This window comes from Nocardia sp. NPDC047648 (assembly GCF_040642815.1).
Classification (GTDB): Bacteria; Actinomycetota; Actinomycetes; order Mycobacteriales; family Mycobacteriaceae; genus Nocardia; species Nocardia gamkensis.
Genome location: NZ_JBEYSX010000007.1, coordinates 109474 through 224512 on the forward strand (window position 1 = coordinate 109474; position 115039 = coordinate 224512).

Genomic DNA, 115039 nt, shown 5'->3' on the forward strand with positions numbered 1-115039 from the left:
AGGTCCTTGCCGTGCCGTTGCGGGCCGTCGGTGGATTCTTCGAACTCACCGCTGATGTCGCACGCGCCAGCGTGCGCAGGCCCTTTCAATGGCGGGAGTTCATCGACCAGTCCTGGTTCATCGCGCGAGTTTCGATCGTGCCGACATTGCTGGTGGCCATTCCGTTCACCGTTCTGGTCAGCTTCACCTTGAACATTCTGTTGCGGGAGATCGGCGCGGCCGACCTCAGCGGGGCGGGCGCGGCATTCGGCGCGGTCACCCAGGTGGGGCCGATCGTCACCGTGCTCATCGTGGCGGGGGCGGGCGCCACCGCGATCTGCGCCGACCTGGGCGCGCGCACCATTCGCGAGGAAATCGACGCCATGCGGGTGCTGGGCATCAATCCGGTACAGCGCTTGGTGGTGCCCCGGGTGCTCGCGTCGATGTTCGTCGCGCTGATGCTCAACAGCCTGGTGTGCACCATCGGCATCGTCGGCGGATTTCTGTTCTCGGTGTATCTGCAAGATGTGAACCCCGGCGCGTTCGTCAATGGCATCACGCTGCTCACCCATCTGCCCGAGCTGATCATTTCGGAGGTGAAAGCCGGATTGTTCGGGCTGATCGCCGGCCTGGTCGCCTGCTATCTGGGCTTGAATGTCAAAGGCGGACCCAAGAGTGTCGGTGATGCGGTGAATCAGACCGTAGTCTTCGCTTTTATGGCCCTGTTCGTCGTGAACGTGGTGGTCACCGCCGTCGGCATCAAGTTCACGGCGCGGTGACGCGATGGCCTTCGTAATCCAATCCCGTTTTCCCCGCACGGTCCGGCGAATGCGCAGGATGTCGGACTCGCTCGATTCGGTCGGCAAGCACGCTGTGTTCTATGCCCAGGCGCTCGGGTCGCTGCCGCGCGCGCTGGTGCACTATCGCACCGAGACCATCCGGCTGATCGCCGAGATCAGCATGGGTACCGGCGCGCTGGCGGTGATCGGCGGCACGGTGGTGATCGTCGGGTTCCTCACCCTGTTCGCGGGCGGCACCATCGCCGTGCAGGGCTACAGCTCACTGGGCAATATCGGCGTCGAGGCGCTGACCGGCTTCTTCGCGGCGTTCATCAACGTCCGCATCGCGGCGCCGGTGATCTCCGGCATCGGCCTGGCGGCCACCATCGGGGCGGGCTCGACCGCGCAACTGGGCGCGATGCGGGTCGCCGAGGAGATCGACGCGCTGGAGTCGATGGCGATCCGGCCGGTGCCCTACCTGGTCGGCACCCGCGTGCTGGCCGGGATGATCGCGATCGTCCCGCTCTACGCCCTCGCGGTGATCGCGTCGTTCCTGGCCAGCCGGTTCGCCACGGTCGTCATCTACGGCCAGTCGGCGGGCGTCTACGACCACTACTTCTCCACGTTCCTCATCCCGACCGACATCCTGTGGTCGTTCGCCCAGGCGATCCTCATGTCCTTGGCGATCATGATGATCCACACCTACTACGGCTACAACGCCGCGGGCGGCCCGGTCGGCGTGGGTGTCGCGGTGGGCAACGCGGTGCGGACCTCACTGGTTGCGGTCGTCACGGTGACCCTGCTGGTCTCGCTGGCCATCTACGGCACCTCCGGCAACTTCCACCTCTCCGGATAGCGACATGGCGGAATCGAAGCAAACGGAAAGCCGCCTGGGGCGCGCGCTGCGCGGCGGGCTCGGCCTGAAACTGGCCGGTATCACGATGGTGCTCGCGCTGGTCGCCATCTTCGCGGTCGCGATGATCATGTTCGTCGGCGGGTTCACGCCCACGGCCACCGTGACGGTGGACGCGCCGCGCAGCGGCCTGGTCCTGGACCCGGACGCCAAGGTGAAGGTGCGCGGGGTGGAGATCGGCCGCGTCGCGTCCGTCGACCACACCACCGAGGGCGCGAGGCTGAAACTGGCCCTCGACCCGGACCTGTTGAAACTGGTCCCCTCCAACGCGGATGTCGACATCCGGTCGACCACGGTGTTCGGCGCGAAGTACATCAACTTCATCGTTCCGCAGCAGCCGTCGTCCACCCCACTGCGTCCCGGCGCGACCGTGACCGCGCAGCGGGTGACCGTCGAGTTCAACACCCTGTTCCAGCACCTCTCGGACGTGCTGGCCAAGATCGAGCCGGAGAAGCTGAACGCCACCCTGTCCGCGCTGGGCACGGCGTTGCAGGGCCGGGGGCAGAAACTCGGTGACCTGCTCACGCAGAGCGACGCCTACCTGCGCGACATCAACCCGTATCTGCCGACGCTGCGACAGGATCTGGCGAAGACCGGCGAGGTCACCGACCTGTACGCGGACACGGTGAACGACCTGCTGCGCACGGTGGACAACTTCACCGTCACCAGCAAGACCCTGGCCCAGGAGCAGGACAGCCTGGACAACGTTCTGGTGAACCTCACCGGCCTGGCCGACACCACCGGATCGGTCTTGCGCGACAACGAGAATCAGCTCGGCACCGCGCTGGATCTGCTGCGCCCGACCACCGGGCTGCTCGACGAGTACGCGCCCGCGCTGTACTGCCTCATCGGCGGCCTCGGCAAGGCGCTGCCCCTGGGTGAGGCGGTCTTCGGCGGGTTGCAGGAAGGCGTCGCGCTGAACACCGGCTTCATGTACGGCGCGAAGCCGTATACCTACCCGGAGGATCTGCCCAAGGTCAACGCGACCGGCGGCCCGCAATGCGGGGGCATCCTGGACCGGGTGCCGGGCAGCCACTCGGACTATGTCGTCACCGATACCTCGGAAGGCCACGTGTACACACCGTCGACGACGCTGAGTGTGAACCCGCCGAAGATCTTCCAGCTCCTGTTCGCCGGACTACCGGGGGTGCCGCGCCCGTGAGGAATACCGCGACCACCGTCAAACTGGCGATCTTCACGCTGGTGATGGCGCTGATCTTCGCCGGTCTGGCGGTTGTGTTCAGCCAGATGCGGTTCGCCAGGGAGAACGGCTACCACGCCGTGTTCACCAGTTCCTCGGGCGTGCTGCCCGGGGCGAAGGTGCGCATCGCCGGCGTGCCGGTCGGCTCGGTCACCTCGGTGAAGGTGGGCAAGGACTATCTGGCGCACGTCGAGTTCGACGTCGACCGCAAGTACCGGCTGCTCACCAGCACCCGGGCGGCGATCAAGTACGAGAACCTGGTCGGCGACCGCTATCTCGAGTTGACCGAGGGGCCCGGCTCGAACCGCGTCCTGCAGCCCGGCGGCACCATCGTCAAGGAACAGACCGCGCCCGCACTCGATCTGGACATGCTGCTCGGCGGTTTCCGGCCGCTGCTGCGCGGCCTCGACCCCGGCCAGGTGAACGACCTGACCAACGCGCTGCTGCAGATCTTCCAGGGACAGGGCGGCACGCTGGTGTCCCTGCTCAACAGCGGCGGTTCGTTCGCCAAGACGCTCGCCGACCGGGACGCGCTGATCGGCAGCGTGATCAACAACCTGAACGTGGTGCTGCAGACCATCGATCAGCGCGGCGACCAGTTCGCCACCACGATCGCCGAACTACAGCGCCTGATCAGCGGACTGGCGGCCGACAAGGACCAGATCGGGGACGCGATCCCGCGAATCGCCGGGGCCACCGGCGACCTGACCGACCTGCTCGCCCAGGCCCGTCCCGATCTGCGGGGCACCATCGAGCAGACCGGGCGACTGGCCACGAACCTCGACGCCGGGTCGGACACGGTGCAGTGGGTCCTGGAACGGCTGCCGTCGACCTATCGCCAGCTGATCCGCATCGGCTCCTACGGCTCCTTCCTCCAGCTCTACGTCTGCTCGACGAACTTCCTGGTGGACGGCCCGAACGGACAGACGATGAAGATCAACATGCCCGGGGCGCAGACGACCGGAAGGTGTGCGGACAACCGATGAAAGAGCAGCGATCATCCGCCATCACCATCGGCATCGTCGGCCTCGTGGTCGCGGTGGCGGTGGCGCTGTCGGCACTGCAATTCGACCGCTTGCCGTTCATTCGTTCCGGCGCGACGTTCACCGCCTACTTCGCCGACGCGGGCGGCCTGCTCCCCGGTGACGCGGTGCAGGTCGCGGGCGTGCGGTCGGGACGGGTGGAGGAGGTCGGCCTCGACGGCGCGAAAGTGCTCGTCCGGTTCACCCTCTCCGAGTCGATCGTGCTGGGCGAGAAGACCTCGGCGGCGATCAAGACCAACACGGTGCTCGGACGCAAATCGCTGGAGGTGACGCCGTCCGGCCCAGGCGCGCTGCGCACCGACGACACCATCCCGCTGGAACGCACCACATCGCCGTACTCGCTCAACGAGGCGCTGAGCGACCTGGCGGGAACGGTGCACGATCTCGACCTCGACCGGGTCGACCAGACCCTCGACGCGCTCTCGGCGACCTTCGCCGACACCCCCGCGCCGTTGCGCTCGGCGCTCGACGGCGTCACCGCGCTCTCCCGCAGCATCAACGCGCGCGACCAGGCGCTGACCGATCTGCTGAAGCGGGCGCAGAACGTGACGAAGATCCTCGCCGACCGCGGCAACCAGATCAACGCGCTGATCCTGGACGGCAACGAGCTGCTCGGCGAGCTGGACCGGCGGCGCACCGCGCTCGGGCAGCTGATCGTCTACGTCAACGGACTCGCCCAGCAGCTGTCCGGCCTGGTCGCCGACAACGAGGCACAGCTCAAACCCGCCCTCGACAAACTCAATTCGGTACTGGCGCTGTTGCAGCGCAACAAACAGAACCTCGCCGACGCGCTGGACGGCCTCGGCCCGTTCGCCGCCGCACTCGGTGAGCAGGTGGGCAGCGGCCCCTACTTCCAGGCGTACGTGATCAACGCCGCGAGCAAGACGCTGCAACCGCTGGTGGACGCGCTGGTGTGGCCGCAGCACCTGCCGAACGATCTGCAGAGCTACCTCACGCCGTCCCCGTCGATCGAACCCGCGATACAGGAGCCGCCGCGATGAGTGGGCACTACCCGTCCATCCTGTACCCGTCTCGAGCCGTCGATAGATTCGCGCCGACGACGGGGGAGTCGCGTCCGGGGGGATGCGCATGCTGAACGTCGTACGGAAACTGCCTCGCTGGGCGCTGGTGCTGGCCGGAGTGGTCGTCGCCGCCCTCGTGGTGGCGGTCGCGTGGAACGGCATAACCAGGATCGGAACCACCAAGGTCACCGCGTATTTCCCGTCCACGTCGGGCCTGTACGCCGGTGACGACGTGCGGGTGCTCGGTGTCAAGGTCGGCCGGATCGACTCGATCGAGCCCGGCGCCGACCGGGTGAAGGTGACCATGACCCTCGATCGCGGAATCGACGTCCCCGCCGACCCGAAGGCGGTGATCATCTCGCCGTCGCTGGTCTCGGCGCGTTTCATCCAGATCGCGCCCGCCTACACCGGTGGCCCGAAGCTGAAGGACGGCAGCGTGATCCCGATCGAGCACACCGCGGTGCCGGTCGAGTGGGACGACATCAAGGCCGAGCTGTCCAAGCTGGCCACCGCCCTCGGTCCGGTCGGTGACGACAAGCAGGGGTCCTTCGGCCGCTTCGTCGACACCGCCGCCGACAACCTCGACGGCAACGGGCAGCGGTTCCGCGACACCCTGCGGGAACTGTCGGCCACCTTGAGCACGCTCTCCGACGGACGCACCGACCTGTTCGGCACGGTGCGCAACCTACAGAAGTTCGTCGACGTGCTGTCGGCGAGCAACGAGCAGATCGTGCAGTTCGGCGGACGGCTGGCGTCGGTGTCCTCGGTGCTGGCCGGGGTGTCGGCCGATCTCGGCGCGGGACTGGACAATCTGGACGCTGCGATCGTCGACGTGCGCCGGTTCATCGACGGCAGCGGCGCCGAACTCACCGAAGGCGTGCAGCGGCTGGCCGACGCCACCCAGGTGCTGGTCGACAAACGGCCCGAACTGGAACGCGTACTGCACTCCGGCCCGACCGCGCTGGTGAACTTCTATCAGATCTACAAGCCGGCCCAAGGCACCCTGACCGGCGCGATCGCGCTGAACAACCCCGCCGACCCGCTCGGGTTCCTGTGCGGCTCGGTCCGCGCGCTGGAGACCAACGACGCCGATCGCAGCGCGGACCTCTGCGCGCAGTACCTCGCGCCGGTGATCAACAGCTTGAGCATGAACTACGTGCCGATCATGACGAACCCGGCCAGCGGCGTGACCGCGTTCCCCGACCAGCTGGTGTACACCGATCCCAGCCTGGCCGATCGGGTGCGGAGCCAGACTCCCGCGCAGCCGCAGCCCGCTCCGGTGAGCGTGCCCAGCGGTCTCGCCGGACTGGCCATTCCGGGAGGAGTGCGATGACGCCGACGCGGCGATTGCACCGCACCGCCACGGTCGCGGTGGGGCTGGCGGTGGCGCTCGGCGTCTCCGGCTGTGAGTGGGACGGACTGAATTCGCTGCCGATGCCCGGCACCGAGGGCACCGCGCCGGGATCCTACGAAGTGCGTGTCCAGATGCCGAACGTGACCACGCTGACCCGCAATTCCCCCGTCCGGGTGCACGACGTGGCGGTCGGCACGGTGTCGAAGATCGAGGTGGAGGACTGGCACGCGCTGGTCACCGTCAAGCTGAACCCGGACGTGCAGCTGCCGGCGAACGCCGTCGCCAAGATCGGGCAGACCAGTTTGCTCGGGTCCAACCATCTCGAGCTCGCCGAGCCGACGGATCAGGCTCCCGAAGGCCGGTTGCGGGCGGGCGATGTCATCCCGCTGGCGCGGGCCGGGACCTATCCGACCACCGAGCAGGTGCTTTCCTCGCTGTCGGTGGTGCTCAACGGCGGCGGCGTCGCGCAGCTGGAAACCATCACCCACGAACTCAATGCGGCGCTCACCGGGCGCGAGGAGGCCATCCGCGACCTGCTGCCGCAGCTGAACGAACTCACCACGAACCTGGACCGCCAGACCGGCGACATCATCGCGGCGATGAGCGGGCTGGACCGGCTCGGCGGTCAGCTCGCCGAGCAGCGTGACGTGGTGGCGGCGGCCATCGAGCAGATCCATCCTGCGTTGACCGTGCTCGCCGACCGCCGCGCGAACATCACCAGGGCGCTCACCGCGCTCGGCGAGCTGAGCGACGTCGTCCGGCGCATCGTCGACGCCAGCGGCGAGGACCTGAAGGCCAACCTGCGCAGCCTCGTGCCCGCGCTGAAATCGCTGTCGGACACCGGCGGCGACCTGACCGAGGCGCTGAAGATCCTGGCCACCTTCCCGTTCCCGATGAAGAACCTGGACCACGCGATCAAGGGCGACTACCTGAACCTGTTCATGACCGTGGACATCACCGGCAAGCGGCTGGATTCGAACTTCCTCACCGGCACGCCGCTGGGCGGACGGTTCGGCGGCGTGGAAGGCGCTCTGGGCAGCTTCGCGCCGGGCACGGCCGCGCAGAACGGCGACCCGGCCACCGGGCCGTTGCAGGCGCCGCCGCCCGCGGCGAGCCAGCCCGCCCCGACCATCCCGGGACTGCCGCCCATCCCCGGCCTGCCCGCCATTCCCGGATTGACCGTGCCCATGCCGGGCAACTCCGCGCCGCAAGGGGGTCCGGGCCAGTGACGCTCACCCGGTTCGTCCGTACCCAGCTCATCATCTTCTCCGTGCTGACGGTGATCGGCCTGGTGGTCATGGGCGGCACGTACGTGAAGGTGCCCGCGATGTTCGGCATCGGGCGCTACGAGGTCACGGTGAAACTGGCCGCGACCGGCGGCCTCTACCCGACGGCCAATGTCGCCTATCGCGGCACGAACGTCGGCGTGGTGAAGGAGGTGCGGCTCACGCCGGTCGGGGTGGACGCGAAACTGTCCATCGCCAGCGACTACAAGATTCCCTCCGACGTCGACGCGTGGGTCCGCAGTGTTTCCGCGGTGGGCGAGCAGTACGTGGACCTGGTCCCCGCCGAGCACCGCACCGGCGGGAACCTGCGCGACGGCAGCGTGATCCCGGTGGAGCGCACCAAGCTGCCGCAAGACGTCGGCGCGCTGCTGGACCAGGCCGACCGGTTGCTGTCGAGCGTGGCGGACACCCGGCTGCGGCAGGTCATCGACGAGGCGTTCCTCGCGTTCAACGGCGCCGGACCGGACCTGCAACGATTCATCGACTCCGCGTCGCTGCTGGTGCAGGAGGCGCAGGCGAACGCCGAACCGACGAAGCAGTTGCTCGACCAGATCGGGCCGCTGCTGGACACCCAGACCCGTTCGGACGCGGCGATCCGTTCCTGGACCGCCGATCTGGCGACCGTCACCGACCAGCTGCGCGGTCACGACCCCGCGCTGCGCGGTGTGTTGCGGGAGGGCCCGTCCGCGATGCAACGGGTGACCAATCTGTTCGAGGATCTGCGGCCGACGCTGCCGCTGCTGCTGTCGAACCTGGTCAGCGTCGGTCAGGTCGCGGTCACCTACCACGCGGGACTCGAGCAGATCCTGGTGGTCTATCCGCCGCTGGTCGCCGCGCTGCTCACCGCGGTACGCGGCCCGCTCGAATACGGAGCCCTGGTCGACTTCATGGCGCTGGTCAACGACCCGCCCGCCTGCACGACCGGCTTCCTCCCGCCCGATCAGCGCCGCTCGCCGAGCGAACTCGACACCCCGCCCACGCCTTCCGGCCTGTACTGCAAGGTGCCGCAGGACGCTCCCGAAGCGGTGCGCGGCATCCGGAACACGCCGTGCGCCGAAGTGCCCGGTGTGCGCGCCCCGACGCCGGAGATGTGCCGGACCGGGTACGTTCCGTTGGGTGACAACCCGCCGTTCGGACCGCCGCGGCCGGTCGCGCCCGCGGCGGCGCCCGCCGATGAGCCGCCCGTCGTGGCGCCGGCGAGTTACGGCGGCGGCACACCGGCCGCCGCCCGCGCGTACGACCCGGACAGCGGCGTCTACATCGGCCCCGACGGGCGGACATACCGACAGGGCGATATCGGACCGAGCGGTTCGGGCACGGTACCGTCGAGCTGGCAGGCGATGCTCGAGGAGCAGCAACGATGAGTGAGAGCAACGGAGAAGGTCACCGCACGCGGCGTCGTGCGGTGCGCTCGGCCGGGCCGCCGGTCGAGGAGAACGCGACCGACGCCGCGAGCGTGAGCGATGCCGCGAGCGTGAGCGATGCCGCGGGCGATGCCGCGAGCGCGACCGACGCCGCGAGCGTGAGCGATGCCGCGGGCGACGCCGTGACCGTGACCGATGCCGCGGGCGACGCCGTGACCGTGACCGACGCCGCGGGCGACGCCGCGACCGTGACCGTGACCGACGCCGCGAACGCGACCGATGCCGCGACCGCGAGCGACGCCGCGACCGATGCGAAGACGGCCGTTACTGCGCGTGCGAAGACCACAGCCGCAGACGATGCGAAGCCCGCGCCCACCGAGGTCTCTTCTGACCCCTCGGCCGAAACCGCCGACCCGGACAAGGAGCCGAGTACCGTCGGCGCCGAGTCGAGCGCACGGGTACCGTCCACCGACGACTCGACCGCCGACACGGACAATGCGGCGGTCACCATGACGAAAGCCGCCGCCGAGTCGCCGTCCACCGAGCCGCAGCCCGCCCCGGGCAAGAACCGCGGTCTCCCGCGCATTCTCGCGATGACCGCCGCCGCACTGCTGGTCGTCGCGCTCGTCTGCGGCGCGACCCTCTCGGTGCTCGCGATGCGCTCGGCGCACGAACGCGACGAGCGCCGCGCCGAATACGTGGAAACCGCCCGGCAGGCGATCGTCAATCTGACCACCATCCGCGCCGATTCCGCCAAGCAGGACATCGACCGGATCCTGTCGCTGGCCTCGGGTGAGTTCAAGACCGAGTTCGACGGGCGGGTCGACCCGTTCACCAGCATCGTGCAGCAGGCCAAGGTGGTCTCCAGCGGCGAGATCGTGGAGGCCGCGCTGGAGAGCGACGACGATCGCTCCGGGCGGGTGCTGGTCGCCGCCAAGCAGACGCTCACCAACGCGGGCCAAGCCGAGCCGCAGACCAGGTATTACCGGTTCCGGGTCACCGTTTCCCGCGGCGATTCCGGGCTGACCGTGTCCAATGTGGAGTTCGTGGCATGACCGGCGTACGCAGCATGAACGGAATTCGGGCCAAGATCCTGCTCGCGGTACTCGGTGTCGTGGTCGCCGCGGCCGCGGTGATCGGCGGCGTCAACGGTTACCGCTACTGGGACGACCGGCAGGCCGAGCAGTCGCGCGAGGACGCGGTCGCGACGGCGGGACGCACCCTCGAGGCCATGTTCACCTACAACCCGCAGACCGTGGACACCGAACTGCGCAAGTCCGCCGACCACCTGACCGGTGATTTCCGCGACGACTATCTGACGCTGATCGACAAGCAGATCGCGCCGGGCGCCAAGGAGAAGCAGCTCACCGTCACCGCGACCACCCAGGCGGGCGGTGTCATCTCCGCGGACCGTTCGCACGCGCAGGTGCTGTTGTTCCTCAACCAGGTGATGACGAGCAAGGACACCCCGCAGGGCACCACCACCGGCAGTCGCGTGCGCGTCACGCTGACGAAGGCGGACTCGCACTGGTTGGTCTCGGCGGTCACCCCGGTCTGAGTCCGGCGAACCCGGCGAATTCGCCAGGGTCACTCCGGCGGCCTGCGTGGCAGCCGCACCGTGAACGTCGTGCCCGCCTCGGGCGAACTGCGCACGCCGACCTCGCCGCCGTGCGCGGTCACCAGCGCCTGCACGATGGACAAGCCGAGCCCGGTGCCGCCGCTGGTTCGCGCGCGGGAGGTGTCGGTGCGGTAGAAGCGCTCGAAGACGCGTTCGGCCTCCTCCTGAGGCAGGCCGGGCCCCGTATCGGCCACCTCCAGCCGCACGTCGCCGTCGCCGGGAGCCAGCCGCACGGTCACCTTCGCGTCGGGCGCGGTGTGCGTGACGGCGTTGTTCAGCAGGTTGCCCAAGACCTGGCGCAGCCGCGCCTCGTCGCCGATCACCTCGAGCGTTCCCTCGCCCGGTTCGATCTTCAGTTCGATGGTGCGGACGGGACCGTCGGCATGCCCGGCGGCGACCACGGCGCGTGCGTTGTGCACGGCGTCGCTGGCGACGGCGAGCAGGTCCACCGGGCCGAGCTCCAGCGGGCGCTGGGCATCCAGCCGCGCGAGCATCAGCAGGTCTTCCACCAGCACGCCCATCCGCTGGGATTCGCGCTCGATGCGGTCCATGAACGCGGCGGGATCGTCGGTGGCGCCCTGGCGATACAGTTCGGCGAACCCGCGGATGGTCGTCAACGGCGTGCGCAGCTCGTGGCTGGCGTCGGCGATGAAACGGCGCATGCGCTCCTCGGACTTGCGTGCCGCTTCCTCGGACGCGGCGGTCGCGGTGAACGCGCGCTGGATCTGTGCCAGCATGCCGTTCAGCGACCTGGACAGCCGGTCGACCTCCGTGTTGGTGTCGCGCACCGGCACGCGGCGATGCAGGTCACCGCGGGCGATGGCCGCGGCGGTGCTCTCCACCCGGCGCAGCGGACGCAGACTGCGCCGCACCAGGAAATACGCGAGCACCGCCAGCACGGCCAGGACGATCGCCCCGACGATCAGCTCGAGCATCACGAGCCGGTGCACGGTGTCGGTGTTCTGCGTGAGCGGCAGCGCGACCGTCGTCGTGCCCTCCGGTGTGCGCAGCGTCAGCACACGCCACCGGATCGGCCCTCCGTTCACGGAGCCGACGGTGTACGGGCCGGACGGTGGGGTCGCGGGCAGGTCGGGTTCGGAGTCGACGGCGAACGCCGGGACGAGGAACAGGCGCCCGTCGGTGCGCATCGAGCGCACGTAGAACTGGCTCGGCGCGTGGCGCGGCTCGGGCGGCAGCACCGGTGGCGGAGGCGGGCGCCTGGACCATTCCATCGCGCCCCCGCGCAACTGCTGGTCGGTTCGGTCGGTCAACTGGCCTTCCAAGGCCGAGGTGACCACCATGCCGGAGACGAGCAGGCCGAGCCCGGCGGTGAGCACCAGCAGGATCGTCAAGGTCCCGCGCAACGGAATCGCGGAGAGGAAACCCGAGACCTTCGCACGCGCCACGACGATCCGGCTCGGGCTCATGAACCGCTCTTGCGATGGGGCGCGCGCATCACGTAACCGACGCCGCGCAAGGTGTGGATCAGCCGCGTGTTGCCGGTGTCGACCTTCTTGCGCAGGTAGGAGACGTAGGTCTCCACCACGCCGACCTCGCCGCCGAAGTCGTAGCGCCAGACGTGGTCGAGGATGCGCGGCTTGCTCAGCACGGTGCCCGCGTTGACCATGAAGTAGCGCAGCAGCGTGAACTCGGTGGGCGACAGCGCGACCGGTTCACCCGCCTTCCACACCTCGTGGGTGTCGTCGTCGAGCTCGATGTCCTCGAAGCGCAGGCGCGAGCTCTCCCGCTGCGGGGCCGCGTGACCCGCGCGGCGCAGGATGACGCGCAGCCGGGCCACCACTTCCTCCAGGCTGAACGGCTTGGTGACGTAGTCGTCGGCGCCCAGGGTGAGGCCGGTGATCTTGTCCTGCACGTCGTCGCGCGCGGTCAGGAACAGCACGGGCGCGTCGACCCCGTCGGCGCGCAGCCTGCGCAGCAGACCGAAGCCGTCCATGCCGGGCATCATCACGTCCACGATGAGGGCCTGGGGACGGAAAGAGCGCGCCTTGTCCAGCGCTTGGGCGCCGTCGGCGGCGGTGTCCACTTCGAAGCCCTGGTAGCGCAGGCTCACCGCGAGCAGTTCGACGATCATCGGCTCGTCGTCGACCACCAGGACCCTGGCCTCGGGTGTCTGCTGCGCGGGGGCACCACTCATGGCTAAATGGTCCGGTATCCGGCTGCGAAGTTCCTGGACCGAAGCTGGGTGATTCCTGTGAACGGCCTCAGCGCGGGTCGCGGTCCTCGGGGTAGACGTCGTCGTCGGTCAGCAGCGCGCTGCCGGCGACCTGGTCCTGGGCCAAGGCGTCGAGGAAGGCGCGCGCCCAGCGATCCACGTCGTGGGCGAGCACTTGCCTGCGCATCGAACGCATCCGCCTGCGTTTGACATCGCGCTCGTCCTCGACAGCCGCGACGATGGCGTCCTTCACGTCGTCCAGGTCGTGCGGGTTGCACAGGTACGCCTGCCGCAGCTCGGCCGCCGCGCCGGTGAACTCGCTCAGCACCAGGGCGCCGTTGAGCCCGCTGTGGCACGCGACGTACTCCTTGGCGACGAGGTTCATACCGTCGCGCAGCGGCGTCACCAGCATCACGTCGGCGGCCACGAAGAACGCGACCAGCTCGTCGCGCGGGATCGGACGGTGCAGGTAGTGCACCACCGGGTAGCCGACCCGGGCGAACTCGCCGTTGATCCGGCCGACCTGGCGTTCGATGTCGCCGCGCATCTGGATGTAGCTCTCGACCCGCTCGCGACTGGGTGTGGCCAGCTGGATCATGACCGTGTCGGCGGGATCGATCCGGCCCTCGATGAGCAGCTCCTCGAGCGCGTTGAGGCGGATGTCGATGCCCTTGGTGTAATCCAGCCGGTCCACGCCGAGCAGGATGGTCTTCGGGTTGCCCAGCTCGGCCCGGATCTTGGCGGCGCGTTCGCGCACCGACCTGCGCCTGGAATGCTCGTCCAGTTCGGCGGAGGCGATCGAGATGGGGAACGCGCCCACCCGCACCGTGCGGAACCCCACTTGCACGACACCGAGCTTGGAGCGCACGCCGATCGAGCCACGCGAGGTCGGCTGCCCGGCCAGCCTGCGGGCCAGATAGAGGAAGTTCTGCGCGCCGCCGGGCAGGTGGAAGCCGATGAGGTCGGCGCCGAGCAGGCCCTCCACGATCTCCGTGCGCCACGGCATCTGCATGAACAGCTCGACCGGCGGGAACGGGATGTGCAGGAAGAATCCGATGGTCAGGTCCGGGCGCAGCATGCGCAGCATCTTGGGCACCAGCTGGAGCTGGTAGTCCTGTACCCACACGGTCGCGCCCTCGGCGGCGACCTTGGCGGTGGCCTCGGCGAAGCGCCGGTTCACGGTGACGTAGGCGCTCCACCATTTGCGGTCGTAGACCGGCCGCACGATCACGTCGTGGTAGAGCGGCCACAGCGTGCCGTTGGAGAAGCCCTCGTAGTAGTCGGCCACCTCGTCCGCCGACAGCGGGACCGGATGCAGTTCCAGGCCGTCCTCGATGATCGGGTCCACGTCGACGTTGGGGACCCCCGCCCAGCCGACCCACGCCCCCTTGTTGTTGCGCAGGACCGATTCCAGCGCGGTCACCAGGCCGCCCGGGCTGCGCTTCCATCGGGTGCTGCCGTCGGGCAGTCGTTCGAGGTCGACGGGGAGCCGGTTGGCGACGACGACGAAGCCGGAGCCCGCACCGGAGCCGGTGTTCTCCGCCGCGGCGTCAGCAGTCGAGGTGTGTCTGGCTCGCTCGGAGTCGTCGGACGGATTCATCTGGTCCACTCACGCATCCTTTGCGCGTTGCTTCATCCCGCTGGAGTTGTGTAGTCGACGTCGCCGTTGGCGTCGAGAACGAGACTATTCGCCTCGCGCGTTCGGTCCAATACCCAACATGGACAACAACATCCGGCACTCATCGGCGTCCTCGGCGTATGCCGCGACCACCCGCTGCGCCTGACGCGCGGTTTCGTCGGCGAGCGGTTCCAGATCGTCGTCCGCAATGTCGTTCGCGCTGCCCTTCACGGCCATCGTCAAGTCCTCCCGGCTCAGTGCGCTCTTACCCTGCGAAAAGCCAATGGTATGCGACGCTGGAGGGTGCGTCCGCCGGGGCGCTGGCCGAAAGGCGGCGCGCGCCGCCGGGGCACCCCGGTCGATGCGTCCGCCCCGCCGGTCCCTATACCGTGGGAACCAGCACCAACTCTCCACGAAAGGGTCGACATGCCGCTGGCCACGGTGAACGGGATTTCCCTCAACTATCAGGTGAAGGGTGACCGCGCCAAGGGCTCCGCGCCGCTCGTGGTCATGATCATGGGCACCGGCAGTCCCGGCCGGGTGTGGGAGCTGCACCAGGTTCCCGCCCTGGTCGCGGCCGGTTACCGGGTGTGCACGTTCGACAATCGCGGGATCGCGCCGTCGTTCGAGGCCGCCTCCGGCATGACCATCGACGAGCTGGTCGCCGACACCGCGGCCCTGATCGAATTCCTGGACGAGGGTCCGGCGCTGGTGGTGGGCACCTCGATGGGGGCGCGCGTGGCGCAGGAGCTGGCGCTGGCCCGCCCCGACCTGGTGCGCAAGGCGGTGTTCATGGCCGGTCACGGGCGGCTGGACCAGTTCCAGAAGACGCTTTCGCTCGGCGAACACGAACTCGACGCCGCCGGGGTGAAACTGCCGCCGAAATATGAGGCGGCGATCACCGCGGTCATGAATCTCTCGCCCGCCACCATGGCCGACACGAACGCCGCGCGCGACTGGCTCGACCTGTTCGAGTTCACCGGAGGGCCGGTCACGCCCGGCATTCGCGCCCAGCGCAGGATGGACCACGATTTCGACCGGGTGCAGGCCTACCGGGCGATCCGCGTGCCTTGTCTTTCGGTCGGATTCGCCGACGACCGGATGATTCCGCCGTATCTGTCCAGGGAGATCGCCGCCGTGATTCCGGGTGCGCGGTACCAGGAGGTACCGGACGCGGGGCATTTCGGGTATTTGGAGCGGCCCGAGGCGGTCAACAAGATTCTCTTGGACTTCTTCGCGGGCTGATTGTGAGTCGGCCGGGGTGGCGGCCTAGGTAACCGCCCAGGCGTAACGTCTTGCTTGCTAGTGTCGAAACAACGCTCGGGGTCTCTCGGTGTCAGGGGTTCACTACAGCCCGGCACCGGGTGAACCAGGAGCGATCCCGTACATAGCGCCAGTATCCAGTGAGGTGAAATTGAGCACCAACCCCTTCGATGATGAAGACGGCCGCTTCTTCGTCCTGGTCAACGACGAGGAACAGCATTCCCTGTGGCCGGCCTTCGCAGAGGTTCCAGCCGGATGGCGAGTCGTGTTCGGCGAGGACAGCCGCGCCGCTTGTGTCGAGTACGTGGAGAAGAACTGGACCGACATGCGTCCGAAGAGCCTGCGCGACGCCATGGCCGCCGACGACGCGGCTCGTCAGGGCGCCCAGTCCTGATCGGTCCTCCGAGTGCCGCGCTCCCGGCGCGGCAGGTTCGTGGTCCCGTCATGTCTCGAGTCCGAGCGACCGCCGCCGCCGACTTCGTCGTGGGCGGGCCGGTCGCTCGGGCCTGAGTTCGAAAGCGGTTGTCCGGTCGTAAGGGTCGCGTTCGGCGCCGAACGCGGTTCCGCTGTCACCCGGACAGCGCCCCCGGTTATGATGACAACCGCTTTCCCGCCTCCTTAGCTCAGTGGTAGAGCACTCGCCTTGTAAGCGAGCGGTCGTCAGTTCAATCCTGACAGGGGGCTCCAGTTGCAGCCGCTGCGTGTCTGAGCTCAGTGGTAGAGGCCGTGCTCGCGGAGGTAGCGCTCGGCGCTCAGCTTTCGCGGACACGGCGGTGTGCAACTCGCGTGCAGTTTCATCAGCCCTCGCGCGTGCTCGCCGTCGGCAGGCAAGTTGCCGTCTTCGCAGTAGTCCTCCACCCAGGAACGCCGCGCCGTCATCGCTGCTCGTCCTTCAGCCGCGCGAAGATCTCACGCGCCGAGACCGACTCGTCCGGCTCGCCGCCGAGATCGAGTAGCCAGGGCAACACCCAGAAGACGACGATCAGCAGTCCGCCGACGGCGGCCATGACGATCAGGGTGACTGCGAGCTCTGTGGGCATTGGCGATATCCCCTCTGTTTGTGGTCTCGTTCGGGAGCGCCCGGCGCCGAGGAGTTCGAGCGCTCAGCCCGACGCCGGGGCCTGCGGATACCTTGTCCTGAGTGAGACCCTGCGAAGCGGCACATCGTGTGTCACCGTGGAGGCATGGACGATGCCGGGGTCGGGGAACGGACCGCGAGGGCGCGCAAGCTGGTTCGGCTCACACAGCTACAGCTTGCGCTGAAGGCGAACGTCTCGGTGTCGCTGCTGCGTAAGGTCGAGCGAGGCGCCCGGCCTGCCTCGCCCGCGTTCATCGCAGCCGTGGCAGCCGCTCTGGGCGTGAACATCGAGGACCTGACCGGGCAGCCCTACAGCCCGGCGGGTGACGATGCCGGAGCGCACGCCACAATTCGCGAGTTGCGCCGGAAGATCCTGGCATTCGACGACGAACCTCTGAGCGCGCCGAGCACGCTGAAAGAGCTGACGGCCGCACTGCGCCGGGTTCAGGAGAGCAGGGGGCGCGGTCGATACGGAGATCACACCGCCGAACTTCCGGACGTGATCCACGGTTTGCATGTGCTCGCGAGCGACGAGCCTTCCGGGCATCGTCTGGAGGAGATCTATTCGACGCTCGCCTATGCCTACAACAGTGCGTCGTCGGTCGCCTACCGGTACGGCTACCTCGACCTCGCCGGACTGGCCGCCGAGCGCTGCGTGTGGGCCGCTGAGCGCAGTGGTGACCCGGTGTGGCCGATCGCGGCGGAATACCATCGCGCGTTGATCCTGCTGTACTCCGGCTCGTACGCCGGTGGGCTGCGGGTCGTCGAGCGCGCGCACGCCGCCGGCGAGCGACTGCCCACGACACCGGAAGTCCTCGCCGTGCGGGGCGCGTTGCACCTGCGCGGGTCGATACTGTCGGCCCGTGCGCTGGACGCCGACACCGCCGACATGCATCTTCGGGAAGCGCGCAGGATCGGCGAGGCGATCAACTCCGACCGGTATCAGGAGTACGGGACGGGGTTCCAGTTGCCGAACGTCGAGATCCACTCCGTCGCTGTGCCCGTCGAGTTGTCCGATGGCACGACCGCGGTGAGCCGCGCCGAGCGGATTCGGCTACCGGCATCGGTCACACCGTCCCGTGCGGGGCATCACTGGATCGACGTGTCGCGCGCGTGGTTGCTCCACGGGGACAAGCAGCGCGCGCTCGCCGGGCTCGACCAGGCGCGCCGGATCGCACCGGGGCTGACGCGCAACCATCCCCAGGTTCACGAGACCGTGCGCGTGCTCGCCCACGCCCGCCGCGGCACCGATTCCCTGGCCCGGTTCGCGAAGTGGGCCAACGTCAAGATCTGAGCTGAAAGTCCAGGTTTCCCGGCTGCTCTGGGAGACGCGGTCTCTTGCGGGCGGCGCGACCCCGCCGACCGAGTTCGGTCGGGGCTTGCTCATGGTGAAGGTCGGTTGCGGGTGTCGCCGAACGTGTCCGGTCCGAATTCGGCCGAAAGCGTGGGGCGATTCGTCGTCGGATCCGGCCGAAATGGCCCAGCGAAGCGGGCGACCAGTATGACCGCCGGTAGCGAACAACCAGCAGATCTGATTACCGACTGGCGAGCATGTTTTCCGCTAAGAGTCTGTTTGTAGTCTGGTGTGCGCAAACATCTCTCGCAATGAGCATGTTCAGGTCACGGGCAAACACCAGATGAGCTACAAACGGGACTAGTCGGCATACTTCGCGCATATTGGGGTGAACCTGGCTGTATCGGGTTCTTCATCTGCCGAAAGTTGCTTCAAATGTACGAATACAACGCGTTGCTGCCGACCGATACGCGGGCTCGTACGAGCACGGGGGTGCGCGATGACTGAGCTGATCGACTTCTCCGCCGCCCTCATCGATCCGCAAGCGATCAAGGACGCCGGATACGCGGGCGTCATCGGTTACTTCAGCGATTCCCGTCCGGGTACGAATTTCGGGGCGAAGCCGCTGCGGCGGGAATACTGCGACCGATTGCGCGCCATCGGGCTCGAGATAGTGAGCAATTACCAGTACGGCAAGGGTGAGACGTCGGACTGGAAAGGCGGTTACGACGCGGGCGTGCGTCATGCGCGGATCGCGCTGGATTATCACCTCGCGGCCGGTGGACCCCGTTTCCGTCCGCTGTATGCCCCGGTCGACGCGAATCCGTCTTTGGCGGAGTGGAATTCGCTGATCGCTCCGTTTCTACGGGGCTGGGCGTCGGTGGTCGGATGGGAATGGACCGGTATGTACGGCAATGCCCGGTGCATCGACTGGGCACTCGAGGACGGTGTCGCCTGTTGGTTCTGGCAACACAACTGGTCCGGCGATTCCTCGATCAACGGCGACCATCCCGCGGCGCACCTCCATCAGATCCGCATCGACCGCGACCGGGTCGCAGGCGTCGTGGTGGATGTGAACAAAGTCCTCGCCGACGACTACGGCCAGTGGTCGAAGGCCATCTCGAATCCAGGGGGAGTCATGCAAAAGCCGGATTACGTCGAATTGGACCGAATGGGCGACTCCGCCTCCAGCAGGCACGGGGCGCGCGTCGAGAACTTCCTGCTGCACACTCAGGAGGGCAACGGAACGGCCGAGAGCCTGGCCAACTACCTGAACAATCCGGCGAATGGGGTGAGCTACCACTACACCGTGCGCGATCGCGTGGTGGTAGACGTGGTCGACACCGATCTGGCCAGTTGGTCGGTACTGGACGCGAACTCGTTCACGATCAACCTCTGCTTCGCGGGCAGCCGCGTCGCGTGGAGCCGCAACGACTGGCTGAGCATCCGCGACGACATCCGGATCGCGGCCTGGCTCGCGGTGCAGGACGCGCGCAAATACGGGTTCGACACGTATGTCATCGCGCCGCCCTATCAGCGGCGCCAGGGCATCTCCGACCACAAGTACGTCACCGAGTGTCTCGGCATCGGCTCGCACACCGACGTGGGACCGAATTTCCCCTGGGACGTGTTCGCCGACGACGTGCGCGGTTTCGCCACCGGCGAGCCGACCGGGTCGGAACCGAACGCGATCAACGATTGCGCGGCCGCGAATCCATGGCTGGGCGCTCGGATCACGCAGGGTGAGATCCCGACGCCCGACGGCGCGGGCCGCTTCGCCCAGTTCGAGCACGGGTACATCTATTGGCATCCGGATACCGGTGCGCACGCCATCCCGGAGACGCTGTGGGGAAAGTTCGAGCAGTTGGGCTGGGAGGCGGGTCCGCTCGGCTACCCGATCACCGACCGCGCCGTGCTTTCCGGGCCGGACGGCCAGGCGGCGGGCGAGGTGCAGGGCTTCCAGGGCGGGGCGCTCTACCGACGGCAATCCAGCGGCAGCGTCTATTGGGTGCACGGCGCGATCCGCGACCGCTGGAACCGCGCGGGTTACGAGAACGGCCCGCTGGGCTGGCCGGCGAGCGACGAGATCCCCTGGGACACCGGCACCTACCAGGATTTCGAGCACGGCCGGATCTATTGGACACCGGCCCAGACGCTCGCGACGGTGGCGGTCGGAGGAGTGGATACTCCGCTGCACGACGTGGGTTGACGGAAAGCGGAAGGTCCGGCCGCGACCGCAGCCGGACCTCTCCGAACGCGATTCAGTCGGGGACGTTGGCGCCGTGGCCGAGGTCGCGCAGCGCCTGCTTGATCTTGGTCTGGGCCTCGTCCAGGGACTCGGGGCTCGGATTCGGGTCGGCGCCGGAGATGTCGAAGTTGCCCATCGAGAAGGCGGGGAACACATGGACGTGCAGGTGCGGCACCTCCAAGCCCGCGATCAGCAGACCGGCGCGCGGGGCCTCCCAGGCCGCACGCACGGCCTGGCCGATCTTCTGGGCGACGGCGGTGAGCCGGGCGAAGGTGTCGGCGTCGACGTCCTGCCATTGGTCGATCTCTTTGCGAGGCACCACGAGGGTGTGACCAGGCGTGACCGGGGCGATGGTGAGGAAGCCGACGAACTCGTCGTCCTCCCAGACGAAACGGCCCGGGAGCTGACCGGCGATGATCGCGCTGAAGACAGAAGCCATGTCCCGCAGCGTAGACCGGGCGGTGCGCCGGGGCGCCGGACCGGCCCGCGCTACACCGCGACGAAGTGCGACAGGATGCCCTGCACCTCGTAGATGTCCACCTGCCGGTTGAACCGCTTCAGCAGCGGTTCGGCGGTGCCCGCGATCCAGATGGCCAGCTCGGCGTCCAGATCGAAGGTGCCCGCGGTCTCCACCGAGAAATGGGTGATCGCGCGATACGGCACGCTGTGGTAGCTCACCTTGCGGCCGGTGACGCCCTGCTTGTCGATGAGGATCAGGCGGCGGTTCGTGAACAGCATCGCGTCCCGAACCAGCAGGTAGGCGGCATAGACCTGTTCACCGCTGCCGAGGAGCTTGCCGTACTCCTGTTGCGCCTGCGCGGGATCGATCCGGCCGGCGTTGCCCATCAGTCCGTCGATCAGACCCATTCTCAGCACTTCCTTCGGGTGCTCCGGTGGCAGGAGCGGTCAGGCCCCACATCCGTTGTCCCTATTCATCATCCCCTTCGCGCGCACCGGCAGCGGCGAAGACGGCGAACGGCTCGTTTAGGCTGTCTGCCGTGCGTGTACTCGTCATCGGTTCCGGAGCCCGTGAACATGCCCTCGTCCTGGCCCTGCGCCGGGACCCCGCGGTGACCGCGCTCTTCGCCGCCCCCGGCAACGCGGGCATCGCCCAGCACGCGCAGGTCCGCCCCGTCGACCCCTGCGCCGCCGAGGACGTCGTCGCGCTGGCCACCGAAGTGGACGCCGACCTGGTGGTGGTCGGTCCCGAGGTCCCGCTGGTGCTCGGCGTCGCCGACGCGCTGCGCGTCGCCGGTATCCCGTGCTTCGGCCCGTCTGCCGCGGCCGCCAGGATCGAGGGTTCCAAGGCATTCGCCAAGGATGTGATGTCCGCGGCGGGCGTGCGCACCGCGCACAGCGAGGTGGTGGACAACCCGGCCGAGCTGGACGACGCGCTCGACCGCTTCGGTCCCACCTGGGTGGTGAAGGACGACGGACTCGCCGCGGGCAAGGGCGTGGTGGTGACCGCCGACCGCTCCGCCGCGCGCGAGCACGGGGCCGAACTGCTCGAGCAGGGCCACCCGGTGCTGCTGGAATCGTTCCTGGACGGACCGGAAGTCTCGCTGTTCTGCCTGGTCGACGGCGAGACGGTGGTCCCGCTACTGCCCGCGCAGGACCACAAGCGCGTCGGTGACGGGGACACCGGCCCCAACACCGGCGGCATGGGCGCGTACACGCCGCTGCCCTGGCTGCCCGAATCGGCCGTCACCGCCATCGTCGAGGACGTGGTGAAACCCGTTGCGGCCGAGTTGGTGCGGCGTGGCAGCGGTTTCTCCGGCCTGCTCTACGCCGGGCTGGCGATCGGCGCGGACGGCCCCGCCGTGGTCGAATTCAACTGCCGCTTCGGCGATCCCGAAACGCAGGCGGTGCTCGCGCTGCTGGACAGCCCGCTCGGCGAACTGCTGTACGCCACCGCCACCGGCACGCTGGCGCAGGTCGCCCCGCCGCGCTGGCGCGACGGCTCGGCGATCACCGTGGTGCTCGCCGCGGAGAACTACCCGGGCCGCCCGCGCCTCGGCGACGCGATCTCGGGGGCGGGCGAGGGCGCGCTCGACGAGAACGCGACGGTGCTGCACGCGGGCACTACGCAGCGCGAGGACGGCGCTCTGATCTCCGCGGGCGGACGGGTGCTGAACGTGGTGGGCGTCGGCGCCGATCTCGCCGAGGCCCGCACCCGCGCCTACGACCGCATCGCCGCCATCAAACTGCCGGGCAGCCACTACCGCACGGACATCGGTTTGGCCGCCGTCGAAGGCCGCATCGAGGTCTGAACCTGCGGCTCGGCGGACTACGCACTGACGGTCGGATCGCTGATCCTGCGCTTGGTCGGCGGCCAGTTCGACAGCGCAGGCGCGATCCGCTGCGGCCAGGTGACCGAACCCGTGGCCGACCGTCTTCGGCCACGACCCGCAGCGGGCCGATTTTTTCGGGGGCGCGGAGTCGTTTCCGATGCTGCTGACCTCACGCGTGCCTTCCTCAGCCGAACGTGAGCCCGCGCACGGCCAGCCACTGCTGCGGGTCCACGTGCTGGCCGCCGACGATCACCTCGAAGTGCAGGTGCGGGCCGGTGGAGTCGCCGCGGTTACCCATGCGGGCGATCTGCATTCCCGCAGGCACCCGCTCGCCGACCGAGACGAAGAAGTCGTACATGTGCCCGTAGACGGTGATGCTGCCGTCGTCGTGGCGGATGCGCACCCACAGCCCGAAGCCCTGCGCCGGTCCCGCGTCGATGACCGTGCCGTCGGCGACCGCGTAGATCGGGGTGCCGATCGGGCCCGCGATGTCGATACCGGCGTGGAAGGTGCCCCAGCGCGACCCGAAGCCCGAGGTGAAGACGCCGTGCGCGGGCAGCGCGAAGCCCCGGCCGCTCGGCGGCATCGTCCCTGGCTGCACCGGTGCGGCCGCGGTCATCCACGGCTGACGCTCACCGGCGACGGCGGCGGCCGCCTCGGCCTTCGCGCGTTCCAGCGTCGCGCGCGCGGCGGCCGCGACCACCGCCTGCTCGCGCAGCCGCTCACCATTGGCGATCGCGTTCAGCAGCCGCGTCACCGACGGTGGGGTGCTCTGCATCTGCGGCGGATACGCCACGGCCACGCGCTGGCCGCGATCCGGCGCGGGAGTGCGATCGGTGACCGTCCCGGCGAACGACGTGTCGCCCGCGGCGAAAACCGCGGTCGCGACGAGCCCCGCCAGCAGCACCTGGTGCTTGCGCGCCAGTGCGAGCAACTCCTCGCCGGTGGGTTTGCGCCGCCACAGGTCGCGCGGGTCCGGTTTGCGCTCCCACCAGGCTCGCAGGTGGCGGCGGCGGCCCCACAGGGCGCGCGGATCGAGCTTGCCGCCACCTCCGATGAGCCGCCTGCCCGATGGTCGCGGCGAGCGCGCGCGCCAGTCGCGCGGAATGACGCCGACACCGGCCACTCCGCGCACTCGGTCGAGCCCGCCTCGTCGAGACTTATCGAGCATCAGGGGAGACCATAACCGCGGCCGCGCGGTAATAGGTGCTCTACCGTCTGTCGAGTGTCCAGAGAATCTCGCCGGTCGACCATTCCACCTTTCTACGTGATGGATGTCTGGAAAGCCGCCGCGGAACGCGCACGGACGCACGGTGATGTGCTCGTGCTCGCCGCCGGGCAGCCGTCGACGCCAGCGCCCGCGCCGGTCCTGCGCGCGACCGAACTGGCCATTCGGTCCGAATTGCTCGGTTACACCGAGACTTTCGGCATCCTGGCGATCCGGGAAGCGATCGCCGAACACCATCGAGACACCTATGGTTACCGGGTCGATCCGGACGACGTGGTGGTGACGACCGGCTCGTCCGGCGCGTTCTCGCTGATCTTCCTCGCCGCGTTCGACCCGGGCGACACCGTCGTGGTCGCGCGTCCCGGTTATCCGGCCTATCGCAACACCCTCGCCGCCCTCGGCTGCCGGGTGCTCGAACTCGACTGCGGCGCGCAGACCAGATTCCAGCCCACCGTCGCCATGCTCGAGGCGCTCCCGGAGCCGCCCGCCGGTCTCGTGGTGGCCAGCCCCGCCAACCCCACCGGCACCATGATCGCCCCCGCCGAACTCGCCGCGCTGGCCCGCTGGTGCGAGGAGCACGGCACCCTGCTGATCTCCGACGAGATCTACCACGGCATCACCTACGACAGCGTGGGCGCCGACAACGCGACCTCGTCGGCCTGGGAGACCTCGCGGGAAGCGGTGGTGATCGGCTCGGTGTCCAAATACTTCTCCATGACCGGCTGGCGGCTGGGCTGGATGCTGGCCCCGAGCGGGCTGCGCCCCGCGTTGCAGCGGCTGGCCTCGAACCTGACCGTGTGCCCGCCCGCCATCTCCCAGTACGCGGCGCTGCACGCCTTCGGCGCCGAGGCCAAGGAGGAACTCGACGGGCACGTCCGGCGGTACGCGGTGAACCGGCGGTTACTGCTGGACGGGCTGCCGAAACTGGGCATCACCGACCTCGCCCCCGCCGACGGCGCCTTCTATGCCTACGCCGACATCGGTCACCTCACCGACGACTCCCGCGCCTGGTGCGCCGACGTGCTGAACCACACGGGCGTCGCACTCGCGCCTGGCGTGGATTTCGACACCGTCGACGGGCACCGCACGGTACGTTTCTCGTTCGCCGGAGCCACCGCCGACATCGAGGCGGCGCTGCTGCGTCTAGGCCACTATCTGGGTGGGTGATGCCCTGCCCGGCAAGAACTTTCCGCAGTTCGGCACCCTGGCCGCGCGGATGCGGTAAAACAACCTTGGTTGCTTTTCCTCGCTGATTTCCCCTGGAAGAACTGATGACGACTGGCACGATGGCACGGTGATCACCGCGACGACCCCGAAAGGCGAACGGCGTCGCCAGGCTTTGATAGCCGCCGCCGCCGAACTCCTGCTCGAAGGCGGGTTCGAGGCGGTGCGGCACCGTTCGGTTGCGACGCGCGCTGATCTGCCCCTGGCGTCGACCACCTACTACTTCGAATCACTGGACGACCTCATCGCCCGGGCGGTCGAGTTCAGTGGCAATGCGGAGCTGGACGCGATGCGCAGGCGGGTCGGCGAGGTCAGCCACCGCCGCCGCGGCGCCGAGGCCACCGTCGACCTGGTGCTCGACCTGCTGGTGGGCAGCGACGGCCCCGACGAGGGCGCGCGCGGGCAGCTGATCGCCCGCTACGAGCGTTCGGTCGCCTCGGCGCGGCACCCGGAGCTGCGCGAAGTCCAGCTCCGGTTGCGTGCTCAGCTGGACGAGCTGCTGGCCGACGTGCTGCGCCGCTCCGACCGGATGGTGCGGCCGGAACAACTGCGCAGGCTGGTCGCGGTGGTGGACGGCGCGGTCGTCGCCGCGCTCACCGAGATCGACCCCGAACCGCGGCGGATGGCCCGCGGCGCGCTGCTGGAAGTCATCGACATCGTCGCCCCTCCGGCGCGGGCGGCCACCCCCGAGCCGGCGGCCTACGCGAGCGCGGACGGCCCCGTGCGCGCCACGCCCCAGCAAGTGGATCGTTACCGCGCACTAGACTGACCGGACGTGAGCATCGTCCCCAATGTCCTCGCCACCCGTTACGCCAGCCCAGAGCTGGTGCACCTGTGGTCGCCGGAGCACAAGATCGTCCTCGAGCGGCGGCTGTGGCTGGAGGTGCTGCGGGCACAGGCGGAGCTGGGCGTCGAAGTGCCCGACGGGGTCATCGCGGACTACGAGCGGGTGCTCGACGAGGTCGACCTCGCCTCTATCGCCGAACGTGAGCGGGTCACCCGGCACGACGTGAAGGCGCGCATCGAGGAATTCAACGCGCTGGCCGGGCACGAGCACGTGCACAAGGGCATGACCAGCCGCGACCTCACCGAGAACGTGGAGCAGCTGCAGATCCGGCTCTCGCTCGAGCACGTGCACGCCCACGGCGTCGCGATCGCCGCGCGATTGGCCGAGCGCGCCGCCGAATACCAGGCGCTGGTGATGGCGGGCCGTTCGCACAACGTCGCCGCGCAGGCCACCACGCTTGGCAAGCGGTTCGCCTCCGCCGCCGACGAATTGCTGATCGCGCTGACCAGGCTGCGCGAGCTGATCGACCGGTACCCGCTGCGCGGGATCAAGGGCCCGATGGGCACCGCGCAGGACATGCTCGACCTGCTCGGCGGCGACCCGGCCAAGCTCGCCCGGCTGGAGCAGCAGGTGGCCCGGCACCTGGGTTTCGCGACCGTGTTCACCAGCGTCGGCCAGGTCTACCCCCGCTCGCTGGATCACGACGTGCTCTCCGCGCTGGTGCAGGTGGGCGCCGGCCCGTCCTCGTTCGCGCACACCATCCGGCTGATGGCCGGGCACGAGCTGGTCACCGAGGGTTTCCAGCCCGGGCAGGTGGGCAGCTCGGCGATGCCGCACAAGATGAACACCCGCTCCTGCGAACGCGTCAACGGCTTGCAGGTGGTGCTGCGCGGTTACGCCTCGATGGCGGCCGAGTTGGCGGGCGCGCAGTGGAACGAGGGCGACGTGTTCTGCTCGGTGGTCCGCCGCGTCGCACTGCCGGACGCGTTCTTCGCCATCGACGGCATGATGGAAACCTTCCTCACCGTGCTCGCCGAGTTCGGCGCCTACCCCGCGGTGGTCGCCCGCGAACTGGACCGTTACCTCCCCTTCCTGGCCACCACCCGCATGCTCATGGCCGCCGTCCGCGCCGGGGTCGGTCGCGAAACCGCGCACGAGGTCATCAAGGAGCACGCCGTAGCGGTCGCCCTGGCCATGCGCGAGCAGGGCCGCGAACCCGACCTGCTGGACCGCCTCGCCGCCGACCCGCGCTTCCCCCTCGATCGCCCCGCCCTGGACGCGGCGTTGTCCGACAAGTCCGCCTTCGTCGGCGCGGCCGAAGCACAGGTCGCCGACGTCGTCGGGCAAGTGCAGAAACTGGTCGACCGGTACCCGGACGCGGCACGGTATTCGCCGTCGCCGATCCTCTAGCGGGACTACGCCTTTCGCGACGCATCGTCGAGGTCGACAACTACTCCGGATAGCGCGAAACCCGACTGCCCACTGTCCGGAGAGGAGCCGGGACCACTTCTCCCAGCTACTGCCAGGAGCTGATTCGATGGTGCCTGCACCTGTTGTGACCGCATAGGCTGCGGGTCGTGAATCCCTACACGATTTTCGCCGATATCGTTGCCGGGCGGGCGCCGTCGAGCAAGGTCTACGAGGACGACGATGTGGTGGCGTTCATGGACATTCGGCCGATGACGCCCGGGCATCTGCTGGTGGTGCCGAAGGTGGCGGCGCGCAGTCTGGCGGAACTCGATCCGGTGGTCGGGGGAAAGTTGTTCCAGGTGGGGCAGCGGCTCGCGGCGGCGATGCGGGCAAGTGAGCTGGGGTGCGACGGGGTCAATTTCTTTCTGGCGGACGGGGTGACGGCGGGGCAGGAGGTCTTCCATGTGCATCTGCACGTCATCCCGCGCACCCCGGGCGACGGGTTCGGGTTGCGTGGCCGCCCGACCAGTCCGCGGCGGGAGGATCTGGATTACCTCGCCGCCTCGATCCGGGGTGCGCTGGGGAACTGAGTCCGCCGGCTCGGCCGCCGCCCTTCCGGGGGGACGGGTCAGTCGCGCACCAATTCGGCTGCCGTCCAGTTCGGATAGTCGCTGTAGCCCTCGGCGGTGCGGCCGTACAGGAATTCCTCGCGAATCGGAGCCAAGGGCAGGTCGTAGCGGATGCGGTGCACGAGATCGGGATTGGAGATGAACGATCTGCCGAACGAGACCAAGTCGGCGAGGCCTGCGCGCAGCACCTGTTCGGCGCCCGCCGCCGTGGTCGGTTCGCGGTTCTCGCCGATGTTGGCGATGAGCGTGCCGTGCCAGCGCGGCCGCAGGTCACGCAGCGCGGGGTAGCGGTCGTCATCGGTGAGGTGCAGGTAGGCCAGGCCGCGCCGGTCGAGTTCGGCGACGAGTGCGCGGTAGAGCGGGCCCGGGTCGGCCTCGGACATGTTGAACTGCGGATTGCCCGGCGAGAGCCGGATCGCGGTGCGCTCCGCGCCGATCGCCCCGGTCACCGCGTCCACCACCGCGAGGGGCAGCCGCATGCGGTTGACGATGGAACCGCCGTATTCGTCGTCGCGCAGGTTGGTGTTGTCGGCCAGGAACTGGTGCAACAAATAGCTGTTCGCGCCGTGGATCTCGACACCGTCGAAGCCCGCGTCCATCGCGTTGCGCGCGGCGGCGGCGTAGTGCTCCACGATTGCCGCGATTCCGGCGCGATCGAGGGCGGCCGGCGTGATCGGATCGGCCTTGCCGCCGTCGATCAGGTGCACCCGGTCGTCGTCCAGCACCGCCGACGGTCCGGCGGGCCAGGACCCATCGATCCGGGCGAGCGGGTGGCCCTTGCGGCCCCCGTGCATCAGTTGCGCGAAGATCCGGCCGCCGCGCGTGTGTACCGCCTCGGTGACCCGGCGCCACGCCGCGACGTGCGCGGGGGTCTGCAAGCCGGGCACCCAGGCTTCGCTCTGGCCGGTCGAATGCGGCCAGATGCCCTCGGTGACGATGAGCCCGGCCGTCGCGCGCTGGGCGTAGTAGTCGGCGACATCGCCGGTCGGCGAGCCGTCGGGCAGCGAGCGCAGCCGGGTCATCGGCGACATGACGATCCGGTTGGGCAGGTCGAGCGGATGGTTGCGGTATTCGGTCAACAGCAGCATGGCTGTACCGTAAAACCTGACATTGATGTTAGGTCAAGGAGCGGAAGTGCGGATCGGTGAACTGGCCGAGCGGACCGGCGTGAGCGTCCGGTCGCTGCGGTACTACGAGACCAGAGGTCTGCTGGCCTCGCACAGGACCTCCGGTGGGCAGCGGGAGTATCCGGAGGCGGCGGTCGACCGGGTGCGGCGCATCCAGGAGATGTTCGCCGCGGGCCTGCACAGCGACACCATCGGCGAACTGCTGCCGTGTATCCACGACGTCGACGGCACACCCAATGCCGCGGCGACGCCGTTCCTGGTGGAGAAGCTCACCGAGGAACGCGCCAGAATCGATCAGGCGATGCGCGATCTGCGCCGGACGAGCGACGTGCTCGACGGCATCATCCGTGCGGCGGGTGGCGAGGCATCCGGACAGTAGGGTGGACGCCATGGCTCTCGACAGCGGAACGATCTCCGAACCCGGTAGCGGCGCGGTGGCGCCGCCGGTCGCCGAGACGGTGCCCACCCGGCGGGTGCACCACGGCGACGTGTTCGTCGACGAGTACGAGTGGCTGCGGGACAAGGAGAATCCCGACGTCATCGCCTATCTGGAGGCGGAGAACGCCTACACCGAGGCGCAGACCGAGCACCTGAGCACGTTGCGCGAGACGATCTTCGACGAGATCAAGGCGCGCACCCAGGAGACCGACCTCTCGGTGCCGACCCGGCTGGGCGACTACTGGTACTACTCGCGCAGCTTCGAGGGCAAGCAGTACGGCGTGCACTGCCGGTGCCCGATCGCCGCGGGCGCTCGAGGCATCGACGAGTGGACCCCGCCCCAGCTGAGCGCGGAGAACGAGGTCCCGGGCGAAGAGGTGCTGCTCGACAGCAACGAGCTGGCCGAAGGGTACGACTTCTTCGCGCTCGGCGCGTTCTCGATCAGCCATGACGGCACGCTGCTCGCCTACTCGGTGGACAACGTCGGTGACGAGCGGTACGTGCTGCGCTTCAAGGATCTGCGCACCGGCGAGCTGCTCGGCGACGAGATCGCGGGTACCGCACCGGGCGCGACCTGGTCACTGGACGGCAGCCACGTCTTCTATCAGACCGTCGACGAGTCCTGGCGGCCCGACACGGTGTGGCGGCACCGGCTCGGCAGCACCGATCCTGACGTCAAGGTGTTCCACGAGCCCGACGAGCGCTACTGGGTGAGCATCGGCGCCAGCCGCTCGGAGAAGTACCTGATGATCTGGGTCGGTTCCAAGATCACCAGCGAGGGCTGGGTGCTGGAGTCCGACGACCCCGAGGGCGAGTTCCGTGTGCTGCTGCCGCGCCGCGAGGGTGTGGAGTACTCCGCCGAGCACGCGGTGATCGGCGGCGAAGACCGCTTCCTGATCCTGCACAACGACGTGGTGGACGGCGTCAAGGCGGAGAACTTCGTGCTGGCCGAGGCGCCGGTCGACGACCCGTCGAACCTGACGCCGCTGATCGGGCACCGCGAGGACGTGCGGCTCGAGGACATCGACGCGTTCCGCGACCACCTGGTGCTCAGCTACCGGCGCGAGGCACTCACCCGGATCGCGGTGTGGCCGCTGACCGCCGAGGGCTACGGCGAGCGGCGCGAACTCGACTTCGATCTGGAACTCTTCGCGGTCGGCGTCGGCGCCAACCCGGAGTGGGCCCAGCCGACCCTGCGCATCGGACTGACCTCGTTCATCACGCCGATGCAGGTGTTCGACTACGTCCCGGCCACCGGCGAGCTGCTGTTGCGCAAGGAACAGCCCGTGCTCGGCGGCTACGACGCGAACGACTACGAACAGCACCGGCAGTGGGCGGTCGCCGAGGACGGCACCCGGATACCCATCTCGCTGGTGCGGAAGAAGACCACCGCGGCCGACGAGCCCGAACCGTTGCTGCTCTACGGCTACGGCTCCTACGAGGCGAGCATCGACCCGTCGTTCTCGGTCGCCCGCCTTTCGCTGCTGGATCGCGGCATGGTCTTCGCGGTCGCGCACGTGCGCGGCGGCGGCGAGATGGGCAGGCTGTGGTACGAGCACGGCAAGACGCTGACCAAGAAGAACACCTTCACCGACTTCGTGGCCTGCGCCCGGCATCTCGTGGACGCGGGAGTCACCGCACCGGACCGGATGGTCGCCGACGGCGGCAGCGCGGGCGGCCTGCTGGTCGGCGCGGTGGCGAACCTGGCGCCGGAGCTGTTCGCGGGCATCCTGGCGAACGTGCCGTTCGTCGATCCGCTCACCTCCATCCTCGACCCGTCGCTGCCGCTCACCGTGATCGAGTGGGACGAGTGGGGCAACCCGCTGGCCGACAAGGACGTCTACGAGTACATGAAGTCCTACTCGCCGTATGAGAACGTCGAGGCCAAGGACTATCCGGCGATCCTGGCGATCACCAGCCTGAACGACACCCGCGTGCTCTACGTGGAGCCCGCGAAGTGGATCGCCAAGCTGCGCGCCACCGCCACCGGCGACGCGCCGCTACTGCTGAAGACGGAGATGAGCGCGGGCCACGGCGGCGTCAGCGGGCGCTACGAGAAGTGGCGGGAAGTGGCCTTCGAACACGCCTGGCTGCTCGACACGGTCGGTCTCGCCGACGCGTAGCGCACCGCCCGATCGCCGGGCGCACCGGTGAAAGCGGCGCGCCGACCGCGGGGCGAGCGGCCGACGCAGGCGTGACGGAGTGTTCGCCACCTGGTCATATAGCCTGCACGTCGTGGACACGTGCGGCTGGCACCGTGGGTTCATGAACGCTGAGCTGGTCGTATCGGTTTCCGGGATCAGGGACACCACCCGGGACACGGCGATGGGGTTCGCCGAGGAGATGGATCGGCGCGGCGTGCCGCTCTCGCTGCTGGTGGCTCCGCGGCTGAAGGGCAAATACCGGTTGCTCGACGACCCGGCGACGCAGGCCTGGCTGCGCGGCCGCCGCGCCCGCGGCGACGCCATCGTGCTGCACGGCTACGACCAGGCGGCCACCAAGCGGCGGCGCGCCGAGTTCGCCGCGCTGCCCCGGCACGAGGCGCGCTTGCGGTTGACCGCCGCGGATCGCGTGCTGGAGCAGGCCGACCTGCGTACCCGGCTGTTCGCGGCTCCGCGCTGGGATGCCTCGACCGGCGCGCTGGACGCGCTGCCCGAGGTCGGTTTCCGGCTGGCGCTCGGGTTGACCTCGATCATCGACCTGGAGCGCAATATGGCGCAGAAATCCAGGGTGTACGGCATCGGCGATGGCTTCCGCGCCGAACCCTGGTGGTGCCGCGCCCTGGTCATGGGCGCCGCGCGCACCGCCCGTCGCGGCGGCGTGCTGCGACTGGCCGTATCCGCCGCGCAGTTGACGCGTTCGGGCCCCCGTCAAGCCGTGCTCGACGCCGTCGACTTGGCGCTGTTCCACGGTGCGGCGGGAACGACCTACCGGTGGGAGCCCTTCCCCGCCATTCGAGCCGCATGACTGACGCCGCGGGCGGCGGCGGGTCGGCCCCATCGCCCGCGGCCGGTCGGGACCGCCGTCGCGCGACCGATCGGCGCCGCCGCCCGCGAATGGCGTAGCCGGGCGGCGGCGCTGTCACGATCAGGACGGAGCGATCGTCGTCTCCGCGACGGCAGCCGTAGCGTCGTGCGTGAAGCCACCGGCCTCCTCGCGCGTGAGCGAGGTCGAGAACGGCCGCTGCCGCAGCTGTCGTATGCAGCGCTCGAGATCGGCGATCAGCATGTCGGCCATGTCGACGGTGAAGCCGTGGCGCAGCACAGCGCGCATCACCGTCTCGTCGTTCCGGTCCCCGGGCAGCGGATAGGCCGCGATCAGCCAGCCTCTGGAGCGCAGCCGGTCGGACAGGTCATAGAGGTTGAAGCCGGGATCGCCGGTCAGGCGCCAGCACACCGCGGTGATGCCGCGCTGCGGATCGCCGTCGTGGATCAGCTCGAAGACCCCGAGGCCGCGCACTCCCGCGGCCAAGTGCTGCGCCACCCGGTAGATCGCGGACTGCACCCTGGCGTAGCCGGACCGTCCCAAGCGGATGAACTGGTAGTACTGCGTGATCGCCTGCCCACCCGGCCGGGAGAAATTCAGGTTGAAGGTGGCCATGCTGCCGCCGAGGTAGTCGACGTCGAAGATCAACTCCTCCGGCAGGTCACCGGCTTCGCGCCAGATCGCCCAACCCGCGCCGAGCGGGGCCAGCCCGGTCTTGTGGCCGGAGGCGTTGATCGACTTCACCCTGGGCAGCCGGAAATCCCAGACCAGATCCGGTGCGGCGAAGGGCGCGAGGAAACCGCCGCTGGCCGCGTCGACGTGAATGGGGATGTCCCAGCCCTTCTCGCGCTCGAGTGCGTCGAGCGCCGCGCTCGTCCCTGCGACGTCCTCGAACAGGCCGGTGTAGGTCTGCCCGAAGGTCGGGACGACCATCATGGTGTTCGCGTCGCAGTACTCGGCGAGGTCGTCGGGATGCATGGTGAGCCGATCGCCGCGCAGCGGGATCTGCCGGATCTCGACATCGAAGTACCGCGCGAACTTCTCCCAGCACACCTGCACGGGCCCACAGACGAAGTTGGGTGTGCCGGTGCCGCCACCCTTGCGCCAGCGGAACTTCGCCGCGAGCCCGCCGAGCATGGCCGCCTCGCTGGAGCCGATGGTCGAGGTGCCGTGCGTGCCTGCCGGGTCGGGCGCGTGCCACAGATCGGCGACCATCCGCACGGCCCGGCGCTCCAACTCGGCGGTCTGCGGGTATTCGTCCTTGTCGACGATGTTCTTGTCCAGGCATTCGGACATCAGCCTGCGCGCCTGGTCCTCCACCCAGGTGGTGCAGAACGTGGCCAAGTTCATCCTCGAGACGCCGTCGAGCATCAGTTCGTCGTGCACGATCTCGTACGCGACCTGCGGGAACATCTCGTGCGGGGGAAATCCGGTTCGCGGCGCGGACCGGCTGAGCCCCGGCAGGGCGAACAGATCATCGGCTGCTTCGGACATGCGGGCCTCCCGGTCGACAGGGTGCGGGTGTGCCTCATCTCTCGCGGAGGATGCCCTGCGATAGCTGACATCTTCCCTCGCTCACCTTGACACACCGCGGCCGTCCCGCGGACGTACTTCGCCTTCTCCCCGGAGACGTCTCGTGCGCGGACACCCGCCCAGCTGTGCGAACTTCACCCGGAAGGCCGGGGATAGGGTTGGGGGATGACAGACGATGTGCGTGTCGCAGCGCTGCGCAGCGCGGTGGCAGAGTTGATGAAACAGGCGAAAACCGATCTGGCTCAGCTCGTTTCGTTCAAGTCGGTAGCCGATCCCCGGCAGTTCCCTCTCGAGGAGTGCGACGCGGCGGCGCAGTGGGTGGCCGACGCGTTCGCCGCGGCGGGGCTGACCACGGTCGGCCTGCACGAAACGCCGGACGGCACCAAGGCGGTAGTCGCATCGCGGCCCGCTCCCGATGGTGCGCCGACGGTGTTGCTCTACTGTCACTACGACGTCCAGCCCCCGATGGACGAGGCCGCATGGCGCACCCCGCCGTGGGAGCTGACCGAGCGCGACGGGCGCTGGTACGGGCGCGGCAGCGCCGACTGCAAGGGCAACATCGTCATGCACCTGACGGCTCTGCGCGCGCTCGGCGCGGATCTGCCGGTGGGGGTCATCGTGGTGGCGGAAGGCTCCGAGGAACAGAGCACCGGGGGACTGGAGCGGTTCGTCGAGGCCGAGCCGGAGCTGCTGCGCGCCGACGCGATCGTCGTCGGCGACTGCGGTAACTTCGCCGCGGGTGTGCCGACCCTGACGCAGACGCTGCGCGGCGGAGTGAACGTGGTGGTCACGGTCGAAACCCTGGTCGGCCCCTTGCATTCCGGCATGTTCGGCGGCCCGGCTCCCGACGCGCTCGCCGCGCTGATCCACCTGCTCGCCTCGCTGCGCGACGAGCGGGGCAACACCACCATCGACGGGTTGCCGAACGATCAGGTCTGGCCGGGCGTCCAGTATCCGAGCGAGCAGTTCCACGCCGACGCGCGCGTGCTGCGCGATGTGGAACTCGTCGGCGACGGCACCGTGGCCGACCTGCTCTGGGCGCGGCCGGCGCTGACGGTGCTCGGCATCGACGCGCCTCCGGTGGTCGGCTCCGCCGCCGCCATCCCCGCGATCGCGCGCGCCCGGCTGAACCTGCGCATTCCGCCGGGCACCGACCCGGATCAGGCGCACCGGGCGCTCGTCGCGCACCTCGAGGCGCACACGCCGTGGCGCGCCAGGCTGACCGTCGAACTGGAAGGCGCCGGAGCGCCGTTCCGGTCCCCGACCGGCGGACCGGCGCGCGCCGCGATGGAAGCGGCGCTCGCCGCGTCCTACGGTCGTCCGGCGACCACCCAGGGGCAGGGCGGCTCGATCCCGCTGTGCAATGTCTTCGCCACCACCTACCCGGACGCGGAGATCATGCTGCTGGGGGTCGAGGAACCGAAAGCCCTGATCCACGCCCCCAACGAGAGCGTGGATCCGAAGGAGATCGAGCACATGGCCTTGGCCGAGGCGATCTTCCTGGCGACCTACGCCGGATAGCGCTACAGGTCGGTGTCGCTCTCCGGGGCGAGCACCCGGAATTCGGTTCCGGCGGGAGCCATTTCGGACAGCCTGCCGAAGTAGATGCCCTGCGCCTCCTCGCGGATGATGCCGTAGTGGATGGGCAGCGCGACCCGCGGAGCCACTGCGCGCAGGTAGTCGACGGCTTCGCTGACCCGCATCCACGGCGCCGCGGCGGGCGCGGCCAGCACGCCGACCGGGACCGGCGGCACCCACAGCGAGTCGCCGGGGTGCACGAGCTGCGCCGGGTCGTCGGCGGTGCCCAGCTGGAAGACGGTGTTGTCGATGACGGGGATCTCCGGATGGATCACGGCGTGCCTGCCCCCGCCGCCGGTGATCCGGAGATCGCCGAGGGTGAGCACGTTGCCCGCGTGCACCGCCTCCCACCGCTCGCCGCGCTGCTGGGCGGTCTGCGGATCCGACAGCAACCGCGCGCCGGGGTTCGCCTCGACCAGCGCCTCGATCCGGTTCGGGTCGATGTGGTCGGGATGCTGGTGGGTGACCGCGATCGCGTCCAGGCCGGTGAGGCCCTCGAAGCCGTGTGAGAACGTGCCCGGGTCGAACAGGATCTTCTTGCCGTGCAGCTCGACGAGGAGACAGGAGTGACCGAAGTGGGCTATGCGCATGCCGCCATGCTAGCCACGCCGGGTGTGTTCTCCACGACATCGCGGGTGTCTCGGCGCACCCCGCGGATGCCGCGCTCGACCAGCACAACTACGCTGCTGAGGTAACCCCCCAACCACATGAGGAGCAACGCGTGGCACGAGTCGTGGTCGAGGTGATGCCGAAGGCCGAGATCCTGGATCCGCAGGGGCAGGCCATCGTCGGCGCACTCCCGCGCCTGGGATTCGAGGGCATCTCGGACGTGCGCCAGGGCAAGCGATTCGAACTCGACGTCGATGACAGCATCGACGACGCGGCGCTCGAGCAGATCGCCGAATCGCTGTTGTGCAACACCGTGATCGAGGAGTGGAAGGTGGTTCGCCTCTCATGAGCGCGCGCATCGGGGTGATCACCTTTCCCGGCACGCTCGACGACGTGGACGCGGCACGGGCGGTGCGCCTGGCCGGCGCCGAGGCGGTCAGCCTGTGGCATGCCGACGCCGACCTCAAGAGCGTCGACGCGGTGATCGTGCCCGGCGGCTTCTCCTACGGCGACTACCTGCGGGCGGGCGCCATCGCCCGGTTCGCGCCCGTCATGGGTGAGGTCGTGCGTGCCGCGGGCACCGGACTGCCGGTGCTGGGCATCTGCAACGGCTTCCAGGTGCTGTGCGAGGCCGGGTTGCTGCCCGGCGCGCTGACCCGCAACGAAGGGCTGCACTTCATCTGCCGCGACGAGTGGCTGACCGTGGAGTCGGTGTCGACGGCGTGGACCTCCCGCTTCGAGCCGGGCGCTCAGATCCTCGTCCCGCTCAAGTCCGGTGAAGGGCGCTACCAGGCCTCGGAAGCCGTGCTGGACCAGCTCGAGGGCGAGGGCCGGGTGGTCTTCCGCTACGCGAGCGGCAACCCGAACGGCTCACAGCGCGGCATCGCGGGCATCGCCTCGGCCAACGGTCGCGTCGTCGGCTTGATGCCGCACCCCGAACACGCCACCGAGCCGCTGACCGGTCCCAGTGACGACGGTCTCGGCCTGTTCCTCTCGGTACTGGACTCGCTGGTAGGGGTGTAGGCCTCCAGCGTTCGCATTCGTCTTCCGCTGGTGTGGTCGACGATCGCGAAGCCGACCCGATCCGCGCGGGCGATAGATCCGCGCTGGATCGCCTGGTCGCCTCGGAAACACCGTACGCCGCAAACAGTTTCGAGACCACGGCTGGTCGAGGGCGTCGAGTATCTCGGGCACTTCCAGCGATCCGGCCGTCCGCTCCAGCGCGCCCGGTGTGTGGACGGCTTCGTAGGTGGCGTTGCCGAAGCTGGTGAGCGCAGGGGCGAACGCGCCGTACCGCGCGCGGTAGCGGGTCATCCGGCCCGCGGAGTCCCTCGCTACCGCCCGCCGAACCGCGCAGGCCCCGTCACGGCCCCGCCGAACCGCGCAGGTGCCCCACGGTGACGGCGTGCGTCATGCCGGTGGACGGCAGCGCGGAGACCTCGGCCGACGTCCGCCCTCGTCGATATTCGTAGTACGAATTTCGCGCCCCGGAATTCCCGCACTCCGGTTGATTTCAACGGCCGCGACGGATATCGCCGCGTCGCGGGACCTGCGCGTTGATCCCGCCCGGTTCCTGTCGCGGAACTATGTCGAGGACCTCGATCGTCCCCGCAGGGCTCTCGAACGACGTCGACATTCGGTACTCTTCTTCTCGTTCGAGCGGAATTCACGGCAGGCGGGAAATAATGACGTCCATTGTGAGCGGAAATTCGACGCTACATGGCGCGCTGCGTGCCGCGGAGCGCGGTTGGGTGCGGCATCTGGACGTGGCGTTGTGCACCAGGCAGCTCTCGCCGGATCAGTGGTCGATGCTGTCGAATCTGTGCGGCGACGCGGGGATCACCATGACCGAACTGGCGGCCAGATCGCAGCTGGCGCCGTCCTCTGCCACCCGGCACGCCGACTATCTGGCCGAGCGCGGCCTGATCTTCCGGCTCGCCGCGCAGGACGATCGCCGCCGCATCCTCATCGGCCTCAGCAGGCTCGGCGCCGACCTGGTCGCCGAGGTGCGCGCGGAGGAGGCGCGTGCCGAACAAGAGTTGCGCGGGCGCATCGGCGCGCGCCGATATACCGAACTCATGCGATTGCTCGACCTGGTTTCCATCGCCTCGGAGTAATACTCCGAAGTACCGACATTCGTCCGATGAATGCCGCGAACGCCCGATTCGTGATCGAATACGGGACCATTCTCGTCCTTATGTTCCGGGGCGAATCGACTCGTGCCGAGTAGTGATTCAGCGGGACGATTTCTCGCGATTACCGCATCGGCCACGGCGTATTCGACCGGGTATTCGCCACACCCCCCCGATCGACCGGGGCACACCGGTCACGGCCCGCTTGCCTAGGATCGCAGGCATGCCCGTCTCCACCACCGCAGCCACGGCCGCTGGGCTGTGCGCGTTCATCGATGTGTCTCCGTCGCCGTTCCACGTCTGCCGCACGGTCGCCGCGGAGTTGGACGCGCGGGGATTCTCCCGGCTCGCCGAGTCGCAGACCTGGCCGTCGGACGACACGGGCAGGCACTACGTGGTGCGCGGTGGGTCGCTGGTGGCCTGGGCCGCGGGGGACGCGGCGGGCGCGACCCCGTTCCGTGTGGTCGGGGCGCACACCGACAGCCCGAACCTGCGCGTCAAGCAGCATCCCGACCTGACCTCGGCAGGCTGGCAGCTCGTGGGGCTGGAACCGTACGGCGGCGCGTGGCTGAACTCGTGGCTGGATCGCGAGCTCGGTGTCTCCGGACGGTTGAGCGTGCGCGACGGAAACACGGTGGGCGAGCGCCTGGTTCGCATCGATGAGCCGATCCTGCGGGTGCCGCAGCTGGCCATCCACCTGTCCGAGGACCGCAGGGGCGTCACGCTGGACCCGCAGCGGCACGTCAACGCGGTGTGGGGCGCGGGATACGAGGCGGCGTCGTTCATCGATTTCGTGGCCGATCGGGTGGAGGTCGATCCCGAGGACGTGCTGGGCTGGGAGCTGATGACCCACGACCTGACACCGAGCAGGCTGATCGGGCGGGATCAGGACTTGGTCAGCGCGCCCCGCCTGGACAACCAGGGCACCTGCTTCGCGGGCCTCCAAGCGTTCCTAGCGGCGATCGACACGCCGGGGGCGGCGATCCCGGTGCTGGCCATGTTCGACCACGAGGAGGTCGGCAGCCAGTCCGACCGGGGCGCGCAGTCGGATCTGCTGCCCACGGTGCTGGAACGCATCGTGCTGGCGCGCGGCGGCGGCCGCGCCGATTACCTTGCCGCGCTGGCCGGTTCGGTGTGCGCGTCCGGTGACATGGCGCACGCGACGCACCCGAACTATCCGGAGCGCCACGAGCCCGCGCACCGCATCGAGGTCAACGGCGGGCCGGTGCTGAAGGTCAACCAGAACCTGCGCTACGCCACCGACGCCACCGGCGCGGGAGCGTTCGCGCTGGCCTGCGCGCAGGCCGCGGTCCCGTTGCAGCGCTACGTGCATCGCGCCGACCTGCCCTGCGGCTCCACGATCGGACCGATGACCGCGGCGCGCACCGGCATGCCGACCGTCGACGTGGGCGCGCCGCAGCTGGCGATGCATTCCGCGCGCGAGCTGATGGGCGTGTTCGACGTCCCGGCCTACGCCGCGGCGCTGGCCGCCTTCCTCACGCCGGAGGCCACCGGGCGGTAGGTGAACACCGCGACGAGGAACACCGCGAACGTGGCCAGCACGTAACTGCTTCCGATGATCTGCTGCCACCAGGCCCACTCCAGCTCGCGGTCGCGCGAGTGCGGCAGCAGCCAGTGCGGGCCGATCAGGAACAGCACAGCGCCCGCCACGACCACGCCGATCGCCCGCGGGCTGCGCGTGCCGCGCACCATGAGGTCGGCGGTGAGCACGAGCGCGGGCGCGATCCACACCCAGTGATGCGACCAGGACACCGGCGAGACCAGCAGCACCGCCGCGGCGTTCACCAGCAGCGCCGCCGCGGTCGCGCCCGCTTCGAGTAGCCTGCGCATCCACACCGCGGCCAGCGCCACCGCCAGCACCGACAGCGTGATCCACAGCAGAGTGGCCGCCGTGTCGTCGATGCCCAACCGGAAGGCCATGCCCTTGATGGACTGGTTACCCGCGAAGTAGGGCGGTCCGATCCGGCCGGTGTCGGCGAGGGTGTGGAACCAATAGTCCACGGAATCATCGGGGAACAGCAGGAATCCGAGACCGACCGCCGCGATCGCGGACACCACCAGCGTGCCGGCGGCCTTCCAGTCCTTGCGCAGCACGAAGTACAGCAGGTATCCGGCCGGGATCAGTTTCACCGATACCGCGATGCCGATCAGCATGCCGCGCGGCCAGAACGGCTTGCGCGCCAGGCAGTCCAGGGTGATCGCGGCCATCAGCACCAGGTTGATCTGGCCGAAGCCGAAGGTCTGGCGGACCGGTTCGAAGAACTGCGCCACCGCGACCGCGCCGACGACCAGGGCGAGCACGGCAGGACGGGACAGGCCGGGACGCAACCGAGCCAGCACCAGCCACAGCGAGATGGCCAGGGCGGCTACCGAGGTGACGACCACCACCACCTCGGCGATCACCAGCGGCAGCAGCGCCAGCGGCGCGAAGAACAACGCGGCCAAGGGCGGATAGGTGAACGGCAGCCCGATCCCCTCGACCGGTGGCATCGGGCCGTACAGATCGCCGCCGTCCAACCAGACCCGGGCGCCGTTGCGATAGACCTGCAGGTCGATGTAACCGTGCCACCAGTGCGCCAGCAGCGAGACGAGCACCGACACCGCGAACAACGCGGCGGCAGCAATCAGCCAGCGCACTTGCGGTGTCCCGGGGTTCGGCGACGCGTCACCGGGCGCGGCTCCCGATTCCCCGCTCCGGGCCGGCGCGGCGTCCGAGGCGATCGATCGCTCACCCGGATTCGCGACCCCCGATCCTTCGTTCACCGGCTCAGACTAGCCGGTGCGTATGGCCCGTACCCACTGCCTCTAGACTTACACCCAGGCATCTCGCCGCCCCCCAGTGACAACGCTCGTCGCTTCACAATGCCCGGCCGAAAGGACCCTGGTACTCCGTGACTCCGCAGGTCGACACCGTCAGCGCAGCCGCAGCAAACCCCGACGTGCCGCAACCCTACAAAGAACTCGGGCTCAAAGACGACGAGTACGCCCGGATCAAGGAGATCCTCGGCCGCAGGCCGACGGACGCCGAACTGGCGATGTACTCGGTGATGTGGAGCGAACACTGCTCCTACAAGTCCTCGAAGGTGCATCTGCGCTACTTCGGCCAGACCACCACCGACGAGATGCGCGAGTCCATGCTCGCGGGCATCGGTGAGAACGCGGGCGTCGTCGACGTCGGCGACGGCTGGGCGGTCACCTTCAAGGTGGAAAGTCACAACCACCCCTCCTACGTCGAGCCGTACCAGGGTGCGGCCACCGGCGTCGGCGGCATCGTGCGCGACATCATGGCGATGGGCGCGCGCCCGATCGCGGTGATGGACCAACTGCGCTTCGGCGCCGCGGACGCGGCCGACACCCGCCGCGTGGTGGACGGCGTGGTGCGCGGTGTCGGCGGGTACGGCAACTCGCTCGGCCTGCCGAACGTCGGCGGCGAGACCGTGTTCGACGCCTCCTACCAGGGCAACCCGCTGGTGAACGCGCTGTGCGCCGGGGTGATGCGGGTCGAGGACCTGCACTTGGCCTTCGCCTCCGGCGCGGGCAACAAGATCGTGCTGTTCGGCGCGCGCACCGGTCTGGACGGCATCGGCGGCGTCTCGGTGCTGGCCTCGGACACCTTCTCCGGTGACGAGTCCGGCTCCGGTCGCAAGAAGCTGCCCTCGGTGCAGGTCGGCGACCCGTTCACCGAGAAGGTGCTCATCGAGTGCTGTCTCGAGCTGTACGCGGCGAAGCTGGTGGTCGGCATCCAGGACCTCGGCGGCGCCGGGTTGTCCTGCGCCACTTCCGAGCTCGCTGCGGCCGGTGACGGCGGCATGCACATCGAGCTGGACAAGGTACCGCTGCGCGCGACCGGCATGACGCCCGCCGAGGTGCTCTCCAGCGAGTCGCAGGAGCGCATGTGCGCGGTCGTCACTCCGGAGAACGTGGACGCGTTCATGGCCGTGTGCCGCAAGTGGGACGTGCTGGCCACGGTGATCGGCGAGGTCACCGAGGGTGACCGGCTGGTGGTCACCTGGCACGGCGACACCGTGGTGGACGTGCCGCCGCGCACCGTCGCGCACGAGGGCCCGGTCTACGAGCGCCCGCTCGCGCGGCCCGACGAGCAGGACGCGCTGATCGCCGACACCCCGGACGGGCTCGCCCGGCCGGAGACCGCCGACGAACTGCGCGCCACGCTGCTGCGGATGATCTCCAGCCCGCAGCTGTGCAGCCGCAAGTGGATCACCGAGCAATACGACCGCTACGTGCGCGGCAACACCGTGCTCGCCGACCAGGCCGACGCGGGCGTCATCCGGATCGACGAGCAGACCGGCCGCGGCATCGCGCTGGCCACCGACGCGTCCGGCCGCTACACCAAGCTGGACCCCTACGCCGGTGCGCAGCTGGCGCTGGCCGAGGCCTTCCGCAACGTGGCCACCACCGGCGCGACGCCGAAGGCCGTCACCAACTGCCTGAACTTCGGCTCGCCCGAGGACCCCGGCGTGATGTGGCAGTTCCAGCAGGCCGTGCGCGGCTTGGCGGACGGCTGCGTGGCGCTCGGCATCCCGGTCACCGGCGGCAACGTCAGTTTCTACAACCAGACCGGCCAGACCGCGATCCTGCCGACCCCGGTGGTCGGCGTGCTCGGCGTGATCGACGACGTGCACCGCCGCATCCCTACCGGCCTCGGGCTGGAGCCGGGCGAGACGCTGATCCTGCTCGGCGAGACCCGCGACGAGTTCGGCGGGTCGATCTGGTCCCAGGTGGAGCACGATCATCTGGGCGGCGTGCCGCCGAAGGTCGACTTCGCCCGCGAGCAGCTGCTCGCGGAGGTGCTGACCGCCGGTTCGCGCGACGGCATGATCAGCGCCGCGCACGACCTCTCCGAGGGCGGTCTCGCCCAGGCCGTCGTCGAAGCCGTGCTCGCCGGTGAAACCGGTTGCCGCATCCTGCTTCCCGAGGGCGAGGACCCGTTCGTCACGCTGTTCTCCGAGTCGGCGGGGCGCGTGCTGGTCGCCGTGCCGCGCTCGGAGGAGACCAGGTTCACCCGGATGTGCACCGCGCGCGAACTGCCGTGGGTGCGTATCGGTGTGGTCGATCAGGGCTCGGATTCGCTCGAGGTGCAGGGCCAGTTCTCGATCCCCATGGACGAGTTGCGGACCGCGCACGAGGGCACGCTGCCGAAGCTGTTCGGCGCGGGCACCGTCTGACGAAACGCCCACCTGGGCGGGCCTGAACCCCTCGTTACCGGGCCCGCCCAGGTGCGCGTACTCAGGCGACGGAATTGAACGGATCGTGCTCGGAGAGCAGCTTCTCCATCCGCGCCTGATCGATGCGACCGTTTATGGTCGCCGCCTCGTGCTGGTCGCGGACCACCTTCGCCAGCGTGAAGGTGCTCGTGACCAGGAAGAGCATCGACATCCCCAGGAATCCGCGCTGCCAGACATCCAGGGGCAGCGCGTAGATGCCGATGCCGATGCCGACGAAGCTGATGCCGAAGGCGAGCGAGGCCTGCGCGACGTATGCGGCGCTGGCTTTCGTCCGCGTGGTCGTTGTGCTCATGGATAAGAGTTTCCGGACGGCGCGGCCCGAGCACCCCTGTACAACTACTCGAGCGGAATGGGTAGTTGCCATTCGCGGCGGTGTGATCCGCGCCCGGTGCGCCCGCGTCGCGGTGGGCGACGCGCCGGGCCGTCGGTGCCGACCGCCATACTGATCGAATGCTGGAGAGCGCCGGGACCATGCGAAAGCTGCGCACGCGCGCGGTCGCGATGACCCGGCACGCCGAGGACGTCATCGATCTCAACTACGTCGGCCTGGTCGTGGCCACCGTGTTCTTCGCGCTGTCGGTGACGCCGTCGCTGCTGCCGCGCGACTGGCTGTTCCAGGGATTGATCAGCGGGATCAACGCCGCCATCGGCTACGGCGCCGGCTGTTTGCTGGAGTGGCTGTTCCGGCTGTGGGTGCGGCCACGGTTGAAGATCTCGCCACCGCCGACGTGGGCGCGTTACGCGATCAAGTCCGCCGTGCTGCTCACCGCCGCGTTGAGCGCCGCGCTGATGCTGATCCAGTCGGCGCGGTGGCAGCGTGAGATCACGGCGTTGATGGGCATGGAAGGCACCACCACGCCCGCCTACCTGCGCACCGGTCTGCTCAGCCTGGCGGTCGGCGTCGCGGCCGTCTCGGCCTATCGGACGCTGCGGGAGATCATCCTGTTCCTGGCCCGCCTGCTCAATCGGTGGGTGCGGATCCCACGCGAACTCGCGCCGGCCGCCGGCTTCCTGGTGCTGGTGGTGCTGGCGGTGACGATCTTCAACGGTGTGGCCACCCAGGCGTTCTTCGCGGTGGCCAACTCGGCCTTCAGCGTGCAGAACGACCACACCTCGGTGAACGCGGTGCAACCGCAGCAGCCGGAACGCTCCGGCAGCCCGACCTCGCTGGCGAAGTGGGAGACCCTCGGCTTCGAAGGGCGCTGGTTCGTCTCACACGGTCCCACGGCGAGCCGCATCACCTCGGTCACCGGCCGTCCGGCCAAGGAACCCATCCGGGCCTACGTCGGCTTGGAGTCGGGCGAAGGCGACGAGGAACCGGCCGAGCTGGCCGTGGCGGAATTGGAGCGAACCGGAGCGTTCGACCGGAAGGCGCTCGTGGTGGTCACCACCACCGGGACCGGGTGGGTGAACTCGCTGGCAGCCGGGGCGATCGAGTACATGTACGACGGTGACACCGCGATGGTCGCCACGCAGTACTCGTACCTGCCCAGCGTGCTGTCGTTCCTGGCCGACCGCAACAAGGCCGCCGCGGCGGGCAGGGACTTGTTCGACGCGGTGTACCAGCACTGGTCCGCGCGGCCGCCGCAGGTTCGCCCCAAGCTGCTGGTGTACGGGGAGAGCCTGGGTTCGCAGGGTTCCGAGGCGGCGTTCGACGGGCTGGCCGATCTGCGGGCCAAGGTCGACGGCGCACTCTGGGTCGGCCCGCCCAATTCCAACCGGCTGTGGCAGCAGTTCGTCGCCCGCCGCGATCCGGGGTCCCGGGAGGTCCAGCCGCTGTACGCGGACGGGTTGGTGGTCCGGTTCGCCAGCGACAGCGCCGACCTGGCGCGGCCCTCGACGGAGTGGCGGCCGCCGCGCATCGCGTATCTACAGCACGCGTCCGACCCGATCGTCTGGTGGTCGCCGGACCTGATCTTCTCGCGCCCGGATTGGCTGTCGGAGCCGCGCGGCTCGGACGTCTCCTCCCAGATGCGCTGGTGGCCGTTCGTCACCTTCTGGCAGGTGGCCGCCGACCTGACCAACGCGCAGGGCGTCACCGACGGGCACGGACACCGCTACGGCAGCCTGGTGCTGGACGGCTGGGCGGCCATCGCCGCGCCGCCGGACTGGACCGCGGAGCGCTCCGAACGGATCCGGGCCGAAGTCGAGGCCGCCGAGGATTACGAGCGGACGACCAAGTGAGACGCAGGCGGCCCGCGAGAATCATTGCGGCCGTGGCATTTCCGCTGATCTGGAGCAACGTGGTCCTGCCCCGCCTCGGTCTCGGCATACGCGGGCGAACCGCGGCCAACGCCGGGTTCGCCACCGCATACGCGCTCGCGTCGCGCGCCGAGCCGGGCCGCGACTCGTGGCGTGGCGCGCGCTGCGGGCTGCTCGCCGTCTCGGGCGTCGTGGCCGGTTACGTCGCGGCCCTTGCCGTTCCATCACTGCGATGGCGACTGGCCGGACTCGCCGAACGTGGGCCGGACGTGTCGACCGCGGAGTGGGCGGCCGTGCACATCCCCCTCGGGACCGTCTACAGCGAGGAACTGGTTTTCCGCGGCACGCTGGATCCCCTGCTGGACCACGTCTTCGGCCCGCGCACGGGTGCGTTGCTCGGCGCGGCGACTTTCGGGCTCTGGCACATCGCTCCCGCGCGGGCCGTGGGCGACAGCGTCCCCGCCACCGTGGCCGTCACCGCTGCGGGCGGCCTCGTGTTCGGTCGGCTGCGCCGCCGCACCGCGGGCACCGTCGCCCCGGCGCTGCTGCATCTCGCCATGAACGCGGGCGGGGCGATCGCGCCGCGCTTGGCCCGCCGCATCGAGGCTTCCTCGCGCGGATCCCGGCCGGCGTAGTACGGCTTGGGGACAACTGTGGATGAATTCGGGAAGTAGGGTCGCGAAGGTGGCAGGACGAGGGACGGTCGACCCGGCGCAAACGAGGGCGGCGGTGGCGGTGGTGAGCGAGTGGTTGCGCGACGAATCGGTCGACGCGCCCGCGCGCGCCGAACTCGCGGCGGCGGTGCGCAGCACGGCGCGCTCGCTGGCGGCCTCCGCGCCGGGACATTCGGTGGAGGTGCGGGTGCCGCCGTTCGTCGCGGTGCAGTGCGTCGAGGGACCGCGGCACACCAGGGGCACTCCGCCGAACGTCGTCGAGACCGACCCGCGCACCTGGCTGCTGTTGGCCACCGGCCTGCTCGCGTTCGACGACGCCGTCGCCTCCGGCGCGGTCACCGCCTCCGGCACCCGCGCGGCCGAGATCGCTCATTGGCTCCCGATCGTCCGGGCCACCGCCTGAGGTCCGCCCGCATGCGGCGCTGATGGAACGTCAGGGTGTGCTCGTCAACCCTTGCGCCGAGGCGTGTTTCGCAGCCGTGCCGTGACCGCCGACGAGGTCGGCTCGGCGGTGCCATCCGCCGGGGATCTCCTCGGCGCATGACAGACCTCCGCGCCGGTGGCCGATATCCCGCGCGTACGTGTCACGCCTGGACGATGTTGCGGCGCTCCAGCCCCTTACGGTCGTAGAAGCGGGTGATCGCCGCGCCCAGCACCAGCCCGATCGCCAGCCCCAGGACGGCCATCCACACCCCGCGCGTGAGTCCCGCCTCGAAATTCGCGTCGAAGTACAGGATCGACCGCACCCCGAGGAACACCTGGTGCATGGGCTCGAAGGAGGCGAGCGAGCCGAAGTATCGCGGCGTCGCCTCGATCGGCACGGTGCCGCCGGAGGACGGCAAACCGAGGATGACGAACAGGATCAGGTTCACCAGCAGGCCCGCCGAGCCGATCGCGGCCAGCGTGGACAGCCCGGTGACGCCAACGGCGGTAAGGGCCAGCACGCTGTAGAGATACAGGGCGAGCGGATTGCCGATCGGCATGTCCAGCAGCTTGCCGACGACCAGGAACACCGCGGAGACGATGCTCGCCGCCAGCACGAACACGCCCCACTTGATCAGCAATGTCCTGAACCGCGAGATCGGCGTGGACGGGTAGTGCACATACCAGGGGCCGTACTCGGTGGGCACGAAGCCGAGCTGCGCGTCGATCATGGTGTGGATCACCATCGCGCCGACCACACCGGCCAGCAGCAGCAACAGTGCGTAGAAGAACGCGGTCAGCCCCTGCCCGCTACCGTGCGGCAGCGGGTGGTACTGCTGCGTGACCACCTCGATCGGTGACGCCAGCGCCACCTTGGTCGCCCCGGTCAGCTCTGGCGCGGGCGGACCGCCGGGCGGCGGGGCGAGCTGCGCGGTGACCTGATCGAGCAGCTGCTTGCCGACCTGCTTGTTCACCTCGGTGAGCGCCTCGTCGCCGACCCGGAGCACGATCTGGGTGCCGAACGCGCCCGTGCGCGGATTCGTCTGCAACGTGATGATCGGCCGCTGGATATCGCCCGGTATGACACTGCCCACACCGAGATTCCCGAGCCGCTTGCTGAAGTCGCTCGGGATGATGATCGCCCCGTAGACCTGTCCGGACTGCATCTGGCGCTCGGACTCGTTGATGCTGATCACCCGCAGGTCGACCTTGTCCGACGGCACCCCATCGGACAGCGCCTGGGTGATCTGGTCGCCGAAATTGACCTTCCGCGCGGCGCTCCCGTTGCCGATGGTGTCGCCGACGTCCTGGTTGACCAGGGCGATCGGGAAGTCGTGCAGGTTCTTCTCCGGATCGACGACGTAGTCGAGGTACATGATGCCCAGCAGTGCGGTGAGCAGGCTCAGCACCGCGAGGGGGAAGAGCACCATCCGAGGCCATGGCCTGCGCGCGGGGGCCGCACCCGACTCCGTCGTGCTCGCGTCGTCCGTAGTCGTCACGGTGCGCACCGTAACAGTTGCCCGCGTCGCATCGGCCGCGCTTCGGGCACTCCGGATTGCTGCTCGGATGCGGCGGCGGTGTCGGTGCGCCACGGAGCACCCGTAGAATGAAATCTGCCCCCAGCCCGCCCGAACAGGGAGCAAACGGTGACCAACGCCGAACTGCCGGTCCAGAGCATTTCCGCCCCCTCCTGTCCCGCCCCGGACGTCGACGAGAACGAGCCGCGCGAGGAGTGCGGAGTCTTCGGAGTCTGGGCGCCGAGCGAAGAAGTGGCGAAGCTCACGTATTACGGGCTTTATGCGCTGCAACACCGCGGACAGGAGGCGTCGGGCATCGCGGTGTCGGACGGCTCGCAGATCCTGGTCTTCAAGGATCTGGGCCTGGTCAGCCAGGTGTTCGACGAGCAGACGCTGGCGGCCATGCCCGGTCACATCGCCGTCGGGCACTGCCGCTACTCCACCACGGGCGGGGTGACCTGGGAGAACGCGCAGCCCATCTTCCGCACCACCGCCGTCGGTTCCGGACTTGCCCTGGGACACAACGGAAATCTGGTCAACACCGCCGAATTGGCCGGTCGCGCACGCGAACTCGGCCTGCTCGGCGCTTCCGTCCGGGGCGGGCGCCCGCAGCCCGCCGCGGCGACGTCCGACTCCGACGTGGTCACCGCGCTGCTCGCGCACGCCTCCGCCGACTCGAGCATCGAGCAGGCCGCGATGGAACTGCTGCCCACCCTGAAGGGCGCGTTCTGCCTGACCTTCATGGACGAGCACACCCTGTACGCCGCGCGCGACCCGCACGGCGTCCGCCCGCTGTGCCTGGGCAGGCTGGAGCGTGGCTGGGTCGTTGCCAGCGAGACGGCCGCGCTGGACATCGTCGGCGCCGCGTTCGTCCGCGAGATCGAACCCGGCGAATTGCTGGCGATCGACGCCGAAGGTGTGCGCTCGATGCGCTTCGCCAACCCCGAACCCAAGGGCTGCGTCTTCGAGTACGTGTACCTGGCCCGGCCGGACAGCACCATCGCGGGCCGGTCGGTGCACGCCACCCGGGTGGAGATCGGTCGGCGCCTCGCGAAGGAACACCCGGTGGACGCCGATCTGGTGATCCCGGTCCCCGAATCCGGCACGCCGGCCGCCGTCGGCTACGCGCAGGGGTCGGGAGTGCCCTACGGCCAGGGTCTGATGAAGAACGCCTACGTCGGGCGCACCTTCATCCAGCCCAGCCAGACCATCCGGCAGCTGGGTATCCGGCTCAAGCTCAATCCGCTGCGCGAGGTGATCCGGGGCAAGCGCCTGATCGTCGTGGACGACTCGATCGTGCGCGGCAACACCCAGCGCGCGCTCATCCGGATGCTGCGCGAGGCGGGCGCGGTGGAGATCCACGTGCGCATCGCTTCGCCGCCGGTGAAATGGCCGTGCTTCTACGGCATCGACTTCGCCTCGCGGGCGGAACTGATCGCCAACGGCGCGGGGACCGAAGGCGACGTCGCGGACATGGTCGAGGGCGTGCGCCGGTCGATCGGCGCCGACACCCTCGGCTACATCTCGCTCGACGGCATGGTCGCCGCGACCGAACAGCCGCGCACGCGGCTGTGCTGCGCGTGCTTCGACGGCACCTATCCGATTCCGCTGCCCACCGAGGCGGCCATCGGCAAGAACGTGCTCGAGGGCATGCTCACCGGCCAGTCCGAGGCCGCGCTGCTGAGCGATAACGCGAATGCGAGCGCGCTGAGCCGTCCGTGAACGCGGGACGTGGCGCGGGATCCGCGTAGCCGAACTCGCTCACCGCGTGCCGCATAATGACCGCATGGATGCGGAGTACGCCGCCGCGCTGGAGCCCGTGCGTCGGGATCTGGCCGCTACCTGTGCTGTTCAGCCCCTCGTGGTCGAGGAAACGCATCAGGGCGTGGACTGGGTGATGTTCTATGAACCGGACGGTAGCGGCGTCGGGATCGGACCGCTGGTCGACGACGACTACGCGGAGCAGGTGGCGTATCTCGCCGACAAGGCGTACGAGTGGGCGGTGGAGGCGTTGTGGACGGCGGGCGAGTCGCCGGTGTGGCCGGTGTGCCCGATGCATCCGGACACTCATTCGCTGGCGGCGGGAGTGAGCGGCGGGGTGGCAGTGTGGTCGTGCCCCAGGACACGTGCGATGGTGGCACCAATTGGGCAGTTGGGAGTCGGCGTGCCGTGACCCCTCACGTCGCTGACGATCACGAACCACCGCTGAGGTTCAGGCTACTCGCGCTGCTGGGCGAGAACGCGAATGCGGTGCGGCGCTGACGTTATTCGCTGTCCCGCGGCGCGATGTGGCGTGCTCGAGACATCACGCCGCGCACCGTCGGGCAATTCTGGACGTCCGACCGGTTTTTCCCGGCGGTTGTAGTCGCGGCGCATAACGCCTGCTGAGAGCGCCGCGGATTTTCTTCGAAAACGTAACGTGCCGAAAATGCTTCGTAGGTACGGTGCCGATCAGATCGGAAGTTCACCCGTGTCCGCACCGGGCCTGCGATCCAGGGCAACGCGTGCGGCGCTCGAGAAGTGGGGCCGTGATGAGGAATTCGAGGTTGGGGCGACGGATCGGGACGCGAACCATCGCGGCCGTCGGCCTGCTGGCATTGGCGGGTTCGATGCTGGCGGGATGCGGTTCCGGGCGAACCGGCGAGGACGATGACGGCGGCGGCCTGGTGGCGGGCACCACCGACAAGATCTTCTCGCTCGATCCCGCGGCCGCCTACGACAACGGGTCGCTGGTCGCCGAGACGCAGATCTATCAGTACCTGCTCAACTTCGCACCCGGTGACGCGACGCCGAAACCGGACGCGGCCCAGAAGTGCGAGTTCACCACGCCCACGGTGTACACCTGCACGTTGAAAGACAGCCTGAAGTTCGCCAACGGCAACCCGCTGACCGCCACCAGCGTGAAGTTCTCCTTCGACCGGATGCTGCGGATCAACGATCCGAACGGCCCCGCGGCACTACTGGGCAACCTGGAGAAGACCGACGTGGTGGACGCGCGCACCGTCGCGTTCACGCTGAAGGTGGCCGACGATCAGACCTTCCCCGCGATCCTGCCCACCCAGGCAGGACCGATCGTCGACGAGAAGGTGTACCCCCCGGACCGGGTGCTGCCGGACGAGGATGTGGTGCGGGGCAAGGGTTACTCCGGCCCGTACACCATCGCCGGTTACGACAAGAACAAACTGGTCGAGTACCGGGCGTTCGCCGACTACAACGGCATCCTCGGCACACCGAGAACCAAGACGGTGTCGACGAAGTACTACGCCACCACCGACAACATGAAACTCGACCTCCAGAACGGTTCGCTCGACGTCGGATATCGGTCGCTGACGCCCACCGACATCGAGTCGCTGCGCGACGACAGCAAGGTCACCGTGCACGAGGGCCCGGGCGGTGAATTGCGCTACCTGGTGTTCAACCTGAACACCATGCCGGGCGGTACGCCCGCGCAGAAACTGGCCGTGCGCAAGGCGGTCGCGTCCACCGTCGACCGGGCGGCGCTGGCCGACGGCGTCTACAAGAAGACGTACCTGCCCGCGTATTCGTCCGTGCCGCAGGGCGTGCCGGGCGCGGCGAAGCCGTTCGAGGACATCTACGGCGCCCGGCCGAACAAGGATCAGGCGGCGCGATTCCTTGCCGACGCCGGGGTGGCGACCCCGGTGCAGCTGAATCTCCAATACAACCCGGACCACTACGGCTCCAGCAGCTCCGAGGAGTACGCGGCGATCAAGTCGCAGCTGGAGGCCACCGGTTTGTTCTCGGTCAACCTGCAATCCACCGAATGGGTGACCTACCAGCGCGAACGGGCCCGCGACGGCTACCCGCTCTACCAGTTCGGCTGGTTCCCGGACTTCCCGGACCCGGACAACTACCTCTCTCCGTTCTTCGGCCCGAACAACTTCCTGCAATCGCACTTCGAGGACCCGGGCATCTCCGCGCAGCTGATCGCGCAGGCCACCCAGCCCGACAAGGACAAGCGGCTCGCTCAGATCCAGCAGGTGCAGCGCGACCTCGCGCAGAACTTCCTGCCGATCGTCCCGCTGCTGTCCGGCAAGCAGATCGCGGTCTCGGCCGCGGGCGTGCAAGGCGTGGAGCAGACGCTCGACGCGTCGTTCAAGTTCCGCTATACGGTGCTGAGCAAGTGAGTTCCGGCGAGACGGCCGGGCCGGACGCGACGATATCGGCGGACAGCGCGCCGGCATCGGTCCGGGCCCGGCCCTGGGGCCCGCGGCGAACAGGCAGGGGCGGCGACGATTCCCGGCACCGCATGTTGTCGCGCTACCTCGGCGTCCGCCTGCTGCTGATCCCGGTGACCGCGTGGATCCTGGTCACGGTCGTGTTCTTCCTGATGCGCGTGGTCGGCGATCCGATCAGCGCGGCCATGGGCGGGCGCATGACCCAGGAGCAGATAGCGGCGCGCAAGGAGGCAGCCGGGCTCAACCGGCCGATCCTGGCCCAGTACCGGGACTACCTGTCCGGGCTGCTGCACGGGGATCTCGGCCGCTCCCAAGACAATCGGGAGATCAGCGAGGTGGTGCTCACCTACGGCGCGGCCTCGCTGGAGCTGGTGTGCTGGGCGCTGATCGTCGCGTTCGCGATCGGCGTCCCGCTGGGCAGATACGCCGCCACCCATCGGGATTCGGCTGCCGACACCGCGCTGCGCCTGCTGGCCATCCTGTTCTACGCCGCGCCGGTCTTCTTCGTCGGCCTGCTGCTCAAGCTGGTGTTCGCGGTGCGGCTGGGCTGGCTGCCGGTGGCGGGACGGGCGAGCACCAACGTGGAACTGCGGTTGCAGCACGTCTCGCCGAAGACCAACATCATGCTGATCGACGCGATCCTCTACGGCGACTCCGGCTACCTGCTCGACGTGCTGAGACACGCTGTGCTGCCCGCCGTCGCGCTGGGCCTGCTCACCGCGGGGATCTTCCTGCGGCTGGTGCGGATCAACCTGATCCAGACCCTGCGCGCCGACTACGTGGACGCCGCACGGGCGCGCGGTCTGTCCCGCCGCGTGGTGACCGGCCGGCATGCCTTCCGCAACGCGATGATCCCGATCGTCACGGTGCTGGGCATGCAGATCGCCATGATGCTCGGCGCGTCGGTGCTCACCGAGACCACGTTCGAGTGGAAGGGCCTCGGCTACCAGTTCGCGCAGTACCTGTCGGCGCGCGACTTCATCGCCGTGCAGGGCATCGTCGCGTTCATCGCGCTGCTCGTGGCGGTGCTGAGCTTCGTGGTGGACGTCCTGGTCGCGCTGATCGATCCGAGGGTGAGGTTCTGATGACCGCTCCGGAACTATTGAACGAACCTCCGGTCATGCCGTCCGCGCCGCGAAGGGGCGTACCCGGCCTGCGGTTGTTCGCGATGACCGCGGGGTTGCAGCGCGCGACACTGATCCTCGGGCTCACGCTGGTCGGCGTCTTCGTGGTGGCCGCCGTTCTCGCTCCGCTGATCGCGCCGTACGGGTTCGCCCAGAGCGCCGCCGACGGTGTCGAGTTCGCCCGCCAGCAGGCGCCGTCGGCCGAACACTGGTTCGGCACCTCGGTGCGCGGCGAGGACGTGTTCTCCCGGGTGATCTACGGTGCGCGCACCGCACTGTGGGTGATCGCGATCTCGCTGGTGCTCTCGCTGCTGATCGGGGTACCGCTGGGGCTGCTGTCCGGCTATACCGGGCGGTGGCCGGACCGGCTGCTGGTGCTGTTCATGGACGCGATGTACGCGTTTCCGACGCTGCTGCTGGCGATCGTGGTGTCCATCGTGGTCGCGGGCGGCCGCTCGACCAGCCTGGGCGGTGTGCTGTCCGCGGCGGTGGCCATCACGGCGGTCTTCGTGCCGCAGTACTTCCGCGTGGTGCGCAACGCGACCGTGGCCGTGAAGCAGGAGCCCTACGTCGACGCGGCCCGGGTGACCGGTGCGTCGACCACGCGAATCCTGTTCCGGCACATCCTCGCCAACGTCACCCAATCGCTGCCGGTGATCGTCACGCTCAACGGATCGGAGGCCATCCTCACCCTGGCCGGACTCGGCTTCCTCGGTTTCGGCATCGAACCGACCCAGGCCGCGGAGTGGGGCTTCGACCTGAACAAAGCGCTGTCGGACGTCTCCAACGGCATCTGGTGGACCGGCGTCTTCCCCGGCGTCGCCATCGTGCTCGTCGTGCTCGGCATGACCTTGGTGGGCGAGAGCCTCAACGAAGTGCTCAACCCCATCCTGCGCACTCGTCGCGCGGCGGCGGTGGCGAGCGCGCCCGGCGCAGGAAAGGACGTGACCGATGCCTGATTCTTCCGCTGCCGACCGGGGCCGCCCCGCCCTGTCCGTCGAATCGCTGTCGGTCACCTTCGCCACCGACGCGGGACCCGTGCACGCGGTCAACGACGTCTCCTACCAGGTCTATCCGGGCGAAGTGCTGGCCGTCGTCGGGGAATCCGGTTCGGGCAAGTCGGTGAGCTCGCGCACCGCGATGGGGTTGCTGCCCGCGACCGCCACCGTGGCCGGCCTGGTCAGCCTGGGCACCGAGCAGGTCACCGCGATGAGCGAGAAGCAGCTCACCGCATTGCGCGGCGGCGCGATCTCGATGGTGTTCCAGGAACCCGGACTGGCGCTGGACCCCCTGTTCACCGTCGGTTTCCAGATCGGCGAGGCGCTGCGGGCGCACACCGAGACGACCAAGAAAGCCGCGAGAGCACGGGCGGTGGAACTGCTGCGCCTGGTGGGGCTGCCCGACCCGGAGCACCGGGTGGACTACTACCCGCACCAGCTCTCCGGCGGACAGAAACAACGGGTGATGATCGCCATCGCCATCGCCTGCGAACCGAAGGTGATCATCGCCGACGAGCCGACCACGGCGCTGGACGTCACGGTGCAGGCCGAGATCCTCGCCCTGCTGCGGGACCTGCGCGACCGGATCGGCAGCGCGATCGTGCTGATCACCCACAACATGGGCGTGGTCGCCGACATCGCCGACCGCGTTGTGGTGATGCGCGACGGCGCGGTGGTCGAGCAGGCGCCGGTGGACGAGCTGTTCGCCCGGCCCACGGCCGAGTACACCCGCGCCCTGCTGGCCGCGGTGCCGCACCTGGGCGCCGAACAGATCGAACACGGGCCGTCCGACCGCACCGGAACCGCGACCGATCCGGTGCTCGAGATCCGCGACTTGGTGGTCGAATTCCCCGGCTCGTTCGGCAGGCCGCGGTTCCGCGCCGTAGACGGGGTGAGCCTGCGCATCGCGCCCGGCGAGACGCTGGGCCTGGTCGGTGAATCCGGATCGGGCAAGTCGACCATCGGCCGTTGCGTGGCGGCGCTGCAACGGCCGACCTCCGGGACGGTGCGGGTGCGCGGGCAGGACATCGCGGGGCTGTCGCAGCGCAAGCTGCGGCCGATCCGGCGGCGCTTCGGATTCGTCTTCCAAGACCCGGCCAGTTCGCTGAACCCCCGGCTCACCGTGGGGGAGTGTGTCGCGGAGCCGTTGCTGGTGCACAAGGCCGGAAGCTCCGCGCAGATCCGAGCCAGGGTGCGCGGACTGCTCGACGACGTGCGTCTGCCCGCGGGTGTCGAAGGTCGCTACCCGCACGAGTTGTCCGGCGGGCAGCGTCAGCGCGCGAGCCTGGCCCGGGCCCTGGTGCTCGACCCGGATCTGCTGGTCGCCGACGAGCCGACCAGCGCGCTGGACGTCTCGGTGCAGGCCGCGGTGCTGGAGCTGTTCGGCCTGCTACAGCGCGAATGCGGCTGGGCGTGCCTGTTCATCAGCCATGACCTGGCGGTGGTCGATCAGCTCGCCGACCGGATCGTGGTGTTGCGCGACGGTGCCGTGGTCGAGGAGGGTGATCGCGATCGCATCCTGCGCGCGCCACGGGAGGAGTACACCCGGCGCTTGGTCGCCGCGGTGCCGGTGCCCGACCCGGTGCGGCAACGCCGCCGCCGGGAGCGGGCCGGGCGGCTCGACGGGAACGAGACGGACTGATCGTCCGCTTTACGGTTGGTTCTGCCCTATTGTCAAGAGGGCGAGCCAACACCGGTGCGGGGTCGTTATCCGGCTCCGGTAGCGTGAGCAGGCATCTATCCGCCGATTCGGTTTGGAGCTTTCCCCGAAGATGACTGAACAGACCCCCAGTGGTGGTGCCTCATACGCCGCGGCAGGCGTGGACATCGAGGCAGGTGACCGCGCAGTCGAGTTGTTCGGGCCATTGGCGAAGAAGGCGACCCGGCCCGAGGTCCAAGGCGGCCTCGGTGGTTTCGCCGGGCTGTTCGCGTTGAAGGGCGGCTACCGGGAACCGCTGCTGGCGGCCTCCACCGACGGCGTCGGCACCAAGATCGCGGTCGCCCAGGCGATGGACAAGCACGACACCGTCGGCCTCGACCTGGTCGCCATGGTGGTGGACGATCTCGTGGTCTGCGGCGCGGAGCCGCTGTTCCTGCAGGACTACATCGCCATCGGCAAGGTCGTGCCGGAGAAGGTCGCCGAACTGGTCTCCGGTATCGCGGAGGGTTGTGTGCGCGCCGGTTGCGCGCTGCTGGGTGGCGAGACCGCCGAGCATCCCGGGCTGATGGACCCGGACGACTACGATCTGTCCGCCACCGGCATCGGCGTGGTCGAGGCCGACGCGGTGCTCGGTCCCGACCGGGTCCGTCCCGGCGACGTGGTGATCGCCATGGGGTCCTCCGGGCTGCACTCCAACGGCTACAGCCTGGCCCGCAAGGTGCTGCTCGACATCGACCGCATGTCGCTCACCGGCCATGTCGAGGAATTCGGCCGCACCTTGGGCGAGGAACTACTCGAGCCGACCCGGATCTACGCCAAGGACTGCCTGGCGCTGATCGCCGAGACCGATGTGCGCACCTTCGCCCACGTCACCGGCGGCGGCCTGACGGCGAACCTGGCCCGGGTGCTGCCCGCGGGCATGGTGGCCGAGCTGGATCGCGGCACGTGGAACCCGGCGCCGGTGTTCAAGATGATCGCCCAGCGCGGCCGGGTGGAGCGGGCCGAGATGGAGAAGACGTTCAACATGGGCGTCGGCATGGTCGCCGTCGTCGCCCCGGAGGATGTGGACCGGGCGCTGGCGGTGCTGACCGCGCGGCACATCGAGTGCTGGACGCTGGGCACGGTCAAGAAGGCCAAGGACGCCGACGCCGTGCGCGCCGTCCTGGTGGGGGAGCATCCGCGGTTCTGACCGCGGCGAAGACACGTCAGAGTCCCGCATCCTCGTGCGATGCGGGACTCTGTTGTGTTGCAAGCCTTTTCGGCGCCTGTGACGTCAACCCGCGACAACGCTCGAAGGGGGAGGCCCGTCGGCCTCCCCCTTCAGACGTAAATCCGAGTCAGCGGCGCCAGTCGTCGTAGTCGTCCTCGTCCCAGCGGGACAAAGAGTCGTCCGCGTCGTGCTCATCGGACAGCACACCACCACTCCGCTGGGAGTTGGGGCTTCCCGAAAGCTCGCGCTGAAGGCTCGCGAAGTCGGTCGGCGTCGAGCTGTACTTCAGCTCGCGCGCGACCTTGGTCTGCTTTGCCTTAGCCCGGCCACGGCCCATGGCTGACCCCCTCGCGTCACAGCGGGGCGGCCTGGGGTTTGGTGGCGGCCCCGTTCGAATTAATACTCTTCCTGACAGACACTTTAGCGTGTGTCCGGCGGTCTCGCTTCCAGGAGTGGGTGAAGAACTCCGGAACCGGTGCCGTTTGCCCGCTTGTCGCCCCGCCGTGGAATACCTAGACCACGCCGGGTATCGCGCGAATCACACCGACTCGGGCGCCCCCGCCGAGCACGGCGGGGGCCGCGAGCTCCGCGTGCGCATCGGTCCACTCGATCCCCATCCGATGCAGAATCGCCAGCGTCAGCGGCATTCGCGCCCGATCGTGACCGTCTTCGATCTTGTACGCGAACGCCGATCCGTCCGGCAACGCGCCTGCATGCACCCCGTCCGCGCCGATCTTGCACACCAGTCCCGGGGTGGCCCGCATGGCCAGCAGATCGGCCCCGTTCGTGCCGGAAATCACTCGCGGATGCGCGCGCACCGCGTCGGCGACCCGGCGTTCCGGGGACCCGGGATCGGCCGTCGCCATGGTCGCGAACACCCGCGCGAGGTTGACCAGCGAGACCGGGATGATCGGCAGTCCGCAGCCGTCGATGCCCAGATCGGCTTCCGGCTCGCCGGTCAGGTCGGCCACCGTCGCGATCACCGCGCGCTGGAGCGGATGCGTCCGGTCCTGGTAGCCCTCGGTGGGCCAGCCGTTGATCGCGCAGGTCGCGAGCATCGCCGCGTGCTTGCCGGAGCAGTTCATGTAGATCGGATGGGGCTGTTGCCCACCGGCGAGCGCCGCGGCGCGGGCGCGTTCGTCGTACGGCAGATCGGGCGGGCAAGCCAGGGCCGAATCGGGCAGTCCGAAGCGGTCCAGCAGCCTGCGCACCAGCGCGACATGGTCCGGTTCGCCGAAGTGCGAGGCGGTGGCGATGGCCAGTTCGGCGTCGTCGAGCGGCTGGAACCCATTGCGCAGGAGGGTGATCGCCTGCATCGGCTTGTTCGTCGAACGCGGGAAGATCGGCAGATGCACCTCGCCGAGTTCGAGGGTGGGCTCGCCCGCCGCGTCCAGCACCACCACCGAGCCGCGGTGCACGCATTCGCGGAAGCCCGAGCGGACGACTTCGACCAGTTCCACACTCACAGTTGCGCTCCCGTGCCGATGTCGTCGGTGTGGCCGGCCGCCGCGTGCCGGTGCGCCGCGGCCCGTGCGGCGTTGGTATGCCTGCGCGCGTGCCGTTCGACCTGCATGCGCACGTCATCGGAGATGGTCGGCTCGTCGGCGAGCAGGATCGTCAGCAGGTCGAGATCGGCGCCGGTGAACAGGTCACGGACGGTGATGCCGTGCTCGGGGACGTGCACCACGGAGATCCGGTCCCCCGCCGCGATCGTTCCCTCTTCGAGCACCCGCAGGTAGGCGCCGGTGTCGCTGCGCAGGGCGAACCGTTTGACCCACTGCTGCTCGCCGCTCCAGTGCTGGAACGTCGCGCACGGCACGCGCGGAGCGCTGACCTCCAGCAGAGTGTCGCCGACCGACCAGCGCGCGCCGATCACCGAGTCGCTGACCGGAAGTCCACCCACCCGGAGGTTTTCGCCGAACCACCCCGCGGGCAGGGTGCGGCCGAGTTCCGTGCCCCAGCGACGGGCGTCCTCGTCGGCGTAGGCGTAGACAGCCTGATGCACGCCACCGTGATGCTTGGTGTCGCAGACGTGGTCGCCGTCCAAGCCGAGCGCGCGCACCGCGACCCGGCCCGCCACCGGTCGCTTGTCGATAGCGGTGCGACCCACCCGGGTCGGCACCTCCAGGTCGGCGTGCACGACACAGGCGGCGAGCACCTCGCCGGTATCACCGACGCGCATGGGCAGCGCTCCTCTCGTCGCGGATGGGGAGGCTCGGCGCTGAGCAGGGGTGTGCGTGCCGGCTGGAAAAGTCCCACGCCGAACGGTGTTTCGTCAACGGATCAACGCCCGCGCAGCCGGTCGACCGCGAGCCTGCCCGCCTGCGGCTCGTCGTCGGAGGGCATCGAATCGGGATCGATGGACGCGGCCACCGGACCGGCGGCCAGCGCGGTATCGGCCGGAACGGCGCGCTTGACCAGGGCGAGGGCGATCGGGCCGAGCTCGTAGTGGTCGACGACCGTGCCGAGCCTGCCGACCGTGCGGCCACCCGCGGTGACGTCGTCGCCGACAACCGGGCGCTCGTCCGCCGAGCCGTCCAGGTGCAACAGCAGCAGGTGCCGCGGCGGCTTGCCGAGGTTGTGCACCCTGGCCACGGTCTCCTGGCCGCGATAGCAGCCCTTGTCCAGGTGAACCGCTCCGTGCTCGGGGACGCCGCCGATCCAGCGGGCCTCGTGCGGGATGGTGCGCTCGTCGGTGTCCAGGCCGATGCGCGGGCGAACGGCCGCGACGCGCAGCGCCTCGAAGGCCCACATCCCGGCGGGGGTGGCGCCGGCCGCGGTGAGCCGGGTCCAGAGGTCGGTCAGCCGGTCGCGAGGGATGATCAGGTCGAAGGAGTCCGCCGTCGGCCACGGCATCCGGCGCAGGAAGCCGCCGCCGGGCAGCGGCGCCGCCTCGTACATGCCGGGCAGAGCCGGGACGCCGAGCGCTTCGGTCAGACCGGCGACTCCCGGTCCGAGCAGGCTCAGCACCGCGTGATCAGCGGCTTCGACCGGCTTGGCGTCGGCCCAGAAGACCATCTTCTGCAGGAACGCGAGCAGGTCGGGACCGCGCTCGGCTTCGGTATCGATCCAGACGGTGCCGTCCAGCTCGGTGAGCACGAAGTGATGCTGCACCCGGCCGTTCAGATCCAGGTCGAGGTTCTCGGCGGACTGCCCGTCGCCGAGGGCGGCGACATGCTGACTGGTGATGGTGTGCAACCAGGTCAGCCGCTCCGCACCGGTGATGCGCAGGACGAATCGGTGCGAGCGGTCGACGATCGCGGCGCGGTCCACCGCGGCGCGCTGTTCGCCGAACGGATCGCCGTAGTGCCAGGCGACGGCGGCGTCGGGCGAACCCGCCGCTCCCGCGACGGCTCCCGACACATTGAGCAGGGGGCTGGGCGCAACGACCACGGACACCTTCTCCACTTTAGGCGGGTCCGCCCGGCGGTGCGCGAACCGGGCCATGGCGCCGCGGTCCGGCATAGCCGATCGGCATTGTCCGAGCATTACGGCGGGCGCTGTGGTGCGGCTGCACAAAAGGTCTGGCAAAAGCGGCCGTGACATAGGCATTGGCCGCTCACACCGCCTACGCTCGTCGCATGGTGGATCGAGTTCTGGTAACTCTCGATGGTGCGGTCCGAGATGTGGATGCGCCGTTGTTGTTCGCGGACGATATCGGCGTATTGCGTGGCGACGGTGTGTTCGAAACGGTGCTCGTGCGCGCGGGTGTCGCGTGCGCGATCGAATTTCATCTAGGCAGACTGCGCCGCTCCGCGCAGGCGCTCGATCTGCCCGAGCCCGAACTGGGCAAATGGCGCGAGGCGGTGGAGATCGCCGCCAAGGAATGGGGCAGCGAACGCGAAGGCGTGCTGCGGCTGGTGTTGACCCGAGGCCGCGATTCCGAGCTGGCGGGCACGCCCGACAAGGTCAAGACCGGCGATCTCGCCGCCGCCGTGCCGGTGCCGACGGCTTTCGTGCTCGTCGTGCCGGTGCCCGAGCGCGTGGAGAAGGCCCGCACCGAAGGGGTCGCCGTGGTGAGCCTCTCGCGCGGCATCTCGGTCGACCTCGCACAGGCGGCGCCCTGGCAGTTGCTCGGGGCCAAGACGCTGTCCTACGCCACCAACATGGCCGCCCTGCGGTTCGCCGCGCGGATGGGCGCGGACGACGTGATCTTCACCAGCACCGAGAATCGAGTGCTGGAGGGGCCGCGGTCCACCGTGGTGATCGCGCGCGACAAGCAGTTGATCACCCCGCCCGCGAAGAACGGCGTGCTGCCCGGCGTCACCCAGCGCGCGCTGTTCGCCGAAGCCGAGAAGGCAGGCTGGCGCTGCCGCTACGACTCGCTGTTCACCGCCGACCTGCTCACCTGCGACAGCGTCTGGATGCTGTCGAGCATCTCGCTTGCGGCGCGGGTCAATTCGCTGGACGGGCTGCGGATGTCGGCGCCGGACAACGCCCAGGAGATCATCGATCTGGTCGATCGTGGCATCGAGCGCGCGGGAGCCATCGGCGACTGGTGACGGGGTGTTCCGCCCGCGAGATCGGTTGTCGCGTCGGCCGCGCGCGGAGGGCGGCGCTGTCGTGGCGAGGCGCCGCTCCGTGATCTCCGTCCTACTCGGGCGGGCACGGGGTGGCGATGAGCACGGAAAACAGGCGAAATGGGCGGCAATCGCGCTGGTGGCGTGGCCTAGGACGCATTGTTCCCCGTCGTCTCCGACGTAGTCTTACTACGACACGTCGTAGATACGCAGGAGGCCGGCTTGAACGCCCTGGACATCTCCCGATGGCAGTTCGGCATCACCACGGTCTATCACTTCCTTCTGGTGCCGTTGACCATCGGTCTCGCGCCGCTGGTGGCAGCCATGCAGACCGCCTGGGTCGTCACCGGCAAGCAGCACTGGCTGCGACTGACCAAGTTCTTCGGCAAGCTGTTCCTGATCAACTTCGCGCTCGGCGTCGCGACCGGCATCGTGCAGGAGTTCCAGTTCGGCATGAACTGGAGCGAGTACTCCCGGTTCGTCGGTGACGTATTCGGCGCCCCACTCGCGCTGGAAGGCCTGATCGCCTTCTTCATGGAGTCGACCTTCCTCGGGCTGTGGATCTTCGGCTGGACCCGGTTGCCCAAACTGCTGCACCTGGGCGCGATCTGGATGGTCGCGATCGGCGTGAACGCCTCGGCGTACTTCATCGTCGCGGCCAACTCGTTCATGCAGCATCCGATCGGCGCCCGCTACAACCCGGAAACCGGTCGCGCGGAGCTACAGAGCATCGTGGAGGTGCTCACCAACAACACCTTGCTGGCCGCTTTCCCGCATGTGGTCGCCGGATCCTTCTTGACGGCGGGCACTTTCGTCGCGGGCATCGCGGGATGGTGGATGGTGCGCAACGCCCGCGGCGGCGACGAGGCGAAACTCGCCGAGGCGCGGGCGATGTGGCGGCCCGCGGCGCGGGCGGGCATCGCCGTGCTGATCGTGTCGCTGGCTGCGCTGATCTACACCGGTGACGTGCAAGGCAAGCTGATGTTCGAACAGCAGCCGATGAAGATGGCCTCGGCGGAATCGCTGTGCCACACCGCGCTCGACCCGGACTTCTCCGTGCTCACCGTCGGCACGCACAACAACTGCGACAGCGTCACGCACGTGCTCGAAGTGCCGTACGTGCTGCCCTGGCTGGCGGAGGGCGAGTTCACCGGCGTGACCTTGGACGGCGTCGTCGACCTGCAGAAGGCCTACAACGAGAAGTTCGGCGTCGGCGACTACCGCCCGAACCTGTTCGTCACCTACTGGTCGTTCCGCGCCATGATCGGTCTGTCGGCGGGTTCGGCGCTGCTCGCGCTGGCCGGGCTGTGGCTCACTCGCCGCGGCCGGGTGCCCGACCAGCGCTGGTTCTCCTGGCTGAGCCTGCTGGTCATCCCGACGCCGTTCCTGGCCAACAGCGCCGGATGGGTGTTCACCGAGATGGGCCGCCAGCCCTGGGTGGTCGTGCCCAACCCCACCGGCGACCCGAACCTGCGCCTCACCGTGCAGCAGGGCGTCTCGGACCACTCGCCCGGCGTCGTGCTGTTCTCGCTGATCACCTTCACGCTGCTGTACGGCGCGCTCGCGATCGTGTGGTTCTACCTGATGCGCCGGTACGTGATCCACGGACCCGATCCGGCCGCACCCGCCGCGTCCGAGCCGCACGGCACGGACTCGGCCTCGGGCGGCCGCACGGCCGAAGAACCTGCCGTCGAACACCTTTCGTTCGCCTACTAGGAGCCGGCGATGAGTCTGCAAGAGTTCTGGTTCGTCCTGATCGGCCTGCTGTTCACCGGCTACTTCGTGCTGGAGGGCTTCGACTTCGGCGTCGGCATGCTCATGCCGATCCTCGGCAAGGGGTCCGACCGGCGCAGGCGCGCGGTGCTCAACACCATCGGGCCGGTGTGGGACGCCAACGAGGTCTGGCTGATCACCGCGGGCGCCGCGATGTTCGCCGCGTTCCCCGAGTGGTACGCCAGCCTGTTCTCCGGCTTCTACCTGGCCTTGCTGCTGGTGCTCGTCGCGCTGATCCTGCGGATCTGCGCCATCGAGTACCGCGGCAAGATCGACGACCCGCGCTGGCGGGCCCGCTGCGACATCGGCATCGGCATCGGTTCCTGGGTTCCGGCGCTGGCCTGGGGCTGGGTGTTCGCCAATGTCGTGCACGGTGTTCCGCTGAACGAGAAGAAGCAGTTCGCGGGCTCGGTGGCCGACTTGTTCGGGCCCTACGCCCTACTCGGCGGATTGGCGACCGGGCTGCTGTTCGCGCTGCACGGAGCGATGTTCCTGGTGCTCAAGACGGCCGGCGAAGTCCGCGACGACGCCCGGCGCACCGCCCGGCTGCTGCTGGCTCCGACGGTGGTCGTGGTCGGCGGATTCGGATTGTGGACCCAGCTGTCCTACGGGGCCGGCTGGACGTGGATCCCGCTGGCACTGGCGGTACTCGGCTTGGTCGTCGCGGCGGCCGCCGACTTCGCCCAGCGTGACGGGTGGGCGTTCACCGGCACCACGGTGACCGTCGCGGCGGCGACCGCGCTGCTGTTCGGTTCACTGTTCCCGAATGTGCTGCCGTCCACGCTCGACGCCGCATTCGACCTGACGATCCACAACGCGTCCTCGACGCCGTACACGCTGAAGGTGATGAGCTGGGCGGCGGCGCTGGCCACCCCGGTCGTGCTGGTGTACCAGGGCTGGACCTACTGGGTGTTCCGCAAGCGGATCACCGTCGAGCAGATCCCGCCCCCGGTCGGCCTGCCCATGCGGCGCGTACAGGACTGACGCCATGGCCCGCCCGCCGATCGACCCGCGCCTGTGGCGGTACGCCCGCTCGGCGCGCGGCTACCTGGCGCTCAGCGTCGCGCTGTCACTGATCGTCACCGCGACGATCGTGGTGGCGGCGCTGCTGATCGGGCGGGTGCTGGCCGGGGTGGTCACCGATCCGGGCGCGCGCACGCTCGGCGCGTGGACGGTCGAACTGGTCGTGCTCGCGCTCGTGATCGCGGGCCGGGTACTCGCCACGTGGTCGCAGTCCCGGCTGGCGCACCGAGCGGGCGCGAGCGTGGTGGCGGAGCTGGAGGGCGCGGTGCTCGCGGCGGGCGCACGGCTGTCGCCTCGCGAACTCGACACGCGCCGAACGGAGTTGGCCGTGGTCGTCGGCACGGGCCTGTCCGGGCTGCGCGGCTATCTCGTCGGCTACGTACCCGCTCTGCTGCTGGCGGTGCTGGTACCGCCGATCGTGCTCGCGGTCATCGCGGCCCACGATCCGACCTCCGGGGTGATCGCGGTGGTCACCTTGCCGCTCATCCCGATCTTCATGATCCTCATCGGGCTGCTGACCCAGGGAAGAGCCGAAGCCACCCTCGCGGCCACCACCCGGTTGTCGGACCAATTGCTCGACCTGTTCGCGGGCATGCCGACGTTGCGCGCGCTCGGCCGCGAGACGGGCCACCCGGCATCCGGACCGGACGCCGCCGCACACACCATGCAGCACCGCGTCCGCGATCTCGGTGACGCGCTGCGGCAACGCACCATGCGGGCGCTGCGCATGGCTTTCCTGTCCTCGATGGTGCTGGAAATGCTCGCGACCCTCAGCGTGGCCCTGATCGCGGTATCCATCGGGCTGCGGCTGGTATTCGGCGAGATGAGTCTCTACGCGGGCTTGGTGGTGCTGGTGCTGGCTCCCGAGGTGTACCTGCCACTGCGCATGGTGGGCGAACGTTTCCACGCCGCCCAGGACGGCATGGCAGCCGCGGACAAAGCGTTCGCGATTCTCGAGTCCACGCCTACCGCACACGTCGACGGCGGGCACGTCACGGCCCCGGCCCTCGACAGTAATCCGCTCGCGTCGCAGCCTGGTCATGGTGTGGTGGGTGCGGCGGCCCAGGACCCTGGCGACGAGCCGACCGTGTCGGCGCCCGGCCGTGGCGTGCAGAGGTTTTCGGCGACCGACCCTGGCGACGATCCGGCCGGACGGCTGTCTGGCGACGGTGAGGTGGGTGTGGCAGCCCAGGACCCTGGCGACGAGCCGATCGCGTCGGCGCCCCGCCGTGGGGTGCAGAGGTTTTCGGCGACCGACCCTGGCGACGAGCCGACCGGACGGCTGCCTGGCCACGGTGTGGTGCGTGCGGCAGCCCAGGTCCGTGACGGCGAGCCGATCGCGTCGGCGCCCGGTCATGGTGTGGAGGGTGCGTCGGCGACCGACTCCGGCGACGAGCCGATCGAGTGGGCGCTTGGCCACGACGTGCAAGGCGCGGCGGCCCAGGACCCTGGCGACGCGCCGACCGCATGGGTGCCCCGCCGTGGCGGAGTGGGCGCGGTGACAGAACCGGCGGGCGGTGATGCGAGCGACGACCGCCGCACCGTGCGGAAGCCGGCCATGGCGACGGTTCGTCGCGACAGCTCCGCAGGCCCCGGCACGGTCGAACTCCGCGATCTCTCGGTGCGGGCGCGTGACGGGTACGCCCCCGCGGATCTGTCGGCGGTCTTGCGGCCCGGCTCCCTCACTGTGCTCGCCGGTCCCAACGGCAGCGGCAAATCGACCGCGGTGCAGGCGATCCTGGGCTTGATCGCGCCTGACCGAGGCGCAGTGACCGTCGACGGTGTCGACATCCGTGAACTGGACCCGGACGGATGGTGGGCGCGCGTGGCGTGGCTGCCGCAGCGGCCGGTGCTGGTACCCGGCACGCTGCGGGACAATCTCGAACTGCTCGGCGCGCGAACGGCGGACCGCGCCGACCGTGGCCCGGCGCGCGTCATCGATGATCTCGAAGCCGCCTGCCTGGCCACCGGTTTCGACGCCGTGCTGGCTGATCTGCCGGACGGCTGGCACACCGTGGTCGGCCCCGGCGGCATCGGCCTGTCACTCGGCCAGCGCCAACGCCTCGCGCTGACCAGGGTGCTGGCCACCGATCGCCCGATCCTGCTGCTGGACGAGCCGACCGCGCACCTCGACGCCGCCGCCGAAGCCACCGTGCTGGCCGCCCTCCAGCTCCGGGCCCGCGCGGGCGCGACGGTCGTCGTCATCGGCCACCGGCCGACCGTGCTGGCCGCCGCCGATCACGTCGTCCAGGTACGCACCGACCGAGCGGAGATCCTGCGGTGAACGCGCGAAGCATCATCGACTCGTACGGAACCCGTCCGCCGGTCACCTATCCAGGCGTGGTCCTGCGTGACGATCGGGCCGATGCCGATCGCGCCCGGTCACCTCATAGAGCGGGTGTCGGCAGAAAAGCTCGTTCAAAGCCGACCGGAGCTCAGCAGTCGCTGATCGCCGCCGAGGATCGCCCGATGATCGGCCGCGTGCGACCCGCTCGTGGTGATGCGCACCGTGCGAGCGGAGGTCCCGCGGCGGCGAAAGCCGGTCGACTGTGTGGTGACACGCCCGAAGGAAACTGCGGCGGCCAGTGGGTGACGGTGGCCGCGGCCCGTGTGGAAGACCCGCTGATGCTCGCCCGCGGTTCGCGAGCCGACGCGCGGGACGTGCGAGAGGGGCGATCGCGATGACGCGGGCCGTTTCACGCGACACCACGACATTCGGTGATCTGCGCCGGATGTGGACGCTGCTCGAATTGTCCCGCGGGCGAGTCGCGGTGGCGATCGGATGGGGTGTGCTGGCACTGGGCAGCGGGCTCGGTCTCGCGGCGCTGGCGGCCTGGCTGATCGCGCGAGCCTGGCAGATGCCGCCGGTGCTCGACCTGAGCATCGCCGTCGTCGCGGTGCGCGCGCTGGGCATCTCGCGTGGCCTGTGCCGGTACCTGGAACGTCTCGCCACGCACGACGTGGCCCTGCGCGCCATGACGACCGCGCGCACCACGGTCTACCGCACGCTGGCTCGCTCGGATTTCTGGCTGCGCCGGCCCGAGGTCCCGCGGACCGGGCACGAGCGGTCGGATGCGCCCGCCGGGGAGACGAAGCCGCCGCGCCGCGGTGATCTCCTGGTCCGCGTCGGCCGTGACATCGACGACCTGGGCGCCGTGGTGGTCCGCGTGTTCGTGCCGGTCGCGGTCGCCCTCGTCCTCTCGGTCGCGGCCGTCGCGCTCCTGGCCACGATCTCCCCGCCCGCTGCCGGGATCCTGGCGGGTGCGCTGGCCCTGTCGGGCATCGTCGCGCCGTGGTTGTCGGCCGCGGCGGCGGCGGAGGCCGAACGCGCCGTCCGCGCCGACCGGGCGGAGTTCACCGCGCAGGCTCTGACAGTCCTCGACCACGCGGCCGAATTGCGCGTCGCCGGTCGTCTCGACGCCGCTCTCGAGGCGGCCGCAGCGGCGTCACGCCGAGCCGTCGCCGCGGAGGACCGGGCCGCCCGGCGCAGCGCCTGGGCCGCCGCCGCCACGCCGCTCTCGATCGGCGCCGCCGTGCTGGGCGCCCTACTGATCGGCATCACCCTTTACGGCCCCGATGGCGGTGCCGCGGGCGCGATGACACCAATGGCGCTGGTCGTCTTGGTTCTCTTGCCCCTGTCGGCCTTCGAAGCGGTCGGCCCGCTGCCCGCGGCGGCGCAGGCCCTGACGACCGCCCGTGCCGCGCTGCATCGCCTGGACGGATTCGAATCCGGTTCGCCCACCGGCACGGCGACGGACCCCTGTGACTCCCAGCCCGGGTATGAGACGAAGCCGGAAGGACGGCGGACGAGCCTCGCCCCCTCGGCCCGGTTACACGACGCGCGCGTGCCGGAACTGCCTCGGGGCAGGCGGATCGCGGTGGTCGGCCCCAGCGGCGCGGGCAAGACGACTCTGCTGATGAAGTGGGCGGGGTTGTTCGACACACCGCGCCCCGGCATCACCTTCTTCGCCGAGGACGCGCACCTGTTCGGCACCTCGGTGCTGGAGAATCTGCGGGTAGCGCGTGGCGATCTGACCGCCGAAGACGCCGAGAAGGCTTTGCGGACAGTCGGTCTCGGCGACTGGCTGGACGGGCTGCCGGAGGGGGTGCACACCGGCCTGGCCGGGGGAGCGGCCGCTGTGTCGGGCGGCCAGCGTCGCCGGATACTGCTCGCGCGGGCGCTCGTGTCACCAGCGCGGGTGTTGCTGCTCGACGAACCGACGGAGCACCTGGAGGCCGAGCCAGGGGCGCAGCTGCTGCGCGACCTGCTGGACGTCGACAGCGGCATCGTGGAACCCGATCGCATCGTGGTCGTCGTCACACATCAACTGCCGGACGACCATCAGGCCGCCACGGTGCTCCGGATCACCGCATCGGGCCTGGTCACAACCGAATTCGCGGCCCGAGGCACAGCGTGTGACGCCCCCGATTCCGCCGACCGAGAAATTCCGTTGCCGAGCTGCTGACACGCCGCTAGATTCGTTCGTACACGAGGAAGGAGGTGGTTCGACGAATGGATATTCATAGGACACGTGAGGTGGCTGTCCGCTAGCGCCACCGCTGCAGGTGGATTTCGCCCGCGCGAGCGCTGAGCGAATTCCAGGCAGTCACCCGGCCCCCGAGCCCCGGTCTGTCCGACCGGACCCGTGCGATGAGAGTCGCACCGGTATGGCTCGGGGGCTGTTCTGTTTTGCCCCTTCGTTCGGCAACGTGATCGAGTGCGCCGGTGAGGAGCCGCTGACGTGGGTGTGGTGTCGGTACGAAGCCCGGTGGAGGGAAGGCTTGCCGGGTCAGGCGGTGACGGGCCCCGGCTCAGCCGATGTAGCGCTGGAGGCGGGCCGAGAGACGAGGTTCGAGGGGGCCGTCGGCTACGACGCGTTCCTCGACGTAGGCCAGATCGCCGCCTTCCACGATGCCGTAGAGGCGCTTGGCGCCACCCACGACGATGCCGGACTGACTGCGGATTACCACGTCGGTGGCCAGTTCCCAGGAGGACTGAGTCAGCGCCTGGCCGTAGAACAGCTCGACGATGCCGCTGCTGTGCGACAGCAGCAATTCGATGACCTCGTCGTTGCCGTCGATGCCGACCCGCCAGAAGCCGCTCTCCCGCAGGTCTGGGCCGCCGTAGTTGCCGTCGGCCTCGATCACCCAGGACCGGGATTCCCAGGTCAGGTAGTCGCCACCGTCGTGCGAGACGACGATCTGCTGGCCGAACCGGTAGTCCCCGCGCTCGGGGTCGTTGCCCTCGCCCTCGCCGCGCCAGACGCCCACCAGCGGGAGCAGCGCGAGCATCGAGGCGCTCAGATCCGGGCCGAGGCGCAGATTGGCGGTGTCCTCGGGCAGCGGAAGATCCGGTAGGACCGGGATATTTCGCGCGCCGGTCGATCTCGCACGTTCGGCGGCGTCGGCCACGGCCTGGTCACCGCTGCGGCGACCGGCGGAATCGGCCGGAGCGGTTCCGTTCAGTTGTTCACTCGCTCGCTCGGCCGGGTTGGAACCTTCGCTCGCGAGTTCGCTCATGATTCGGTGAACAGCCGGTAGAAGACGTAGAGGCCGAACCAGCCGATCAGAACGGCCACGGCCACCAGCAGAATCTCGAAGAAGAGGACCACGATCCGAGTCTAACGACCCCCTTGTCGCGGCGCGCAAACGGCCCCGGTGCTTCCGCGGAGCGGAAAGCGACCGGGGCCGTTCGACCGGTGTGGCGTCTTACTTGGCGACCGTGACGTCGACCGAGTGGATGCCCGCGCCCTCGGGGCGCACCTCGGCCGAGCCGTTGCCCGCCGAGGAGAGCGCACGGACGGTCCACGAGCCGGGAGCCGCGAAGAACCGGAAGTCACCGGTGCCCGACGCGACGACCTCGGCGGTGAAATCACCGTTGCCGTCGAGCAGGCGCACGAACGCCCCGCCCACCGGCTGGCCGTCGGCGCTCAGGACCCGGCCGGTGATGACCGTTTCCTTCTCCACGTCGACACCGGCCGGGATGGCCTGACCCTGAGTAGGTGCTGCACACATATCTCTTACTCTCCCAACTCGATCGGAGCGCCGACGAGCGAGCCGTACTCGGTCCAGCTCCCGTCGTAGTTCTTGACGTTCTGGTGGCCGAGCAGTTCCTGGAGCACGAACCAGGTGTGCGAGGAGCGCTCGCCGATCCGGCAGTAGGCGATGGTCTCCTTCTCGCCGTCCAGGCCGGCTTCCTTGTAGATCTCGGTCAGATCGGCATCGGACTTGAAGGTGCCGTCCTCGTTCGCGGCCTTGCTCCACGGCACGTTGATGGCGCCGGGGATGTGGCCGGGACGCTGGCTCTGCTCCTGCGGGAGGTGGGCGGGCGCCAGGATCTTGCCGGTGAACTCGTCGGGCGAACGCACGTCGACCAGGTTCTTGGTGCCGATGGCCGCGATGACCTCGTCGCGGAAGGCGCGGATGGACAGGTCGGGCGCCGACGCCTTGTACTGGGTGGCGGGCCGGTTCACCGCCTCGGTGGACAGCGGACGGCCGTCGAGCTCCCACTTCTTACGGCCACCGTCGAGCAGCTTGACGTTGTTGTGGCCGTACAGCTTGAAGTACCAGTAGGCGTACGCGGCGAACCAGTTGTTGTTGCCGCCGTACAGAATGACCTCGTCGTCGTTCGAGATGCCGCGGGCCGAGAGCAGATCGGAGAACTGCTCCTGGTTCACGAAGTCGCGACGAACCTGATCCTGCAGGTCCTTCTTCCAGTCGAGTCGGACGGCACCCTCGATGTGCCCACCGTCGTAGGCGGAGGTGTCCTCGTCGACCTCGACGAAGACGACGCCGGGGGCGTTGAGGTTCTCTTCGGCCCAGTCAACGGAGACCAGGACATCGGAGCGAGCCATTGTTTTCCTTTCAGAGATGACGAGCAGGGTCAGTTCGATGCCGGTGACGGGCTCCGGCGGAGACGGGCGACCAGCGGGTAGATCTGGCAACCCAGGCAGATCCCGAACGCCGCGTTCAGGAACGCCGCGAACAGGGCAAAGCCGGCGAACACCGCGCCGACGACTGTGGAGCCGAGCGCGAAGCCCAGCAGGCTGACGGCCGCGAAGACGAAACCGAGCAGCTGCGCGAACCGCAGCGGCGCTGTCGGCTCGGTCGCACTGGTCGGCGCCAGGCGCGGCGCGAGGAATGCCGCGTAGATCCGGCCGTACGGATGCCGGCGCGGACCGAGGGCCGCGCCGATCGCGAAGACGACCGCCTGCAGGGCGATCAGAACCGCGGCCGCGCCGGGCGAGAACGCGGCGGCGAGCAGGACGACCACGAGGACGCCGGTGGTCACCCATGCGGCGAAGCGCGGGCCGCGAACATCGACCTGGTCTGCGGTAGTGGGTAGCGTTCCGGAACTGTTACGGATCTGGGTGGACATTGTGCGTACTCCTGCGCTGGGAAAGTCCGATGACTGAAGATTTGCCAATTCGCCGGGGGATCGTGAGATCACTCGCGCGGCGGACAGGGGTCGGCGTCAGGAAATCCGGGGAAGCCGACCGATCAGCGGCACAGGCAGCAACAACCACCGAGCCGACACAGATCCACTGTGCGGCGTCGGGTGAGCATCAGCTCGTGGTTGGAAAGCACGTCAGCAGTTTACCCAATTCGGCGGGGGAATTGGACCCGGGGTGGATCACATCCGTCGAGGGGACTTGTCGTCGCAGCTCAGGCCGCTGCGGTCAGCGGCTCCAGCGCGGACTGCAGATCGGTGGCCTTGGGCACGCCGGAAATGCGGAACCGTTCCCTGCCCGCCGTGTCGAAGACGAACGTGGTGGGCAGCGACAGCACGTTCAACTCCCGCGCGAGAGCGGGCTCGGCGTCGATGTCCACCTCGATGTCCTGGGGCGGCTGTGGCGACCCCGCGAGCTGGTCGGTGACATTGGCAACCACCCGGCGAACCGCGTCGCACGGTCCGCACCATTCGGCGGAGAAATGCAGGACCGCGGGACCGTCGCCGGTCACCCCGACGGCCGCCAGCAGATCCGCGCGGTCGGACAGGTCGATGCCGTCGGCCGCGCGTACCTTGCCCTCGCGGCGGCGCAGCAGGATGCCCACCGCCAACGCGGCGAGCAGTACTACTGCCAGGATGGTGATTTGGATCATGGTCGCTGCAATCGGTCGAGGTCGATCGTGACGTTCACGCCCTTGCCCTCCACGACGATCTGACCGCCCTGGGCGGAGACCTTCGTGGGCCGGACGCCGAACGGCAACTCCTTGGTATCGATGGTACGGGTGAACCGGGCGAGCACCGCGGGACGATCGGCCTCGGTGATCACCGCCACAGGCATGGTCTCGGTGCCGGGCGGGCCGCGATAGAAACCCGTCGCCACGATCTTCACCTGATCGCCGTCGAGCGACAGATCGGCCTGCACGCTCACTTTCTCGCCGCTGTACTGCGCCCCGGGCGTCTCGGGCAGGGTGCCGGTGAGCACCAGCGCGCCCGTGGTGGTCATGCCGGAACCACCCGATCCGCCGGTGCCGTCGGACTTGTCCGCGGGCCGCGAATGCACCTGCAGATCGGGGATGGTGAACAGCCTGCCCAGTTCGGTCGGCTCCACCCGCAACCTGCTGTCCACTCGCTCCACGGGGACGCCGCGCAGGCTGCCGTCGACGAGTTCGCCGAGCGGGAGCCGCACTCCCGTCAGCGTCGCCTCCAGCGCGGTTTCGCCGGGGATGTCCGCACGCTTCGCGCGCGCCCGGATCTCCACGTGGTCGTAGCGGCTGTCCCAGGCCTGGCCGAGAAAGGGGAAACCGTGAATCGTCACCTCGGGATCGGCGGTGAGATCGGCGCCGTCGCGCAGCGCGCGGGACACGCGATATTCCGAATAGGCCGCGGTGCTGAAGTCGACGACGACGGCGAAACCCGCCAGACACAGCAGGCCGATGATCAGCTTGCGCATGCTCCCCCGTCTCTCCGGGTCTCGGGCCGCTGCGGCCGGTGGCCGCGCGGCGCGCGTTCGGCTGCCGTGCCGGGCGCCCCGCCGGTGGCGGGCCTGCCCGGTACGTAACCCATGTACGCACCATATCGGTTGGCCCGAGCGGGGCTCGCGGGTGTCCTCCGCTGCGGTCATGGACCCCGGAATGCGTGGTCATGCCTTGTTACGCGCTAATCTTGCATCCGATTACCTGTGATTAGCGACGCGGCCGCGGCGGTGCTGCCGCATCCGCGTGGCTACGAGATGGGAGGAGGGCCCGTGGAGCTGCTCCTGCTTACCTCCGACCCCAACCCCGAGTCGGTGTTGCCCTCGCTCGCGTTGCTCGCGCACAACGTGCGCCCCGCGCCGACGGAAGTGGCGTCACTGCTCGAGGCAGGCACCGCGGACGTCGCGTTGGTGGACGCGAGAACCGACTTGGCCGCGGCCCGTGGCCTGTGCCGCTTGCTCGGCAGCACCGGGTCCTCGGTGCCGGTCGTCGCGGTGCTCACCGAGGGCGGCCTTGTCGCGGTGAACGCGGACTGGGGGCTCGACGACATCCTGCTGCCCGGTACCGGCCCTGCCGAACTCGACGCCAGATTGCGGCTGCTGGTCGGGCGCAACGGCGGCGTGGCGAGCCCGGAGAACACCGGCAAGATCACGCTCGGCGAGCTGGTGATCGATGAGGGCACCTACACCGCGCGGTTGCGTGGCCGCCCGCTCGACCTCACCTACAAGGAGTTCGAGCTGCTGAAGTATCTCGCGCAGCACGCGGGCCGGGTGTTCACCCGCGCGCAGCTGTTGCAGGAGGTGTGGGGCTACGACTTCTTCGGCGGCACCCGCACCGTGGACGTGCACGTGCGGCGCTTGCGCGCCAAACTCGGCACCGAATACGAATCGCTGATCGGCACGGTGCGCAATGTCGGTTACAAGGCCGTGCGCCCGTCGCGCGCGGCGGCCAAGGGCGAGCAGGTGAGCTTCCCGGACGAGGACAACGAGGGCACCGACGACTCTCCGCTCACGCCGGTCAACGGCTCCGCGCAGTAATTCCCGGCGGCTCGCGCATCGGACTCCGAAATGCCGCCCGCCCCTACGACGTTGCCAAGGGCGGACCCCGATCGGAGTCCGCTGGGCTCGATGAACGGAGGCCGATGAGCGGCGTGACAACACAGTGGACCGATCGTCTCGACGCGGACACCGCGCAGGCGATCACCGATCTGCTGGCGCGTGCGACCGCGGCCGACGGGGTCGCCCCGGTCTCGGAGCAGGCCGTGCTGTCGCTCACCTCGGGCGACCACACCGCAGTACGCCATCTGCTTGCTCGGCGCGATGGCGCGATCGCGGGCTACGCGAATCTCGTTCCCGCGCACGGCGACCATCCCGCGATGGCCGAGGTCGCGGTCGATCCGTCCCAGCGCGGCCACGGCGTCGGCGCCGCTCTGGTCGAGGAGGCTCTGGCCACGGGCGGCCCGGGCGCGCGGGTCTGGGCGCACGGCGACCGGCCGGCGGCCAAAGCCGTCGCCGCGCGGCTCGGGTTGCGGACCGCGCGTGAGCTCTGGCAGATGCGACGGTCGCTGGCAAGTCCTGAGCTACCGGAATTGAACGTGCCGGACGACATCGTGTTGCGCACCTACGCGGGCCCCGCCGACGACGCGGAATTGCTGCGGGTGAACAGTGCGGCCTTCGCCTGGCATCCCGAACAGGGCGGGTGGACCGGGCGTGACATCGAACTCCGCCGCGCCGAGTCGTGGTTCGATCCGGCGGGCCTGTTCCTGGCATTCGACCCGGCCGCGCCCGGCCGTTTGCTCGGATTCCACTGGACCAAGGTGCATCACGCGGAGAATCCGCCGCTCGGTGAGGTATACGTGGTCGGTATCGATCCGGCGGCGCAGGGGCGTGGGCTCGGTCGTCTGCTCACTCTCGCCGGGTTGCGTCACCTGCGGGACCGCGGGTTGGCCGAGGTGCTGCTCTATACCGAGGCCGACAATGCCGCCGCGGTGCGCACTTATACCCGGCTCGGATTCGCCCCCGCGCATGTCGACGTCGCGTACGCCGCGGCGGATGCTGAATAACAGGCGGCAGAACGGGTGTCCGCGAGTAAAACTGGGGCAAACGTCACATCTACCAGGTGCAATCGCGCCGGGCTGTTCACTCTCCGTTCACTCAGGTCGGTCCAACTGTCAACCACGTGACTTTAGGTTGAGTGAGGGCAGCACACTGCTGCCTGGTGCGCAAGTTCCCCGCGAACAGCACCACAGCACCCGTCCGGGCCGGTGAGGGACCGGACGAGTTGGACGCCATTCCGGAGGAATAGTGAATCTCAAGCGCAGCAGCGCCCTCGTCGGTGTGCTGGCCGTCGGCGCCATGACGTTGGCCGCCTGTGGCAGCGACGACAACACCGCGACCGACTCCAGCAACGTGGCGAAGGTCGACGTCGCCTGCGGCGGCAAGGAGGCCCTCAAGGCCAGCGGTTCCTCGGCGCAGAAGAACGCGATGGAGCGCTTCATCGCCGCGTACGAGAAGAACTGCGACGGTTCCACGCTCAACTACACCTCCAGCGGCTCGGGTGCCGGTGTGAGCGAATTCCTCGGTGGCCAGACCGATTTCGCTGGCTCCGACTCGCCGCTGAGCGCGAAGAAGGACGAGCCGAAGAAGGCCGCCGACCGCTGCGCCTCGCCCGCGTGGAACCTGCCGACCGTGTTCGGCCCGGTCGCGATCACCTACAACATCGACGGCGTCACCGATCTCACGCTGGACGGCCCGACCGCCGCCAAGATCTTCAACGGCTCGGTGACCACCTGGGATGCCCCGGAGATCAAGGCGCTGAACCCGAACGCCAAGCTGCCGTCCGAGCCGATCGCCGTGATCTTCCGCAGCGACGAGTCGGGCACCACCGACAACTTCCAGCTCTACCTGGACTCCGCCTCCGACGGCGCCTGGGGCAAGGGCGCGGGCAAGGCCTTCAACGGTGGCGTCGGCGCGGGCTCGAAGGGCAACGAGGGCACCTCGGGCGCGGTGAAGACCACCAAGAACTCGATCACCTACAACGAGTGGTCCTTCGCGAAGGCGCAGAACCTGTCGATCGCGCGCATCATCACCTCGGCGAGCAAGGACCCGGTGACGCTGAGCGTCGCGTCGGCGGGCAAGGCGATCGAGTCCGCGAAGGTCTCCGGCCAGGGCAACGACCTGGTCATCGACACCTCCTCGTTCTACAAGCCGTCGGTGGCGGGCGCGTACCCGATCGTCATGCCGACCTACGAGATCGTGTGCTCGAAGTACTCCGACGCCGCCACGTCGAAGGCGGTCAAGGCCTTCCTCACCTCGGCGGTGACCAACGGCCAGCAGGGCTTGGACGAGGCCGGGTACATCCCGATCCCGGAGCAGTTCAAGACCAAGCTGACCACCGCCATCAACGCCATCTCCTGATAGCAGTCCCCACATGACCGTGCACGACGAGGTTGCCGCCGCTGGTCCGTCGGATTCGACCGACCAGCGAGCAGGCGGAGATACTGCGCTCATGCCGAGCAAGCCGAGCAACGATCCGGCCGCGAAGAGGGCCCGTCCGCAGCACAGCCAGCGAGCGGAGATCATCTTCCGCTCCCTGGCGACGGCGGCCGGTGCGATCATCGTCGCCGCCATCGCGCTGATCGCACTGTTCCTGCTCATCCGAGCGGTGCCGTCGGTGCTGGCGAACGAGGCGAACTTCTTCACCAGCACCGACTTCAACACCTCGGACGCCAACCACCTGCGGTTCGGCATCCGGGACCTGTTCATGGTCACGGTGCTGAGTTCGATCTTCGCGCTGGTGCTCGCCGTTCCGATCGGCATCGGTATCGCGCTGTTTCTGACGCACTACGCGCCGAAGACGCTGGCGCGGCCGTTCTCGGTGGTCGTCGATCTGCTCGCGGCGGTGCCCTCGATCGTGTTCGGTCTCTGGGGAATCCTGGTGCTCGCTCCGCAACTGGAGCCGATCCAGACCTTCCTGAACGACAACCTGGGATGGCTGTTCCTGTTCTCGGACGGCAACATCCCGCTGGCCAGCGGCGGCACGATCTTCACCGCGGGCGTCGTGCTCGCGGTGATGATCCTGCCGATCATCACGTCGGTCAGCCGTGAGGTGTTCAACCTCACCCCGCGCGCCCACATCGAGGCGGCGCAGGCGCTCGGCGCGACGAAATGGGAAGTCGTGCGGATGACGGTGCTGCCGTACGGCCGCAGCGGCATGATCGCGGGCGCCATGCTCGGCCTCGGCCGTGCGCTCGGCGAGACGATCGCCGTGCTGATCGTGCTGAAGACGGCCGCGCAGCCGGGACAGTGGTCGGTGTTCGACGGCGGCTACACCTTCGCCTCCAAAATCGCCTCGGCCGCGGCGGAGTTCAGTGCTCCGCTGCCGACCGGCGCGTACATCGCGGCAGGCTTCGTCCTGTTCGCGCTGACCTTCGTCGTGAATGCGCTGGCTCGACTCGCCGCGGGCGGAAGGGTGAACGGGTGATGACCACCTCGACTCTGGACCGGCCGATCAAGCCGCCCACCTTCCGGGACGTGAGCCTGTCGCGCCGGATACGCAACAACCTCGCGACCGGGCTGGTCTGGCTGGCGTTCGGCATCGCGCTCGTGCCACTGGCGTGGGTCCTGATCATGGTGATCACCAAGGGCTTCAGCGCCGTGGTCCGGGCCAACTGGTGGCAGAACTCGCTGAAGGGCGTGCTGCCCAACCAGGTCGCGGGCGGCGTCTACCACGCCATCTACGGCACCATCGCCCAGTCGCTGGTCGCCACGATCATCGCAGTGCCGCTCGGCATCATGGCCGCGGTGTACCTGGTCGAGTACGGCCGTGGCGTGCTGGCCAAGACCACGACCTTCATGGTCGACATCCTGGCCGGCGTGCCGTCGATCGTCGCGGCGCTGTTCATCTTCGCGCTGTGGATCGCGACGCTCGGGTTCCCGCAGAGCTCGCTCGCGGTGTCGCTGGCATTGGTGCTGCTGATGCTGCCGGTGGTCGTCCGCAGCACCGAGGAAATGCTCAAACTGGTGCCCGACGAACTCCGCGAAGCGTCCTACGCGCTGGGTATCCCCAAGTGGAAGACCATCGTGCGGATCGTGGTGCCGACCGCCCTGCCCGGCATGATCAGCGGCATCCTGCTCGCCATCGCCAGGGTGATGGGCGAGACAGCTCCCGTGCTGGTGCTGGTCGGCTACAGCAAGTCGATCAACACGAACATCTTCGACGGCAACATGGCGTCGCTGCCGCTGTTGATCTACCAGGAGCTGGCCAACCCCGAAGCCGCCGGACGCGAGCGAGTCTGGGGCGCGGCTTTGACCCTCATCATCATCATCGCCTTCCTGTACCTCGCGGCTGCGGTCCTCAACCGCGTGCTCACCCGGAACCGATAGAAGCGGAACGGATTACCGACAATGGCCAAGCGGATCGATGTCAAAGATCTGAACATCTACTACGGCAAGTTCCATGCCGTGTCCGATGTCTCGCTGACCGTGCTGCCGCGCAGCGTGACCGCCTTCATCGGTCCCTCGGGTTGTGGCAAGTCCACCGTGCTGCGTTCGCTCAACCGCATGCACGAGGTAACCCCGAACGCCAGGGTCGAGGGCGCGGTGCTGCTCGACGGTGAGGACATCTACGGCACCCAGGTCGACCCGGTTGGCGTGCGCCGCACGATCGGCATGGTCTTCCAGCGGCCCAACCCGTTCCCCACCATGTCCATCAAGGACAACGTGGTCGCGGGCCTGAAGCTGCAAGGCGTGCGCAACAAGAAGGAACTCGACGAGGTGGCCGAGCGCTCGCTGCGCGGCGCCAACCTGTGGAACGAGGTGAAGGACCGCCTGGACAAGCCGGGCGGCGGCCTCTCCGGCGGTCAGCAGCAGCGTCTGTGCATCGCGCGCGCCATCGCCGTGTCGCCCGACGTGCTGCTCATGGACGAGCCCTGCTCGGCGCTCGACCCGATCTCCACCCTGGCGATCGAGGACCTGATCACCGAGCTGAAGAAGGAATTCACCATCGTCATCGTCACCCACAACATGCAGCAGGCCGCGCGTGTGAGTGACCAGACCGGTTTCTTCAACCTGGAGGCTCAGGGCAAGCCGGGCAAGCTGATCGAGATCGACGACACCGAGAAGATCTTCTCCAACCCGTCGCAGAAGGCCACGGAAGACTACATCTCCGGCCGTTTCGGCTGATTCCGGTTGCCGAGCGGCTTCGATCGGCACGAGCAGAGGAAAGGCCCTGGGTAGCGAGTCGGCTACCCAGGGCCTTTCTTACTGGTCCGGGGGTGTCTCGAACAGCGGCGTCTGCGCCGCTTCTACTCGACGGGTGTGTTCCGAATCCGATTGCCGATTCGCCATGTGTCCTCCGAGCAAACCGGTACTCGCGGGCGCGGTCGACGGTGAGCTGGGCGCGGAAGTGCTGCTGGGCGCGGTGGGTTCGGTACCGGTGTAGCTCGCCTGCCGGACGGACGCGGGCTGTTGTTCCGGCTTCGTTTCCGTGCCCTGCGCCGGATTCGGATTTCCGGCCTTGCTGTCGTCGGCCTTCGAAGTCGGGTCATCCGCCTTCGGATCGGTGGCTTTCGCGTTCGGATCCGCTTTCGAGGGCTGGTCGGTCGTGGAATCGTCGGAGGCCTTGTCCGCTGCCGGTGTGCCGTCTTTGGCGGGCTCCCCGCTGGACGGTGAATCCGCGGGCGTGCCGTCGGCCGCCTGGTCGACGCTGGTGATCACCGTATCGGCGGCCTTCGCGAAGTTCTCCGCGGCCGAGCCTGCGGAGTCGATCAGGCCCTTTCCCGCCTCTCCGCCCGCTTTGATGATGTCGTCGAGATCGTCGTCGAGCTTGCCGACGGACTCGATCAACGTCGGCACATCTCCGGTGATCCCGCCCACCGCGGTGATAAGACTCGTCACATCCGAGGGTGTCCAGGAATTCGGGTCGCTCGCGGGACCGGTGGAACCGGACGACTTGGAGTCGTCACTCTTCTCACCCTTGTCCTCGCCGGTGCTCTTGTCCTCGCCGGTGCTCTTGTCCTCGCCGGTGCTCTTGTCTTCACCGGTGCTCTTGTCTTCACCGGTGCTCTTGTCGCCCTCGTCGCTCTTGTCCTCGCCCGACTTCGACTTCTCGGTCTTGTCTTCGCCGGTGGACTGTTCCTCGGCGATCGGACTGGCCTGCGGCGTGCCCGCGGGAGTGGTGGAAGCGTCGGTCGGGTCCTCGTCGGTGTTCGCGCTATCGGACTGCCGGCTGTACACCGCGAGCGTCGGATCCGTCTGCTCGCCGCTGTCGAGCGGGTCGCCGTCGCCGAGCTGGTCACTGCGGGCACGCACATTCCCGCTGGCCTGCTCGATCTTGGTGGCGACGTCCGATTGGGTGCCGAGCAGCTCGTTCAGCGCCGTGGTGACGGCGGTCTGGTGGGTGTACTGCGAATCGCCGTCGTCGTCCGCGACGTCCGGCCCGGGAGTGACCTGCCAGTCCTCGGAGACGGTGAATCCGGCCGCGACGGCCTGGTCGACCTTGTCCAGCAAAGCTTGGCGGAACCCGGCCAGACTGGTGCCGCTATCGATCAACGTCTGCGCGAGTTCCTCGGTATCCAGCGCCACTTTGTTCGCCGCGTCGCGGTCGCCGGCTATCCGGTCGTAGGCCGCGTAATAGGCATCGCCACTCCAATGCGCGCCTGCCGCACGAATCTGTGTCACCGTTTCATCGATCAGCGATACGAATTCGCCAGTGCGAGTTCGTATTTCCGTTCCGGCTTCGCCCAGTTTCCATGGTTGCCATTCCGACCGCACCTGACTCAGCGTGGGCGTCGAATTCGTCGTCCTCACAGCTGCGCGCCCATCGCCTCGAGGCCATCGCGAAACTGCTGGTCGGACACCTCGTAGTTCGCGGCGCCGCCTTTGGCGATATTGGAAATCCGTTTACACCGCATGGCCATTCGCCGCCACGCGTCTTCGACATTCGCACCCGCCGCCGAGCACACTTCGCTCAATGCCGAACCGGGCAGCACAGCACCGAGCGCGTCCGTGGTGGTACGCACAGTCAAGCCGCCGATATTGCCGCCGATTTGATCCATCGACGCGGCCAACGCGCGCAGCTCTGCTGGATCGACGTTCATGACGCCCCCCTTCATACCGGATCCCCTCCGGCGTAACGCTATACCGGAGCAATCCCGCCCCGCGCGGCCAAATCTATCATTCACCGCCCGCGAAACGTCAAGCCCGGCAAACCTTTCGGTTACCCCTCGGCATCCGGGTCAGGGGGGAGGACGCCGGTCACCAGGAAGATGACCCGCCGGCCGATTTCGACGGCGTGGTCGGCGAAGCGCTCGTAGTAGCGGCCGAGCAGTGTGACGTCGACGGCGGCGGCGACGCCGTACTTCCACTCCCGGTCCATGAGCAGCGTGAAGAGGTGACGATGCAGGTCGTCCATCGCCTCGTCGTCCTCGTTCAGCTGCGCCGCGCGCTCCGGGTCGCGGGTCTCCAGCACCTCTCGCGCACCGGCGCCCATGTTCACCGCGATGCGGCCCATCTCGGCGAAGTAGCCGTTGACGGCTTCCGGTAGCGCGTGGTTCGGATGACGCCTGCGCGCGACCTTGGCCACGTGCAGCGCGAGCGCGCCCATCCGGTTCACGTCGGCGACGATCTGGATCGTGCTCACCACTTGCCGCAGGTCACCTGCGACCGGCGCCTGCAACGCGAGCAAGGCGAAGGCCTTCTCCTCGGCGTCCTGGATCAGCTCCGCGATCCGGTCGGATTCACTGATCACCTGCTCCGCCAGGGCGAGGTCCGCCTGGAGCAGGGCCTGGGTCGCCCGCTCCATGGCCGAGCCGGCAACGCCGGCCATCTCACCCAGCAGGTGGGCGAGCTCGGCCATTTGCTCGTTGTAGATGACACGCATGGAACCTGACCCTAGTTCGCCACGCTGACCAAGTCACGAACGCCGAGTGAATGACCGGTGTGCATCATTAGCGCGAGGGTTGCCGTTGACCATTCAACGACCGCGATCCGCACCCTCGCCGGCCTTGAAGGACGACATCACGATGACTGTGATCTGCGTCGCATTCGTCCCATCTTGTGCGCCAGGCGCTACTTGCAGATCTCCTTGGCGGCGTTTGATGTGCTCCGGATCGGAGGCGGGGTGACCCCACCCAGAAGACTCCGATGGTGACCGAGCGCTCGCGCAGTCACCATCGGAGTTCGGCCTGAACTAGCTGTAAATATGGAACCCCCAGGCGTCGCCGCCGCCGAACGCGCTGGCGTTGGGCTTGAACTCGCATCCGCTTACGCGGCTTCCGAGAGCTACAAACTGCTGTCGGGCGTGCTCACATTCCTGTGCCGTGTCGTACTGCCACCACCCGTCCGCTTGGCAGGACCTGCGAACAATGCCAAGGCGGCCGCCGCCGCGGTTGCTCCGCAGATTAGTTTGCGTACCACTGAAACCCCCTCCATGCTCATAGTCACGTTCTCTGCAGTAGCAGCCACTGAATAAGAGCCGAAGCGAACTTTGTTGCGGTAGAACATGATTCGATACGCACCCGGCCTGCGGGCGGAGCCAGGTGGTGCTGTGTGCACTCGGTCGTCTACTTGCAGATGTCCTCGGCCGCGTTGACGTGTTCCAGGTCCGAGGGCAGCACGGTCGGCGTCGAATCCTTCGGGGTGCTCGTCACCACGTTGGTGATCTCGTCACCGACCGGCGTCGGCGCCTTCACGACGACGCCGTTCGCCGAGTCGCCCCCGATGACGACCTCGACGATGCCGCCGAGATCGTCGGCTGCCTCGATGGTCGCGCCGGGAATCGAGCTGGCCACGGTGGCAGCCTCGGCTTCCAGGCCAGCGGCGTAGCGGACCTTCGTCGTCGCCGAGGTGCCGTTGGCGTAATTTCCGGTGTTGTAGATCGTGAAGCCCTGGTTGCCGAGTTTGGTGGCGGCCGTGCGCGCCAGGCCTTCGACGCCGGAGCCGTTGGACACCAGCAGCGAGACGGTGGAGGGATCCACCGCCCGGTGCTTGGTCGGTGTCGCGGCGGCCTGGGTGGGGACGGGCGCGTTCGCCTGGACGGTCGGCTTCTCGCCCGGCAGTGGCTGATCGTCGCGGATCGCCTTGAAGATCGCCTTGATGTCGGATTCGCGAGGAATCTCGTTGCCGTAAGAGTCAGTTCCCGCGGTCGGAACGGTGATGAAGGTGACCGCACCGGCATCGATCTTCTGCAGTGACCGTCCCAGCATCAGTAGGTCGGTTGTTTCGACCTTGTTGACCCAGGTGTGCTCACGAAGCGCACTGATGAAGCCGTTCAGTTTGCTCGGATTGAACAGCACCCTGCTGGACAGCGTGCCGCGCAGCAGTGAAGCGAGGAAGCGTTGCTGTCGGTTGATGCGGTCATAATCACTGCGCTCCTCACCGTAGACATGCCTGGCGCGCACGTAGTTCAGCGCGGTTTGGCCGTCGATGCGCTGCTTGCCCGGGTGCTCCAGGATGGTGCCGAGCACCTCGTCGACGAGCGGCTTGGACGCGCAGACCTCGACGCCATCGATCTGGTTGACCATCGACTCGAAACCGGCGAAGTCGATGCCCATGAAGTGATTGATCGACGCGCCGGTGAGACGCTGGATCGTTGAGACGAGGCACATCGGGCCGCCGACAGCGTAGACGGCGTTGAGCTTGCCGCCCATGGCAGACGGGAACTTCTCGTCGGTGTATTTGTTTTTCTCGTTGTCCCACCCGTTGCACTGGGGTCTGGTCACGTCCAGGTCGCGCGGGAAGGAGACTACGACGACCCGATTCCGGTTCTTCGGGATGTGGACCAGCATGGTGGTGTCCGCGCGGGCGCCTTCGGCGTCGTCCAAAGTGCCCGCGCCGAGCTGACCGTTGGCCCCTGCGCGGGTGTCGGTGCCGACGAGCAGGTAGTTCTCGTCGCCGAGCTGCGCATTGGAATCGACGATGTCCTCTGAGTTCTCGTCGAGGGCGTTGACCTGGGTGAAGCTGTCCGTCGTCGACCGCAGGTAGCTCCAGCCGCCGCCGGTGACCAGCAATGCGAGGACGGCGCACACTGCTCCCGCCGCTCTTCCCGCGGTCCGCAGCCGCTTGTTGCGGCGCTGCCGGGAGGCCTGCAGACGGGTCTGGGCGGTGCCGACGGGCTTCGGTTTGGCGTCCCTGCCCTCCTTGGTCGGCCAGCCCACGCCCTTACGCTTGGCTCGTGTGGGCTCTTCTAGCGGAGGAAGGACGTCGGTGACCTCTTCGGCCAGCTCCGGTTCCGGAGGAGCGACGGGTGCGGCGGACGCCGAGTGCTCGGCCGGGCGGCGGGTCGTGGCGCGGGCGGCCGGAGTGGCGCCCGTGATGTCCTGGACCACCGGCGAGCTACCCGTCTGGCGTAGTGGTGGCGAGTCCGGTGCACGCCGGGGACCGGCTGCGGCGCCGCGGCCGTTGGCGGGAGTGGGGGGACGGTTCGCGGGCGGGCCGGCCGGTGGCCGGGGAGCTTCCTGCGGCGGCTCCGCGCGGTTGCCCCGTTGTGATGGGGGCCCTGCCTGCGGCGGTACCTGCTCGGGGCGGCGCGTCTGGCTCGGCGGAGTGCCAGCACCCGGCGGTGCGGGCTCGGCGCGGCGTCCTCGGCCGGGTGCGGCAGTCGGGTCCGGCGGAATGGGCTCGGCGCGGCGTCCTCGGCCGGGTCCGGGAGCCGGGGTAGGTTCCGCGCGGCGTCCTCGGCTGGGTGCGGCGCCCGGGTCCGGCGCGGCGGGCTCGGCGCGGCGGCCTCGGCGGCCACTGCGTTCGTTGTCGACCCGCTGGACCAGATCCTGGACCGTCAGGGGCGCGGAACTCTGGTCCGGAGTGGCGTCGGTATGGCGCGAACGACGAGACGTGCGTGCGGCGTCTCCTTCGGAGCTGTCCGCCGCGGGATACCGCTCCCACGGGGCGCGACCTCCGGGCCGTGGCGAACGCCCGTGCCGATCGTCACCCACCAACGAACCTCGCTTTTCGTCCTGCTTTTCCGCTCAGGTCACACTCGACCGGCGGCACCGATTCCGCAATGATAACGATTCCGCCACGGGGGGCCACCCCACCGAGAAATCGAACAGGTCACAGCTGTTTCGGCGACGTCGTTCGCTGAGCGGTTGCCCGATCAGCCGCCACTGTGCATCACATCCGCCGCGCGTGGCACCGCGGGATCGTCCGGGTCGTCGAGCCAGCCGTGCGGCAGCGCGACCTTGCCTGGCGAGCCCTGACGCCCGCGCGGGCCCTCCGCGTCCTTCGGGAAGGGCGCGGTCGGATCGAGCTGCCCGACAAGATCTTCCAGCCGAGCGAGGCTGTCCACGGTGGCGAACGCGCGACGCAGGTCGGCGCCGACCGGGAAGCCCATCAAATACCAGGCCATGTGCTTGCGCAGGTCACGCATGGCCTTGTCCTCTCCGAGGTGCTCGGACAGCAGCGCGCCGTGCCGGTACAGCACGGCACCGACCCGGCCCAGATCGGGCGCGGCGGGCAGCGGCTCCCCGCGCAGCGCCGCCTGCAGTTCGGCGAACAGCCACGGCCTACCCAGGCAGCCGCGTCCGACGACCACGCCGTCACACCCGGTCTCGTCCATCATGCGAACCGCGTCGTCCGCCGAGAAGATGTCGCCGTTGCCGAGGACCGGGATCGACGTGACGGCCTCTTTGAGCCGGGCGATTGCGGTCCAGTCGGCCTCGCCGGAGTAGCGCTGCGCAGCCGTGCGGGCGTGCAACGCGACCGCCCGCGCGCCTTCGGCTTCCGCGATGCGTCCCGCGTCCAGATAGGTGCGGTGGTCGTCATCGATGCCGATGCGAAACTTCAGGGTGATCGGGACCCCCGCCGGTTCCGCCGCCCTCACCATGGCGCGCACGATGTGCCGGAACAGCGTCCGCTTGTACGGCAGGGCGGCGCCGCCGCCGAGCCGGGTGACCTTGGGCACGGGGCAGCCGAGGTTGAGGTCGATGTGGTCGGCCCAGCCCTCGCCGACGATGATGCGCACCGCTTCGCCGAGCGTGTCCGGGTCCACGCCGTAGAGCTGCATCGAGCGGGGATGCTCGTCGGCATCGAAGGACATCATGTGCAGCGTCTTCTCGTTGCGTTCGACCACCGCTCGCGCGGTGATCATCTCGCACACGTAGATCGAGGTAGGGCTGCCGAATTCCCGGCACAACTTGCGGAACGCCAGATTCGTGATGCCCGCCATCGGCGCGAGCACGACCGGCGGATCGACCGGATACGGCCCGATCCGCAGCTTCGTCATCGCCTCGGTAGTCATCGTCACGCCGACCAGTGTCTCATTTCCGCACGTAAGTCGGCCGGAGCGGGTCGCAGCGCGGCGCGGCACCGTGCCGTTCATACAACCGCCGCCGCCCCGGACTCCGGGGCGGCGGCGTGCTGTAACCGGGGCGCTCAGCCTACGGAGCTGCCCGCCATCTGACGGTCGCGCTTGGCGGCCTCGCGGGCCAGCATCCGGTCCCGCTGTTCCTCGAACTTGATGACGTCCTTGCTCAGCTTGTCCAGGAAAATACCGAGGCGCTCACGGACCGCCTCGCCGCGGGCGGTGAAGTCGCTGCGTTCGAAGATGTTCCACTTCTTCAGCACCGGCTGGACGACCTCTTCCAGGTGCTGGCGCAGATCGTAGATGCCGTGCTTGGCCATCAGCACGCCGTTGCGGCGGAAGTTGGGCATGCCGGCGCCCGGCATCTGGAAGTTCTCCAGGATCAGGGTGATCGCCTCGATGGCCTGGTCAGGGGACAGGTCGAGGGCGGCGCCGCACATGTTGCGGTAGAAGATCATGTGCAAGTTCTCGTCGGCGGCGACGCGCTGCAGCATGCGGTCGGCGATCGGGTCGTCACAGACCTTGCCGGTGTTGCGGTGGCTGACCCGGGTGGCGAGTTCCTGGAAGGTGACGTACGCGACGGAATGCAGGAAGCCCGCGTCGGCTTCGGCAGGGGAGGCGAAGCCGTTGGTCATGTGGACCATCCTGGCTTCCTCGAGGGCGACCGGGTCGACGCCGCGGGTCACTACCAGGTAGTCCCGCATCACGATGCCGTGGCGGTTCTCCTCGGCGGTCCAGCGGCCCACCCAGGTGCCCCACGCGCCATCCTGAGAGAAATTCTCGGCGATCTCCCGGTGATAGGAGGGCAGGTTGTCCTCGGTGAGCAGGTTGGTGACCATGGCCGCCTTCGCGACCTCGTTGAGCCGGGACTGCTCCGGATCCCAGTCCACCCCACCGAGTGCCGCGAAATTGCGGCCGTCGTCCCACGGGACGTAGTCGTGCGGATGCCATTCCTTTGCCATGGAGAGGTGCCGGTTGACGTTTTCTTCGGCAACCGGCTCCAACTCCGTCAGAAGCTCGAGTTGAGTCAGATCCCTTGCCATGTATGAACCCTTCAGTGTGTGCTTCCGGTCGTGCAGGTCATCCCAAGGTAGACCGATACCGTTGCGGCCATACCTTACGGCACCGTAGGTGTGATGCGAAACGCATCCGTTAGACGATCGATGCCCTGGTGATCCACCACATGCGACGTCTTCGCCGTTCAGTGATCCACACGAGTGTATGGGTTCTTCCTGTGAACGAGAGGACTATCGACGCGGGGTTCGCGTCGTTAGCGGGAGGTGGGGAATCGCACAATCCGCCACCGCGCCGACAATGAATCGAGTACCCAACGCTCGCGCGTGTCGAACACGGCGCGCCGAACCAGACCGCGTGTGCCCGGGCGAGCCGGACTTCTGGAAGGCCACGGTCATGAGCCGCCGTCGCATGGCCCGACGACCGCCTCGGCCGGGCACGTGTGAGGCGCGGTGGCCGAAACCGGTGTGTCGCCCCAACGTCACCCATCCCTCTCTCATGAACGTGGACGCCTGTCTTGCTCCGGGCTTCGCACGATCAGCTCGGCGCACGGTCTGTGGTGGAGAGCGCGTTCTCGGACGGCCCTTACTTCTGTATGCGCCGCTCCCCGGGCGGCGCATATATACATCGGAAATCCGCCGTACCAGACCGGCTTCCCAGCGTTGCCGGGTCACCTACCGCGATCAGCCACGTAGCCGCATCGGGCGGCGGGCTCGGCGAGGTGCCAGTCGCGATCTGCGTGGTCGGCACCGACTCCCTGAATTGACTATGTCCTTTGTCACAATCCGACCGGTCGCACCGGGCGTCTCGTGGTCCACGTCGTGGGCGAGTCCTTGCTCTGTCTGGGTCGTATCCTGCCCAGTCCAGGCGTCCGCAATCCCGCGCATGGCGGTCCACTATCTCCGCCGTATAGGGACGGTAAGGAAAGAGCCGTCGAACGGCTTGTCGGCCGAGGCGCCGAGTTCGGCTCCGATGACCGTGAAGCATTGTGTGTGACATCGGAGAGCGGAGCCTCGACGCGGCGCGTCCTGGCCGGTATAACCGGTGCTTCACCGCGTAGAACTCACGAAACAGGTCGGGCGCCCGGAGTGCCCGGGCGCCCGACCGTTGTGCCCCCAGTAGGGCTCGAACCTACGACCTGCGGATTAAAAGTCCGTAGCTCTACCAACTGAGCTATAGGGGCGCGGAGGAACAGTGTAGTGGGATCGGGGGCGGATGCCCCAATCGGGGGAGTTCGTGTCGGCGGGTGGGTTGGATGGGTGGGGGCGGCGTGGCGGGGCGGGTGCGTCGCGGGGCGGCGTGGCGGTGGGTAACGCGGCGTGCGCAGAGGGCGATGCGGGCGGTAAACACTTGGCACCCAGCTTTGTTCATCTTAGCTGGATCTGGATATCATTCAATCGTGTTGGCTGGCAATGTCTTTGGATTTGCAGGGGGTGAACGGCTCTGGCCGGGCGAGGCTCGCGGGGCGGGTTGGCGGGCGAAACGTGGGCGGCGGCCGGTTGTCCGGCTTGCCGGTCGGCTCGCGTGAACAATCCTGAGCCGCTGGCGAATTCGCGCACCCACCGTAGCGGCCGGTTGGGTTGCCGAATATTTGCCGTAACAGAAAGTGGAATCGGATGGCCACCTGACTCGCCGGTTTGCCGCGTGTCGGATCGGGATTCCGGGTACGGTGACGCCTTGGTGAATTCCGAAAGAATCGTCGACTCGATCGGTGCCGCGGAATTCGGATTGTCGTTTCCGTGTCCGAAGGCGCCGCGGCCGGTCCGGCCGGCCACGGCTCGACGGAACTCTATGCCGCAGGAGGAGGCACGTTCAGGACGAAGAAATGCCCGGATGCGCACCCCCTGCGGCGCACCCGGGCAGGCAAACTATACCAGCTGGTGTGTTACAGGTTTTCCGCGAGTTTTCGTACCGAAGGTTTGAAATCGGTCGAAAACCGGGTTCGACGTATTGATAAAACTCAGGAATTCGCGCCGAGGGTCCGTTCCTTCGGGGGTGGCTGATTGGCGGCGAGTAGGCTTCGGAGGCGTTTCGAGCATGGCACGGCAGCAAGAGCGGGCGCGCCGGACACGGGCGGCGATTATCAGGTCCGCCGCCGTTGAGTTCGGGAAGAGCGGCTATGCCGCTGCATCGCTCAACCGCATATTGGAAGGGTCGCGTGCCACCAAGGGCGCCATGTACTTCCATTTCGATTCGAAAGAAGATCTGGCACGCGCGGTGCTGGAGACCGCGGTGGAACGCTACCGCGCCTCCGCCGAGCGCTGGCTGGCCCGAACGGATCTCAGCCCGCTGGACATCCTGCACGGGGTGGTCGACGAGATCGCGCTGCGGCTCGAGCACGACATCATCGTGCAGGCCGAGTACCGGCTGATCATCGAGCCGGACTTCTACCGTGACGTGCAGGCCGGTGGCGGCCGCATCCTGGGCCGCACCACCAGGGTGCTCACCGTCCGTGCCATCGACCACGGGCAGCTGCGCGCCGACGCCGACCCCGACCGGTTCACCCGCACGCTCGCCGCCGCGCTGGCCGGCCAGCGGTACATGGTGGACCTGCTCGGTGGGCAGGTCGATCTGCGGGCACGGTTCGAGGAGGCGCTCGAGGTCGTGATGGAGGCGATGGCCACCCCGGAATGGCTGGAGAAGTTCCGCAGCGACGGCTGGCGCACCCAGGCCCGCTTGGAGGAGCTCGGTTTGAGCCTCTGACCAGCCGGTTTGGGAATCGAGTCCGGTCTGTCATAAGCTATCCCAGCTCCCAACGGACAGCCGTTGAAGCCGGTCCGGAGAAATCCGGGGCGAGCCCCCTTCGTCTAGCGGCCTAGGACGCCGCCCTTTCAAGGCGGTAGCGCGGGTTCGAATCCCGTAGGGGGTACGATCTTCGGATCGTTGGTAGCAGAGCATGGCCCTGTGGCGCAGTTGGTTAGCGCGCCGCCCTGTCACGGCGGAGGTCGCGGGTTCGAGTCCCGTCAGGGTCGCAAGTAAGCGCCGGAGATATCCGGCGTTTCGCGTATGGCATTCACTTCGGGTGCCTGCGGCCAGGTAGCTCAGTTGGTACGAGCGTCCGCCTGAAAAGCGGAAGGTCGCCGGTTCGATCCCGGCCCTGGCCACTCCACTCGTAGGCGAGCCCTGTTCACGGAATGCGTGAACGGGGCTCGTTTCGTCATTTCTTGTGGGGGTGCAACCCCCCCCGCCCGGCGGGCTTCGCCCCCGGACCCCCATTCGTTGTGGTTGCGTTCGGGGGTGTCGTTCGGTTTGGTTCTCCGCTTGCCGGGTGGTGTCGTGACCTCGGCGCCGAGCGCGGCCAGCCAGGGGACTTAGTTGTTCTGGGTGGTCTCCGGTCGTCGGCATTCCGCGCGTTGATGCCTGCGTGGTGAGGGAGACGCCGCCTCGATTCCGGTCGACGGTACCTGTCCGTCGACATGGCGGGCGGGCTTGATCGTCCGGTCGGCGGGGCGTCTATGGTGCGGGGCGGGGCCGCGTCGGTCGTCTGGTTGGCGGGCGTCGAGTGTGCGCGAGCAGTCGGGTGGGTGTGGTGAATCACACAGGGCCGCATCCGGGTTCGCGATCGGGTGCTCACCCGGCCGCCGCGGGTAGGCTGGCGCGGCCATGTCGACCCTTCTCCTCGCCCTCGCGGGGTTCGCCTTCCTCGACTCGCTCGACCTGTTGCTGATCGGCGTCACCACGGCTGTGGTCTACGACAGCAGGTTGAGCCGCCGCTCGCCCCTGGTGGGCGGTCTGAGCTTGCTGGCGGGCGTCTTCGCCGTCACCACCGCCTTCGGGATCTGCACGATCCTGGGGATCGGCTTTCTGACCGATCTGATCGACTTCGAGATCACGCCGGCAATTCGGTATTGGGGTGAACTCGCCGCCGGGGTGTTGTTGATCGTTCTCGCGAGCATTCGAATGACGGGAACGGCCGCCCCGCGGCGCGCGCCGGCATTGCGCCGCCGACCGTGGATACTCGCCGGTCTCGGCGTGGCGATCGGTATCGCGCAGGCCCCGACAGCGGTGCCTTATCTCGCCGGACTCGCGATGATCTCCGCGCGGCATCCGCTGCCGACGTTGTGGCCACTGATCGTCGTCGCGTATTGCGCGCTCGCATTGCTGCCGCCGCTGGTGATACTCGGCCTCGCGCTGAGGCGGACGACCGGAGCGCGGCGGATGTATCGAAAAGTTGTTCGCATAATCACCACATACGGCCCGATTTCGGTGCGCATACTGTTCGCGATCTTCGGTGTGGTCCTCCTGTGCGACGCGCTCGTCCATTACCGACACCTCTGGTTGTGAATGCGGTCGCCGAGTCCGGCGACCGATGGCGTAAATGCGGTTGAGGCGTGGTGTTCGGTGGGATGCTGGAGGTATGGCTGAGCGCTGGTATTACTGCTTGAAGCACAAACGAGCCGAGCAAGGTCGGCAGTGCTGGTTCCGCGACCGGATGGGGCCGTACCCGGATCAGGCGACGGCGGAACGTGCGCTCGAGATCGCGCAGGCGCGCAACACGCGGGAAGATGCCCGGGACCGGGCCTGGCGGGACGGCGACTGAGGCGGCGCGGGGGAATGGCTCGCGGAAAGGCTTCCCCCGTACGGTGAAGTTGATCTTGAGCCGCAGGTCGGAGGCTCGGGCGGTGTGGCACCGGGTGCGGCCGCTCAGTTCGCGATCAGGTGTATCGAGTACGGTTCTCCAGAACTCGACGAATGCTCGGAGGTCCTGGCGTGGGCTGCGAGCGGAAACCAGGATCAGCAGGGAGGGCGACCCTTGAGGGTTACCGTTGTTGTGCCGACCTACAACGAGCGGGAGAATTTGCCGGTTGCGGTGGAGCGGCTGACCGCGCTGCCGGTGCCCGACCTGCACGTACTCGTGGTGGACGACAGCTCGCCGGACGGCACCGGTGAGGTCGCCGACAAGCTGGCCGCCGAACTGCCGAACGTGGTGGGTGTGCTGCACCGGACGGAGAAGGACGGGCTCGGGCGTGCGTACGTGGCGGGCATCACGCGCGCGCTGGACGAAGGCGCGGACGTGGTGATCCAGATGGACGCCGACCTGTCGCATCCCGCCGAAGTGATCCCGGCCATGCTGGAGAAGCTGACCACCACCGACGCGGGCGTGGTGCTCGGTTCCCGCTACGTCCCGGGCGGCTCGACCGCCTCGGAATGGAAGTGGTACCGCAAGGCGCTGTCGGCCTGGGCCAACTTCTACGTGAACCTGATCCTGCGGCTGGGCGTCAAGGACGCCACCGCGGGCTTCAAGGCGTGGAAGGCCGACACCCTGCGCGCCATCGACGTGGGCTCGATCCGCAGCAACGGATACTCCTTCCAGGTCGAGATGAACTACCGCACCATCAAGAAGGGTGTCGCGATCGCCGAGGTGCCGATCCGGTTCGAGGAACGGACACTCGGCGCGTCCAAGATGAGCCTCAAAGTGCAGCTCGAGTCGGCGCTCATGCCGTGGAAGCTGCTGTTCGGCCGCGCGGTCTGAGCACATGCCGACGGGGCCCGCTTCCGAGGGAGCGGGCCCGGCGTGATTGCGGTCAGCGTTCGACTAGCCGGTTGCCCATCGCCTCCGACTCGTCACGAGCACCAGGTGAATCGCCGACAGGGCGACCAGGACCGATAACGTCCGCGGCGAGGTCGCGCCGCCGCCGACCACCCACGGCCGTACAGCGGCCGAACAGGGGAAAAGCTGCGTGGCTTGCTCTCAGCTGATCAGCGGGGCCAATTCAGGAGCGTGTCGACGAACAATCGGCGTACCTCTGCCACTTTGCCGTCCAGATCGCCCGGATCCCATGCGCTGACATCGATCGGATCGAGAATCGCCACGTCGACCGTTCCGGGGCGGGCGACCATCGCGTTGCGTCGGCAGATCTCACCCGCGTTCCGGATGACGACCGGGATCACCGGCACCCCCGCCTGCATCGCGATGTGGAACGCGCCTTTCTTGAACGGCCCGACCTCCGGGGTGTAGGACCGAGTTCCTTCCGGAGCTACCGCGACCGACAAGCCGCCGCGCAGGGTCTCCACCACCGGTCGCAACGCCGCCCTGGCCTGCTCGCTGTTCGTGCGATCGATGAACGTCACGCCGACGAAGCGCATGAGCGGTCCGAAGACCGGATTCTTGGTCAGCTCCTTCTTGCCGATCGCCGTCACGCCGCCGCCGAGCACTTCGGGGACGATGATGATGTCGAACTGGCTCTGATGGTTGAACAGGAAGACCGCCGGCCGCGGCGATCGCGCGTTCTCCGCGCCGGTGACCCGCACCCGCACTCCCGCGATGCGCAGCGTGTTGCGCGCCGCGTGCGCCATCAACGCGTCGGCCATCTGTTGCCGGTCCTTCGTGGGCGCTTTCGACGCGACGCCGAACAGCGCGCCGCCGAGCAGCCCGGCGAGCCCCGCGGCGGTACGCGCGTAGTCGCTCGCGCGCGGCCGGGGACGCGGCCGGAAGACCAGCTCGCTCCAGCGCCGCCGGTCGGCGATGGCGTTCAGCGCGTCGTCGGGGTTCACCGCCACGGGACGCCCCACCAGCGACAGCATGGGCAAGTCGGCGATCGCGCCGGCATAGGCGTAGCTGCGGCTCAGATCCACCTCGTGCGTGGCGGCGAACTCGGCGACCGCCTCGGCCTTGCCGTTGCCCCACAGCGCCTTTCCATCGGGATGCCCGGTGAGCACGCCCTCGTCGGTGGCCATGGGTGTGTAGAGCACGTGCCCGATGCCCAGTTGCGCGGCCGCGGGGGCGACTTGGAACCGGGTGAGCGAGCTGACCAGGACGATGGTGTGCCCGGCCGCTCGGTGCGTCCGGATCAGCTGCCATGCCTCGGGGTAGAGGTACTCGTAGACGGTGCGCTGGAACAGACGCCTGCCCACCTCGTCGAGTTCCTCTTCGGAACGCCCGGCCAGCGCCTCGGACAGCTCCCGGAGCAACCGGCTGTATTCGCCGTCGGTCATGTGCTTGCGGATGCCGCCGAGCAGCACGTCGGCGGGCTTGCGCCGCAGCCGGTGCCGCGGTCCGGGACCGTCGATGACAGTGCCACCGAAATCGAAGACCGCGGCGATCGCGCGGCCCTGCGGTCCGGAACGTATGGCGGCGAGCGCGGTGTCGAGATCAGCGCGCGCGTCGGTCATCGAACCTCCCGGATACCACCGTGCTTTCGTGTCGATCGCTCACCGCGCCTCCCGGTTCGACGGGTCGAGCGCGGCGGCCTGCGCGATGCGGGTCCCGATATCGCGCAGACGTTCGGCGAATTCGATTCTGCGTCGCAGCAGTTCCGCGCGGCTCTGTTCTGGGTCGTCGTCGGCCGCCGTCTCCAGCAGGCCGTAGTTGTCGGCGAGCTTCAGGGCGCTGGTGAACAACTCGGTGGAGACCGACTCCGGGCTGTGCAGTCGTTGCTGCAACTTCATCTGCTTGCCGACCGCCACGCATTCGGTGATGAACTCCTTGCGGTCGATCTCGTCGCACGCGTCCCGGGCGGCGAGCCGTTCGGCCACCACCAGCTGCGCGTCGACGAAGGAGCGCAGCACGCGGTGGGCCATGGTGAAGCCGGAGGCGGTGAGCTTCGCCACGATGTCCGAGCCGAAGGTGTCGCGCCGGGTGTGGCTGTACCAGTCCGGATCCACCAGGAGCATCTCCGCGACCATCTGATCGGCGAACTCGCCGCGCTCGGGGAAGAAGAACTCGAATTTCAGCAGATCGCGCAGGCGGAAAGCCTCGTCCCAGCCGGTGTCGAGGGCGTCGGCCTCGTCGTCGTCGACCGCGGCCAGGATGGATAGCTCGAGGATGGCGCGGTTGACGAACCAGTGCACGGCGCTGTTGCGGTAGAAGGCGGCTTCGAGATGCGCACCCGGCTCGATCGAGTACACCGGCTCGATCCCGCCGCGATACACCGTCACCACCTTGGCCATCGAAAGCTGTTCCAGCACTACGGCCAGGCCCTGTTCGTCGCGCAGCGCGTCGAGTTCGCCGCGCGGCAGCTCGCGCTTGTCGATGTAGCCGAGCACCGGGTTGAGCATCGTGCGCACCTCGCCGAGGGTGAGGGCGCGCCCGTCCACTCCCAGCAGCGCCAGGGTGACCAGCGCGTTGACCGTGATCGGCGTGACCGCGTTGATGCCGACCGCGACTTCGAAAGCCAGCCGTTGCACGGCCTTCCGTTCCAGCTCGGCGACTTCCGGCGGATCGCTGTCGACGACGCCCGCTTCGGGACGCGGCGGCGGAATCGGCTCGGTGTGGTGCAGCGGGATGGTCAGCGGCGGGGTCGTGAGCGGATCGCCGTACGCGGAAAGCCGGTCGCGGGCCGATAGCGGCTCACCGAAGCGGACGTAGACGTGCCCGGCGGAGTGTTGCTGACTGCGGATGTAGCGCGCCAGCCAGGTCAGCCCCTCGGGTTTCTTCTTGCCGCCTTCCTGTTCGGTGGCGATGGCGCCGAGTTCGTTGAGCCGCTCGTAGGTGATCGAGACGGGCACCAGCATGACGTCGTCGATGCGGTTCGAACGAACCGCCGCGGCAAGGTAGTTCAGCAAGCCGTAGCGCGGTGGCCGCAGCTTGCCGGTGCGGGTGCGGCCGCCTTCGAAGTACCACTCCAGGTTGAAGCGCTTGGCCAGCAGGTAGGCGAAGTACTCCTCCACGACGGCCTTGTAGACCTCGTCGTCGCCGAAGCTGCGCCGGATGAACACCGTCCCGGTGCGCCGGGCGATCGGGCCCATCGGCCAGAAGCCGAGATTCGCGCCGCCGATCACGTGGTTCGGCGGGAAGTCGTTGCGGGCCAGTACGTCTCCCAGCACGAACGCGTCGACGTACGAGCGGTGCGAGGGAAGGAACACCAGCGGATAGCGGCGGTTGAGATCGCGCAACCCGGTGAGGCCCGACTCGTCGGGGTCCACCTTCCAGGTCGAGGCGTGCACCGGCCGCATGGCCTGGGTGAACAGGTCGGAGACCAGCCTGCTCTGGGCGGCGACCAGTTCGTTGAGCCCCTTCTCCGCGCGGCGGTACACCTCGTGCGGGCTCGCCCCGATCTGGTCGGCGATCAGCTCCAGCCTGCGCAGGAAGTCGGGGGAGTCGAGAATCTCCTCCGCGACCAGCTTGGGCACCTTGTACCGGTCGCCGATGATGGTGCGTTCGGCGCGTTCGAGCGCCACCACCGCCGCGCGCACGACGGCGCGGGCGAACGGCTCGGTGCTGCCCTTGTCGAACAGCGTCGAAGCCTCCGGGTTGTTCGCGCGCAGCTCGCTGAGCCGGGCGGGCGCGCCGGTCAGCACGACGTACCGGTCCGGCGACTCGGCCAGCAGCCTGCGCTGTGCCAGCCGGTTGGGCTTGCGCGGGTTGGTCAGCAGGGCGAGATCGGCGAAGGTGACGCGGCGCACCCCGTCGCGTTCCGGGGGCAGCCACAGCACGCGGATCGGCACCACCAGCGGATCGTCGCGTCTGCCGACCAGCCGGGCGGCGACGGCGCCCGCGTCCAGGTCCAATTGCGTGACCGGTGCGTCGGTGCCGAACTCCGCGCTGATCCCGCCGTCGGCGAGCCACTTGCCGACGAGTTCGCGTTCCACCCCCGAGGCGGCGTCGATCAGGGCCACCACCGATTGCGGTGCGGTCCCGGGCCGGACTGTCGCGGGTGAATCGCCGCGGTGATCGATCATCGATGTTCTTCCCTCCGCAGGTGACGCTCTCCACTATTCAATCCCGGCGAGTGCATTCCCCGCAGGCAGTCGGCGCGTCGAGTTCGGTTCGGCGGGCACGGATGGCGTGATCGTCGAACGGGATGCGGGGCGAGTACGGCGAAAGTACTTGCGGTACGGGCACCTCCGCCCCCGAGTGATGGTCGTCGTCCGGGCTGTGGCCGCGAGCACACCCGCACTGTGAAGGAGGTAATGCTAACCTTACCTGCACAAGTTAGGCCAGGGTTACCTTTGGAGGATCGTTGTCGACCACGGAACGCCTGCGGGTTGAGTATGTGACCGATCCGGCGGCAGCGATGTCCCGGCTGGCGGGGGCGGATCGGTTCGGCGAGTACGTGATGTACGAGCGTCCGGGGGAGTGGGTGTTCGCCGCCGATCCGATCGGCAGTGTCGAACTGGACGTGCGGGAGCTGCGCGTCACCTGGGAGGGGCGGACCACGACCAGCCGGTGGGCAGGCAATCCGGCGGGCGTGATCGATCGCGCGCTCGGCGCGCTTCCCCTCGACGGGCGCAACGCCTACGGCTGGATCGGATTCGAGTTCTGCGCGTGGGCGCTCGACGCCACCGAGCACTTGGACCCGCGCGCCGCGATCGCGCATCTGATGATTCCCCGAATCGAGGTGCGGGTGGGCGAATCCGGCGTGCGGATATCGGGTGCGACGCCGACCGAGACCGGCGATATAAACGACCTGATCGCGCAGTCGCAGAACACCGAACTGCCGCAGGCGCAGCCGGCCGACATCCGCATCGATCCGACCGGCTACCGCGACCGGGTGGCCGAGGCGGTCGGCGAGATCCAGGCCGGGCGGTATCAGAAGGTCATCCTGTCCAGGAAGGTCGATCTGCCGTTCACCGTGGACGTTCCGGCCACCTATCGCCTCGGGCGCGCGCACAACACGCCCGCGCGCTCGTTCCTGCTGCGGCTCGGTGGTTTGGAGGCGGCGGGCTTCAGCCCCGAACTGGTCGCGTCGGTGGACGACGACCGGGTGGTGACCACCGAACCGCTGGCGGGTACCCGGGCCTTCGGGCGTGGGTCCGCGGCCGATCTCGCCGCCAGGGCCGACCTGGTGACCGACCCGAAAGAGATCGTCGAGCACGCGATCTCGGTGCAGACCTCGTTCGCGGAGATCGCGGCCGTCGCGGACCCCGGCACGCCCGCGGTATCGGATTTCATGGCCGTGCGTGAGCGGGGCAGTGTGCAGCATCTGGCGTCCACGGTGCGTGGACGGCTGGCGGCCGACCGGTCCAGCTGGGACGCGCTGGAGGTGCTGTTCCCGTCGGTGACCGCCTCGGGGATTCCCAAGCGTGCGGGCGTCGACTCGGTGTTCCGGCTCGATCACGACCCGCGCGGGCTGTATTCCGGTGCGGTGGTGACCGTTTCGCCGACCGGCGCGATGGAGGCGACCCTCGTGCTGCGCGCGGTGTACCAGAACGCCGAAGGAGCTTGGCTGCGCGCGGGCGCGGGCATCGTGGGCCAGTCGCGGCCGGAGCGCGAGTTCGAGGAGACCTGCGAGAAGCTGGGCAGCATCGCGCCCTACGTCGTCAAGGCGTAGGGGAAGGCAAACGGGCAGCGCACCGCTGATGCACTGCCCGTCGGTATGCCCGCAGTGCTACAGGGCGGCGCGCAAGGCCTTCTTGTCGATCTTGCCCACCGCGGTGATCGGCAATTCTTCGCTGCGGCGCAGCACGTCCGGCAGTTTGTAGGTGGCCAGCCCGCGCGCGGTCAGGAAGGTCTTGACCTCGGCCAGCGTGGGCATCTCGCCGTCGACGACCAAGACGGCGCAGACTTTTTCGCCCAGCGCCGCGTCTGGCAGCCCCACCGCGGCGGCGTGCCGGACGGCGGGATGGGCGAGCAGGTGCTCCTCGAGTTCGTCGCAGGAGACGTTCTCGCCGCCGCGGTTGATCACGTCCTTGATCCGGCCGGACACCACGAGATGCCCGCTGGGCAGGCGGCGGACCAGGTCTCCGCTGCGATAGAAACCGTCCGGGGTGAACGCGCGCGCGTTGTGCTCGGGTGCGCGGTAGTAGCCGCGGATCGTGTACGGGCCCCTGGTCAGCAGTTCGCCCTCGGCGCCGGGCGCCACGTCGTTGCCGTCGCCGTCCACGACGCGGATCTCGTCGGCGGGGGAAAGCGGACGGCCCTGGCTGGTGTGCAGCAGTTCGGCGGGATCGTCGAGCCGGGTGTAGTTGAGCAGGCCCTCGGCCATGCCGAACACTTGCTGCAAGGTCGCGCCCAGCGCCGGGGTCACTTCCTTGGCATTGACCTCGGCCAGTCGCGCGCCGCCCACTTGGAGCAGGCGCAGCGAAGTCAGGTCGGCCTCTTCCCATTCGGTGGCCGCGCACCAGAGCTGGGCCAGCGGCGGCACGACGGCGGTGACCGTGACCCGGTGCCGCTCGATCGCGGCGAACGCGTTCTCCGGGCTCGGGTCGCTGACGAAGGCGACCGCGCCGCCGACCCCGACGGTGCCGAGGATCCCGGGGCAGGCCAGGGGGAAGTTGTGTGCGGCGGGCAGCGTCGCGAGGTACACGTCCCGCTCGCTGAGTTCGCACAGTTCGGCGCTGGCGGTGGCGTTGTAGAGATAGTCGTCGTGCGTGCGCGCGATCAGCTTCGGCAGGCCGGTGGTGCCGCCGGAGACCAGCATCAAGGCGATGTCACCCGGATCGATCTCGGGCAGTTCGCCGCCGGCACGCGGTATCGAGGCGAGGTCGGTGAACGGGCCGGGATCGCCGAGTACCAGGACGTGGCGCAGCGACGGCACCGCGTCTCGCACGGTCGCCGCCAGTTCCCGGTAGTCGAAATCGCCCGCCCGGTCGGCGACGAGGTAGCCGACCGCATCGGAAATCCGTGCCAGGTGCTCGATTTCGGCCCGTCGATGGGCGGGCAGGCTCAACACGGGAATGATCCCGGCGCGCAGCAGGCCGAACAGCACGGTCAGGAACTCGGGCACGTTCGGCAGCTGGACCACCACGCGATCGCCGGGGGCGATGCCGAGCGCGAGCAATCCGTGGGCCATCCGGTCCGCGGCGGCGTCGATGTCGGCGTAGCTGCGTGAGCCCTGCGCGTCGAGCAGCGCGGGACGCTGTGGATGCCGGTGCGCGGTCGCCCGCAAGAGGTCCCCGAGCGGGCGACCGGCCCAGTAGCCCGCGGCTCGGTATTCCTCTGCCTTGTCCGCCGGGAAAGGTACGTAGCCGTCGCGATGCGCGGACTCGGTCGGTATGGAAGTCACGGTCTGCCTCACAAGAATCAAGCCAGGGTTTCCTGATGTAGGTTAGGCAACCCTACTTGAAATGGCGGCGCTCCGACCGGCCCGGGCATGTTCGACTCTGCCGCCCGGTGCTGCCGCGCACTAGACTTTCCGGCATGACCAGGTGGGACACCTCGAACATCCCCGACCAGAGCGGTCGGAAGTTCATCGTGACAGGGGCTAACAGTGGCCTGGGAGCCGAGACGGTGCGCGCGCTGGCCGCGGCGGGCGGGGAGGTGGTGCTCGCCTGCCGGAATGTGACCAAAGGGGAGCGCGTGGCCGCCGAGCTGGGTGACCGCGCGCAGGTACGCGAGCTGGATCTGGCCGATCTCGCGTCGGTGCGGGCGTTCGCCGAGGGCGTCGACGCGGCCGATGTCCTGATCAACAACGCGGGCGTGATGGCCGTGCCCGAAGGTCGCACCGCCGACGGATTCGAAAAACAGGTCGGCACAAATCATCTCGGCCACTTCGCGCTCACCGGGCTACTGCTGGGCAAGATCTCGGACCGGATCGTCACCGTCTCCAGCGGTGCGCATCAGGTCGGCAAGATCGACCTGGACGATCTCAACTGGGAGCGGCGCAAGTATCAGCGGTGGGCCGCCTACGGGCAGGCCAAGCTCGCCAACCTGATGTTCGCTCGCGAGTTGCAGCGCAGATTGACCGCGGCGGGCTCGTCGAAGGTCTCGGTCGCCGCGCATCCCGGCTACGCGTCCACCGAGTTGCAGTCGCACACCGAGTCGTTCATGGACCGGGTGATGTCGCTGGGTAACCAGGTATTCGCGCAGAGCGCCGCGATGGGCGCGCTGCCGACGTTGTACGCCGCGACCACCGACGTCGAGCCCGGCGGATACTACGGCCCGCTCGGATTCGGCGGGATGCGTGGATACCCGGGGCCTTCCGGATCGTCGAAAGCGTCCAAGGACGAGAAGGTCGCGGCCGATTTGTGGCAGCTGTCGGAGAAGCTGACCGGAGTCACCTACACCTTCACCGGATAAGCGCCACCCGGCCTTCCAGGCGGTGTGATCCAGGTCTCATCACCGGTTGTCACACTCCGCCGCTGCGCGCCGTCCTCTTGATGTACCCGCAAGGAACGGCAAAGGACGGACATCATGGAACAGCGCTTCGAACTCTTCTCCAACCCGGTCGGCGGCAGCTTCATCAAGCGACTCACCATGGCCTCCAAGGTGATCAACGACTCCACCCTGGATGCCGCGACCTATGAATTGGTGAAGATTCGGGCCAGCCAGATCAACGGCTGCGGCTACTGCACCGACATGCACACCAAGGACGCCGCGCACGCGGGCGAGACCTCGGTGCGGCTCAATCTGATCGCCGCGTGGCACGAGGCCACCGTCTTCACCGAGGCCGAGCGGGCCGCGCTGGCGCTCACCGAGGAGGCCACCCGGATCGGCGACGGTCGCGCGGTCAGCGACGAGGTGTGGCAGGAAGTGCGCAAGCACTACGACGACGACCAGATCGCCGCACTCATCGCCGCCATCGCGATGATCAACGCCTGGAACCGGATGAACGTGATCGCGCGCACTCCGGCGGGGAGTTACGTACCGGGCCAGTGGGGGTGACTCCGCGCCGACCACCGACACCGTGGCATATCTAACAACCTCGTTCACCGATCGGTTGTCGGATGGTACTGTGCCGGACGTGCAGCGCGTGTATTTCTGGTTTAGCAAGCCGGCCCCGGGTGGGCTGGTCTGCGGCAACCACATGCGCTGACGAACTCCCACCCCGAGCCGGACGATGGACCGGCTCGACGGGATTCTCGTCCGTGGGTCGGCCCCGAGAAAAGGAACCCACGACATGACAACCGCAGCCGACGTCGACGCCCGGCATTCCGATCTGGATGATCAACGCACCCTGAACGTCAGCCCGCTGCGTTCGCCCGCGGAGGTGCGGCGCGTGCATCCGATCACCGATGCCCTCGCCGACACCGTCCGTGCGGGACGCAAAGCCACCGTCGACGTGCTGAACGGTGCCGATGATCGCTTGATGGTGATCGTCGGCCCGTGTTCCGTGCACGACCCCGCCGCCGCGCTCGACTACGCGCGCCGTCTCGCGGCGAAGGCCGCCGAACTCGGCGACCGCTTGCATGTGGTGATGCGGGTCTACTTCGAGAAGCCGCGCACCAGCCTGGGCTGGAAGGGCCTGATCAACGACCCGCATCTGGACGGCTCGTTCGACGTCAACACCGGACTCGGCTTCGGCCGCAAGCTGCTGGTCGACATCACCGCCCTCGGCCTTCCGGTGGCCTGTGAGTTCCTGGACCCGATCACTCCGCAATACATCGCGGATCTGGTGTCCTACGGCGCGATCGGCGCGCGCACCGCGGCCAGCCAGGTGCACCGCCAGCTCAGCAGCGCGTTGTCGATGCCGGTCGGGATCAAGAACGGCACCGACGGCGACGTCCAGGTGGCGGTGGACGGTGTGCGCGCTGCGGCGGCCAGCCACGTCTTCCCCGGCACCGACCTCGACGGTCGTTCCGCGCTCATCCGCACCACCGGTAACCCGGACTGCCACGTGATCCTGCGCGGCGGCAGCAACGGGCCGAATTACGACGCGGCCTCGGTCGCCGAGGCGTGCCTGCGGCTGGAGAAGGCGTCGTTGCCGGAGCGGATCGTGGTGGACGCCAGCCACGGCAACAGCAACAAGGACCACAACAAGCAGGTCGACGTGGTCACCGACATCGCGCGGCGGGTGGCGGCGGGCGAGACCGCGGTCGTCGGCGTCATGCTGGAGAGCTTCCTGGTCGCGGGACGCCAAGACCTCACCCTCGGCCACGCCGACGAGCTCGCCTACGGGCAGTCGATCACCGATGCCTGCCTGGACTGGGAAACCACCGCGAGCCAGCTGGAGCGCCTGGCCGAGGCGGTGCGGCAGCGCCGCGAGAGCTGACTCGGCGCGAGCCGACGGGGCCGCGCGTACGGCATGACCAGCGTGGACAGCGGAGGTTGCGCGCGGCGGTCGCTCACGCGGGGCCGGGCGCCTGCGCGATCGGTGTCGCGCCACGGGTGAACTCGGCGGGCCAGTCGCCCGCCGGACCGGGCGGGTCGGTGCGCAGCCGGGCGGCGAGCCAGTGGTCGCGGCGTCGTCCGCGTTGGATGCTGCCCAGCCGGCACATTCCCTCGTACCGGAATCCGGCGCGCCGGGCGACCGCGGCCGAGGCGTAGTTGCCCACGTACGCGCGCCAGGCGATCCGTTCCAGGGCCAAGCCGTCGGCGCGGAACCCGAACTCGCACACCAGCTCCACCGCCTGTGTCATCAGGCCGCGCGACCGGTGCGCCGGAGCGAGCCAGAAACCGATCTCTGCCGCGCTCTCGTCGAGCGCGCCGAGACCGATCGTGCCGATCACCGGCCCGTCGGCATGCGGCCGCACCGCCCAGATCGGGCTGCGCGCCGCCCAACCGGGGACGACCATCTTCTCGATGAAGGTGACGGCGCTGTCCCGGACGTACGGCACCGGGATGGTCACCCACTCCGCGATGGCCGGATCTTGGCAGCACTCGGTGATCGTGTCGATATCGTCCGTCGTGGGGGCCGACAGCCAGATCGTCCCGTTCGACAGCGCATGGTGGTCCATCGCGTCATGCTGTCACGAAAGGTTCGGCGGATCACCCGGGTTACCTCGCCGCCGATGCCGTGCGGGAACGTTTCGAACCGGACCGTAGACTTCTTCCTCGATGGTTGCCGCGCTGCTTTCCGACCTGTTCGAGTCACATCGGGCGCATCTGCTCTCGGTCGCCTATCGGCTGACGGGCAGCGTCGGCGACGCCGAGGACGCGGTTCAGGAGAGCTGGTTGCGCTTGGCGGGCGCGCACCAGTCCGAGATCGATGACCTGCGGGCTTGGCTGACCACCGTGGTGAGCCGTATCTGCCTGGACCGGCTGCGCAGCGCGGCGGCGCGGCGGGAGAGCTACGTGGGTCAGTGGCTGCCGGAACCGGTGGTCACCGCTCGCACGCCGTCCAGCGCGCCCGACCCGCTGGAAACAGTGGTGCGCAAGCAGGAGTGCCGGTTCGCCGCGCTGATCGTGCTCGACACCCTGACGCCGCCGCAGCGCGTGGCCTTCGTGCTGCACGACGGGTTGTCGGTGCCGTTCGACGAGATCGCCGACATCCTCGGCATCTCCGCCGACGCCGCGCGGCAACTGGCGGTCCGTGCCCGCAAGGCGGTGACGCAGACGCCGCAGCCGGTGCCCGATGCCGAGCACGAGGCCGCCGTGCAGCGCTTTCTCCTCGCGCTGAGTTCCGGTGACGTGACCGCCGTGGCGGCGGCGCTGCATCCGGACGCGGTGATGATCGGCGATGCCAACGGCACCACCGCCACCGCGATCAACGTCCTGCGCGGCGCGGATCGCATCGCCCGTTTCTACCTGGGTCTGGTGCGCAAGTACGGGTTGGAGGACGAGGCGCCGGTCTATGAATTCGTGTCGGTGAACGGGCAGTTGGGACTGCGGGTCGCGGCTCGTCCGGCGTCCGAGGGCCGGGCCGGTTACCCCACGCGGGTGGTCGGCTTCACGGTGCGGGACGGAGTGGTCTGGGGGGCCTACGATCTGGCGAATCCGGCCAAGTTGGGCGGCGTTCGGCTGGGTTGAGCCCGGCGCGGAGACCCACGCCTGCCCGGCGGCCTCCGGCGTTCGCGATGGCGTCGAGGCAGGGGGCTAGTCTCCGGTTATGCCCTCGCGACACCAGACCGTTGCCCGCCTGCGCCCCTTCGCGTCGACCATCTTCGCCGAGATGACCGAACTCGCCGTCCGGCACGACGCGGTCAACCTGGGTCAGGGCTTCCCCGACAGCGACGGGCCCGCGAGCATGCTGGAAGTGGCGCGCCGTGCCATCGCCGACGGGCTCAACCAGTACCCGCCCGGGCGCGGCATGCCGGTGCTGCGCCGAGCCGTGGCCGACGACCGGGCCCGGCGCTACGGGACCGACTACGACCCCGATTCACAAGTGCTGGTGACCGTGGGCGCGACGGAGGCGATCAGCGCCGCGGTGCTCGGCTTGGTCGAGCCGGGCGAAGAGGTCGTGCTGATCGAGCCGTACTACGACTCGTACGCGGCGGCCGTGGCGCTGGCCGGCGCCCGGCGGCGCACGGCGCGCTTGGTGGCCGACGGGGACCGGTTCGTGCTCGACCTGGACAGCCTGCGTGCCGCGATCACCCCCGCGACCCGGATGCTGATCGTGAACTCGCCGCACAATCCGACCGGCACCGTACTCGGGCGCCCGGACTTGCAGGCGATCGCCGAAATCGCCTGCGACCACGACATTCTGGTGTTGACCGACGAGGTCTACGAGCACCTGACCTACGACGGCGCCGAGCACATCAGCCTGGCGACTCTGCCCGGCATGGCCGAACGGACGATCGTGGTGTCCAGCGCGGCGAAGACCTTCAGCGTCACCGGATGGAAGACCGGGTGGGCGTGCGGGCCCGCCGAGCTGATCGTCGGTGTGCTCGCGGCCAAACAGTTCCTGACCTTCGTAGCGGGCGGGCCGTTCCAGCCCGCGGTCGCGCATGCGATCGACCACGAGCTGGGCTGGGTGCGACAGCTGCGGGAGGCGTTGTCCGAGAAGCGTCTTCGTCTGTCCGCCGCGCTCGCCGACATGGGGATGCGGGTGTACACGAGCGCGGGAGGCTACTTCGTCGTCGCCGACATCACCCCGCTGGGCATCGCCGATGGTGTGGCGTTCTGCCGTGAGCTGCCGAAGCGTCAAGGGGTGGCGGCGGTACCGGTCAGCGTGTTCGCCGACGACACCGCCGCCTGGAATCACCTGGTGCGCTTCACCTTCTGCAAGCGCGACGAGACGCTGGACGAGGGGGTGCGACGATTGCGTCGCGGATGATTCACCGAACCCTGCCGTGAACTGTCAGGTTTCGCCGGCATCGTTGGTGCCATGGCAACTCAGTACTACACGGCAACCAGCCTCGACGGGTACCTCGCTGATCCGGACAACTCGCTCACCTGGCTTTTCGAGGTGGACGGAGCGAACGAGGCGCAGGCGGGCATCGCGGGCTTCCTCGCGCAGGTCGGCGCGATGTGCATGGGCGCGACCACCTACGAGTGGATGATGGCCAACGAGCCGCCGGAGAGCTGGCATGAGTACTACGGCGACCTTCCGTGCTGGGTCTTGACCCACCGCGATCTCCCCGCCATACCCGGCGCGAATCTCCGGTTCGTCTCGGGGGCAATCGAGGCGGTGCACCGGGAGATGACCGAGGCGGCCGGTGATCGCAATATCTGGATCGTCGGTGGCGGCGACCTGGCCGGGCAATTCGCCGACGCCGGACTGCTCGACGAGATCATGGTGAGCGTGGCTCCGGTGACGTTGGGCGCCGGCGCACCGCTGCTGCCGCGGCGCCTGCTGTCCTCCCGGATGCGGCTGACCGGCGTCGAGCGAGCCGGTCAATTCGCGGAACTGCACTATCGCTTGACGGACCCGGCCGACCAGCGCGTGTCGAGCGCTAGCCTCCGCTGACCAGCACTGATGAGCCTGTGCCGCCCCGGTACCGCTCAGGCCGGGGTGGGACGGGCGCGGTCGGTGGCCAGCAGAGCGGCGATGGTGCCGAGCATGGTGCCGGTGACGTAGCGCTGGGCGCGCAGCCACCTGGGACGCCCGGTGAGGAACGTCGCGAGACCGCCCGCACCGAGCACGATCAGGCCGTTCACGCTGAGCGCCACCGCGATCTGCACCGCCCCCAAGCACAGGCTCTGCAACCACACCCGACCGTGCTCCGGCGTGACGAACTGCGGAATCAACGCCATGTACATGATCGCGATCTTCGGATTCAGCAGGTTGGTGACCAACCCCATCGTGAACAGCCGTCGGGTCGGGTCCGCCGCCAGCGCTGTCGGCGCGAACACCGAAACGCCTCCCGGCCGCACCGCCTGCCATGCCAGCCACCCCAGATACGCGGCCCCCGCCAGTTTCACCGCCAGATACAGGCCCGGGACTACCGCGAACACCGCCGTGATCCCCGCGGTCGCCGCCGCCAGATACACGCCGAACCCCGCCGCCACCCCCGCCAACGAAACCAGCCCGGCCCGCCGCCCCTGCGAAACCGTCCGCGACACCAGATACATCATGTTCGGCCCTGGCGTGAGCACCATCCCCAACGCCGCCACCGCGACCCCCACCACCGCCGCCATCTCGATCATGCCCCGATCCTCACCCGCCCCACCGCCCCCTGTCGCGGTCCACTTCACACCCGCTGGACGGGAGTCACCTCATGGAGCCGGCTGGAAATACCCGATGCTTCCCGGCGACTGCGGCGGCACCGGCTCGAGGCGCGTATCCGGACGCAGCACATCGCCACTGCGGAAGCGGTGAAAGTACTCCTTGCTCGTATCCGAGCGGATCGATCGCAACCGCTCGTCGCCCATCGTCTCCGTATCGCTTGCGCTGGGATGCCGATTGGTGGCCCGTGTTCCGAGCCGATATGAAATGCTGCCGCACGTAACGGCTTCCATTTTTTCGATCAGCTCTATCAGTCGTATAGATGTAAGCGGCATCATCATCCCGCGCTCCGATGCCGTTGCGGCGATATCCGCGCGGTGCTACCGGATCGGGGAACTTCTTGTCGTGAGGGCGCGGGTATGGAACTGGGGGCAAAGTTGTCGACTCGTCGGCTCAGGCGAAGCCTGGCGGTCGGGACTTGCCGTAATCGATCGAACATCCTGCTCACGGTGTATGTCGGCGGCGCGTCGGCGGGACTCGGTTCACGAAACCGATGACAATGCTGCCCATGGCGGCCACGGTCAGCGGGTTGGGAAATCGGCGGGTGGACCGGTTCGACGGCGCGTTGCCGCGGGTGGGATTCCGGGGCGATATCGAGGGAATGCGGGCGGTGGCGGTGCTGGCCGTCGTCCTGTTTCATGCGGGGGTGCCGGGGATCGGCGGTGGATTCGTCGGTGTGGACGTATTCTTCGTCATTTCCGGATTTCTCATCACCGGAATGCTCTGCCGGGAAGCGGCCGAGACGGGCACGGTCGAATTGGTTCGGTTCTACGGCGCGCGTGCGCGCAGGCTGCTGCCCGCCGCGGGCATCGTGCTCGTCGCCACGGCTATCGCAGCGGCCGTGCTGTTGCCGCCGATGCAGGCTCGCGAAGCTCTCGGCGACGGGATCGCGAGCGCGCTGTATGCCGGGAACTATCGTTTGGCCGCGCACGGCACCGATTACCTGGCCGCTGACACGCCCCCCTCGCCGTTCCAGCATTTCTGGTCACTCGGTGTGGAGGAGCAGTTCTATTTGCTGTGGCCCGCGCTCGTGATCGCGACGGCCTGGCTCGTCCGGCGGCGGCGAAACGGCCCGGCCGCACCGCTGCCGTACCTGATCGTCCTGGCGGTGGTCGCCGCGCTCTCCTTCGCGGTCTCGCTGAGCTGGACCCGGACGCTGCCACCGTGGGCGTTCTTCGCGCTGCCCGCGCGGGCCTGGGAACTGGCTGCCGGTGGCATGGTGGCGCTGTCGGTGGTCATGTGGTCGCGGTTGCCGCCATGGGCGGCCGTGGCCGCGGGGTGGGCCGGACTGGGCTTGATCGCGGCGGCCTGCGCCCGGCTGACCGACAAGGCGCCGTATCCCGGGACCGCTGCGCTGCTGCCCGTGCTGGGCGCGGTCCTGGTGATCGCGTCCGGCTGCGCCGTAACGCGATTCGGGGTCGGCCGAGTCCTGGCCGTGCCGGAGCTGCGGGCGATCGGCAAAGTGTCCTACTCCTGGTACCTCTGGCACTGGCCGGTGCTGGTGCTCGCGCCGCAGGTGCTCGGCCGCCCGCTCGGGCTGGTCGGCGCGTTGGGGGCGGTCGCGGTGACCGGTGGACTCGCCATACTCACCCAGCGGCTGATCGAGGATCCGGTGCGCTTCGCCGACCGGTTGACACGTTCGGGCAGGCTCAGTCTCGCGTGCGGCGGCGTGAGCACCGCGACGGCCATCTGTGTAGCGCTGGCGCTGCTCATGATCGTGCCCGCCCCGGTCGGCCGTGGCATGGCGGCGCGAAGTCTCACGCTGACCACACCGGCCGCGCCGGCCACCGCCGCCGACCCGCATACCGAGGCGGTCGAGCAGTTGACGGCGCAGACCCGATCGGCGGTCGCCGCCTCGGCCGAGATTCGTGCGGTTCCGTCGAACCTCACTCCCTCCCTGGCGAGTGCGCGCGGCGACCGCGCGGAGGTGTTCGACAACGGTTGTTTCCGGTCCTGGCACGACGTCGGCCAGGGTGAGTGCGCGTCCGGCGCTACGGACGCGGCCACCACGGTGGCCCTGGTCGGCGATTCCCACGCGGCGATGTGGCAACCGGCGTTCGAGCAGATCGCCGTGTCACGCCACTGGCGGCTGGAGACCATGGCCAAGGTCACCTGTCCGCTGCTCGGCCTGCCCATCACCAGCCCCTATCTGGGCCGCCCGTACTCCGAATGCGAGCAGTGGCGCGGGCAGATCATGACCCGGCTGCGCAACGAGCGGCCCCGGCTGATCGTGGTCGGAATGTCCCGGCGCTACGGTGGCGACTTCGGCTTCGTGTCCTACGACCAGGCGTGGATCGACAGCCTCAACCGCCTGGTCGTCGAGCTGCGCGCCGCCGGATCGACCGTCCTCGTCCTCGGCGGAGTTCCCGACCCGCACGCCACCGTGCCCGCGTGCGTGGCCGAGCACATCGATGACGCTTCGGCATGCGCCCCCGCCCGTCCGGTCGCGGTCGACGACGTGGGCATCGCGGCCGAGCACGCGGCGGTCACGGCGGGCGGCGGCCGGTACGCTGACCTGACCTCCCTGTTCTGCACCGCGGCCCGCTGTCCCGTCATCGTCGGCAACAACCTCGTCTATCGGGACGACAACCACCTCACCAGCGGTTACGCCATGGCGCTCGCGCCGGTGATCGGCGCGCTCGCCGAACGCGCGCTCGCAGGCGGCTGAGCCGGACCAGGGATGCGGTTCGCGGGAAGACATCGCGCCGTTTCCGCGTTGCACCCGGTCACTGCCGCACCCGCGCCTCGCGGGAAGGGCCGGTAACCTGCGGGGTTGTCGGAGGGGTCGGGGAGAATGGCGGGGAATCTAGCTGAGGAGGGACTGTGAACGACGGTCCGCTGATCGTGCAGAGCGACAAAACGCTGCTGCTGGAGGTCGACCACGAGTTGGCCGATGCGGCGCGGCAGGCGATCGCGCCGTTCGCCGAGTTGGAACGGGCGCCGGAGCACGTGCACACCTACCGGGTGACGCCGCTTGCGCTGTGGAACGCGCGGGCGGCCGGACACGACGCCGAGCAGGTGGTGGACGCGCTGGTCAGCTTCTCCCGGTACGCGGTGCCGCAGCCGTTGCTGGTGGACGTGGTGGACACCATGGGCCGCTACGGCAGGTTGCAGCTGGTCAAGCATCCCGCGCACGGGTTGACGCTGATCAGCCTGGATCGCGCGGTGCTGGAGGAGGTACTCCGGCACAAGAAGATCGCGCCGATGCTCGGCGCGCGCATCGATGACGACACGGTGGTGGTGCACCCGTCCGAGCGCGGCCACATCAAGCAGATGCTGCTGAAGATCGGCTGGCCCGCCGAGGACCTCGCGGGCTACGTCGACGGCGAGGCGCACGAGATCGAACTCGACTACGCCACCGACGGCTGGCATCTGCGCGACTACCAGCAGATGGCCGCCGACTCGTTCTGGGCGGGCGGCTCCGGGGTGGTGGTGCTGCCCTGTGGCGCGGGCAAGACGATGGTCGGCGCCGCGGCCATGGCCAAGGCGAAGGCGACCACGCTGATCCTGGTCACCAACACGGTGGCGGGCAGGCAGTGGCGGCGTGAGCTGCTCGCGCGCACTTCGCTCACCGAGGAGGAGATCGGCGAGTACTCCGGTGAACGCAAGGAGATCCGCCCGGTCACCATCGCCACCTACCAGGTGATCACCCGCCGCACCAAAGGCGAGTACAAGCACCTGGAACTGTTCGACAGCCGCGACTGGGGCCTGGTCATCTACGACGAGGTGCACCTGCTGCCCGCGCCGGTCTTCCGGATGACCGCCGATCTCCAGTCCCGGCGCAGGCTCGGCCTGACCGCGACGCTGGTGCGCGAGGACGGCCGGGAGGGTGACGTGTTCTCGCTGATCGGCCCGAAGCGTTACGACGCGCCGTGGAAGGACATCGAGGCCCAAGGGTGGATCGCGCCCGCCGACTGCATCGAGGTCAGGGTCACGCTCACCGACGCCGAGCGGATGTCCTACGCGACCGCCGAGCCGGAGGAGCGTTACAAGCTGTGCTCCACCGCGCACACCAAGATCGCTGTGGTCGAATCCATCCTGGCCCAGCATCAGGACGCGCCGAGCCTGGTGATCGGCGCCTATCTGGACCAGTTGGACGAACTCGGCGCCGCACTCGACGCCCCGGTGATCCAGGGTTCGACGAAGACCAAGGAGCGCGAGGAACTCTTCGACGCGTTCCGACGCGGCGAGATCCCGGTGCTCGTGGTGAGCAAGGTGGCGAACTTCTCCATCGATCTGCCGGAAGCATCCGTGGCCGTGCAGGTTTCGGGTACCTTCGGTTCGCGACAGGAGGAGGCGCAGCGTCTCGGTCGGCTGCTGCGCCCGAAACACGACGGAGGCCAGGCGCATTTCTATTCGGTCGTGGCGCGCGACACTCTCGACGCCGAATACGCCGCGCATCGGCAGCGTTTTCTCGCCGAACAGGGGTATGCCTACCGCATCACGGATGCCGACGACTTGCTCGGCCCCGCCATCGGATAAGCGGAGGCATTCCCTCCGCAAACTGTGCTAGGAATGAGGGCGTGCGACGCTTCGAATTCGCGGTGGACCGCAGGCACGCTCACGCGGTCAACGAAGTCTTCGCCGACCTTCGCCGCCTTCGCCTCCTGGCGATCGCCGCCGCGGTCGTCGCGGCGACCGGGACGGCGTTGTTGATCTGGTTGAACCACCCCTGGGCATATCTGCTCGCGATCGCCTTCGCGCTCGGCGCGGTGACGGCGCTGTGGGTCGCCCTGTGGACGCCGTGGCATTCCAGTATCGACAAGCTCTACGCCGACGGTGAGTTGATCCCCGCGGTGATCTCCGAGGCCCGGCCCTCCGGCGTGGTGCTGCTCGCCCTGGTCGACGTGTCCACTCCGGACGCGAGCGACCCGCGTTTCGCCTTGGTGACCCGCAAGGTCCGCGCCCTTCCTGGCCACGAGGCCAAGGCGGGGGAGCGCGTGCCATCGGTCGCGGTGCGCACCGACCGGGCGCCACGCCAGGTGGGCGAGCGCTGGCAGTCGGTGAGCGCCATGCCGATCGCCTGGGGCACCACCGACGACACCGTCATCGCCCGCGCCCGCGCCGCGATCAGCGAGGCGGAGTGGCGGCTGCTCACCGACAATCTCGCGCTCGCCGAGAAAGTGCGCCGCTCCGCGGCGAAACGCCTGCTGCTCGACCCGCACCAGCTACCGGGCGAACTGGGCTCCTGATCCGGCTGCGAAACGTACGCTTTCGCCGGCACGCGGGCGCATACACTCGAAACATGGTCCCAGCGTCCGATCTGCTGGCATTCGTCGCCGCCGCTTTCGTCATCATCGTCGTGCCGGGGCCCGGCGTGCTGTTCACCATCGGTCGCGCGCTCACGCTCGGGCGGCGCGCGGCGTTGCTCTCCGTGCTCGGGCACGCCGCGGGCGTCTACGTCGCCTTGGTCCTGGTCGCCATCGGGCTGGGAACCTTGCTCTCGGCGTCGGCGCTGGCGCTCACCGTGGTCAAGTTCGCGGGCGCGTTGTATCTGATGTACCTGGGAATCCAGGCGATTCGGCAGCGCTCGGCGTTGCGCACGGCGCTGGGCGCCACGATCGAACCGGCGCCCCACGCGCGCGTGCTGCGCCAGAGCGCGATCGTCGGGCTCACGAACCCCAAGGCGATCGTCTTCTTCTCCGCGGTCCTGCCGCACTTCGCCGATCCGGCGGCGGGCTCGCTGTCGTGGCAGTTCCTGCTGCTCGGCACCGTCTTCCTGGCTATCGCACTGGTGTCCGACAGTGCCTGGGCGCTGCTGGCCGCCTCGGCGAGGTCCTGGTTCGCCAAGTCGCCGCGCAGGCTGGAGGCGGTCGGCGGCGCGGGCGGGGTGATGATCTTCGGTGTCGGCGCGTCGGTGGCGCTGACCGGAAGTGGCGACTGAAGCCGTTACCATCCAGCGAAGTCGGTGCGCCGGTATCGGCAAGAGGCGGGGTGGAGAGGGGTTGGTCGTTCGTATGAAGTTGTCCGGCCGGATGTGCGCCGCCGTCGCGTGCGTATTCGTCGCGGCGCCTTGGGTGCCCGCGCACGCGGACCCGCCCCCGGACCCGCTGGTCGGCGCGCCGGGCCTGGGCGATCCGTACTATCCGCTCGACGGCAACGGCGGCTACGACGTCCACCACTACGACGTCGGTATCGACTACGACCCGCCGAGCCGTGCACTGACCGGCACCGCCACCGTCACCGCGCTCGCCACCCAGGCCCTGCGCGTGTTCAACCTCGATTTCGCGGGGCCGGAGGTGCGCATGGTGTCGGTGAACGGGCAGCCCGCCGGTTTCGAGCGCAACGGCGAGCACGAGTTGACCGTGACGCCGCTGCTCCCGCTGCTGCCCGGCTTGACGTTCACCGTCACCGTCGACTACGCGGGCCCCGCGGCGAACACCGAGGGCGAAGGGTGGACCTTCGCGCGCAGCGGCGGCGCGTTCGTCGCCGGGGAGCCGCACTCGGCGACCAGCTGGTATCCGCTCAACGACACCCCATTGGACAAGGCCACCTTCACCCTGACCGCCACCGTTCCCGCGGAGTGGGAGGTGGTCTCCAACGGCGTGCGGACCGAGAACGCGGTGCACGGCGACAAGCGGACGGTGCGCTGGGTCAACGCCCAGCCGGTGCTCGGCTACCTGACCACCGTCGCGATCGACAAGTTCGACTACCTCGAGCAGCGCAGGACCAACGGCACTCCGCTGGTCAGCGCGTTCGCGCCGAATACGCAGGATCGCCATCGTGAACTCGAGCTTCGCCTGCCGGAGATCCTCGACTTCTCCGAAAAGCTCTACGGGCCCTACCCGTTCGATGCGGCGGGTGGCATCTACTTCGACGCCGACATCACCTTCTCGCTGGAGACCCAGACCCGCCCGCTCTACGCG

Annotated in this window: 102 protein-coding genes and 5 tRNA genes (2 of these 107 running past the window's edge); 69 read left to right on the forward strand and 38 right to left on the reverse strand. The window is 68.7% G+C overall.

The genetic code is table 11. From position 1 onward, the window contains the following. The 10 genes from ABZ803_RS16970 to ABZ803_RS17015 form a co-directional block, all read left to right on the forward strand. Positions 1 to 758, forward strand: the 3' portion of a protein-coding gene (locus tag ABZ803_RS16970; RefSeq protein WP_040864643.1) for an ABC transporter permease. 7 nt of this gene lie to the left of the window's left edge; 758 of the gene's 765 nt are visible here — the last part of the coding sequence; its start codon lies off the left edge, out of view; it ends in the stop codon at positions 756 to 758. A 4-nt stretch (positions 759 to 762) separates the two neighbouring features. Further along, positions 763 to 1614, forward strand: coding sequence for an ABC transporter permease (locus ABZ803_RS16975; protein ID WP_040864644.1), 852 nt, complete (start codon positions 763 to 765; stop codon positions 1612 to 1614). Positions 1615 to 1618: 4 nt separating this feature from the next. Further along, positions 1619 to 2833: an MCE family protein gene (locus tag ABZ803_RS16980; RefSeq protein WP_083863206.1), complete on the forward strand. Its 1215-nt coding sequence runs from the start codon at positions 1619 to 1621 to the stop codon at positions 2831 to 2833. Then, positions 2830 to 3858: an MCE family protein gene (locus ABZ803_RS16985; RefSeq protein WP_357038482.1), complete on the forward strand. Its 1029-nt coding sequence runs from the start codon at positions 2830 to 2832 to the stop codon at positions 3856 to 3858. Before ABZ803_RS16980 ends, ABZ803_RS16985 begins: the two co-directional genes overlap by 4 nt. Continuing rightward, positions 3855 to 4916 (forward strand): MCE family protein, encoded by a 1062-nt coding sequence (locus ABZ803_RS16990; protein ID WP_357038485.1) that lies wholly within the window; start codon positions 3855 to 3857, stop codon positions 4914 to 4916. Before ABZ803_RS16985 ends, ABZ803_RS16990 begins: the two co-directional genes overlap by 4 nt. 82 nt (positions 4917 to 4998) lie before the next feature. Next, the gene (locus ABZ803_RS16995; protein WP_357038488.1) at positions 4999 to 6270 is read left to right on the forward strand and encodes an MCE family protein; all 1272 of its coding nucleotides are present in this window, start codon (positions 4999 to 5001) and stop codon (positions 6268 to 6270) included. Further along, on the forward strand, positions 6267 to 7520 hold the full coding sequence (locus tag ABZ803_RS17000) for an MCE family protein (protein WP_357038491.1): 1254 nt from the start codon (positions 6267 to 6269) through the stop codon (positions 7518 to 7520). The genes ABZ803_RS16995 and ABZ803_RS17000 overlap by 4 nt, the downstream gene beginning before the upstream one ends. Then, the gene (locus ABZ803_RS17005) at positions 7517 to 8941 is read left to right on the forward strand and encodes an MlaD family protein (RefSeq protein ID WP_357038494.1); all 1425 of its coding nucleotides are present in this window, start codon (positions 7517 to 7519) and stop codon (positions 8939 to 8941) included. Before ABZ803_RS17000 ends, ABZ803_RS17005 begins: the two co-directional genes overlap by 4 nt. Next, complete coding sequence (locus ABZ803_RS17010; protein ID WP_357038497.1) at positions 8938 to 9996, forward strand: hypothetical protein; 1059 nt, start codon at positions 8938 to 8940, stop codon at positions 9994 to 9996. The genes ABZ803_RS17005 and ABZ803_RS17010 overlap by 4 nt, the downstream gene beginning before the upstream one ends. Then, a complete protein-coding gene (locus tag ABZ803_RS17015; RefSeq protein ID WP_357038500.1) occupies positions 9993 to 10499 on the forward strand; it encodes a h domain protein in 507 nt (168 codons plus the stop codon). Before ABZ803_RS17010 ends, ABZ803_RS17015 begins: the two co-directional genes overlap by 4 nt. Positions 10500 to 10528: 29 nt before the next feature. On the opposite strand, the gene ABZ803_RS17020 is transcribed toward ABZ803_RS17015, so the two are convergent. The 4 genes from ABZ803_RS17020 to ABZ803_RS17035 form a co-directional block, all read right to left on the reverse strand. Further along, a complete protein-coding gene (locus ABZ803_RS17020) occupies positions 10529 to 11986 on the reverse strand; it encodes a HAMP domain-containing sensor histidine kinase (RefSeq protein WP_357038503.1) in 1458 nt (485 codons plus the stop codon). Next, the gene (locus ABZ803_RS17025) at positions 11983 to 12714 is read right to left on the reverse strand and encodes a response regulator transcription factor (RefSeq protein ID WP_357038506.1); all 732 of its coding nucleotides are present in this window, start codon (positions 12712 to 12714) and stop codon (positions 11983 to 11985) included. The genes ABZ803_RS17020 and ABZ803_RS17025 overlap by 4 nt, the downstream gene beginning before the upstream one ends. Before the next feature lie 67 nt (positions 12715 to 12781). Next, positions 12782 to 14332, reverse strand: coding sequence for a trehalose-6-phosphate synthase (locus ABZ803_RS17030; RefSeq protein WP_357038986.1), 1551 nt, complete (start codon positions 14330 to 14332; stop codon positions 12782 to 12784). Between the two features lie 84 nt (positions 14333 to 14416). Then, a complete protein-coding gene (locus tag ABZ803_RS17035) occupies positions 14417 to 14587 on the reverse strand; it encodes a hypothetical protein (protein ID WP_168434172.1) in 171 nt (56 codons plus the stop codon). Positions 14588 to 14776: 189 nt separating this feature from the next. Between ABZ803_RS17035 and ABZ803_RS17040 the strand changes: the two genes are divergently transcribed. The 3 genes from ABZ803_RS17040 to ABZ803_RS17050 all read left to right on the forward strand — a co-directional run bounded on the left by ABZ803_RS17040 (position 14777) and on the right by ABZ803_RS17050 (position 16300). After that, positions 14777 to 15595: an alpha/beta hydrolase gene (locus ABZ803_RS17040; protein WP_062968666.1), complete on the forward strand. Its 819-nt coding sequence runs from the start codon at positions 14777 to 14779 to the stop codon at positions 15593 to 15595. A gap of 169 nt (positions 15596 to 15764) precedes the next feature. After that, a complete protein-coding gene (locus tag ABZ803_RS17045; RefSeq protein ID WP_011207082.1) occupies positions 15765 to 16007 on the forward strand; it encodes an MbtH family protein in 243 nt (80 codons plus the stop codon). 218 nt (positions 16008 to 16225) lie between these two features. Continuing rightward, positions 16226 to 16300 (forward strand) — tRNA-Thr (locus ABZ803_RS17050). Positions 16301 to 16324: 24 nt separating this feature from the next. Here the strand turns inward: ABZ803_RS17050 and ABZ803_RS17055 are convergent. Together ABZ803_RS17055 and ABZ803_RS17060 are read right to left on the reverse strand one after the other, a co-directional pair. After that, positions 16325 to 16492, reverse strand: a complete 168-nt coding sequence (locus ABZ803_RS17055) for a hypothetical protein (RefSeq protein ID WP_357038509.1) — start codon at positions 16490 to 16492, stop codon at positions 16325 to 16327. Beyond that, the gene (locus ABZ803_RS17060; RefSeq protein ID WP_357038512.1) at positions 16489 to 16653 is read right to left on the reverse strand and encodes a hypothetical protein; all 165 of its coding nucleotides are present in this window, start codon (positions 16651 to 16653) and stop codon (positions 16489 to 16491) included. The genes ABZ803_RS17055 and ABZ803_RS17060 overlap by 4 nt, the downstream gene beginning before the upstream one ends. 144 nt (positions 16654 to 16797) lie before the next feature. Here ABZ803_RS17060 and ABZ803_RS17065 point away from each other — a divergent pair, with 144 nt between their 5' ends. Next, positions 16798 to 17985: a helix-turn-helix transcriptional regulator gene (locus ABZ803_RS17065; protein WP_357038515.1), complete on the forward strand. Its 1188-nt coding sequence runs from the start codon at positions 16798 to 16800 to the stop codon at positions 17983 to 17985. A 499-nt stretch (positions 17986 to 18484) separates the two neighbouring features. Beyond that, entirely contained in the window at positions 18485 to 20194 is a 1710-nt protein-coding gene (locus ABZ803_RS17070; protein ID WP_357038518.1) for a glycoside hydrolase domain-containing protein, read from the forward strand. A gap of 52 nt (positions 20195 to 20246) precedes the next feature. Here ABZ803_RS17070 and ABZ803_RS17075 read toward each other — a convergent pair whose 3' ends face one another. Continuing rightward, entirely contained in the window at positions 20247 to 20672 is a 426-nt protein-coding gene (locus ABZ803_RS17075; RefSeq protein WP_357038521.1) for an HIT family protein, read from the reverse strand. 50 nt (positions 20673 to 20722) lie between these two features. After that, positions 20723 to 21100 (reverse strand): PH domain-containing protein, encoded by a 378-nt coding sequence (locus ABZ803_RS17080; protein WP_040864711.1) that lies wholly within the window; start codon positions 21098 to 21100, stop codon positions 20723 to 20725. Between the two features lie 131 nt (positions 21101 to 21231). Between ABZ803_RS17080 and purD the strand changes: the two genes are divergently transcribed. Continuing rightward, complete coding sequence (gene purD, locus ABZ803_RS17085) at positions 21232 to 22503, forward strand: phosphoribosylamine--glycine ligase (RefSeq protein ID WP_357038526.1); 1272 nt, start codon at positions 21232 to 21234, stop codon at positions 22501 to 22503. Between the two features lie 205 nt (positions 22504 to 22708). Here the strand turns inward: purD and ABZ803_RS17090 are convergent, their stop codons facing one another. Then, positions 22709 to 23695: a M23 family metallopeptidase gene (locus tag ABZ803_RS17090; protein ID WP_357038529.1), complete on the reverse strand. Its 987-nt coding sequence runs from the start codon at positions 23693 to 23695 to the stop codon at positions 22709 to 22711. A 54-nt stretch (positions 23696 to 23749) separates the two neighbouring features. Between ABZ803_RS17090 and ABZ803_RS17095 the strand changes: the two genes are divergently transcribed. From ABZ803_RS17095 to ABZ803_RS17110, 4 genes are all read left to right on the forward strand, one after another. After that, positions 23750 to 24919: a pyridoxal phosphate-dependent aminotransferase gene (locus ABZ803_RS17095; protein ID WP_357038532.1), complete on the forward strand. Its 1170-nt coding sequence runs from the start codon at positions 23750 to 23752 to the stop codon at positions 24917 to 24919. Between the two features lie 127 nt (positions 24920 to 25046). After that, on the forward strand, positions 25047 to 25745 hold the full coding sequence (locus tag ABZ803_RS17100; RefSeq protein ID WP_245548814.1) for a TetR family transcriptional regulator: 699 nt from the start codon (positions 25047 to 25049) through the stop codon (positions 25743 to 25745). Positions 25746 to 25751: 6 nt separating this feature from the next. Next, the gene (gene purB / locus ABZ803_RS17105; RefSeq protein ID WP_357038536.1) at positions 25752 to 27173 is read left to right on the forward strand and encodes an adenylosuccinate lyase; all 1422 of its coding nucleotides are present in this window, start codon (positions 25752 to 25754) and stop codon (positions 27171 to 27173) included. A gap of 167 nt (positions 27174 to 27340) precedes the next feature. After that, positions 27341 to 27763 (forward strand): HIT family protein, encoded by a 423-nt coding sequence (locus tag ABZ803_RS17110; RefSeq protein WP_357038539.1) that lies wholly within the window; start codon positions 27341 to 27343, stop codon positions 27761 to 27763. A gap of 38 nt (positions 27764 to 27801) precedes the next feature. Here the strand turns inward: ABZ803_RS17110 and ABZ803_RS17115 are convergent, their stop codons facing one another. After that, positions 27802 to 28890: an alkene reductase gene (locus ABZ803_RS17115; protein WP_357038542.1), complete on the reverse strand. Its 1089-nt coding sequence runs from the start codon at positions 28888 to 28890 to the stop codon at positions 27802 to 27804. A 46-nt stretch (positions 28891 to 28936) separates the two neighbouring features. Between ABZ803_RS17115 and ABZ803_RS17120 the strand changes: the two genes are divergently transcribed. The 3 genes from ABZ803_RS17120 (at position 28937) to ABZ803_RS17130 (ending at position 32334) form a co-directional block, all read left to right on the forward strand. Next, positions 28937 to 29308, forward strand: coding sequence for a MerR family transcriptional regulator (locus ABZ803_RS17120; RefSeq protein WP_357038545.1), 372 nt, complete (start codon positions 28937 to 28939; stop codon positions 29306 to 29308). 10 nt (positions 29309 to 29318) lie between these two features. Continuing rightward, positions 29319 to 31490, forward strand: coding sequence for a S9 family peptidase (locus ABZ803_RS17125; protein ID WP_357038549.1), 2172 nt, complete (start codon positions 29319 to 29321; stop codon positions 31488 to 31490). A gap of 142 nt (positions 31491 to 31632) precedes the next feature. Beyond that, on the forward strand, positions 31633 to 32334 hold the full coding sequence (locus tag ABZ803_RS17130; RefSeq protein ID WP_357038552.1) for a DUF2334 domain-containing protein: 702 nt from the start codon (positions 31633 to 31635) through the stop codon (positions 32332 to 32334). A 120-nt stretch (positions 32335 to 32454) separates the two neighbouring features. Here the strand turns inward: ABZ803_RS17130 and ABZ803_RS17135 are convergent, their stop codons facing one another. Next, complete coding sequence (locus tag ABZ803_RS17135) at positions 32455 to 33846, reverse strand: glutamate decarboxylase (RefSeq protein WP_357038555.1); 1392 nt, start codon at positions 33844 to 33846, stop codon at positions 32455 to 32457. 204 nt (positions 33847 to 34050) lie between these two features. Here ABZ803_RS17135 and ABZ803_RS17140 point away from each other — a divergent pair, with 204 nt between their 5' ends. Next, positions 34051 to 35406, forward strand: coding sequence for a dipeptidase (locus ABZ803_RS17140; protein ID WP_357038558.1), 1356 nt, complete (start codon positions 34051 to 34053; stop codon positions 35404 to 35406). Between the two features lie 2 nt (positions 35407 to 35408). Here the strand turns inward: ABZ803_RS17140 and ABZ803_RS17145 are convergent, their stop codons facing one another. Beyond that, entirely contained in the window at positions 35409 to 36053 is a 645-nt protein-coding gene (locus tag ABZ803_RS17145; protein ID WP_357038561.1) for an MBL fold metallo-hydrolase, read from the reverse strand. Between the two features lie 131 nt (positions 36054 to 36184). Here ABZ803_RS17145 and purS point away from each other — a divergent pair, with 131 nt between their 5' ends. The 4 genes from purS (at position 36185) to ABZ803_RS17165 (ending at position 39726) form a co-directional block, all read left to right on the forward strand. Beyond that, a complete protein-coding gene (purS, locus tag ABZ803_RS17150; protein ID WP_040864762.1) occupies positions 36185 to 36421 on the forward strand; it encodes a phosphoribosylformylglycinamidine synthase subunit PurS in 237 nt (78 codons plus the stop codon). Further along, positions 36418 to 37095, forward strand: coding sequence for a phosphoribosylformylglycinamidine synthase subunit PurQ (purQ, locus tag ABZ803_RS17155; protein WP_357038564.1), 678 nt, complete (start codon positions 36418 to 36420; stop codon positions 37093 to 37095). Before purS ends, purQ begins: the two co-directional genes overlap by 4 nt. Before the next feature lie 662 nt (positions 37096 to 37757). Beyond that, on the forward strand, positions 37758 to 38189 hold the full coding sequence (locus tag ABZ803_RS17160; protein ID WP_357038567.1) for a MarR family transcriptional regulator: 432 nt from the start codon (positions 37758 to 37760) through the stop codon (positions 38187 to 38189). A 238-nt stretch (positions 38190 to 38427) separates the two neighbouring features. Continuing rightward, positions 38428 to 39726 (forward strand): M18 family aminopeptidase, encoded by a 1299-nt coding sequence (locus ABZ803_RS17165; protein WP_357038570.1) that lies wholly within the window; start codon positions 38428 to 38430, stop codon positions 39724 to 39726. Here ABZ803_RS17165 and ABZ803_RS17170 read toward each other — a convergent pair. Then, a complete protein-coding gene (locus ABZ803_RS17170; protein ID WP_357038573.1) occupies positions 39675 to 40988 on the reverse strand; it encodes a glycosyltransferase 87 family protein in 1314 nt (437 codons plus the stop codon). The two genes, ABZ803_RS17165 and ABZ803_RS17170, sit on opposite strands and share 52 nt — an antisense overlap. A 128-nt stretch (positions 40989 to 41116) precedes the next feature. Here ABZ803_RS17170 and purL point away from each other — a divergent pair, with 128 nt between their 5' ends. Beyond that, positions 41117 to 43411: a phosphoribosylformylglycinamidine synthase subunit PurL gene (gene purL / locus ABZ803_RS17175; protein WP_357038576.1), complete on the forward strand. Its 2295-nt coding sequence runs from the start codon at positions 41117 to 41119 to the stop codon at positions 43409 to 43411. Between the two features lie 61 nt (positions 43412 to 43472). Here the strand turns inward: purL and ABZ803_RS17180 are convergent, their stop codons facing one another. Further along, positions 43473 to 43763, reverse strand: a complete 291-nt coding sequence (locus tag ABZ803_RS17180; protein ID WP_040864726.1) for a YiaA/YiaB family inner membrane protein — start codon at positions 43761 to 43763, stop codon at positions 43473 to 43475. A gap of 158 nt (positions 43764 to 43921) precedes the next feature. On the opposite strand from ABZ803_RS17180, the gene ABZ803_RS17185 reads away from it, so the two are divergent. The 3 genes from ABZ803_RS17185 to ABZ803_RS17195 are packed head-to-tail and all read left to right on the forward strand — an operon-like array spanning position 43922 to position 46750. Further along, positions 43922 to 45655, forward strand: a complete 1734-nt coding sequence (locus tag ABZ803_RS17185) for an alpha/beta hydrolase (protein ID WP_040864727.1) — start codon at positions 43922 to 43924, stop codon at positions 45653 to 45655. Between the two features lie 32 nt (positions 45656 to 45687). Beyond that, positions 45688 to 46308 carry a CPBP family intramembrane glutamic endopeptidase gene (locus ABZ803_RS17190; protein ID WP_357038581.1) on the forward strand — a complete coding sequence of 207 codons (621 nt, stop codon included), beginning with the start codon at positions 45688 to 45690 and terminating at the stop codon, positions 46306 to 46308. Positions 46309 to 46357: 49 nt separating this feature from the next. Continuing rightward, entirely contained in the window at positions 46358 to 46750 is a 393-nt protein-coding gene (locus ABZ803_RS17195) for a sterol carrier family protein (protein ID WP_357038584.1), read from the forward strand. 181 nt (positions 46751 to 46931) lie between these two features. Here ABZ803_RS17195 and ABZ803_RS17200 read toward each other — a convergent pair whose 3' ends face one another. Then, on the reverse strand, positions 46932 to 48200 hold the full coding sequence (locus tag ABZ803_RS17200; protein ID WP_357038989.1) for an ABC transporter permease: 1269 nt from the start codon (positions 48198 to 48200) through the stop codon (positions 46932 to 46934). Positions 48201 to 48416: 216 nt separating this feature from the next. Here ABZ803_RS17200 and purF point away from each other — a divergent pair, with 216 nt between their 5' ends. The 7 genes from purF (at position 48417) to purM (ending at position 57454) form a co-directional block, all read left to right on the forward strand. Continuing rightward, on the forward strand, positions 48417 to 50009 hold the full coding sequence (gene purF / locus ABZ803_RS17205; protein ID WP_357038587.1) for an amidophosphoribosyltransferase: 1593 nt from the start codon (positions 48417 to 48419) through the stop codon (positions 50007 to 50009). A 64-nt stretch (positions 50010 to 50073) separates the two neighbouring features. Further along, positions 50074 to 50460, forward strand: a complete 387-nt coding sequence (locus ABZ803_RS17210; protein ID WP_357038590.1) for a hypothetical protein — start codon at positions 50074 to 50076, stop codon at positions 50458 to 50460. A gap of 358 nt (positions 50461 to 50818) precedes the next feature. Beyond that, positions 50819 to 52432, forward strand: a complete 1614-nt coding sequence (locus tag ABZ803_RS17215; RefSeq protein WP_357038593.1) for an ABC transporter substrate-binding protein — start codon at positions 50819 to 50821, stop codon at positions 52430 to 52432. Between the two features lie 122 nt (positions 52433 to 52554). After that, positions 52555 to 53568 (forward strand): ABC transporter permease, encoded by a 1014-nt coding sequence (locus ABZ803_RS17220; RefSeq protein ID WP_357038596.1) that lies wholly within the window; start codon positions 52555 to 52557, stop codon positions 53566 to 53568. Positions 53569 to 53603: 35 nt separating this feature from the next. Further along, positions 53604 to 54566: an ABC transporter permease gene (locus ABZ803_RS17225; RefSeq protein ID WP_357038992.1), complete on the forward strand. Its 963-nt coding sequence runs from the start codon at positions 53604 to 53606 to the stop codon at positions 54564 to 54566. Continuing rightward, a complete protein-coding gene (locus ABZ803_RS17230) occupies positions 54559 to 56247 on the forward strand; it encodes an ABC transporter ATP-binding protein (protein WP_357038599.1) in 1689 nt (562 codons plus the stop codon). Before ABZ803_RS17225 ends, ABZ803_RS17230 begins: the two co-directional genes overlap by 8 nt. 130 nt (positions 56248 to 56377) lie before the next feature. Then, positions 56378 to 57454, forward strand: coding sequence for a phosphoribosylformylglycinamidine cyclo-ligase (gene purM, locus ABZ803_RS17235; RefSeq protein ID WP_040864733.1), 1077 nt, complete (start codon positions 56378 to 56380; stop codon positions 57452 to 57454). 148 nt (positions 57455 to 57602) lie between these two features. Here purM and ABZ803_RS17240 read toward each other — a convergent pair whose 3' ends face one another. From ABZ803_RS17240 to ABZ803_RS17255, 4 genes are all read right to left on the reverse strand, one after another. Further along, positions 57603 to 57812 carry a DUF3073 domain-containing protein gene (locus ABZ803_RS17240; RefSeq protein ID WP_063053670.1) on the reverse strand — a complete coding sequence of 70 codons (210 nt, stop codon included), beginning with the start codon at positions 57810 to 57812 and terminating at the stop codon, positions 57603 to 57605. A gap of 175 nt (positions 57813 to 57987) precedes the next feature. Continuing rightward, positions 57988 to 58941 (reverse strand): asparaginase, encoded by a 954-nt coding sequence (locus ABZ803_RS17245; protein ID WP_357038603.1) that lies wholly within the window; start codon positions 58939 to 58941, stop codon positions 57988 to 57990. After that, a complete protein-coding gene (locus ABZ803_RS17250; RefSeq protein WP_357038606.1) occupies positions 58938 to 59657 on the reverse strand; it encodes an MOSC domain-containing protein in 720 nt (239 codons plus the stop codon). The genes ABZ803_RS17245 and ABZ803_RS17250 overlap by 4 nt, the downstream gene beginning before the upstream one ends. Before the next feature lie 101 nt (positions 59658 to 59758). Continuing rightward, on the reverse strand, positions 59759 to 60922 hold the full coding sequence (locus ABZ803_RS17255) for a folate-binding protein (RefSeq protein WP_357038995.1): 1164 nt from the start codon (positions 60920 to 60922) through the stop codon (positions 59759 to 59761). 134 nt (positions 60923 to 61056) lie between these two features. Between ABZ803_RS17255 and ABZ803_RS17260 the strand changes: the two genes are divergently transcribed. From ABZ803_RS17260 to cydC, 5 genes are all read left to right on the forward strand, one after another. Next, on the forward strand, positions 61057 to 61977 hold the full coding sequence (locus ABZ803_RS17260) for an aminodeoxychorismate lyase (RefSeq protein WP_040864737.1): 921 nt from the start codon (positions 61057 to 61059) through the stop codon (positions 61975 to 61977). Positions 61978 to 62217: 240 nt separating this feature from the next. Continuing rightward, positions 62218 to 63711: a cytochrome ubiquinol oxidase subunit I gene (locus ABZ803_RS17265; RefSeq protein ID WP_357038611.1), complete on the forward strand. Its 1494-nt coding sequence runs from the start codon at positions 62218 to 62220 to the stop codon at positions 63709 to 63711. A gap of 9 nt (positions 63712 to 63720) precedes the next feature. After that, complete coding sequence (cydB, locus tag ABZ803_RS17270; protein ID WP_357038614.1) at positions 63721 to 64752, forward strand: cytochrome d ubiquinol oxidase subunit II; 1032 nt, start codon at positions 63721 to 63723, stop codon at positions 64750 to 64752. A gap of 4 nt (positions 64753 to 64756) precedes the next feature. Further along, complete coding sequence (locus ABZ803_RS17275; RefSeq protein WP_357038617.1) at positions 64757 to 67075, forward strand: ATP-binding cassette domain-containing protein; 2319 nt, start codon at positions 64757 to 64759, stop codon at positions 67073 to 67075. A 397-nt stretch (positions 67076 to 67472) separates the two neighbouring features. Beyond that, a complete protein-coding gene (gene cydC / locus ABZ803_RS17280; RefSeq protein ID WP_357038620.1) occupies positions 67473 to 69257 on the forward strand; it encodes a thiol reductant ABC exporter subunit CydC in 1785 nt (594 codons plus the stop codon). Between the two features lie 346 nt (positions 69258 to 69603). Here cydC and ABZ803_RS17285 read toward each other — a convergent pair whose 3' ends face one another. The 6 genes from ABZ803_RS17285 to ABZ803_RS17310 form a co-directional block, all read right to left on the reverse strand. After that, complete coding sequence (locus tag ABZ803_RS17285; RefSeq protein WP_357038623.1) at positions 69604 to 70311, reverse strand: FABP family protein; 708 nt, start codon at positions 70309 to 70311, stop codon at positions 69604 to 69606. A 189-nt stretch (positions 70312 to 70500) separates the two neighbouring features. Next, positions 70501 to 70806 (reverse strand): DUF1416 domain-containing protein, encoded by a 306-nt coding sequence (locus ABZ803_RS17290; protein ID WP_040864741.1) that lies wholly within the window; start codon positions 70804 to 70806, stop codon positions 70501 to 70503. Between the two features lie 5 nt (positions 70807 to 70811). Continuing rightward, positions 70812 to 71645 (reverse strand): sulfurtransferase, encoded by an 834-nt coding sequence (locus tag ABZ803_RS17295; RefSeq protein WP_357038626.1) that lies wholly within the window; start codon positions 71643 to 71645, stop codon positions 70812 to 70814. 29 nt (positions 71646 to 71674) lie between these two features. Beyond that, entirely contained in the window at positions 71675 to 72169 is a 495-nt protein-coding gene (locus ABZ803_RS17300; protein WP_357038629.1) for a DUF4395 domain-containing protein, read from the reverse strand. A gap of 287 nt (positions 72170 to 72456) precedes the next feature. Continuing rightward, complete coding sequence (locus ABZ803_RS17305) at positions 72457 to 72894, reverse strand: thioredoxin family protein (RefSeq protein WP_357038632.1); 438 nt, start codon at positions 72892 to 72894, stop codon at positions 72457 to 72459. Then, a complete protein-coding gene (locus ABZ803_RS17310; RefSeq protein WP_357038635.1) occupies positions 72891 to 73691 on the reverse strand; it encodes an LmeA family phospholipid-binding protein in 801 nt (266 codons plus the stop codon). The genes ABZ803_RS17305 and ABZ803_RS17310 overlap by 4 nt, the downstream gene beginning before the upstream one ends. Before the next feature lie 294 nt (positions 73692 to 73985). Between ABZ803_RS17310 and ABZ803_RS17315 the strand changes: the two genes are divergently transcribed. The 6 genes from ABZ803_RS17315 to pstB all read left to right on the forward strand — a co-directional run bounded on the left by ABZ803_RS17315 (position 73986) and on the right by pstB (position 79895). Further along, positions 73986 to 74750: a response regulator transcription factor gene (locus tag ABZ803_RS17315; RefSeq protein ID WP_040864770.1), complete on the forward strand. Its 765-nt coding sequence runs from the start codon at positions 73986 to 73988 to the stop codon at positions 74748 to 74750. Positions 74751 to 74854: 104 nt separating this feature from the next. Then, positions 74855 to 75775, forward strand: coding sequence for a mycothiol synthase (gene mshD, locus ABZ803_RS17320; RefSeq protein ID WP_357038638.1), 921 nt, complete (start codon positions 74855 to 74857; stop codon positions 75773 to 75775). A gap of 241 nt (positions 75776 to 76016) precedes the next feature. Then, positions 76017 to 77129 (forward strand): phosphate ABC transporter substrate-binding protein PstS, encoded by a 1113-nt coding sequence (gene pstS / locus ABZ803_RS17325; RefSeq protein ID WP_357038641.1) that lies wholly within the window; start codon positions 76017 to 76019, stop codon positions 77127 to 77129. 91 nt (positions 77130 to 77220) lie between these two features. Beyond that, positions 77221 to 78195 carry a phosphate ABC transporter permease subunit PstC gene (pstC, locus tag ABZ803_RS17330; protein ID WP_062968580.1) on the forward strand — a complete coding sequence of 325 codons (975 nt, stop codon included), beginning with the start codon at positions 77221 to 77223 and terminating at the stop codon, positions 78193 to 78195. Further along, a complete protein-coding gene (gene pstA, locus ABZ803_RS17335) occupies positions 78195 to 79097 on the forward strand; it encodes a phosphate ABC transporter permease PstA (protein ID WP_357038645.1) in 903 nt (300 codons plus the stop codon). The genes pstC and pstA overlap by 1 nt, the downstream gene beginning before the upstream one ends. A 21-nt stretch (positions 79098 to 79118) precedes the next feature. Continuing rightward, a complete protein-coding gene (gene pstB / locus ABZ803_RS17340) occupies positions 79119 to 79895 on the forward strand; it encodes a phosphate ABC transporter ATP-binding protein PstB (RefSeq protein ID WP_039795034.1) in 777 nt (258 codons plus the stop codon). 78 nt (positions 79896 to 79973) lie between these two features. Here the strand turns inward: pstB and ABZ803_RS17345 are convergent, their stop codons facing one another. The 7 genes from ABZ803_RS17345 to ABZ803_RS17375 form a co-directional block, all read right to left on the reverse strand. After that, entirely contained in the window at positions 79974 to 81392 is a 1419-nt protein-coding gene (locus ABZ803_RS17345) for a hypothetical protein (RefSeq protein ID WP_357038649.1), read from the reverse strand. Positions 81393 to 81517: 125 nt separating this feature from the next. After that, a complete protein-coding gene (locus ABZ803_RS17350; RefSeq protein ID WP_357038652.1) occupies positions 81518 to 81811 on the reverse strand; it encodes a type VII secretion target in 294 nt (97 codons plus the stop codon). 119 nt (positions 81812 to 81930) lie between these two features. Continuing rightward, positions 81931 to 82593 (reverse strand): phosphate signaling complex protein PhoU, encoded by a 663-nt coding sequence (gene phoU / locus ABZ803_RS17355; protein WP_040864752.1) that lies wholly within the window; start codon positions 82591 to 82593, stop codon positions 81931 to 81933. 682 nt (positions 82594 to 83275) lie between these two features. Beyond that, the gene (locus tag ABZ803_RS17360; RefSeq protein WP_357038656.1) at positions 83276 to 85039 is read right to left on the reverse strand and encodes an LCP family protein; all 1764 of its coding nucleotides are present in this window, start codon (positions 85037 to 85039) and stop codon (positions 83276 to 83278) included. A 767-nt stretch (positions 85040 to 85806) separates the two neighbouring features. Continuing rightward, the gene (gene dusB / locus ABZ803_RS17365; protein ID WP_357038998.1) at positions 85807 to 86934 is read right to left on the reverse strand and encodes a tRNA dihydrouridine synthase DusB; all 1128 of its coding nucleotides are present in this window, start codon (positions 86932 to 86934) and stop codon (positions 85807 to 85809) included. Between the two features lie 149 nt (positions 86935 to 87083). Next, entirely contained in the window at positions 87084 to 88055 is a 972-nt protein-coding gene (locus ABZ803_RS17370; RefSeq protein ID WP_357038660.1) for an acyl-ACP desaturase, read from the reverse strand. A 1081-nt stretch (positions 88056 to 89136) separates the two neighbouring features. After that, a tRNA-Lys gene (locus ABZ803_RS17375) sits at positions 89137 to 89209 on the reverse strand. An 854-nt stretch (positions 89210 to 90063) separates the two neighbouring features. Here ABZ803_RS17375 and ABZ803_RS17380 point away from each other — a divergent pair. The 7 genes from ABZ803_RS17380 to ABZ803_RS17410 all read left to right on the forward strand — a co-directional run bounded on the left by ABZ803_RS17380 (position 90064) and on the right by ABZ803_RS17410 (position 93499). Continuing rightward, the gene (locus ABZ803_RS17380) at positions 90064 to 90729 is read left to right on the forward strand and encodes a TetR/AcrR family transcriptional regulator (RefSeq protein ID WP_040864773.1); all 666 of its coding nucleotides are present in this window, start codon (positions 90064 to 90066) and stop codon (positions 90727 to 90729) included. Between the two features lie 93 nt (positions 90730 to 90822). Then, positions 90823 to 90895: transfer RNA gene (locus ABZ803_RS17385), tRNA-Glu, on the forward strand. Positions 90896 to 90924: 29 nt separating this feature from the next. After that, positions 90925 to 90998: transfer RNA gene (locus ABZ803_RS17390), tRNA-Asp, on the forward strand. Between the two features lie 58 nt (positions 90999 to 91056). After that, a tRNA-Phe gene (locus ABZ803_RS17395) sits at positions 91057 to 91130 on the forward strand. Positions 91131 to 91629: 499 nt separating this feature from the next. After that, the gene (locus ABZ803_RS17400) at positions 91630 to 92310 is read left to right on the forward strand and encodes a GAP family protein (RefSeq protein WP_357038664.1); all 681 of its coding nucleotides are present in this window, start codon (positions 91630 to 91632) and stop codon (positions 92308 to 92310) included. 73 nt (positions 92311 to 92383) lie between these two features. Further along, positions 92384 to 92566 carry a hypothetical protein gene (locus ABZ803_RS17405; protein ID WP_040864775.1) on the forward strand — a complete coding sequence of 61 codons (183 nt, stop codon included), beginning with the start codon at positions 92384 to 92386 and terminating at the stop codon, positions 92564 to 92566. A 213-nt stretch (positions 92567 to 92779) separates the two neighbouring features. Continuing rightward, the gene (locus tag ABZ803_RS17410; RefSeq protein ID WP_357038667.1) at positions 92780 to 93499 is read left to right on the forward strand and encodes a polyprenol monophosphomannose synthase; all 720 of its coding nucleotides are present in this window, start codon (positions 92780 to 92782) and stop codon (positions 93497 to 93499) included. A gap of 227 nt (positions 93500 to 93726) precedes the next feature. On the opposite strand, the gene ABZ803_RS17415 is transcribed toward ABZ803_RS17410, so the two are convergent. After that, positions 93727 to 95139 (reverse strand): HAD-IB family hydrolase, encoded by a 1413-nt coding sequence (locus tag ABZ803_RS17415; RefSeq protein ID WP_357038670.1) that lies wholly within the window; start codon positions 95137 to 95139, stop codon positions 93727 to 93729. Positions 95140 to 95178: 39 nt separating this feature from the next. Beyond that, a complete protein-coding gene (locus tag ABZ803_RS17420; protein ID WP_357038673.1) occupies positions 95179 to 97647 on the reverse strand; it encodes a glycerol-3-phosphate 1-O-acyltransferase in 2469 nt (822 codons plus the stop codon). 281 nt (positions 97648 to 97928) lie between these two features. On the opposite strand from ABZ803_RS17420, the gene nbtS reads away from it, so the two are divergent. Beyond that, on the forward strand, positions 97929 to 99239 hold the full coding sequence (gene nbtS, locus ABZ803_RS17425; RefSeq protein WP_357038676.1) for a nocobactin biosynthesis salicylate synthase NbtS: 1311 nt from the start codon (positions 97929 to 97931) through the stop codon (positions 99237 to 99239). A 57-nt stretch (positions 99240 to 99296) separates the two neighbouring features. Here the strand turns inward: nbtS and ABZ803_RS17430 are convergent, their stop codons facing one another. Beyond that, complete coding sequence (locus ABZ803_RS17430; RefSeq protein ID WP_357038679.1) at positions 99297 to 100913, reverse strand: AMP-binding protein; 1617 nt, start codon at positions 100911 to 100913, stop codon at positions 99297 to 99299. A 134-nt stretch (positions 100914 to 101047) separates the two neighbouring features. Here ABZ803_RS17430 and ABZ803_RS17435 point away from each other — a divergent pair, with 134 nt between their 5' ends. From ABZ803_RS17435 to ABZ803_RS17445, 3 genes are all read left to right on the forward strand, one after another. Continuing rightward, positions 101048 to 101926, forward strand: a complete 879-nt coding sequence (locus ABZ803_RS17435) for an oxidoreductase (protein ID WP_357038682.1) — start codon at positions 101048 to 101050, stop codon at positions 101924 to 101926. Between the two features lie 114 nt (positions 101927 to 102040). Beyond that, positions 102041 to 102511, forward strand: coding sequence for a carboxymuconolactone decarboxylase family protein (locus tag ABZ803_RS17440; protein ID WP_040864781.1), 471 nt, complete (start codon positions 102041 to 102043; stop codon positions 102509 to 102511). Between the two features lie 235 nt (positions 102512 to 102746). Then, a complete protein-coding gene (locus ABZ803_RS17445) occupies positions 102747 to 103838 on the forward strand; it encodes a 3-deoxy-7-phosphoheptulonate synthase (protein WP_357038686.1) in 1092 nt (363 codons plus the stop codon). A 73-nt stretch (positions 103839 to 103911) separates the two neighbouring features. On the opposite strand, the gene ABZ803_RS17450 is transcribed toward ABZ803_RS17445, so the two are convergent. After that, positions 103912 to 104523, reverse strand: a complete 612-nt coding sequence (locus ABZ803_RS17450) for a GNAT family N-acetyltransferase (RefSeq protein ID WP_357038689.1) — start codon at positions 104521 to 104523, stop codon at positions 103912 to 103914. Between the two features lie 100 nt (positions 104524 to 104623). On the opposite strand from ABZ803_RS17450, the gene ABZ803_RS17455 reads away from it, so the two are divergent. The 3 genes from ABZ803_RS17455 (at position 104624) to ABZ803_RS17465 (ending at position 107414) form a co-directional block, all read left to right on the forward strand. After that, positions 104624 to 105535, forward strand: coding sequence for a sigma-70 family RNA polymerase sigma factor (locus ABZ803_RS17455; RefSeq protein WP_357038692.1), 912 nt, complete (start codon positions 104624 to 104626; stop codon positions 105533 to 105535). Positions 105536 to 105614: 79 nt separating this feature from the next. Continuing rightward, the gene (locus ABZ803_RS17460) at positions 105615 to 106781 is read left to right on the forward strand and encodes a pyridoxal phosphate-dependent aminotransferase (protein ID WP_357038695.1); all 1167 of its coding nucleotides are present in this window, start codon (positions 105615 to 105617) and stop codon (positions 106779 to 106781) included. Between the two features lie 51 nt (positions 106782 to 106832). Continuing rightward, positions 106833 to 107414 carry a dihydrofolate reductase family protein gene (locus ABZ803_RS17465; protein ID WP_357038698.1) on the forward strand — a complete coding sequence of 194 codons (582 nt, stop codon included), beginning with the start codon at positions 106833 to 106835 and terminating at the stop codon, positions 107412 to 107414. Between the two features lie 35 nt (positions 107415 to 107449). Here ABZ803_RS17465 and ABZ803_RS17470 read toward each other — a convergent pair whose 3' ends face one another. Both ABZ803_RS17470 and ABZ803_RS17475 read right to left on the reverse strand, forming a co-directional pair. Continuing rightward, positions 107450 to 108094 (reverse strand): LysE family translocator, encoded by a 645-nt coding sequence (locus ABZ803_RS17470; RefSeq protein ID WP_062968543.1) that lies wholly within the window; start codon positions 108092 to 108094, stop codon positions 107450 to 107452. Between the two features lie 69 nt (positions 108095 to 108163). After that, positions 108164 to 108454 carry a hypothetical protein gene (locus tag ABZ803_RS17475; protein WP_357038701.1) on the reverse strand — a complete coding sequence of 97 codons (291 nt, stop codon included), beginning with the start codon at positions 108452 to 108454 and terminating at the stop codon, positions 108164 to 108166. Between the two features lie 320 nt (positions 108455 to 108774). Here ABZ803_RS17475 and ABZ803_RS17480 point away from each other — a divergent pair, with 320 nt between their 5' ends. The 5 genes from ABZ803_RS17480 to ABZ803_RS17500 form a co-directional block, all read left to right on the forward strand. Continuing rightward, a complete protein-coding gene (locus ABZ803_RS17480; RefSeq protein WP_357039001.1) occupies positions 108775 to 110841 on the forward strand; it encodes an acyltransferase family protein in 2067 nt (688 codons plus the stop codon). Between the two features lie 155 nt (positions 110842 to 110996). After that, the gene (locus ABZ803_RS17485) at positions 110997 to 112655 is read left to right on the forward strand and encodes a DNA repair helicase XPB (RefSeq protein ID WP_062968541.1); all 1659 of its coding nucleotides are present in this window, start codon (positions 110997 to 110999) and stop codon (positions 112653 to 112655) included. Between the two features lie 41 nt (positions 112656 to 112696). Next, the gene (locus ABZ803_RS17490) at positions 112697 to 113365 is read left to right on the forward strand and encodes a DUF3239 domain-containing protein (RefSeq protein ID WP_357038705.1); all 669 of its coding nucleotides are present in this window, start codon (positions 112697 to 112699) and stop codon (positions 113363 to 113365) included. 53 nt (positions 113366 to 113418) lie between these two features. Continuing rightward, complete coding sequence (locus ABZ803_RS17495; RefSeq protein WP_357038709.1) at positions 113419 to 114057, forward strand: LysE family translocator; 639 nt, start codon at positions 113419 to 113421, stop codon at positions 114055 to 114057. A 73-nt stretch (positions 114058 to 114130) separates the two neighbouring features. Further along, positions 114131 to 115039: the 5' portion of a M1 family metallopeptidase gene (locus ABZ803_RS17500; RefSeq protein WP_357038712.1), read on the forward strand. Its footprint extends 501 nt past the window's final position; 909 of the gene's 1410 nt are visible here — the first part of the coding sequence; its start codon is at positions 114131 to 114133; its stop codon lies beyond the right edge, outside the window.

Bases quoted from the DNA above. Each gene is read 5' to 3' on its own strand.
- ABZ803_RS16975 (WP_040864644.1), top strand. From the start codon at position 763: ATGGCCTTCGTAATCCAATCCCGTTTTCCCCGCACGGTCCGGCGAATG.
- ABZ803_RS16980 (WP_083863206.1), top strand. From the start codon at position 1,619: ATGGCGGAATCGAAGCAAACGGAAAGCCGCCTGGGGCGCGCGCTGCGC.
- ABZ803_RS16990 (WP_357038485.1), top strand. From the start codon at position 3,855: ATGAAAGAGCAGCGATCATCCGCCATCACCATCGGCATCGTCGGCCTC.
- ABZ803_RS16995 (WP_357038488.1), top strand. From the start codon at position 4,999: ATGCGCATGCTGAACGTCGTACGGAAACTGCCTCGCTGGGCGCTGGTG.
- ABZ803_RS17000 (WP_357038491.1), top strand. From the start codon at position 6,267: ATGACGCCGACGCGGCGATTGCACCGCACCGCCACGGTCGCGGTGGGG.
- ABZ803_RS17010 (WP_357038497.1), top strand. From the start codon at position 8,938: ATGAGTGAGAGCAACGGAGAAGGTCACCGCACGCGGCGTCGTGCGGTG.
- ABZ803_RS17015 (WP_357038500.1), top strand. From the start codon at position 9,993: ATGACCGGCGTACGCAGCATGAACGGAATTCGGGCCAAGATCCTGCTC.
- ABZ803_RS17020 (WP_357038503.1), bottom strand. From the start codon at position 11,986: ATGAGCCCGAGCCGGATCGTCGTGGCGCGTGCGAAGGTCTCGGGTTTC.
- ABZ803_RS17025 (WP_357038506.1), bottom strand. From the start codon at position 12,714: ATGAGTGGTGCCCCCGCGCAGCAGACACCCGAGGCCAGGGTCCTGGTG.
- ABZ803_RS17030 (WP_357038986.1), bottom strand. From the start codon at position 14,332: ATGAATCCGTCCGACGACTCCGAGCGAGCCAGACACACCTCGACTGCT.
- ABZ803_RS17035 (WP_168434172.1), bottom strand. From the start codon at position 14,587: ATGGCCGTGAAGGGCAGCGCGAACGACATTGCGGACGACGATCTGGAA.
- ABZ803_RS17040 (WP_062968666.1), top strand. From the start codon at position 14,777: ATGCCGCTGGCCACGGTGAACGGGATTTCCCTCAACTATCAGGTGAAG.
- ABZ803_RS17055 (WP_357038509.1), bottom strand. From the start codon at position 16,492: ATGACGGCGCGGCGTTCCTGGGTGGAGGACTACTGCGAAGACGGCAAC.
- ABZ803_RS17060 (WP_357038512.1), bottom strand. From the start codon at position 16,653: ATGCCCACAGAGCTCGCAGTCACCCTGATCGTCATGGCCGCCGTCGGC.
- ABZ803_RS17065 (WP_357038515.1), top strand. From the start codon at position 16,798: ATGGACGATGCCGGGGTCGGGGAACGGACCGCGAGGGCGCGCAAGCTG.
- ABZ803_RS17070 (WP_357038518.1), top strand. From the start codon at position 18,485: ATGACTGAGCTGATCGACTTCTCCGCCGCCCTCATCGATCCGCAAGCG.
- ABZ803_RS17075 (WP_357038521.1), bottom strand. From the start codon at position 20,672: ATGGCTTCTGTCTTCAGCGCGATCATCGCCGGTCAGCTCCCGGGCCGT.
- ABZ803_RS17080 (WP_040864711.1), bottom strand. From the start codon at position 21,100: ATGGGTCTGATCGACGGACTGATGGGCAACGCCGGCCGGATCGATCCC.
- ABZ803_RS17090 (WP_357038529.1), bottom strand. From the start codon at position 23,695: ATGCTCGATAAGTCTCGACGAGGCGGGCTCGACCGAGTGCGCGGAGTG.
- ABZ803_RS17115 (WP_357038542.1), bottom strand. From the start codon at position 28,890: ATGCTGCTGTTGACCGAATACCGCAACCATCCGCTCGACCTGCCCAAC.
- ABZ803_RS17125 (WP_357038549.1), top strand. From the start codon at position 29,319: ATGGCTCTCGACAGCGGAACGATCTCCGAACCCGGTAGCGGCGCGGTG.
- ABZ803_RS17130 (WP_357038552.1), top strand. From the start codon at position 31,633: ATGAACGCTGAGCTGGTCGTATCGGTTTCCGGGATCAGGGACACCACC.
- ABZ803_RS17135 (WP_357038555.1), bottom strand. From the start codon at position 33,846: ATGTCCGAAGCAGCCGATGATCTGTTCGCCCTGCCGGGGCTCAGCCGG.
- ABZ803_RS17140 (WP_357038558.1), top strand. From the start codon at position 34,051: ATGACAGACGATGTGCGTGTCGCAGCGCTGCGCAGCGCGGTGGCAGAG.
- ABZ803_RS17145 (WP_357038561.1), bottom strand. From the start codon at position 36,053: ATGCGCATAGCCCACTTCGGTCACTCCTGTCTCCTCGTCGAGCTGCAC.
- purQ (WP_357038564.1), top strand. From the start codon at position 36,418: ATGAGCGCGCGCATCGGGGTGATCACCTTTCCCGGCACGCTCGACGAC.
- ABZ803_RS17160 (WP_357038567.1), top strand. From the start codon at position 37,758: ATGACGTCCATTGTGAGCGGAAATTCGACGCTACATGGCGCGCTGCGT.
- ABZ803_RS17165 (WP_357038570.1), top strand. From the start codon at position 38,428: ATGCCCGTCTCCACCACCGCAGCCACGGCCGCTGGGCTGTGCGCGTTC.
- ABZ803_RS17180 (WP_040864726.1), bottom strand. From the start codon at position 43,763: ATGAGCACAACGACCACGCGGACGAAAGCCAGCGCCGCATACGTCGCG.
- ABZ803_RS17185 (WP_040864727.1), top strand. From the start codon at position 43,922: ATGCTGGAGAGCGCCGGGACCATGCGAAAGCTGCGCACGCGCGCGGTC.
- ABZ803_RS17200 (WP_357038989.1), bottom strand. From the start codon at position 48,200: ATGGTGCTCTTCCCCCTCGCGGTGCTGAGCCTGCTCACCGCACTGCTG.
- ABZ803_RS17210 (WP_357038590.1), top strand. From the start codon at position 50,074: ATGGATGCGGAGTACGCCGCCGCGCTGGAGCCCGTGCGTCGGGATCTG.
- ABZ803_RS17215 (WP_357038593.1), top strand. From the start codon at position 50,819: ATGAGGAATTCGAGGTTGGGGCGACGGATCGGGACGCGAACCATCGCG.
- ABZ803_RS17220 (WP_357038596.1), top strand. From the start codon at position 52,555: ATGTTGTCGCGCTACCTCGGCGTCCGCCTGCTGCTGATCCCGGTGACC.
- ABZ803_RS17225 (WP_357038992.1), top strand. From the start codon at position 53,604: ATGCCGTCCGCGCCGCGAAGGGGCGTACCCGGCCTGCGGTTGTTCGCG.
- ABZ803_RS17230 (WP_357038599.1), top strand. From the start codon at position 54,559: ATGCCTGATTCTTCCGCTGCCGACCGGGGCCGCCCCGCCCTGTCCGTC.
- purM (WP_040864733.1), top strand. From the start codon at position 56,378: ATGACTGAACAGACCCCCAGTGGTGGTGCCTCATACGCCGCGGCAGGC.
- ABZ803_RS17240 (WP_063053670.1), bottom strand. From the start codon at position 57,812: ATGGGCCGTGGCCGGGCTAAGGCAAAGCAGACCAAGGTCGCGCGCGAG.
- ABZ803_RS17250 (WP_357038606.1), bottom strand. From the start codon at position 59,657: ATGCGCGTCGGTGATACCGGCGAGGTGCTCGCCGCCTGTGTCGTGCAC.
- ABZ803_RS17255 (WP_357038995.1), bottom strand. From the start codon at position 60,922: ATGGCCCGGTTCGCGCACCGCCGGGCGGACCCGCCTAAAGTGGAGAAG.
- ABZ803_RS17260 (WP_040864737.1), top strand. From the start codon at position 61,057: ATGGTGGATCGAGTTCTGGTAACTCTCGATGGTGCGGTCCGAGATGTG.
- cydB (WP_357038614.1), top strand. From the start codon at position 63,721: ATGAGTCTGCAAGAGTTCTGGTTCGTCCTGATCGGCCTGCTGTTCACC.
- ABZ803_RS17275 (WP_357038617.1), top strand. From the start codon at position 64,757: ATGGCCCGCCCGCCGATCGACCCGCGCCTGTGGCGGTACGCCCGCTCG.
- cydC (WP_357038620.1), top strand. From the start codon at position 67,473: ATGACGCGGGCCGTTTCACGCGACACCACGACATTCGGTGATCTGCGC.
- ABZ803_RS17285 (WP_357038623.1), bottom strand. From the start codon at position 70,311: ATGAGCGAACTCGCGAGCGAAGGTTCCAACCCGGCCGAGCGAGCGAGT.
- ABZ803_RS17290 (WP_040864741.1), bottom strand. From the start codon at position 70,806: ATGTGTGCAGCACCTACTCAGGGTCAGGCCATCCCGGCCGGTGTCGAC.
- ABZ803_RS17295 (WP_357038626.1), bottom strand. From the start codon at position 71,645: ATGGCTCGCTCCGATGTCCTGGTCTCCGTTGACTGGGCCGAAGAGAAC.
- ABZ803_RS17300 (WP_357038629.1), bottom strand. From the start codon at position 72,169: ATGTCCACCCAGATCCGTAACAGTTCCGGAACGCTACCCACTACCGCA.
- ABZ803_RS17305 (WP_357038632.1), bottom strand. From the start codon at position 72,894: ATGATCCAAATCACCATCCTGGCAGTAGTACTGCTCGCCGCGTTGGCG.
- ABZ803_RS17310 (WP_357038635.1), bottom strand. From the start codon at position 73,691: ATGCGCAAGCTGATCATCGGCCTGCTGTGTCTGGCGGGTTTCGCCGTC.
- mshD (WP_357038638.1), top strand. From the start codon at position 74,855: ATGAGCGGCGTGACAACACAGTGGACCGATCGTCTCGACGCGGACACC.
- pstC (WP_062968580.1), top strand. From the start codon at position 77,221: ATGCCGAGCAAGCCGAGCAACGATCCGGCCGCGAAGAGGGCCCGTCCG.
- pstA (WP_357038645.1), top strand. From the start codon at position 78,195: ATGACCACCTCGACTCTGGACCGGCCGATCAAGCCGCCCACCTTCCGG.
- pstB (WP_039795034.1), top strand. From the start codon at position 79,119: ATGGCCAAGCGGATCGATGTCAAAGATCTGAACATCTACTACGGCAAG.
- ABZ803_RS17350 (WP_357038652.1), bottom strand. From the start codon at position 81,811: ATGAACGTCGATCCAGCAGAGCTGCGCGCGTTGGCCGCGTCGATGGAT.
- phoU (WP_040864752.1), bottom strand. From the start codon at position 82,593: ATGCGTGTCATCTACAACGAGCAAATGGCCGAGCTCGCCCACCTGCTG.
- dusB (WP_357038998.1), bottom strand. From the start codon at position 86,934: ATGACGAAGCTGCGGATCGGGCCGTATCCGGTCGATCCGCCGGTCGTG.
- ABZ803_RS17370 (WP_357038660.1), bottom strand. From the start codon at position 88,055: ATGGCAAGGGATCTGACTCAACTCGAGCTTCTGACGGAGTTGGAGCCG.
- ABZ803_RS17380 (WP_040864773.1), top strand. From the start codon at position 90,064: ATGGCACGGCAGCAAGAGCGGGCGCGCCGGACACGGGCGGCGATTATC.
- ABZ803_RS17400 (WP_357038664.1), top strand. From the start codon at position 91,630: ATGTCGACCCTTCTCCTCGCCCTCGCGGGGTTCGCCTTCCTCGACTCG.
- ABZ803_RS17405 (WP_040864775.1), top strand. From the start codon at position 92,384: ATGGCTGAGCGCTGGTATTACTGCTTGAAGCACAAACGAGCCGAGCAA.
- ABZ803_RS17415 (WP_357038670.1), bottom strand. From the start codon at position 95,139: ATGACCGACGCGCGCGCTGATCTCGACACCGCGCTCGCCGCCATACGT.
- ABZ803_RS17420 (WP_357038673.1), bottom strand. From the start codon at position 97,647: ATGATCGATCACCGCGGCGATTCACCCGCGACAGTCCGGCCCGGGACC.
- ABZ803_RS17435 (WP_357038682.1), top strand. From the start codon at position 101,048: ATGACCAGGTGGGACACCTCGAACATCCCCGACCAGAGCGGTCGGAAG.
- ABZ803_RS17440 (WP_040864781.1), top strand. From the start codon at position 102,041: ATGGAACAGCGCTTCGAACTCTTCTCCAACCCGGTCGGCGGCAGCTTC.
- ABZ803_RS17445 (WP_357038686.1), top strand. From the start codon at position 102,747: ATGACAACCGCAGCCGACGTCGACGCCCGGCATTCCGATCTGGATGAT.
- ABZ803_RS17450 (WP_357038689.1), bottom strand. From the start codon at position 104,523: ATGGACCACCATGCGCTGTCGAACGGGACGATCTGGCTGTCGGCCCCC.
- ABZ803_RS17455 (WP_357038692.1), top strand. From the start codon at position 104,624: ATGGTTGCCGCGCTGCTTTCCGACCTGTTCGAGTCACATCGGGCGCAT.
- ABZ803_RS17460 (WP_357038695.1), top strand. From the start codon at position 105,615: ATGCCCTCGCGACACCAGACCGTTGCCCGCCTGCGCCCCTTCGCGTCG.
- ABZ803_RS17465 (WP_357038698.1), top strand. From the start codon at position 106,833: ATGGCAACTCAGTACTACACGGCAACCAGCCTCGACGGGTACCTCGCT.
- ABZ803_RS17470 (WP_062968543.1), bottom strand. From the start codon at position 108,094: ATGATCGAGATGGCGGCGGTGGTGGGGGTCGCGGTGGCGGCGTTGGGG.
- ABZ803_RS17475 (WP_357038701.1), bottom strand. From the start codon at position 108,454: ATGATGATGCCGCTTACATCTATACGACTGATAGAGCTGATCGAAAAA.
- ABZ803_RS17480 (WP_357039001.1), top strand. From the start codon at position 108,775: ATGCGGGCGGTGGCGGTGCTGGCCGTCGTCCTGTTTCATGCGGGGGTG.
- ABZ803_RS17495 (WP_357038709.1), top strand. From the start codon at position 113,419: ATGGTCCCAGCGTCCGATCTGCTGGCATTCGTCGCCGCCGCTTTCGTC.